This is a genomic window from Euzebya rosea, from assembly GCF_003073135.1.
Taxonomy (GTDB): Bacteria; Actinomycetota; Nitriliruptoria; order Euzebyales; family Euzebyaceae; genus Euzebya; species Euzebya rosea.
Window position 1 is genome coordinate 113,208 of record NZ_PGDQ01000002.1, and the last position, 115,343, is coordinate 228,550.

Genomic DNA, 115,343 nt, shown 5'->3' on the forward strand with positions numbered 1-115,343 from the left:
CGACGGTGACCTGTCCGGCCAGCGGCCCGACTGGCTGGGCATCAACTACTACTACTCCGAGACCGTGTCGTCGTTGCCGGAGGGCACCCAGCCGCTGCCCGACGCCTGCTGTGCGCCCGCCCGAAGCGTCGTGCCCACCCCGCCGCTCACCGCGATGGGCTGGCCGATGGATCCGGCGGCCTTCGCCGACCTGCTCCGCCGGGTGCATCGCGAATGGGGTCCCCTGCCGCTGGTCATCACCGAGAACGGTGCCGCGTTCGACGATCCGCCGGTGACCGCCGGTCGGGTCGAGGACCCCGACCGCATGGCCTACCTCAGCGACCACCTCTCGGCGATGGCCGACGCCATCGACGACGGCGTGCCGGTCGAGGGGTACCTGGCCTGGTCGTTCATGGACAACTTCGAGTGGGCACGCGGCTACGTGAAGCGGTTCGGCATCGTGCACGTCGACTACGACACGCAGGTCCGCACGCCCAAGGACAGCGCTCGCTGGTACGCCGAGCTGGTGGCGGCGGTGCAGGCGCGCCGCTGACCCGGGACCGGGCCGAGCCCGGGGGCGCCGCCGGGGGGCCCGGTCGGCGCTACCGGGCGGGCTGGCGGCTGGCCCGCTGCTCGGCCTCGGCCTTCAGGCCGTCGAGCAGGCGGCCGATGACCAGCCCCATGGCGATGCCGTTGACCCGGTCGGCGCCGGGGATCGGCAGCGGGGGCTTGCCCTGCGAGGTCCACGTCACGACCGTGGCGTCGCCCTCGGCGACGACCTCGGCTCGACCCCTGTAGTCCTTGATCGGCAGGCCGGACAGCAGCACGTACTCGTAGATGCCGGCGTCGGGGTCGAAGGCCACGACCTCCTCGCGGACCTTCGCCACGCCGCCCGCCCAGATCTGGCGGATGGCGCCCACGCCATCGGGGTGGCCCTGACCCTCGCGTTCGCGCACCGAGCTGCTGAGGTCGGTCCAGTCCGCCCAGTCCGCCGAGGCGGTGAGGGTGTCCCACACGAGGTCGCGGGGGGCGTTGATGCGGGCGGTGCGAGTGATCGTGGCCATGCTGCAGTCAACCATCCGGGCCGCCGCCGGAAGAAACCGGCGGCGGCCCTGCTGAGGCGTCGGACCCGGTTCGAGCCGGGCTGCGGTCGAGCGGTCCCGTGCGGGTGGCGGCTAGCGGGCGCCGGCGAGGACGCGCGGGTCCGGACGGCCCTTGCGGGCGGTGCCGTTGGGGAGGGCCAGCCGGCAGATCTTGGCGACGACGCTGCCGAACTGGGTGCGCAGGGGCCCCGTGTTGTAGGGCAGGCCGTAGCGCTCGCAGATCTCCTCGACCTCCGCGGCGATCTGCTGGTAGCGGCGGGCCGGCATGTCGGGGAAGAGGTGGTGCTCGATCTGGTGGGACAGGTTGCCCGACATGATGTGGAACAGCTTCCCGCCGGTCAGGTTGGCCGAGCCCAGCATCTGGCGGAGGTACCACCCACCGCGCGTCTCGTGCTCGACCTCCTCCTCGGTGAACAACGCCACCCCCTCGGGGAAGTGGCCGCAGAAGATGATGGTGAACGCCCAGACGTTGCGGATGAGGTTGGCGGCGACGTTGCCGGCGAACACCAGCGGCGCGATCGGCAGGCCGAGCAGCGGGAACAGGACGTAGTCCTTCAACGCCTGGCGACGGGCCTTGTGGCGGATGGCGACGATGACGTCCTGGGCCTCGTCGAGGGACTTGTCGCCGCTGAGGATCTTCTCGACCTCGATGTCGTGCAGCGCGACGCCCCACTGGAACAGCACCGCCAGCAGGAATCCCTTGACCGGGTTGAGCAGGGCCGAGGGGGTCCACTTCTCGTGCTCGGTCATCCGCAGGATGCCGTAGCCGATGTCGCGGTCCTTGCCGATGATGTTGGTGTAGGTGTGGTGCAGGAAGTTGTGGCCGTGCTTCCAGTTCTTCGCGGGGGCGGCCGTGTCCCACTCGAACTTGCTGGAGTGCAGGTTGGGGTCGTTCATCCAGTCGTACTGGCCGTGCATGACGTTGTGCCCGATCTCCATGTTGTCGAGGATCTTGGACACGGAGAGGGCGACGACGCCGGCGAACCAGGCGGGGGGCAGGAACCCGAGGAACAGCAGGCCGCGGCCCCCGATCTCGAGGCTGCGCTGCACCGCGACGATGCGACGGATGTAGGTGGAGTCGACCTCGCCGAGGTCGGCGAACTCGCGCTCGCGGATGGCGTCGAGGTCACGGCCGAGGGCCTCGACCTGCTCGGGCGTCAGCAGCGGGCGACCGTCGGCGTCGACGCCCCGGTGGCGGGCATCGGGAGCGGCCGTGGGCGCCGCAGCGGCGTCGGTGGCGGTCCGGAGGGGCAGGAGGGTGGACAGGGTGAACATGGTGGGCTCCGTGTCTGTCGATGGGGCGTGGGGGTGGGTGCGGATCAGAGGTCGAGCGAGACGTTGCCGACGGGCTGGGAGATGCAGAGCTGGACCTCGCAGCCCTCCCGGTCGTCGACTTCGCCGGTGCGCACGTCACGGACGGCGCCGGCGTGCTTGGTGGTGGTGCAGGTGTGGCAGATGCCCATGCGACAGCCGGCCTCGGGAGACAGTCCCGCAGCCTCGGCCTGCTCCAGCAGGGTGGTGCCGTCGTTGTGGGCGGAGACGCCGGCCCGGGCGAAGGTCAGCATGCCCTCGGGCATGTCGTCCCCGACGGGGGCGACCGGTGGGGCGAAGGACTCGGTGCGCAGCCGGTCGGGTGCGTCGGACCAGGCATCGCGGACGGCGTCGACCAGCCCGGGAGGGCCGCAGGCGAACGCGCTGGCGGTCGTGGGATCGATCCCGACGGCGGCCAGGTGGGCGGCCTCGAAGCGGCCGACGAGCGGGCCGACGCCCGCCGCACGGGTGAGGACGACGTGGGCGTCCCCGAGCGTCGAGAGCTCGTCGAGGAACAGCCCGTCGGCAGCCGTCCGGGCGTAGTAGAGGACGGTGACCCGGTCGCCGAGGCCCTCGGCCTGCATCGTGCGCCACATCGACCGCAGCGGGGTGATGCCGCTGCCGCCGCCGATCAGCACCAGCCGTTCGGGGCGTGGGAGTGGCAGCACGAAGTCGGTGCCCTGCGGTGCCGACAGGCCGACCGCCGCCCCGACCGCCACGCCGCTGGGGTCACCCGCGCCACCGCCGGTGAGGTGGCTCGACACCAGGCCGTCGGGGATGTGGGCGACGGTGATCTCGACCCGACCGTCCGCGCGGCGCGGCGTGTCGCACAGCGAGTAGCAGCGGGTCTGCCGTGCACCGTCCACCTGGCAGGTGACGAGGACGTGCTGGCCGGGGGCGAACGCCATCGGGCGCTCCGGGCGCAGGACCAGCGTGTGGGCGCGGGGGGTCTGCGGGAGGATCGCCTCGACGGTGGCCATAATGCGACCGGCGCTGGCCGCCGGACGGTAGGCGTCGCGGTACCCCTCGACGCCGTGGGGGTAGGTGAGGCCGTTCAGCACGAGGCGCTGGAGTCGGCGTGCGCTCGGCAGGGCCTTCGAGGCCCGCGGCAGCAGTGTGGTCATGGGATGCCCTCCCTGGACGAAGTGGATGTCTGACGATCAATGTGACACTAACTGGTGTAACAGTCAATGGCGGATCACTGATCGTCGGTACATCGTCCGTGGGGTGGACGCCGGCAGGGGAGTAGCATCGCGACGGTCCACCAGTCAGGGCCGTGCACACGGAATCGAGGGATCGTGTCGGAGGAGTGGGACCGCTACGGGATCTCGGGCTTCACCGACGCCGCCGAGATCGGTCGCGGCGGGTTCGGCGTCGTCTACCGGGCCCACCAGACGTCGCTGGAACGGGTCGTGGCGATCAAGGTGATCGGCACCCAGCAACGCCGCAGCCGGGTCGAGTCCGAGCTCCGGGCGCTCGGCACGTTGTCGGGCCATCCCAACATCGTGACCGTGTTCAGCCACGGCGAGTCGCCGAACGGCCACCTCTACATCGTCATGGAGTACCTGGCCGGTGGATCGCTGCAGGATGCGCTCGACATCCGGGGCGCCCTCCCGGTCGCGGATGTCGTCGACACCGGCGTGAAGCTTGCCGGCGCGCTGGAGACCGCCCACCGCCACGGCATCCTCCACCGTGACATCAAGCCGGCGAACGTCCTGGTCAACCGGTTCGGGGAGCCGCAGCTGGGCGACTTCGGCATCGCGCGCCTGCTGACGGCCGCCCACACCAGCACCACCGGCAGCGTCACCGGCACCCTGGCCCACACCCCGGCGGAGCTGCTGGAGGGCGAGGACGCGACCGTCCGGTCGGATGTCTTCTCACTCGGCTCGACGCTCTACACCGTGCTCACCGGACGGCCGCCGTTCGTCGACGACCCCGACATCACGGTCGCCAACCTGCTGTTCCGGATCGTGAAGGGCGACTACCCCGACATGCGGGAGCGCGGCCTGCCGGGCGCGGTGGCCGACGTCGTCGACGCCATGCTGGCCCGCGATCCCGCCGACCGGCCGGCGTCAGCGGAGGCGGCCGGCCAGCTGCTCAGGGATGCCCAGGCCTCGCAGGGGTGGTCGATGGCACCGATGTTCGTGGCCGACCGCACCCCCCACGCGGCGCCGGACCACCGGCCGTCGACTGCGGGTGAGCCCTCCGACACCGCCGACGTGGCCGTCGGGGGCGCGCTGCCGACGGTGCCCGTGGCGCAGCCGGAGCTCCCGACAACCGACCCGCCAGCGTCCGACCAGCCGCCGTCCGACCAGCCAGCGCTCGAGCCGCTGGTCGGGCCGTCCTCGGGCTCCGTCGCCGCAGGGGAGCGGGGCCGGAGCCGGCTCGTCGTCGGGGCGATGGCGGTGGTCGTCGTCGGCCTGGCCGGACTCGGGGTCGCCGTGTTCGCGGCCGGCGACGACGCTGGTGGGGCGCCGACCGAACGTGCCGCCCCGGCCCCGACCGCCGACGGCGCCACCGAGGCCGGCGTCGACGTGGTCGTCGTCCCCAAGCCCTCCGACGGCCCCACCATCGGCCCGCTGGCCACCGAGGCCGAGCTGCCGCTGCCGACGGTGACCATCGAGCTGGACCACCCACGGCCTGCCGACCTCGTGTTCTCCCTCGGGGTCCAGGGGGACGCCGACGGCCCTGCGTGCGAGGTCCCCCTCACCATGTCGGAGGCCGTCGACGACGGGGTCGTGGTGCTGGCGATGACGCTGCAGGACTGCGCCGACCTGCTGCCACCGACCGCCGAGCGCCGCTGGTTCCTGCACGTCGCCGACGTCGTGGTCGGGGAGGAAGGCACGGTCGAGGCCTTCGGGATCGACACCGACGCGGTCAGCCTGCGCGCGACCGAGCTGCCGATCGCGGTCCCCGACGACGACGCCGACGGCGTGACCCTGCTGCTGCCCGACGGCATCGGCCCGACGTCGACGCCGGCCGAGCCCACCGATCAGCCCGCCCCGTCGGGTCCCGCTCCGGCAGGTCCCGCCCCGGCGCCGAACCCACCGGCCCCGGCGCCGAACCCTCCGGCCCCCGTTCCCAACCCGCCGGCGCCGCAGCAACCACCACCGGTCGTCACGGCACCACAGCCACAGCCGGCCCCGCCGGACCCCCCGCCGACGGTGGCCGCCGACTGATCCTCAGGTCGTGTCGCCCGACCCGTCCTCGTCCGTGCCGGCCATCAGGTCGGTGATGACGTCGGTCATCACCTGACGGAAGACCGCCAGCAGGGCCTCGCCCGCGAGCGGTCGGATGCGATCGACCGCCTCGCGGATGGCGGTCCACTCGCCCTCGGGCCGACCACGGGCGTCCCACGGGGCCAGCACGGCCTCGTCGAAGACCTGCACGTATGCCGCGGCGATGGGCGTCACGTGCTCGCGGATGGTCTCCAGGACATCGAGCATGCGCTCGGGCGGCAACCCCATGTCGGCGAGCTCACCGCCGGCGGCGAGGACGCTCGGCAGCAGGATCTTCCACTGCTCACCGTCCTCCATCTCCTCCAGCAGCCCCAGCTCGGCCGCCCGGGCCGCGGTCCCCTCGTCCCACGTGCCGCCGGCCAACGCCTTGGCGAGGTCCTTGGCGGAGATCGCGACCGGTTCGTCGCTGACCCAGCCGTCGAGCACCGCACGCTTCAGCCGGCGCAGCTCCTCGGAGTCCACGCGGCTGGCCCCGCCGATCAGCCAGCCGATGGCCTGGAGGTTGAGGCCCTCCTCGGCCAGCTCGGTGATCAGGTTCAGCCGCTCGACGTGCTTCTGCCCGTAGAACCCCTGGCGCCCCTTGACCCGGGGCGGGGGCAGCAGGCCGCGGGTCTGGTAGTAGCGGATGCTGCGGCTCGACACCCCGGTCGTTGCCGCCAGGTCGTCGATCGTCATGCTGTCGCCGCGTCCCATGCCCCCAATGGTGCATCACCGCGCGCTGTCGTGTTCGCAGGGCGGGCCGGTCGGTCAGCGCGTCGCGAGGAGGGTGCGGCCCAGCCGGACCTTGCCGACCTCCGGGGCGATGTCGACGCCGTCCCACACCACCGTCCCGCCGAGCACCGTCGTGGTGACGATGCCCTCGGGGCGGTTGACCATGACGTCGTTGTCGAGGTCCTCGCGGTAGATGACCTCGATCGTCTCGTCGGGGTTCCAGGCGGCCAGGCGGTCGGGGTCGATGACGACCACGTCGGCGACCGCGCCCACGTCGAGGGTGCCGGCGTCGACCTGCCAGAAGTCCGCCGGCTCCTTGGTGAGGCGCATGACGTGCCGGGACACCTGGGACAGCCCGTCCTCGGCGGCCCACTGCAGGCCCCGCAGGTTGGCGTCGTAGAAGGCCATGTTGGTCAGGTGCGCGCCGGAGTCGTTGAACCCGGGCAGCGTGTGGCGATCGAACAACGCCTCGCGGGCCTTCGCCCGGTCGGTGTTGGCCGTCACGGCGTACCAGCGAAGGTCCAGGTCGTAGGTCCGCAGGAGGTGCACGAACGTGTCGGCGTCGTCGGGATCGGCCGGGAACCGGCGCAGCTCGGCGGCCTCGTCGGTGTCGCAGTCCAGCCGGCCGGCCTGGAAGGTGTGCACACGCTCCTGCAGCGCCGCGAAGGTCAGGCCGTCCCACGCCGGGACCGGTCGGGTGCCGTCGATGACCAGCTTGGCCATGTCGCGCGGCACCGCGTATGGCTCGTACCGCAGCTTCTTCAGCAGCCCCGGCAGCCCCTTGCCGTCCTTGCCGGCCATCCACATGGCGCGGAAGCGGGCCTGCCAGTCGGGGTCGTCGAGGATCGCCATGCGGGCGTCACGGTCCTCGAGGTCGGGTTCGTTGAGCTCACGCAGCTCGGGGATCTCCTCGAACAGCGGGGTCAGCGGACCGTCGGCCCAGACCTTGAACTCCGCAGCCAGGGCCTGCATCCGGAAGTTGCCGTTGAGCAGGCGGGAGTTGAAGGCCCGCATGAGGACCTTCGACAGCGGCAGGACCGTCCGGTCGGTGCCGATGTCCATGGCCGCGACGATGGTGGTCCGCAGCGGCGACCCGAACAACGTGCCGGACGTCAGCCCGAACGTCTTCACGGTGTCGACGGGCGAGTCCTTCGGCGGGGTGCCCTGCCACACCCGGTCGTGGTGCCGCACGACATGGGTGAGGGTCTTCAGCTCCTCGCGGGTGGTCCACTGCGAGGGGATCTTCGTCTTCCTGTTGGGGTCGTTGGCCAGGTAGTGGAACGGCAGGGCGTCGGTGGAGAACCCGGCGTACCCCTCCTTCATGGCCCGGTTCAGCAGCTGGGCCATGCGCACGATCTCGTCGTGGGAGGGGTCGCGGCTGACGGAGTCGCGCAGGCCCATGACCTCCGCACGCAGCATCGAGTGGGGAACCTGGGGGACGACGTTGGCGCCGAGCGGCTGGCGGTCGAGGTGCTCCAGGTACTCGCCCGTGGTCGACCAGTCGATCGCGTCGACCGCCCGCTGCAGGACGGGCTTGGGGATGTTCTCGACCCGCGCGAAGCAGTCCACGATCGGGTTCTCGACGTAGTCACCGTTGTCGCGCTGCTGGGCACCGAAGGTCGTGCCGAGGGAGCAGTTGGACATCACCACGGTGGTGGTGCCGTGCCGTGCCGCCTCGGGCAGGCCCGGCGCCAGCTCGACCTCGAGGTCGTAGTGGGTGTGGATGTCCAGCAGTCCCGGCGTGACCCACCTGCCGGCGGCGTCCACGACGCGCTCGGCCAGGCTGGCGTCCAGGTCACGGCCACGCGCGACGATGCGCCCGTCCGCGATCGCCACGTCCTCGGTCGTCGGCATGCGGCCGTGGCCGTCGAAGACCAGGCCGCCGGTGATCAGGATGTCCCAGGTGGTGTCGCGCATGAGGCGAAACAATAGTGTTTCTCCACTTATGGCGTCAAGGGGCCATCCGTCGTTCCATCGCCCGACCGGTGGCGGTCATCCGGTGCAGCTAGCCTGCCACCGATGTCGGAACCCGTTCGCCAGTACCGCTTCCAGCCCGCCCCCGGTGCGTGTGACCTGCTGCTGGTCCGCCACGGCGAGTCCGCGCCGGCCGTCGAGGGCCAGCCGTTCGCGACCGTCGGCGGCCATGCCGACCCGCCGCTGGCCGAGCAGGGGCAGGACGAGGCCCGGCGCGTCGCCGAGCGGCTGAAGGGTGAGGAGATCTCCGCCGTCTACGTGACGACGCTGCAGCGCACCCACCAGACCGCGGCGCCGCTGGCCGCCGAGCTCGGCATCGAACCCCGCGTCGAGGCGGACCTCCGCGAGGTGTTCCTGGGGGAGTGGGAGGGCGGCCTGCTGCGCATCCGTGCCCGTGAGCAGCACCCCACGGCCAGGGAGATGTTCGAGAAGGGCGACTGGGGTGTCATCCCCGGCGCCGAACCACGGGAGGAGTTCGCCGCCCGCGTCCGTGCCGGGATCACCCGTATCGCCGAGGCCCATCCCGATCAGCGCGTCGTCGCGTTCGTGCACGGTGGGATCATCGGCATGGTCATGCACCTGGCGTGCGGCAGCCACCCGTTCGCGTTCGTGGGGGCCGAGAACGGCTCCATCAACCACATCGTCGTCACCGAGGACCGCTGGATCATCCGGCGGTTCAACGACACGGGTCACCTCGCCACCGACCTCGACAAGCCGGTCCAGCCGCTGACCTGACGGAGGCACTCAGTCGACGCTGGCCGGCGTCGTCGCCCCGCCGTCATCGGTGCCCTCGGGCGACCATTCGTCGTGGAGGACGACCCGGTCGCGTCCCGAGCGCTTGGCCTCGAGCAACGCGCGGTCGGCGTTGGCGACAGCGGTCTCGAAGCTGTCGGCCGGTCCGGTGATCCCGGCCGATACGGTGAAGGACGGCGTGTCGCCCGTGAGCAGCGTCATGGCCAGGCTGGCCCGAACGCGCTCGACGGCGTCGGCGGCCTCCTCCGGTGAGGTCTCGGCCAGGACGACGACGAACTCCTCGCCGCCCCACCGGCCGATCAGGTCGTCGGGTCGGAACGTCGACCCCAGCACCCGCCCGAACTGGCGCAGGGCCCGGTCGCCAGCCGCATGGCCGTGGGTGTCGTTGATCCGCTTGAACCGGTCGAGGTCGCAGAATGCGACGCTGTAGGGCACCTCGCGAGCGGCGAGCTCGCCGACGGCGTCCTCCAGGCTCCGGCGGTTCAGCAGGCCGGTCAGGGGGTCGCGTTCGGCCTGCGTGCGGGTGGTCTCGAACGCGCGCAGCACACCGACGCGGTCCCCGGAGGTCTGCACGATCGCCTCGACACGACGCAGGTGGTCCGTGTCGGGTCGGGTGGGGGCGATCGTGTGGAGGATCCCGACGGCCTTGCCCATGACCTTCACCGGGCTGCAGACCGCCGTCCCGCCCGAGAGGTCACGACCGCGCAGCTGCGGGCAGGCGTCGTAGGCGTCGGCATCGTCGAAGGACAGCGCGGTGCCGCGGCGTATGGCCGGGCAGTCCATGGGGGTGGCCACGGCACAGGAGGGTTCGGCGTCGTCGGGGTGGGTGGTGGTGGCCCGGTACAGGTGGGCGACGGAGGAGTCCGCCATCAGCAGCTCCGCCCGCCAGCCCGGGAGCTCCTGACGGACGGCGTCCCTGGCCGTCGCCAGCGCCGCGTCCTCGGTCAACGACATCTCGAAGGCGCTGTGCATCCGCCCCTGCATGGCCTGGTCCGCGGAGAACGCATCGCGTTCGACGGATCGTTGGTGGGACTGTCGTCGCTGCCGACCGTTCACCCGCCCCACGAGCGCCAGGAGCAGGATGACGGCGGAGAGGACACCGGCCACCATGAGCCGCGCGAGGTCGGTCTCCTGGCGGACCCCGTCGAACTGGGCGTCCACCTCGGCCTCCTGCGCGGTCACGAGATCGTCGAGGAGGCCCCGGTAGGCCTCCATCGCGGTCCTGCCGTCGTCGGCGAAGACCAGCACGGCCTCGCCGGGGCTGCCCTCGCCCGCCAGTCGAAGGACATCGCTGTACACCTCGGTCACGCGCGAGCCGGCGGCCGACACGGCCTCGACGGCGTCCCCCTCGTCGACTTGGGCAAGGTCCGACAGCCGCTGTCGGTCGTCACGGGACTCGCCCAGCAGGCTGACGATCCCGGCCAGCAGCTGCGCGTGGTCGGCGTCGGGCTGGGTCAGGTAGCGGCTGACCAGCCGTTCGGTCTCGAGGTCCCGGAGCTGGAGGGCGTGCATGGTCTCGAGGAGCGCGACGTCCCGGTCACGCAGGTGGTCGATGTGTGCCATGACCGCGCCGGTCCCGCGGAACGCCTCGACCGCGATGCTGCCGACGAGCGCGGCCACGATCAACAGCCCGACGGTGACCACGTCGACACGTGGGAGCGTGCTGGTCGAGTGGTCAACGGCCGGCGGGGAAGCGGAAGTGGGCGTCGCGCGCGTGTCTGTCGTGTCCACGCCCGGCCCATCGGCAGGCCCGGCCACGACTCGAGCCAGCACGCGACATCGACCGGGAGTACGTTCTCGGCGCTGACCCCGCGCGCCCGCCGTGGGGCGACACCGAGGGAAAGGCACGACCATGTCGACCGCACCGGGCTGGTACCAGGCCGAGGGCGATCCTCCAGGCACCCACCGCTACTGGGACGGCCAGCAGTGGGCCTCCGACGCCCAGCCCATCGGGCAGGCACAGGGGCACCCGCCACAGGCGGCGACGCCCGCTCCGGGCGTGGGCGGCCAGTTCGGGACCCGTCAGGCCGTGCAGGGCAGCCACGAGGTCGACTACGAGATCTTCGGCGACGACATGCAGTTCGTCGAGGTCGAGCTGGACCCGGGCGAGACCGTCATCGGCGAGGCCGGCGCCATGATGTACATCGAGGACGGCATCAGCTTCGAGGTGAAGATGGGGGACGGCTCCGAACCCGACCAGGGGCTGTTCAAGAAGCTCGGCGGGGCCGCCAAGCGTGCGGTGTCCGGCGAGAGCATCTTCCTGACCCACTTCACCAACCACGGATCGGGCAAGGCCCGGGTGGCCTTCGCCGCTCCCTACCCGGGGTCGGTCCTGGCGGTCGACCTCGAGGACGTCGGCGGTCGGCTGATCGTGCAGAAGGACGGGTTCCTGGCCGCCGCCTACGGGACCCGGATCGGGGTGGCGTTCAACCGCAAGCTCGGCGCGGGCCTGCTCGGGGGTGAGGGGTTCATCCTGCAGGACCTGCAGGGTGACGGGAACGTGTTCATCCACGCTGGCGGTACCGTCGTGGAACGCACGCTGAACAACTCCACGCTCCGCATCGACACGGGCTGCATCGTCGCGATGGAGTCGACGATCGCCTACAACATCGAGCGTGCCGGCAACCTGAAGTCGTCGTTCTTCGGCGGCGAGGGATTGTTCCTGGCCACCCTCAGCGGCACCGGCCGGGTGTGGCTGCAGTCGCTGCCGTTCGAGCGGCTGGCCAGCCGTGTGGCGCGTTCGGTCGGGACCGGCGGCAGCGGCGGGGACCAGTCGGGCTTCAACATCAACTTCGGCTGAGCGAACGCACCGCGGTGGGGGGATGATGGGCAGGTGACCGAACCGGCCCCGCATCCCTTCGCCCCGGCCCCTCCGCCGACCAGCGTCCAGCCGCTGGAGGGCCTGGCGCTCGAGCCGCTGCAGCGACGGTTCGGGGCCGTGCCCGTCCTCGGCCTCTACGCGCTCGTCAACGGCCTGGTGTCGATCGCCGTCATGACCGCCGCCGCGCTGGTGACGGGCGTGCCGCTGGTCTTCCCGTCGCTGGGCCCCACGGCCTACCTGCTGTTCAGCGACCCCCTGGGCGGCGCCGCGGCGCCGCGCAACACGATCATCGGGCACGGCATCGGCGTCCTGGCGGGATGGGGGTCGCTGGTCGTCTTCGGGCTGCAGGACGTGGCGGCGGCCGACGCCATGGGCGCGACCCCCGGCCGGGTCGGCGCAGCCGCGGTGTCCCTCGCCCTCACCTCCGCGTTGATGGTGTGGTTGCGGCTGCCGCACCCGCCGGCCGCCGCGACCACCCTGATCGTCTCACTCGGGGTCCTGCCCCACCCGGAGGAGCTTGCCGTGCTGATGCTGGCGGTCGTCCTGCTGGCGGCGCAGGGGTGGATCATCAACCGGCTCGCCGGTGTGCCCGTACCCGTGTGGGCACCCCGCCGCGAGCCGATCTCGGTCCGGCCCGGCGGCCTGTCCGGCTGAGACGACCTGCGGCGCCCGGACGGGGACAGACGAAGGGGCCGCTCCGTCGCCGGTGCGGCCCCTGTCGTGCTCCGCCCTGTGGAACACGTTCGTTGCCCAGTGTTGTACGACAGGACGACCCCCCCGCGCACCATTTTTTTACGCGGACGCGACGCTGCCGTCACATTCCTGCCCTCGACCGGGGGTCGAAGGGCTCCGACGTCGCCTACCCGTCGTGCTCGGTCAGGAAGTCCAGCAGCTGCTCGACGGCCCCGATGAGCGGGGCCTCGAGGTCGGCGAAGGACTGCACGCCCCCCAACGCCCGCCGCCACACGTCGCGGTGGTCGGCCACGCCGAGGGCGGCGGCGATGCCCTCCTTCCACGGTTGCCCCTTGGGGACCGTCGGCCATGCCCTCAGCCCGAGGACCTTCGGCCGCACCCCGGCCCACACGTCGACGAACGGGTGCCCGGTGATCAGCACGTTGGGGTCACGCACCTCCGCGGCGATCCGCGACTCCTTGGACCCGCTCACGAGGTGGTCCAGCAGCACGCCGAGCCGTCGAGTCGGACCGGGGGAGAACGTGCGCACGGCGGCGGCGAGGTCGTCGGCACCGTGCAGCGGCTCGACGACGATCGCGAGCTCGCGCAGCTCGTCGCCCCAGACCTTCTCCAGCAGCTGGGCGTCGTGGGTCCCCTCCACCCAGATGCGTGACGCCCGCGCCACCTTCGGCGTGATCGCCTTGGCCACGACCGCCCCGCTCGCCGAGGTCAGCGTCGCGGGTCGGGTGATCGCCACACCCCCGCGGGTCACCCGCACGGGCTTGCCGTCCTGGGCGAAGCGGTCGGCCTCGAAGGGAAACGCGCGGCGACCGCCGTCGTCGTCGGCCTCCAGGGTGATGATCCTCCCGTCGACCTCCACGACCCGGCCGGTGAACCGGGTGGAACGGTCGGTCAGGCGGATGCCCAGCCGCAGGCTGACCTCCCGGGGCGGCGGGCGCTTCTTGGACGGGACGGCCAGGACGTCGGCGACGTAGCGGGGGCGGCGGTTCATGGCCCAACACGGTAGGTGGGGACCTGCCCGGTCGAGGCGAACCCTCCCGCGGCGCCGCCGCCCCGACCTGCCTGACCGGTTCCTGCTACCCGGTCGGGACGGATGCCGGCGTCCGGGCCACGTAGTAGCTGTTGAACCAGTCGCCCTCGACGGCCTCGACCCGGCAGTCCACGAACCCCGCGTCGGTGAGCATCGCCATCGCGACTTGCTCGCCCCACGCCGCACCGAGGCCGACGCCCCCCTGCGACAGGGACACCGCCATGCAGTGCAGGCACGACACGGTGTACAGGAACACGGGGGCCGCGAGGTCGACGTTCTCGTGCACGTGGCTGGATGCCCTCGTGTCGACCATCAGGAACGTCCCACCCGGCCGCAGCGCCCGCGCGACGTTCTCCAGCACGGCGGCCGGGTGGGCCTGGTCGTGGATGGCGTCGAAGGCGGTCACGAGGTCGAACGCGTCCTCGGCGGCCAGGTGCGCGACGTCGACCACGTCGAACCTCGCGTTGGACAGCCCCGCCGCAGCCGCCTCGGTCCGAGCCGCGTCGATCGCGTCGGGGGAGAAGTCGTAGCCCACGAACGTGCTGGCGGGAAACGCAGCCGCCAGCAGGTTGACGGCGTGCCCGCTTCCACAGCCGATGTCGGCGACGGCGATGCCCTCGGCGAGCCGGTCGGGGGCGCCGGGGACCAGCGGGACGATCGTGTCCAGCAGCAGCGCGTCGTGGACCGCCCTGCTGTCCTCTGCCATCAGCTGGTGGAAGGTCGGATAGGCGTCGTAGCCCACGCCGCCGCCGTGCCGGAACGCCTCGACGACGTCACTCTCGACGCGAGCGAGCAGCGGCACGAACTGCATGACGTGCGCCATGTTCTCCGGTCCCGCGTCACGGGTCAGGCACAGCGCGTGCTCGGCCGGGAGCCAGTAGGAGGCCGACGCGGGGTCGTGCTCGACGACGCGGGCGACGGTCATGGCGGCGAGCCATTCGCGGACGTAGCGCTCGTGCAGGCCGGTGGCCTCGGCGATCCGTTCGCTCGTCGCCGGTGGGAGGGTTGCCATGGCGTCGAAGAGGCCGACCCGATGGCCGATGCTGGCCATCAAGGCCAAGCAGGCCTCGTCGAGCACGGTCATCATCCGCCCGGCGAACGCCTCGACACGGGCGGGGTCGACACGAGCGGGGTCGGGGAGGGTGTGGGCGGTCGCTGCGTCGACGGTGGTCATCGCTGCCTCCTTGGGGTCGGGCCACGTGGTGGACACCGCCGACCGTCGCATCCACCGGGCCTCCCGCGCATCGGTCGAATCGTGTGACCTGTCGACCGGCTCGTGCATCGAACGATGCAGGGACCCGCTGTCGCTCAGCTCGCGCCGATCCCGTTGCGGTGGGCCCACGCGGCAGCGGCCGTGCGGGTGCGCAGGTCCAGCTTCAGGTAGATGTTGGCGAGGTGGCGGGCAACGGTCTTCTCGCTGATGACCAGGCGGTCGGCGACCTGCCGGTTGGTGGCGCCCTCGGCGACCAGGGCCAGGACCTCGACCTCGCGTGCGGTCAGCCCGGCACCCGAGGCCTGCCGCACCCCGTCGGGGGGCGATGTCGAGCGCATCCGGTCCAGGGCGTCCATGGCCACGTCGGCCTCCAGGCGCGCCCCGCGCTCGTCGCCCAGCGCCGCCCGGGCACGCGACGCCAACCTCCGGATCAGCGCCGTCTGCAGGGGCGCGTCCATCGCCTGCCAGCGCGACTCCGCACCACGCAGCCAGCGGAGGGCACCGGCCGGATCATCAGCGAGCAGCAGCGCCGCACCGCGGGCCTGCTCGGCCAGGGCCTCGAAACCCGGCGTCGGCCAGGTCCGGGCGATCGTGGCCAGGTCGTCGGCCGCCCCAGCCGCGACGGCCCCGTCGCCACACGCGACCGCGAGGTCGGCCTGTGCGGCCAGGAGCCGAGCCCGCCGGAAGGGGGCCGGTCCGGCGCTCTCCAGCGACGACGTCACCGCCAACAGGCCCTCGCGGGGGCGTCCGTCGACCAGCCACAGCATCGCCAGCCCCGGCTGCGGGTCACGCCCACGTGCCAGCGCCTCCCGGTAGCCGGCCTCGGCGACGTCGACGTCACCACGGAGCCGCGACAGCTCAGCGAGCTGGTACCAGGCCTCGCCGACGACCGCGACGTTGAGCTCGGCGAGGTCCTCGCACACCCGGCGAGCCTCGGCCTCCGCCGAACCCCAGTCGCCGGCGACGACGAGGAGCTGGGCCCGGTGGACCCGGCAGATCCCGGTGAACATCGCCGCGCTGCTGAAGGTGTCGCACCATCGCTGGGTTGCGGTGGTCCACTCCCGTGCCCGGCGAAGGTCCATGAGGTCGTGGCACAGGGCCATCATCCGGCAGTAGATGTTGCCGGCGAACTCGGGCCGGACCTCGCCCGCCACGACGGACACCATGGCCTCGTCCAGCAGCGCCAGCCCGTCGGCCATGTGCCCCTGCTGCACCTTGCTCGCGCCCTCCTGGACCAGCGCCAGCGCCTGGAGGGTCGGGTCGCCGTGGTCCCGGCCGAGGGCGTGCACGTCCCGGGCGGCGGTGATCGCCGCTGCGAGGTCGCCCGCGTCCGAGGCCTCCTCGATGGCCATCAGGCGCAGGTACCCGTGCTCGACCGCGGTCGGCAGGTCGTTCAGGAGGCGTCGTGCCCGGCCGAGCCACCCGGATCCGAGCGCTACCTCCCCGCGCAGGATTGCCATGAACCCGATGTCCATCGCGGCCATCGCCGCCCGGGAGCGCTCGCCCGCCTCGACGCAGCGGCGATGCACCTCCTCCGACAACGACATGGCTTCGCGCGCCAGCCCGAGCCACCAGGCGGCGTCGCCCATCGCATCCAGGTCGTGGATGGGCAGCGGTTCGTGTGATCGCGCCCGCGCGAAGGCTCGGTAGGCCGAGTCCCAGTCATGGTGCTCGAACGCGGCCCGGGCGATCGCCAGCTGCTGGCCGGGCGAACCTGTCGACACGTGGATGAGTGTCCCACGGGTCGACCGGGTCGGTCACGACGGGGTTGGAAACAGCCGCTCAGGCCTCGGTGATACCCGAGCGAACCTGCTCCACGACCGTCTCGGGCAGGTCGTGCATGCCATGGGCCGCAGCCGCGTGGTCGGCGACCTCTCGCAGGACGTCGTCCTCGGTCTCGCCCGTGACGACCCCATCGCACCCGGCGACGACGTTGTTGCACTCGAACTTCTTCATGGGTTCCTCCTTCAGGCAGGTCGCACCATCGCCTCGGCCTGGTCTCGGGTGAGGTCCATGTCGTGGACGGTGCGGGCATGTGCCTGCGCCGCGGCGACGACCTCGTCGGTGGTGCCGCCCCGGAGGACGGCCCCGCACGGGCACTCGATGATGCGGCCTTCCATGTGCGTTCCTGTCACGCGACGATACGGACACGGTATTGCTGACGGGTTGGAGAAACCTTGCTGCGAGTGTTCCTCACGGGACGGATCACCGTCGCCGCCGGCGACTGCACCGTCGACGAGACCTCGATGCCGGGGATGCTCGGTCGTGCGACGTTCGCCGTGCTGGTGCTGGAACGACACCGGCTCGCCGTCGATGTCCTCGCCGACCGACTGTGGCCCGTGGCACCGCCGCCCGGTTGGTCCAAGTCCATCGCCCCGCTCGTGAGCCGGCTCCGAACGGCCATGCGAACCCTCCACGACGCCGACGGACTTCCGACCATCCGTGCACGCGACGGCGGGTACGAGCTCGAGCTGCCCGTCGGCGTGTGGATCGATGTCGAGGACGGGATCCGCCGCCTGGACCGCGCGGAGGGGGCCCTTCGTCGTGGGGACCTCGAGGCCGCATGGCTCGACGCGGCACCGGCGTCGGCCATCCTCCGTCGCCCGTTCCTGCCGGGTTTCGACGCGCCGTGGGTGGACATCGTCCGGGACCGGCTCGTGGACGGCAGCTACCGCTCCTGGCTGGTCCTGGCGGAGGTGTGGCGCCGGCGGGGGGAGTACGCGCTGGCGCGAACCGCCGCGCAGTCGGCGATCGGCACCGATCGTTGGCGTGAGGACGCTCACCGCCTGCTCATCCAGCTCGAGCTCGACAGCGGCAACCGGGCCAGCGCCCGCCTGGCTGCCCAGCGTTGCACCGCCGTCCTGCGCGAGGAGCTGGGGGTGGAGCCATCCACGCAGACGCTGGCGTTGATCGAGCGCACGGGCACCCATCGATCCGGCTGACGCGTCGGAGGGCCGGGGGACCGGGGAATGGCACGCCGGTTCGGGCTAGCCTGTTCCCACGATGCTCGATGCCCTCCAGCCCCTGCCGCCCGACCCGATCCTCGGCACCACCGTCGCGTGCCGCAACGACCCCAACCCGCTGAAGGTCGACCTCGGCGTGGGCGTCTACAAGGACGACAACGGGACGACGCCGATCTTCCGCTCCGTCGTCCGGGCCGAGCAGCGCGTGCTCGCCGACCAGACGACCAAGGCGTACGTGTCGCCGCCCGGTGACGCCCGCTTCATCAGCGGGATCACCCGTGAGCTGTTCGGCGCCGACCACGCCGTCGTGACCGGCGGACGGGTCGGCGCGGTGCAGGCGCCCGGCGGCTCCGGCGCGCTCCGGCTCGGTGCCGGGCTGCTGCTTCGCGCCGAGTCCAACACCCAGCTGTGGGTGCCGTCACCGACCTGGGGCAACCACATCCCGCTGATGGGTGCAGCCGGGCTGGACATGCAGCAGTACCCCTACTACGACAAGCAGACCCACGTCATCGAGTTCGACGCGATGGTCGAGACGCTGAAGCAGCGTGGCCCCGGCGACGTCGTGCTGCTGCACGGCTGCTGCCACAACCCCTGCGGTGCCGACCTGACCCGCGAGCAGTGGGACGTCATCGGTGACCTGGCCGAGGAACGCGGCTTCACGCCCTACGTCGACTTCGCCTACCACGGCCTCGCCGAGGGCATGGACGCCGACGCCTACGGGGTCCGCATGCTGGCCGACCGGCTGCCCGAGCTCCTGGTCGCGTACTCGGCGTCGAAGAACTTCGGGCTGTACCGAGAACGGACCGGGCTCGCCCTGACCATCACCGCCACCTCCGAGGGGGCGTCCACGGCGACCAGCCAGATGGCCAACATCGCCCGCGAGCTGTACTCCATGCCGCCGGCCCACGGCGCTTCCATCGTCGGGGAGATCCTCGACGACGAGGTCCTCACCGCGGACTGGAAGGCCGAGGTGGGTCAGATGCGCGAACGCATCAACGGCCTCAGGGCGATGCTGTCGGAACACCTCCGGGTCGCAACGGACTCCACCGACTTCGACTACATCGCGGGCGAACGTGGCATGTTCAGCTTCCTCGGCCTCTCGCCCGAGCAGGTCACTGCGCTGCAGCACGACCACAGCGTGTACCCCATCCCGTCGAGCCGTGTGAACATCGCCGGGGTGACCGAGGAGAACGTGGCACGTGTCGCCGCCGGCATCGCGGCGGTCCGCTGACCCGAGTCAGCCACAGCACCGCTGACACGGGGCGTTCCGGCGCAGGTCGGGTGTCGCGGACGAAACGTCCCCATCCCAATTGTGGGCATGGCGTTTCCGCGAGACCCGGAGGTACGATTGTCGCGCCCGGATACCTTCGCGGGCTCCCAAGCAAGTGAGGCAGTGCAGTGGCAACAGGAACAGTGAAGTTCTTCAACTCCGAGAAGGGGTTCGGGTTCATCCAGCCCGACGACGGAGGGAAGGACATATTCGTCCATTTCTCGAACATCGCAGGGAGCGGATATCGCAACCTCGAGGAGAACCAGAAGGTCGAGTTCGAGGTCGGCCCCGGACGCAAGGGTGATGAAGCCCGCGATGTGAAGCCCCTCTAGGCTCTCGAGCGTTCAAGGTGATAGCGACAGCCCGGGCCCCCGCGGCCCGGGTTGTTCTGTGTCTGCGGTGACGGCGACGTCTCCTGCGTACCGCGACGTCTTCTGCGGGACGGCGAAACTTCCGGGACCCGACGGGGTCCAATGGGTGTACCCCCGCCCGATCGACGAAGGACGCCGCTGTGACCGATGCGTTGAAGACCCTCCTCCTCGGGGGTGCCCTCACCGTGGTCGGATGGGTGCTGGTCACCACCGGGGTGGTGCAGCTGTCGATGCCGGACCTCGGGCTGCCCTCCCTGCCGCGCGACGTGGTCGTGCAGGAACGGGTCCTCGGCCCCAAGCACCCGGCGACGATCACGCGGGTCGAGCCCATCGCCCTGGACTGCCGTGCACGCGTGCATGCGGCCGTCTCGGTGGAAGGCACCCGTGAGCACTCCCTCGCCGGAGTCGTCTACCGCACCGACACGGTGTCCCTCGACGCCGTCGGTGACGTGGACACCTGCGTCGACGCCGGTGCCGTCACCATCGGCCGGGGCGAGGACGGCACCCTGACCGTCACGGTGCCGGGCGAGGCCATCCGTTTCGTCCGCCCCAGGGTGGACATGGTGGCCAGCGCCACCGGGGTCGACTGGGACAAGGGGTTCCTCGGTGAGCTCACCGACCTGCTGCCCGGCGTCGACGACGGCGACGACATGATCGCCGCTGCCTTCGCCTACGCCCAGCAGGTCGTCGGCGGCCGTGCCTGCATGGAGGAGGCCTTCGCCGTGACCAGCCAGGCGCTGGAGCAGGCCTACGCCGACCAGCTGCTCGCCCAGGGCCTGGACCCCGCCATGGTCACCGTCGAGATCGGCGAACCCGACTTCGACCAACACCTGCCCTTCGAGGGCACCAGCTCGCTGGCGCTCCGTGTGGACGACGACATCCGTTGCACGCTGTCGCCGGACGCACACGCGGGCGCCAGCCCTTCGTGGGAAGACCTCGTCCGCGAGGTCTGACACGGGGGGACGGCCGCGGGTTCCTTTCCCCTGTGGGGCTCGCGGCCGTCCTGCGGTCGGCACCCCTGCCCGGGTGCACGGTGCTCGAGGGCGCCCGCAGCCCTCAGGCGGTGCCGGCCTGTGGTGTCCCGCCCTCGTCCGGGTCGGGGGTGTCCGTCGGGTCGCGAGTCACCCAGTCCGGGGCCCAGCTGCCCCCCGAGGCCTCGCTGCCCAGTCCGTCGAGGCGCTCGAGCTCCTCCCGTGCCTGCGCGGCGAAGTGGATCCGTTCGGTGACGTCGGCCAACGCCCGGTCGGTGGCCGTGGACCCCAGCGCAACCTGGCCGATGATCGCCCCGGCCGCCTGCTCGACGGCCGTCACGGCCTGCTCGGCCTGCGCCAGCGCCGGCCCCTTCGCGGTGGCCGGCAGGTGCGACGCGGCGATCAGGCGCCGGTCGATCTCCAGGGCCTGCTGCTCCAGCTCGACACGAAGCTCCAGCAGCCGCACCTCCTCGCCGGGGGCACCCGCAACCTCGCGCAGGCCACGCATCGCGGCGCCGAGGCGCCGGTGGAGCTTGGCTTCCGGGGTGTGGGCGCCGGCCCACGACGCCGGTGCCTCGCTGGCGACGCCGGGCACGATCTGTCCCTGGGCCTCGTACTGCTGCTTGCCGCTGCGCGCCAACGCCAACGCGAACGCGCCGGCACCGAGGAGCACGAGCAGGACGAGGCCCAGGAGGACGATGCTCACCGGCTCACCAGCTGCTCATCGGCCGAGGACGATCACGAGCAGGGCGATGACCGCGATGACCGCCGCGACGGTCGCGATGATCTTGACCTTCGAGTAGGGCCGCTCGCCGACGACCTCGCCGGTCGCCCCGTTGATCATCACCTGGTAGGTCGACCCCTCGAAGGTGACCGTCAGCAGCCAGATCGGCAGCAGCAGGTGCTTGAAGGTGAGCCCGCTCCACGTCGTGGTCTGCTGGTGGATCCGCTGGTGGTCGCCACCGATGTCGCGTTCGACGGTGCGGGTGATCTCGCTGGTCATGACCTGCTTGGCCCGCTCGAAGCACTCCTCGACGTCGTTGTCGTAGGTGCGGCTGAGGTGACCGGCCACGTACTCGGGGCTGTAGGGCTTGACCTGCTCCATGGGCCACGGTTCGAGCTGGGCGATGTAGCCCAGGTTCAGGCCGCCCTCGTTTGCCACCACGGGCACGTCGTCGAAGGTGTTGTGCACCCGACCCGAGGCGTGGCGCCAGCGGGTCTCGGTCTCGGTGCGCTGGTCGTCGCCCTCGCCGACGGTGACGGTGTGGTCGTCACCGCGTTCGCCGCGATAGTCGGTCTCGGCCTGCGCGTCGTAGGTGAAGTAGGCGGTGTAGACCGACTCGAACGACCCGGAGCTGGAGTAGTTCTTGAACTCCGACGGGGCGAACCAGCGGCTGCTGACCCATTCGTCGAGCTTCTCCTTGGCGGCCCGCTCGTCGACCCGGAACGGCAGCACGCCGTCGACGGGAAGGCGTGCCGGGGCGTCCTGGATGTCGTCCCGCTGGATCGGCGTGGTGCAGTAGGGACACTTCGTCGACGTCAGCGTCCCGGTGAAGGTGGTGTGACCGCCGCAGTTCTGGCAGACGACCTCCTTCTCACCGGCCACGAGGGCCTGGGCTCCCTCCCGGTTGGTGCGCAGGTCACGCAGCGCGGTGCGAAGGTCCTTCTCCTCCACCACCCCCGTGGCCTCGCGGAACGCCTGGACGTTCCCGCAGTGGGGACAGGCCAGCTCCTGCTGCCCGATGTGGAACTGCAGCTCACCGCCGCACTGGCCGCATGGATAGGTCCGGGTTGCCTGGTGGTGCTGGAGCATGGCGTTGAGCCGCTGCGGGGTGGCGGCCGACTCGGCCTCGGGCGGGGTGGCAGCCGCCTGCTGGGGGACCGGTGGCGGCCCACCGGGTCCGGGGAGCGGCGGTGGCTGGTCGTTCATCCGGCTCAGCCCTCGCCGTCACCGTCGGACGCTGGAGGAGCGGGGGGTGTCGGCGGCGCCGGCGGCTGGGACGGGACCGGTGGAGGTGTCTGCGCGGTGGGCAGGGGCGGCGGGGCCGCGAACAGGGCCTGGAGCGCGGGCACCTGGGCCGCGGGAGTCCAGCCGGCCATGCCGGCCGACCAGACGAGGGTCTGCCCGGTGATCTGTCCCTGGCTGGCTGCCTGCTGCAGCTGCGGGACGGTGTAGGGGCCGGCCTGCTGTCCGCCGACGTCGACGTGGAAGGACTGGGCGGCGGGCAGGGGCGGCGGGGCCGCGGCCGGCTGGCCACCCATCTGGCCGCCGAACTGGCCGGCCATCTGGTTGGCCATCGCAAGCCCCAGGCCGAGGCCCATCGCGTCGGACGCGCCGCCGCCACCACCGGGGTTGGCTGCCGCGGCCTGCATGGCGTCGGCCGAGGCGACCTGCTGGTAGGCGTTGATGTCGCCGATGTTGCGGACGTACCCGCCGGTCTCGACACCCTTGGCCACACCACGGGTCATCGCCTGCGTGATCTCGTCGGGCAACGAGATGTTCATCGTGATGTCGTCGATGCCGAGGCCGTACTCGTCGTCGACCTTCTCCTGCACGTACTCGCGCAACTTGCCCGACAGCTCCACCTGCTTGCCCTGCAGGTCGATGGCGCCCAGCCCGGTCTCCAGCACCATGTCGGAGAAGGCCGTGGAGATCACTCGGCGCAGCAGCTCGGAGATCTCGTCGGCCTGGACCTCGGAGTCGGTGCCGATGACCTCGCGCAGGAAGATGTCGACCTCGTCGATGGACACCACGCACAAGCCGTTGGCCCGCACCTGGACCATGCCGAAGTCGGGGTCGCGCACCGTGATCGGCTGCGGCGTGCCCCAGCGCAGGTCGGTGACCGGCCGGGTGTTGATGAAGTACACCTCGCTGCGGAAGGGGCTGTTGAAGCCGTGCTTCCAGCCCTGCAGCGTCCCCAGGATGGGCAGGTTCTCCGTCGTCAGCTGGTAGGCGCCCGGCATGAACGAGTCGGCCAGCTGGCCCCGGTAGACGAACACCGCTCGCTGGCCCTCGCGGACGATCAGCTCTGCGCCGTTCTTGATCTCGTTGTTGTACCGGGGGAAGCGCCACGCCAGCGTGGAACGCGAGTCGTCGAGCCACTCGATGATGTCAACGAGTTCGCCGCGCAGCTTGTCCATCAGGCCCATCGGATGTGTCCCTCTGTCGTCGAATGGGTGGGGTGTCGCAATCCCACCAGAGCGCGGACCGTCCGTCCACTCCGTGACCAATCTGTCACACCCGGGGAAGGATCCCCCCGTCCGGTCCCGTCGCAGCCGGATCGGGACGCCTCGAGAACCTTCGTGAAGTCGGGAAGGTGCCCGGCGGTTGACACGCAACAGGGTTGGTGGACCGCCGTCGCTTGGCGTCAGCGGTCGTCCTGCTCGCTGGCCGCCGCCGCGCGATCAGCACCACCCGCCGCCGCGGGGTGTGGCCCCGTGTCACACACCTCCAACGCCGTACCGAAGGAGCATGTCCATGTCCGCTCGTCTCGTCCCCGGGGCCCTGCCCCATCGTCCCGCCGCACCGCGGGCCCTGACCGTCCTGGCGGTCCTCCTGCTCGCCGCTGCCCTCGTCACCACCGGCAGCCGCGCCGCCGACGCCGGCGCCAGCGACCTGCTGGACGTCGACGTCGCCGAGGCCACCGGCGACGTGCTCGCGATCGTCCATCCCGCAGACGGGGTGTCGCTCGCCGACGCCGTCACCGGCGCCGTCGACGCCGGGCTGCTGCCCGCCGGTGAGTTCCCCCACGTCGGCGTGTTCGGTGCGAGCGGCCCCGTCAGCGCGTTCAACGCCCTCGCCGGCACCGGCCTGATCGAGCGGGTCGAGGCCAACCACCAGCTGCGCCTGTTCACCAGCTCCTCCCACATCGCCACCCGCGGACAGGCCGTGCTCGACGGTGCCGTCAACGGCACCCCCTACGACGGCTCCGGCGTCGGCGTCGCGGTCGTGGACTCCGGCCACGACGGCACCCACCCCGACCTGTCGGCCAACACCGCGGGCAACGTCAAGATCATCTTCCCGACCACCGCAGGCGTGCCCTTCCCCGACACCGACACGATCTCCGGTGGCGGCCACGGCACGCACGTGTCCGGCATCGTCATGGGTGACGGCAGCGCGAGCAACGGCCAGTACCACGGTGCGGCCCCCGGGGCCAGCCTGTACGGCATCTCCGCAGGGACCGCCATCAGCGTGCACAGCGCCCTGGGGGGCCTCGAGTGGGTCCTGGCCAACCACGACCAGGTGACGCCCGCGATCAAGGTCGTCAACAACTCCTGGGGCTCGGCCGCCGGCAGCTACAACCCCGGTGACGCCATCTCCATCGCCGTGGGCAACCTGATCGACGAAGGCGTGACCGTGGTGTTCGCCGCGGGCAACGACGGTGGCAACGGCTCGGCCCAGGCCACCAGCCCGACCTGCATCGACCCGACCCCCGGCGTGATCTGCGTCGCGTCCTACGACGACAAGGGCACCGGCACCCGGACCGGCACCGTCTCCACCTTCTCCTCGCGTGGTCGCAGCGGCCAGGTCAACACCTACCCCGACATCTCCGCCCCCGGCACCGACATCACGTCCACCTGCCGCCTGACCCTGCCGATCTGCGCCACCGGCAGCCAGGTCTTCTCGCCGGTCAACACCTACTCGGTGCTGTCGGGCACCTCGATGGCCGCCCCGCACATCGCCGGGATCGCCGCGCAGCTGTACCAGGCCAACCCCGGCCTGACCCCCGCGCAGGTCGAGGACATCCTCGAGGACACCGCCCTGCAGTTCACCGACGGGGCGTCCTACGAGTCCGATCCGACGAACCCGACGACCACCACCTCGGTGGACAAGGGCCACGGCCTGGTCGACGTGGTCGCCGCCGTCACCGAGGCGCTGGCCCGCTGACGGGACCGAACCCGGATCACCACTGACGCCACGACGGGCGGGACCACGCGGTCCCGCCCGTCCGGCGTCCGTGGCGCCACTCCGAGTCCGTCACCCTCCCAGGCCGTCACCTCCGATGGCGTCGAGCTCCGCGAGCAGGTCGGGCGGTATCGACATGCCCGCACCCTCGGCGTTCTCGCGCAGGTGGGTGACCGAGGAGGTGCCCGGGATCAGCAGGATGGTGGGTGACCGGTGGAGCAACCACGCCAGCGCCACGGCGATGGGCGTGGCGGCCAGTCGTGCGGCGACCGACGACAGGACGGTGGACTGCAGCGGGCTGAAGCCGCCGAGCGGGAAGAAGGGCACGTAGGCGATGCCCTCGTCCGCGAGTCGATCGACGAGCGCGTCGTCGTGGCGGTGGGCGAGGTTGTACATGTTCTGGACGCACACGACCGGTGCGATCAGGCGTGCCTCGTCGACCTGCTGGGAGGTTGCGTTGCTCAACCCGAGGTGTCGGATCAGCCCCTTCTGCTGCAGGTCGACCAGCGCGCCGAACGGCTCGGCGATCGACTCGGCCCGCGGCCCCTCGGCATCGCCCAGCCGCAGGTTGACCAGGTCGAGCACGTCACGGCCGAGCGACTCGAGGTTCTCGTGGACCGCCCGTCGGAGGTCGTCGGGTCGCCTGGCGGGTGGCCATCCTCCTTCCGCATCACGGGTCGCGCCGACCTTGGTCGCGACGAGCAGGTCGTCCGGATAGGGGTGCAGGGCCTCCCGGATCAGCTCGTTGGTGATGCGTGGCCCGTAGGCGTCGCTGGTGTCGATGTGGGTGATGCCCATGTCGACGGCTGCGCGCAGCACGGCCCGCGCGCCGGCCGGATCGGCGGGTGGCCCCATGACCCAGGGGCCCGCGAGCTGCATGGCGCCGTACCCGAAACGCGTGACCTCGACGTCGCCGAGGGTCCGGGTGCCGCCGGGCAGGGTGGTGGAACGTGTGTGCAAGGGTCGTGCCTTCCGTATCGGTACTCGGGGTGGCGTGTGCCGACCCCGAGGCACACTATGGGCAGGTCACTTCCCCAGGGGAAGAAGGCACCCAGGAGTGCGTAGGGCACCTGCAGGTGCGCGGCAACGGACGCGGAGCACAACGATGGCCACGACGACAGCGGCACAGCGACGAGCACAGGCCAGGGTCGACTACGACGCCTTCCTGGCCGTGTGCCCCAGCCGGCAGCTGCTGGCGAGGATCTCCGACAAGTGGGTCGGTCTGGTGCTGTGTGCGCTCGGGGGCAGCGACCCGACGATGCACGCGGCCGAGGCCGTCGAGGGACCACGGGCCATGCGGTACTCCGAGCTGGCCCGCCGGATCGCCGGCGTCAGCCAGAAGATGTTGACCCAGACCCTTCGTGCGCTGGAACGGGACGGTCTCGTCGTGCGCACCGTCACGCCGACCGTCCCCGTCACCGTGCACTACGAGCTGACCGACCTCGGACGGTCCCTGCACCTCGTCATGCGCGACCTGAAGGGCTGGGCCGAGGCGAACATGGAGGAGGTGTTCGCCAACCGCGACGCCCATGACGCCCGGGCCTGAGCGGTCGGGACGCCAGTTCCTTGGCGGTCGGGGGAACGAGGCCGGGGGTCAGTCGGTGAACTCCTCGAGGAGCTCCTCGGGTTCGATCAGGCCGCCGGCGGCCGCCAGGGCGCCGGACAGCTGGACCGCCCGCTCGTAGACGGCGGAGAAGTAGTGGGTGGCGATGACCTCGTGGCCGGGCAGCGGAGGCACCCCGAGGGAGTGCACGACCGCCGCGGGCTCGGAGGTGATGCGGACGTCCTGCTTGGCGGGCGGCAGCTTGTCGACCTCGCCCCAGAAGCCGACCTGCTCCTTCTTCTTGCCGCGACGGCGGCCGCGGGAGCCGCCCTTGCCGCGACGTCGTCGTGCAGCGCTCATGCGGACACCTTCTCCGGGGTCGTCTCTTCCAGGTCGTCCTCGGTGATGAGGGTGTCCTCGTCGATGCCGAGGACCTTCTGCAGCTGGGTCGAGTCGAGGTCACCGACCGAGCTGGACTTGGGCAGCGCCATGTCGGCGATCCGCCGCTTGCCCTGCACGACCTCCTCGACCCGCTCGTCGACGGTGCCGGGGCAGACCAGGCGGTGGGCCACCACGGTCCTGGTCTGGCCGATGCGCCAGGCCCGGTCACGTGCCTGGTCCTCCACCGCCGGGTTCCACCAGCGGTCGTAGAGCACGACGTGGCTGGCGGCGGTCAGGTTCAGCCCCGTGCCGCCGGCCTTCAGCGACAGGACGAGGGCACCCGGGCCCTTGCCCTTCTGGAACTCCTCGATCATCCGGTCGCGGGCACCACGGGCCAGGCCACCGTGGTAGCAGTTGATCTCCACGCCCTTGCGCTGGGTGAGGTAGTCGGCCAGCTTCTCGCCCCACGACGCGAAGTGCGTGAAGATCAGCACCCGCTCGTCGGCCTCGAAGACGTTGTCGACGATCTCGTTGAGGCGGGCCAGCTTGCCGGACCGTCCGTCGAGCGGCCGTCCGTCGTCGTTGTAGGCCGCCGGGTGGTTGCAGATCTGCTTGAGCGCCGTGATGGCCGCCAGCACCGCACCCTTCTTCTTGGGGGCACCCTCCTCGGCCGCGGTCTCCACGACGAGGTCGTCCAGCACCGCCTGGTACAGGCCGATCTGCTCGGGGGTCATCGAGCAGTGGTCGAGGGTGTCGATGCGGTCCGGCAGCTCCGCGGCGATGGACGGTTCGGCCTTGGTCCGCCGGTAGACGAGGACCCCGTTGAGGGTGCGCAGCGCCTCCTCGGCGGTGGACCGACCGGCACCGGCGGTGCGGGACAGCTGCGCCACGAACGTCGCGCGGTCACCCAGCAGGCCCGGGTTGGTGAAGTCCAGCAGCGCCCACAGGTCGCCGAGCCCGTTCTCGATCGGCGTACCGGTCAGCACCACCCGCGAGTGGGCGTCGAGCCGTCGCAGCTGCTGCGCGGTCTCGCTGGCCGGGTTCTTGATCGTCTGGGCCTCGTCGAGCACGACCTTGCCCCACGTGGTCTCCGTCAGCGCCTCGATGTCGCGCACGGCGGTGCCGTAGGTGGTGAGGACGACGTCGGCCTTCTCCACGACGCCCTTCAGCTCGCGCTTGCCGGCGCGGCCGGGCCCGTGGTGGATGACCACCTTCAGGCCGGGGGTGAACTTGCGGGCCTCCGCGGCCCAGTTGCCCAGCACCGCCGGGGGGAGGATGGCCAGGTGCGTGCCGGTCTCGGTGGTGAGCGCCAGGTGGGCCAGCAGGGTCGGGGTCTTGCCCAGGCCCATGTCGAGCGCAAGGCAGCCGCCCAGGCCGGCGTTGTGGAGGAACTCCAGCCAGGCCAGGGCGTCGGCCTGGTAGCCACGCAGCTCGCCGTGGAACCCCTCGGGGGTCGTGGGCGGGTGCTCGGGGATGTCCTTGGCGGACTCCAGCAGGTTGGCGGCCCAGCTGTCGCCGGCGACGGAGATGCCGCCGAGCAGCGGGGTGCCCTCCAGGCCGAGGGCGTGGCGCAGCATGTCCGCGCCGGTCAGGCGGGTCTGGTCGGCCCGCTCGGCCAGCGCCTGTGCGGCGGCCTCGAGGTCGGCCTTGTCCAGCTCCACCCAGCGCCCGTGGGCCTTGACCAGCGGGCGTGACTCGCTGGCCAGCGCCATGATCTCCTCCGCCGACAGCTCGACGTCGCCGAACACCGCCGACCACGCGACGGTCGTCAGCTGACGGGCGCCGACGACGCTCTCCTGGGTGTCGGTGGACGTCAGGCGCAGCCCCGGCTTGGGCTTCTTGCGCGACAGCGGCGGGACGCGCATCTCGAACCCGGCGGCCGACAGGATCGGCCCGGTCTCGGTCATCAGGTCCCACGCCTCGTCCTGGCTGAGGATGACCTCGCCACGACGTTCGGCCTTGCCGCGCTCCAGCGGCTTGTACAGGCCCTCCAGGCGGTCCAGCTCGCTCTTGATCTGCTCGCGGCGGGACGCCGGGGCGTTGGACATGGCCGCGTCGACCGGCTCGAGCTTGCGGTTGGCGCCGACGGCGAGGGTCCGCAGGTGCCATGCGTTGCCCTGGTCGGGCGGGTCGAGCTGCACGACCAGCTTGATCGTCGAGGTGCCGGTGACGTGCTTGGCCCACGTGGCCATGCCCTTCATCAGCTCCGACCCGCGCTGGGTGGGGGCGTCGAAGACGGTGCCGTCCATCAGCGCCAGCACGGCCTCGGCGACCTCGGTGGCCGACCGCGGCTTGGGCGGCGGTGCGGGCACCTCGACGCGGGCGGCGGCGTCGGTGCAGATCGCGTCGATGACGTCGGAGACGACCAGCTCGGTGAAGGCACGGCGGTCGTTGGACTTGGTGAGGGCCGACACGACGCCGGGCATCACCCGCGACAGCGACTGGAACTCGTCGTGGTCGATCAGGGCCGGGGCCCAGCGGACCCGGAAGTGCGACCGGCCGTTGCCCCCCTTGGACTTGCCCTCCTTGAACCGGTGCAGCTGGGGGACCATGCGGCCCTGCGCGACCAGCCGGACGGCCAGCCCTGCGGTCAGGCCGAGCCACGTGACGGACGGCGCGACGGCCTCGTCCTCGTGGGTGGTGCGCATCGTGACCAGCCAGCCGAGGGCCTGCTTGATCGGCGCGTGGACCATCGGCACCTTGGTCCCGTCGGGCAGGACCAGCGGCTCGCGTTCCTGCCAGCCGACACCGCCAGCGCCGACGGCCTGCAGTCGCTCGGTCAGCTGCTCGATCGACTCGGCCTCGGTCTTGTTGCCGGCGGCCCAGGCGATGACGTGGCCGTCCAGCCACGACAGCTGCAGGGCCACGGTGCCGGGCGGCTCCTCCTCGTCCTCGTCGTCGTCCTCGTCGTCGTCGTCCTCGGCGGTCCGGTCCCGGTCCGTCCCCTGGCCCTTGCCCGACGTGGTGTCGGACCTGGGTTCCGGGCGGGCCGGCTCCTCCTCGCCGACGAGGTCCTTGAGGGTGACGTCGATCAGCAGGCGTTCGGCCTCGAGGTCACGCAGGACGAGCTTGCGCTCGGGACCGTCGACGCTGCTGCGGGCACGGTCGATGGCGGCGTCGGTGCGGCGCAGCAGGCGTGTGAGGGCGAGGATCCACTCGGGTTCGTGGTCCTCCAGGAAGTCGAGCTCGTCCTCGGTGGCGGTGCCGTCGATCTCGGCCATCGCGAGGCGCTGGAAGTCCTCGGGCGGGTCGACAGCGGGCCTCGAGGGGCCCGGGGTGATCATGGTGCTGATCGGGATCGCCTTCGTGTGTTCGGCAGATGGGAGCTGGCTCGGTCGGCACGACGCCCGCGGCGGGTTGGTCGTGATGCCAGCCACGCAATCGACAGCCCTCTGGGACCACCGACCCGTGTGGCGACTGGATCCCCGGGGGATCGACAGTGACCGATGGGGTCAGCATACCTGCCACCCTGTCCGCGTCCCAGCCCGATGTCGGCTGGGACCCGCCAGCCCCCGCACCCGGGGTCAGACGATGACCACGTCCACCGCGAGCGCCTGCCCCCGGACGACCTCGACGTCCTGGGTGTGGCTTCCGACGGCGGTCGTGACCGTCATGCGGTAGGTCTCCACCGTGTTGCCGATCTCCGCGATCGGGCGGGTCGAGGGGTTGACGTGCCACTCCCACTCGCCGGTCGGGCCGACCGGCAGGGTCAGCTCGATCGCCTCCTCCAGCTCGCTGGCCATCGCGGTCAGCTGCCCGGTGCCCTGGTACTCCTCCAGCCCGGCGAACGGGGTGGTGAAGGCCTTGGCCAGGGTGATCGTGCCGGCCAGCGCAGCCCCGCTGGCGTCGGTGATCTTCCCCGTCAGGGTGGCGAAGCAGCGAGGGTCCCCGGCGTACTCGGCCGCGCGCAGGAACATCTCCATGACGTACGGCCACTGGGTGCCCGGCCCGTGGAAGCTGAAGTAGCCGGGGTGGAACGCCGTGGAGTGCTCGATGACGTAGCCCAGCGTCCCGGTGGCGGCGTAGGCCCAGTCGTTGGACGTGCCGAGCGTCGGGTACAGGCCCAAGCCGATCTTGGACTCGTACCCGACCAGGTCGTCGGTCTCGGTCGCCCGGCTCATCGCGTCGCCCATCTCCACCAGCAACGCCTCGTCGGGGCAGGCGTCGGTGGTGTGGCCCCACGGGCGCAGGATCAGCCGGCCGGAGGTGTGGTTGGACAGGTAGGTGATGACGTTGTTGTGCAGGAAGAAGTCGCGGTTGTTGGCGACCTCGGGCTCACTGAAGGGTTCGGTGCCGTAGTAGGTCTGGTCCGTCGGGTTGGACGACGTGGAGGCGAAGATCGGCGCGTCGACGCCGTTGACCAGCGATCCGGTGGTGCCGCCCCACAGGTAGGCGTAGTTCCGGTTGGGGTCGACCCCGTAGAAGATGGGCGAGTCCACGCCGGTGGTGACCAGCGGGTTGTTGCGCTGGGTCTTGCGGACGTAGGCGCCCTGGCCGCCGGCCACGATGCCGAGGGTGGAGTTGTCCATGACGGTGCCGGCCCAGCTGCGGCTGTAGGCGAACCCGTCGACGTTGATGACCGGCACGATCCGGACCTTCACGCCCGACAGCATGGAGGTGACCCGTCCGTTCCCGGCGACGGCCTCGTCGACCAGCCAGCGGGCGAAGAGGGCTGGGTACTCCGCTGCCGGCCATTCGCGGGCGTGGTGGCAGCCGTCGACGTAGGCGATGCCCCGGCCGTCGGCCTCCTCGCCCATCCAGATCTCCACGCCCTTGATCTCTCGTCCCTCGAAGGACCTGATGGGGAGGGTGATGACCCGGGCGTGCAGCCCGGGGTGTTCGGCCGCGTCGCGTTCGAGCTGCTCGAAGACGGCGTGGAAGTCGGCGAGGTCGCGGTAGTCGGTGACCCCGCCGGGGACCGCGACGGCGGTGTCGACGGCGGCGGCCGTCGACGCCTCGGCGGCCTCGTGGGCCAGCAGGTCGGCGATGCGGACCTCGTAGGGCATGCCCGTGGCCTGCAGGCGAGCCAGGTCGCCGGGCCACAGCAGCAGCTCGACCCCGCCGTCGACGATGGCGTGGGTGTCGTCGAAGTTGGCCAGTGCCGCCCGCTGGCGGTCGGTGCGCGGGAACGCGACGACGACCTGCAGGACGTCCTTCAGGGTCGAGGGCAGCGCCGTGACGGCCGAGGCGGAGGCGGTGGTGGCACCCATGCTGATCGCGCCCATGGAGAGGGCGGCAGCACGGAGGAACGAGCGGCGGGACAGGGCCATGGCGTGGATCCTCGAACTCTGGACGGGACGGGTGTCGCCGTGTGATTCGCCACCGAGGTGCCCTTTTCCTCCTGGAGGATGCCGCCTTCTGGAGGATGCCGCCTTCTGGAGGATGCCGCCCTCCTGGAGGATGCCGCCCTCCTGGAAGATGCCGCCCTCCTGGAGGATGGCGCCCTGCTGGATTTCCGGCCCGGTCAGAGGCTGGTGCGGACGTCCCACAGCTCGGGGAACAGCACCACGTCGAGCATGCGGCGCAGGTAGCCGGTGCCCGAGGTGCCGCCGGTGCCCCGCTTGGACCCGATGATCCGCTCGACGGTGGTCACGTGGTTGAAGCGCCAGCGCCGGAAGTAGTCCTCGAGGTCGACCAGCTTCTCGGCCAGCTCGTAGGCCGACCAGTGGGCCTCGGGGTCGCGGTAGATCGTCTCCCACGCGGCCCGCACCGACTCGTGCGGCTGGTAGGGCTGCGTCCAGTCGCGGTCGAGCACCGACGGGTGGATGTCGACGCCGTGGTCGGCCAGCAGGATCAGCACCTCGTCGTAGAGGCTGGGGGTTTCCAGGTGGACCTGCAGCAGCTCGACGACCTCGGGGACGTGGCTGTGGGGCTGCAGCATCGCCGCGTTCTTGTTGCCGACGAGGAACTCGATGGCGCGGTACTGCCAGCTCTGGAAGCCCGACGACTCGCCGAGGTCCTCACGGAAGGTCGTGTACTCGCTGGGCGTCATCGTGCGCAGGACGTCCCAGGCCCCGTTGAGCTGCTCGAAGATCCGCGCGACGCGGGTCAACATCTTGAAGCTGGGCCGCATGCGGCCGTCCTTGATCGCCTCGCGGGCCGCGACGATCTCGTGGATCGCCAGCTTCATCCACAGCTCGCTGGTCTGGTGCTGGATGATGAACAGCAGCTCGTCATGGGCGTCGGACAGCGGCGCCTGGGCGTGCAGGACCTCGTCGAGGTGCAGGTAGTCGATGTAGCTCATCCGCCCCTCGAAGCGCATGCGGGCGCCCTCGGTGGACGGGTCGTAGGCCTTCGGTGCGTCGCTCATCGAGGCGAAGGCTACGCCGCGACGGCGCCGGCCTGTCGCCAGGCCGGCCCACCACCCGGCCAACCCCGACAGGGCGGCCGGTCGCTGGGTCAGCCGATCAGCTGCTGTCCTTCCGCGGCGTTGCCGGCGGGGTCCACCGCCAGCCACCGGACCGTGGTGCCCGCCGGGAAGTCCAGCGTCTCGCCGCGCTCACGGATGCCCGAGGCCATCCACGCGGTCGACTGCTCGGTCGGCGTCGACCCATCGGTCGTGTAGTACACGTGGGTCGGCTCGGAGGTGGTGAACGTCCAGCCGTCGCCGTCGCCCTCGAGGGTGACCACGGGGGCGGTGGTGTCCCGGCCGTGGTCGGCGGCGATCCGCCACATCTCGGTCACGCCGCTGGCGTACTCCATGTACTCCCCGCGGGCCTGCGCCCACGACGGCTGGAACGAGCCGGACGACCAGGTCCGGGTCGTGGTGTCCCAGACGGCCCCACCGACCTCCCAGCCGAAGGCGTAGACGCCGTGGTTGACGTAGAGCTCCTCGCGGACGTTGCCCGCGGAGGAGTACAGGACGTCGGAGGATCCACCCACCTTGTCGGGACGCACCACCGTGTCCTGGTAGGCCTTGACCTGGGAGAGGATGCGTCGGGCCATCGACCAGTAGTACGTCTCGTCGCCCAGCGGCGGCCTGGTCGGGGTCAGCCGACCCTCGGCGATGTAGGCGCCCGGCTGCCAGAACAGCTGCCCACCGTTTGAGTGGATGGTCATGAAGAACCGGATGTTGTCGTTGGCCTCGACGAGCTCCACGACGTTGCGGGCCTCCGGCTCGCTGAGCTCGTCGTGCCCGGAGAAGGTGCTGGCCGTGCAGGTGCCCGAGGCGCCCGCGAAGCCATCGTGGCGGCTGGCCACGGAGTAGCCGCGGTTGAGGTCAACACCCCAGCTGTCGCGGTAGCCGGGGTCGCTGCGGGTGGGGTCGCAGTGGTTGGTCATGTTCTTGCGCTGCAGGTCGTAGTCGTACATCGAGTAGTGGCTGCCATCGGGGTTGTTGGACGGGATCACCCAGATGTCGACGTTCTCGATGATGTCGGCGCTCGTCGGATCGGTGTCGCGGTTGGCCAGCAGGCGCTCGACGGCCTCGAGGGCGACCAGCGGCGGCACCCACTCGCGGGCGTGGTCCTGGGCGATGATCAGCACGCCGGGCTTGCTGCCGTCGCGGTGGCGGCCGATGCGGATCGCCCGGACGTCGAAGGGGCCGGGGTCGATCGGGGCCGACAGGTCGTCGGTCAGGCCGACCGGGCCGGCTGTCGGCGTGACGGTGCCGCCGTCCCCGGAGGTGCGGTAGGCATGCGCCTCGACCAGGTCGCCGGCTCCGTCGTTGAGCGCGTCGATGACCTCTGCGGCGGTCGCGGTGGCCGAGGCGTGGACGGTGATGTCGGTGCCGTCGACGGTCACGGCGGCGGGGGAGGGGCCGTCGCCCTCGATGGAGACGGTGATGCCGTTGCCGCCCTCGTGTCCCCAGGCGACGGAGCTGACGACGACCGCGGCGCTGCCCGACCCGATGGTGGCCTGTGCCCGACGCTGGTAGCCGTTGGTCGCGTTGGGCAGGTGCACGATCTCCGCCACATCGGGATGTGCCGCGGCGAGCGCGTCGATCCGGTCGTACAGCTCCGTCGGGTCCATGTAGCCGTCGATGAACCCGGTCCGGTAGTCGGGGTCGTCCATGGGGCTGTCGATGTCGTCCTCCAGCCAGCCCACGGCCGGGGCCGACGCGGTGCCGCCGAGGGCGCTGAGGACCGTGACGGTGCTCGGCTCGACCTCCACCGTGGTGACGACGCGGTGGTACATGTACTCGCCCGAGTCGGTGAACGCCGTCATGACCTGGGCCCCTGCGGGGGCGCCGGTGCCGTCGTCCCAGGTCAGCAGCAGCGCGGCGCTGGCGTCCTCCAGCGACGACTTGGCCTCCACCGACAGGAACCCCTGCCCCTTGGTGGTGAAGTAGTCGACCCGACCGATGGCCACGCTGTCGAGGACCATCGCCTGACCCAAGCCGCTGCGACGGGGGAAGTCCGTTGCCGCCTCGCGCATGGCGACCGCCTCGCGGTCCCACGAGAACCGCGTGTCGTCGGGCAGTGGCACCGCACCGAGCGTCGCGAGCTCGGGCAGGTCGGCGTCGGCGGCGATGATCTCGGCCTCGAACCCGGTGGGCGTCCGCTCCACGTCGTGGGTGACGTCGTGGCCGGCGTCGGTGATCGCGTCCAGCGCCGCCCGGCCGTCCACGTGGAACGTCCTCGGCTGGCGTTCCTCGGTGGCCTCCAGCGGGTTGCGGGTGCCGTCGACGGTACCGGCGGTGGCCGAGAGGGCCAGGACCGGGACGAGGAGGGCGGTGAGCAGGGACAGCAGCAGGGTGCGGTTCATCCCGGCGGGGATTCGTCGTCGACCCGACGGTCTCCTGCTCCGGTCACGGAAACAGCGATGCCCGCCCCGAGGTGGTCGGGGCGGGCATCAGACGTCGTGGACTAGCTGGTCCTGAGGCTGCTCAGGGTGACGTCCATGGTGATGTCGCCGGGGGTGGAGATGTAGTTGCGGATGTGGACCTCGAAGGTCTCGCAGTGCTTCACCTTGCCGGCGGAGGCGTTCTCGCCGTTGCCGTCCTGCGGGTTGAAGCTGTGGGACTCGCCGACGACCTGGCCGTTCTTGTGGATGTCCATGTCGATGTCACCGGTGTGCTCCCACATCAGGGACACGGTGGGGGTGGCGGCGACGTGGTCGGGGTTGACGTCCAGCAGGATCGTGTAGACGTCGGTCGCGGCCTCCTGGAAGCCGAGCGGGTCGGGCTCGCCGCCGAGGCCCAGCGGGTAGGGCGACATCGCCGTCGGGGTCGGGACGACCTCCGTCAGGCCGTCGGTCGTCAGGACGTAGTCAGCGGCCTCGACCTGGTCCTGGGTGCAGGGCTGGGAGACCGGGGCGGGCGGGATGGGTCGGCGCCGGCCGGGATGGCGGTCAGCAGCATGGCGACGGCGGCGAGGGACACGAGGGTACGCACGTGGGAACCTTTCGAGAGGAACTGTGGTCGATGGGGACGTGTGGTCGATCGGGACGTGTGCCCCGGGAGTTCGCCGTTCCCCGGCCGTGTTCCTGCCGTATCGGTCGAGAAAACGACGACGACCCCACCGGGTGGCGGGGCCGTCGTCACGCGTCGTGAACGGAAGTCAGCAGACCGTGTTCAGGTCAACGGTCTCGCCACGGTCGACCAGGACCCGGGTGACCTCGACGCCATCGCAGGAGACGGTCCACATCTCGGGGGTGCGGGTGGTGACGGGCGCCACGACGTCCTGGGCGTAGGCCTCGAGGTCGTACTGCGAGGTCACCGCCAGGGAGTTGCTGACCCGCAGCGTGTAGGTCCCGGCCGGCAGCTTCTTGCCCTCGGGGTCGCTGTACAGCAGGGAGTTGGTCGGACCGAACTCGGTCGCAGAGGCCAGCGGCTGGCCGTTGGGGCCCAGCAGCTGAAGGTGCATCTCGTTGTACCGAACGGCCTGGCCGTCGACGGGGAACGAGGTGCTGACGGTGGCGCGGATCAGGTCGACCGGGGTGTCGATGACCAGCGTCTGGGTCGAGCTGCGCAGCGGCGGCGCGGTGCCGGTGGCCTGCAGCTCGGCGACGGGTTCGCCGAGCTGGGAGGCCTTGCGGGAGTCCACGAACGGACGGGTCGAGGGGTTGACGTGGTAGGTGAACTCGCCGGTCTCGTCGACGGTCATCGAGGTGGTCACGGTGTCCTCGAACGGGGTGCCGTCCCACAGCGGGAAGGTGCCGGTCCGGCTGACGGTGATCTCGGCGCCCGCGGGGGCGGTCCCGGTCAGGACGGCGTGGGTCGCGCTGTTCACGGCGTTCTCGAAGGCGATCAGGTAGGCCTCGCGGTTGCCGCCGCCGACGGTCTCGTCGGTGTGGGTCGGGGCGGCGCCCTCGCAGGCGTCGCCGGCGGCCGTGGTCAGCTCGGCGGCGTTGTCGCCGTCGACGTTCGTGGCGTGGGAGGTCGTGCCCAGGTACTCGGCGATGACCTCCTCGTAGGGCGGGTGGAACTCGTGGGCGCCGATCTCGAAGGTGTAGCCGTACCCACCGGTGGCGTTGTAGCTGTAGTCCTCCGTCGTGCCGGTCGTGTCGTAGAGCTCCCAGCCGAACTGGTTGGAGTAGCCGTTCTGGGCGGCCATCCGCTCACCGAGGGCCTGCATGCCGTGGTCGTGGCCGTCGGCGGCCGTGAAGCACTCGTCGGGGGCGAAGCCGATGGGGCTGCCGTCGGGGCCGACCGTCGCGGGGTTCACGCCGACCGGCCGCAGGATCAGGTTGGAGAACGTGTGGTTGGAGATCAGCGTGGTGACCTGCCGGGTGGAGATCAGGTTGCGGATCGCCTGGGTCTCCGGCTCGGAGAACGGGGCCGGCCCGCGGTAGGTGGCCGACGTGGACTCACCGGAGGCGCCGGGGCCGCCCCAGAGGCCACCGTAGTTGCGGTTCAGGTCGACGCCGATGCCGAGGCCACCGGGAGAGGCGGCGAGGACACAGGTACCGGCGGGCTGGGACTGGCCGTCGACGTAGCGGCAGTTCTTGCGCTTGTAGGCGTTGCCGGGCGTGCCGAGGATCGTGACCGGGTTGTAGAGGCTCTGGGGAACGACGGTGTTGAGGTCCACCGCGCCGGAGGTGCGGGAGGCGTCGTAGCCGTCGGGGTTGGAGACGGGGACGATGATCGCGCGTCCGCGGGTCAGCAGGTCGACCACACGGGCGTGGTCGGGGTGGGTGCTGTCGGTGAAGGCGTCGATGAGGTCGTGGGCGAACTCCATTGGGAGCTCGGCCGACGGCCACTCGCGGGCGTGGTGTGCACCGAACATCAGGAAGACCGGGCGGCCGTCCTCGGGTTCGTTGACGTCGACGCCGATCTCGATGCCGGTCAGGTCCCGGCCCTCCACGGAGGTGCCGATGGTGATGCGCTTGGCGAGGTCGGGGTTGTCGGCCGCCAGCTGGTCGATCTCGTTGCCGAAGTCGGCCAGCACGCGGTAGGCGTTGCGGCCCGACGGCAGGTCGGTCACCGGGTTGGCGGCGGCGAACGCGGCGTCGAGCTCGATGCGCTCCATCTCGCGGGCGATCAGGTCGCCGATGCGGACGTCCCAGGTGAAGCCGTTGGCGGCCAGCAGCGCCTCGTCGGCGGCGGAGTGCAGGACGACCTCGACGTAGTCGTGGCCCGCGTGTTCGGTGACGTCCAGGCCGAGGTCGGCGATGGCGTTGCGGTGGGCGCGGGTGGGGGCATCGACGGTGACGAGCTGCGGCGCGAAGGCCTGCTCGGTGGTGGTGACCAGCGGCAGGGCACCGGCAGGCACCAACGACAGTCCGAGCGCGGCGACGGCCAGCAGCGCCACGACGGTGGAACGGGGGCGGAACGACATGGGATCCTCTTCCGGGGGTGAGTGCGCGGCCGTGGATGTCCTGCGGCGGCGCGGGGCTCGATCCCTGCTCAGTTCGCCGTCGGCGGAGTGGATTCCTCCCGACGCCGGGTTCCTGCCCCGTCGGCGCCGTAAGGGCCCCATGTGTCTGGGCGTAGTCGGAGGTCGTACGCTCATTGCTTCGCCGTATACCCCCGTGAAGGACCATCCGTGCACTCATCTCGCGTCACCATGCTCGTGCTGGGAGTTCTCCTGCTCCCACTCCTCCTGCTGCAGGCCCCACCGGCGGCGACCGAGGAGTCCTCCGCGGAGCGTGGGCTCCTCGAGGACATCGTCACCGCCGCCCAGCTGCCCGACGAGCTGCTGGCCCTGCTGCCCGCCAACGCCGCCGAGGCCGGGCTGTCCTACGCGCCGCGCCTGGTCCAGGTCGAGGTGCCCACCCGCGCGGACCGCAGCCGCCTCGTCAAGTCCGGGCTGGACGTGACCGAGCACGCCGGTGACGACTTCATCGAGGTCGTCCTGACCGACCCCTCGCACGAGCAGGTCATCGAGGACCTCGGCCTGTCCTTCACCGTGGTCACCCCCGACCTGATCACGCAGGAACGCGACCGCATCCTGGCCGACGCCGAGTACTACCAGCAGACCGACGAGAGCCCCCTGCCCAGCGGCCGCACCACCTACCGGGTCCTTGCCGACTACGGCAACGAGATCGACCAGCTTGCGGCCGACAACCCCGACCTGGTCAAGCGCATCTCCGTCGGGGAGTCCGTCGAGGGCCGCGACCTGACCGGGGTCGAGATCGGTGTCGACGTCAACGAACCCGAGGACGGCCGCCCGGTCCTGCTGATGTTCGGTGCGCACCACGCCCGCGAGTGGCCGTCGGCGGAGGCGCCGATGGAGTTCGCCCACGACCTGGTCAACGGCTTCAACGCAGGCGACGCACGTGCCGTGGACCTGCTGAACCGGGCCCGTGTCATCATCGTCCCCGTCTCCAACCCCGACGGCTATGACGCCTCCCGCACCTCCGGTGACCTGATCGACCTCAACGGCATCGAGGGCGGCGGCACCGTGACCATCCTGGCCACGCCCGGCAACGCCTACAAGCGCAAGAACTGCCGCTACGTCGACGGCCAGACCCAGCCGGCCGGCAGCTGCGTGCTCGTGTCCTCGCCCGGTGGTTACGGCATCGGGATCGACCTGAACCGCAACTACGGCGCCCTGTGGGGCGGCCCCGGCGCCGAGGGCTTCCCGAACACGGCCAGCCCGATCTACCGCGGGCCGGAACCGTTCTCCGAACCGGAGACCCAGGCGATCCGCACCCTGATCTCCACCCGGCAGGTCACCACGCTGATCTCCAACCACACGTTCAGCAACCTCCTGCTGCGGCCCGTCGGGGTCGACCCGTCCACCATCGGGCCCGACGGCCTGCCGGTCGGCTTCGCGCCCGACGAGTGCTTCACGCAGGCCGACGGCATGGACAACGGCATGCAGGCCCTGGGTGAGCGCATGACCGCCCAGACCGGCTACTCCAACCAGTTCGGCTGGGAGCTCTACGACACCACCGGCACGACGGAGGACTACAGCTACAACGCCACCGGCGGGTACGGCTACACCTTCGAGATCGGTCCCGACCAGTTCCACCCGCCGTACGAGGAGTACGTGGCGGAGTACACGGGCACCGCTGCCGCCGCGCAGGCCGTGACCCTGGACAACATGTCCTCGTTGACCACCGCCGTCGGTCGCAACTGCGGTGACAAGGTCGCTGCGGACTCCGTCGGTGGGGGCCTCCGCGAGGCGTACTGGCTGGCGCTGGAGAACGCCGCCGACAGCCGGACGCACGCGGTCCTCGAGGGCACGGCGCCCGAGGGCGCCCAGATCGGCGTCAGCCGGACCGGCACCTTCCCGCTGTGGGACGGCACCCCGTTCGAGGACACCGTGACCACCACGATGACCGTCGACGAGACCGGCGAGTTCACCTACCACGTCAACCCCTCCACCCGTCCGTTCGTGGACTCCCGTCCGTACCTCCCGGAGGGCGAGGTCGTCGCTCCCGAGGTCACGGTCGTCAGCGAGGAGCAGCGGACCGGCAACACCCCCGGCCCCCAGGTCGGCAGCGAGGACGTGCCGATCGACGTCCCCGAGGACGTCGACGCCCTCATCGTCCACGTCACCGCCGAGGCGCCCAACGACTACGACATCGAGCTGATCAACCCGGAGGCCATCGTCGTGGACTCCTCGGGCAACGAGGACACCGACGAGACGGTCGAGGCCATCAGCCCGTCCGGCATCCAGGCCGGCCAGTGGGTGGTGCGGGTCAACAACTTCGCCGCCGCCGGTGACTGGACGATGGACATCACCATCGGCACCGTGCCGGAGGAGGCCACCAGCGAGGACGCCCTGCTGTTCTCGCCGCGGACCGAAGAGCTGTGGACCGTCACGTGCACCATCGACGGTGCGGTCGTGGCCAGCGGTGACGTCGCGGTGGACCGTGGCGAGTCCGCGGACCTGGGTGACGTCTGCGGTGACGGTGTCGTCACCGGCCCATCGGTCGTCCGCCTGTCGGGCGACAGCCGCTTCACCACCGCCATCGACGTGTCCCAGGACCGGTTCGCGGCGGACGACTCCGCGGACGCGGTGGTCCTGGCACGCGGTGACGAGCCCTCCGGGTTCGCCGACGCCCTGGCCGGCGGCCCCCTGGCCGTGAACGTCAACGGTCCGCTGCTCATCACCAACCCCGACAGCCTGCTGGACATCGTCGCCGACGAGATCGACCGCGTCCTGGCCGAGGGGTCGACGGTGTACCTGCTCGGTGGCGAGGCCGCCCTGGACCCGTCCATCGAGTCGGAGCTCCAGGCGGCCGGCTACGAGACGGTCCGCATCTCCGGCGTCGGGCGCCACGAGACGGCGGTGGAGATCGCCGACGCGCTCGGCAACCCCGACCTGGTCCTGGTCGCCACCGGCGGGACGTTCCCCGATGCCCTGGCCGCAAGCGCTGCAGCCGGCGCCAACGACGGTGCCGTGCTGCTGACCGGCAGCGGTGAGCCCCACCCGGCCACCACCGCCTACCTGGACGAGCACGACCCGGCCGAGGCCATCGCCGTCGGTGGCCCTGCAGCGGCGGCCTACCCGGACCTCGAGTCGGTGGCCGGTGCCGACCGTCACGCCACGTCGGTGGCGGTGGCCGAGCGCCTGTTCGACCAGCCGACGGTGGCCGGTGTGGCCCGCGGTGACGCGTTCCCCGACGCCCTGTCGGGTGGCGCCCACATCGGTGCGCTCGGTGGCCCCATGCTGCTGAGCCAGACCGACGCGCTGAACCAGGGCGTCGAGGCCTACCTCTGCGGCCTGGACAGCGCCGAGACGGTGTACCTCTACGGCGGCACGGCGGCCCTGTCGGCCAACGTGCTGAGCGGCATCCAGACCGCCCTCGGCGAGACCGGCTGCACCAGCTAGGCCGGCCGCTCCGGACATCCCGACGCCCCGTCGACCTCGGTCGGCGGGGCGTCGTCGTGAGCAGCCGGGGAGCCGCCGTCACCCCTCCTCTGCGGTCGGCGTCCATTCCTCGCGCAGCAGGGCGTAGTCCATCCCGTCGAGCCACTCGCCGGACCGATGGAGGGACTCCTTGACGGTGTGGGCCTCGCGCCGCATGCCGACTCGCTCCATCAGCCGCCACGACGCGGTGTTGGCGGCGAAGCAGCTGGCCGTGACCCGGCGCAGGCCGAGGTCGACGATGCAGATCCGGATCATCTCGCGAATGGCCTCGGTGGCGTAGCCGTGGCCGGCGTGGTCGGGATGCAGCGCCCAGCCGAGCTCCGCCTGCACGCCGACGGCCCGGTCGGCAACCTCGGCCTGCGCCCACGCGTCCTCCACCCGCAGCATCAGGTCACCGATCACCCGACCGTCGAGCTCGATGACCAGGGTTGCGACCAGGCGGTCGGGGTCGAGGAAGGCGTCGCGGTACGCCTCGATCGTCGTGGGGGCCCGGGTCAGCCACTGGCTGACCTCGTCGATCCGTCGGAACGCCCATGTGGCCTCGACGTCCTCGGCGGTGGCTCGCCTGATCGACAGCCGTTCGGTGCGGCAGGGCCACGACACGGCCACGAGCGGATCGTCCATGCCGCCATGATGCGCCCGCTCAGCCCCGGGCCGTCGGAGCCTTCCACCCGAACCGGGCCGACAGGACCCGGATGCCGAAGACGGCAGCGACCACGACCGCGGCCGACGTGGCGTTGAGAGCGTCGTTGGGCCACAGCACGACGACGGCGACCGCCCCGAGCGTGGCGGGGATCGCGTACAGGGTGCTGTCGGGCCGGAACACCCACGGGACGTCCCGTGCCAGGGTGTCGCGGATCACGCCGCCACCCACCGCGGTGATCACGCCGAGCAGCACGGCCGGGACCGCGCCGAGCCCGTGGTCGAGGGCCTTGGCCGTGCCGACCACGCAGAACAGCCCCAGGCCCATCGCGTCGAACACGAGCACCGGTCGGCTGATGCGTTCGACCGCCCGGTGGCCGACCAGCACCATGGCCGTCGCGACCAGCGGCACGATCAGGAACATCTGATCCCGTAGCGCGGCGGGTGGCGTGTCGCCGAGGAGGACGTCGCGGGTCATGCCGCCCCCGAGCGCGGTGGCCGTGGCGAGCGCCGCGATGCCGACGGTGTCGAAGCGCTTCTGCGCGCCCAGCTGGGCGCCCGACAGCGCGAAGACGAGCACCCCGGCCAGGTCCAGGACGCGTTCGACCATCGGATCCAGCCCGGCAAACGTCATGCCGGAACGCTACTTGCCGGCGGCGCTGTCGCGGTCGGGTTCGGGCGGGACGGCAGGAATGTGGGCACCCGACGTCGAACCCCGTCACAGCGACACCTCGTCCCACCTCCGGAGCCACGAACCACATGACTGCCGCTGTACGCGTCCACGCCTTCGCTGCCCTGTGCCTGACCCTCGGGCTGCTGGCCGTCACCGTCCCGGCGGGCGCGTTGCCGCTGTTGCCGGCCGACGTGCCGACGGAGGTGCCGTGGCTGATCAAGAGCGACAACGTCGCCTGGCACGGCAACGTCCCGGTGGACTACGCCGGTGTCGGCGGCCGCGTGGTGCACCACGAGAACGGCGGGACGTACTTCTACCTCAACGGTGGTCGCGGGGTGACGGTGTACGACATCGCCGACCCCCTGACGCCGATCCCGGTCGGCGTGCTGGAGTTCGCCTCCTCCCAGGGCGAGAACTTCGTCGTCTCCGAGGACGGCACCCGCGGGGTGCTGGCGGCCGACGGCTTCCTGCCGTTCCTGCCCAACTACGCCACCACCGGCGTCCACGTCATCGACTTCTCCGACCCGACCGACCCGAACCTGATCGCCACGACCAACAACCTGGTCGCCGGCCGGGGTACCGGACTCGGGACCAGCGAGCACACGGTGATGTGCCCCGACGTGGAGTGCATGTACGCCTACGGCTCGTCCACCGGCAACATCTACGACCTGACCAACGCCGACGACGGCGTCATCACGGTCCTCGAGAAGAAGTGGAACGTCGGCCTGAACGGCACCGCGGTCGGTGGCCGGCACGCCCTCAACCGGGACGCCTCGGGCCTCGTGATCGCCGACTCCAAGCCCCGTGTCGTGCTCGCGGTGTCGCCCGACTGGCACCCCAACGCCAGCCCCGCCAACCCGATCCCGCTCGCGCAGGGCGCTGCCGCAGAGAGGGACGCCGGCAACGTCAGCCACAACAACATGCGGACCCTCGCCGATCAGTGGGCGGCCCGCGACGCCGGCGACCCCGCCGACGCCATCGTCACGCAGACCGTGGCGACCATCGACGACCGCTCCACGAGCCTGGTCGACGACCGTCCCGTCATGCGTCCCGGCGAGCTGATGATCGGCACGTCGGAGTCCAACATCAACCCGCGCTGCAGCGGGTCCAACGGTGGCCTCTCCACCTGGTCCATCGCCAACTTCGACCAGGGCCAGGACGTGCAGCAGCTGGAGTACTTCGCCCCCTTCAACGGCACCTACGTCGACAACGGAGCCCCGGCGGCGCAGTGGGCCGGCTGCTCGGCGCACTGGTTCGACGTGACCGACGACCTGTACGTGGCGGCGGCGTGGTACGAGCACGGCACCCGGTTCTTCAAGGTCGGTGCCGAGACCGGCACGATCGAGGAGGTCGGCTACTTCCAGTCCGTCAACGGCATCTCGGCCTCCAGCTACTGGGTCACCGACGACATCGTCTACACAGTCGACGGCGTCCGCGGTCTCGACATCCTCGTGTTCGATCGCGACGCCGAGGCCCGCCCGTCCACAGCCGACCTGGCCAACAGCTGGATCGTCACCTCCGGCGCCGCCGGCGAGACCTTCGAGCTGGCCCAGCAGTGGCGGACCTACTGCCGCCTGGCCGTCACCGACTGACCAGCGGGTCCGCCCTCCGTCGGCCCCGGCGTCGACCACATGCAACTAGTGGTTGCGTGTTGAGTCGGACACGCGTACCGTGTCGTGCAACTACAGGTTGCACGATACGGAGGGCATGATGGAGTTCGCGAGCATCGAGCGGGAGATCCACGTCGACGCCTCGCCGGCCACGGTCTACGAGGTGGTCAGCAGCCCGGCGCACGTCCGGGAGTGGTGGCCCGACGAGGCTCGGTACGAACCCGTCCCCGGTGGGGCCGGCGAGATCGTCTTCGGCGACCCGTCGGACGGTGGGTCGGTCGTGTCGATCACCGTCGTCGACGCCAGGCCGCCGGAGCTGTTCTCCTTCCGCTGGACCCACCCGGCGGGAGCGCCAGCCACCGAGGGCAACTCCCTCCTGGTCACCTTCACGATCACCCCCGCCGGGACCGGCACGCGACTGCGCATGGTCGAGACCGGCTTCCGGGAGCAGGGCTGGGACGACGCCCGGGTCGCGGCCGAACACGCCGACCACGCCAGCGCGTGGGACCACTTCCTGCCTCGCCTGGTCGCCCGCGCCACGTCGATCGGGGTCGCGCCGTGACCGCCGTCGTGGACGGGGCCGTCGACGACGACCTCTGGCTGGCGATCGGCGATCCCACGCGGCGGCGCATCATCGACCTGCTGCTGGCCGAGGGCGAGGGGACGGCCACCTCGCTCAGCCAGCAGCTGCCCGTCACCCGGCAGGCGGTGGCCAAGCACCTGACCGTGCTGGACCGGGCCGACCTGGTCGAGGGGTACCAGCAGGGTCGCGAGAAGCGCTACCGGCTGGACGACGTCCAGCTGGCCCGGGCCGCCGCCCAGCTCACCGAGGTCGGGGACGCGTGGGACGCCCGGCTGCAGCGCATCACGCGGATCGCCGAGGCGATCGAGCAGCGCGGGGACGGCTGACCCAGCCCTCGTCCAGACCTGCCGGGACTGGGTCCCGGCACCCCTCGGCGACTGCCTGTTCGGATGGGTCAGCCGCCGCATGCCCACAGACACGAGAGGAACAACGCAATGGTTGACATCCTGCACCGCGTCGGCATCGCCGACACCGCTCCGGAGGCCGTCCACGAGGCCCTCACCACGATCGACGGCCTGGCCGGGTGGTGGACGACCGACACCACCGGCGATCCCACACCCGGTGGCACGATCGCCTTCCGCTTCCCACCCGGCGGGTTCGACATGAAGGTCCTGTCGTCCCAGCCGGGCGAGGAGGTGACGTGGGAGGTCGTCGACGGGCCGCCCGAATGGATCGGGACGACCGTCGAATGGCGGCTCCGTCGCGACGACGGCTGGACGACCGTGCTGTTCGCCCATCGCGGCTGGGCCGAGCCGGTGGAGTTCATGCACCACTGCAGCACGAAGTGGGCCACGTTCCTGCTGAGCCTGAAGTCGCTGCTGGAGACGGGGAAGGGTTCGCCGTCGCCCCACGACGTCCACATCGCGTACCCGGACTGACCGGTCCCGCCCCGGATGGCTGGTTCCGCCTCGGAACCAGCCATTCGTCGGCGCGGGTGTTTCCGCGGAAACAGGCTGACGCCCAGCAGACGGTCGCCCGGGTCGTTGCCGCACTCGTCTCGACGACGCTCCGGGGGCCTGGATTTCGATGTCACACCCTTCCTGTTGGATGGCCTGTGAAGGTCGATCGAATCAGCGGCAAGGGGTGGTTGTGATGGGTCAGGCAGCTGTTGGTGGGGCGGTGGTGGTGGCGGGGTCGGTGCGGGCCGAGCTGGTGGCGGGGGTGAGCGAGGAGGTGGCTGCGTACGAGGCTCGGGTGGAGGGGTTGGTGGAGGAGCTGACGGGGTTGTTCTCAACGTTGTCGGCGGGTGAGGCGCGGTTCGTGGCGTTGGTGGGGGAGTTCGACGAGCTGGGTGGGTGGGCTGACGGGCGGACGCGGACGTGTGCGCATTGGTTGAACTGGAAGCTGGGGATCGCGATGCCGGCGGCGCGTGAGCGGGTGCGGGTGGCGCGGGCGTTGCGGGAGCTGCCGCGGTTGGCGGGGGCGTTCGGGGAGGGCCGGTTGTCGTACTCCAAGGTGCGGGCGATCACCCGTGTGGCGACGCCGGCGACGGAGGAGACGTTGCTGGGGTTCGGGCTGTACGCGACGGCGGCGCAGATGGAGCGGATCTGTCGGACGTGGCGGCAGGTGCGGGCGGCGAGTGAACCCGATGCCGAGGTGCGGCAGCGGGCCACGCAGCGGTTCGACGTGTTCCTCACCGATGACGGGATGATGGACGTGGCGGCGTCGTTGCCGACCGATGTGGGGGTGGTGGTGGCTCGGGCGTTGGCGAAGGCGTCGACGCAGCTGTTCGCTGACAGGGGTGCGGCGGGTGAGGGGGAGGACCGTCGGATCGAGGCGTTGCGGGTGATCTGCGAGTCATTCCTGGCCAACGAGTCGTCGTCGGGGCCGTCGTCGGCTGATATCTGGCAGGTGGTGGTGTCCACCAGCGCCGAGTCGCTTGCTCGGGCGGCCGGGCAGGACGGGGTGGCTGTGCAGGCGCAGCCGACCGACAGGGCACAGCCGACCGACAGGGCACAGCCGACCGACAGGGCACAGCCGACCGACAGGGCACAGCCGACCGACAGGGCACAGCCGGGCGATGGGATGCAGTCGGATGGTGGGACGCGGCCGGGTGACGGGGACCGCGTGGATGTCGTTGGCCCGTTCGACACCGTCGTGGGCAGCGGGGTCGATCATGGGCTGGGGCAGGTCGAGGACGGGCCGGTGCTGGCGGGGTCGGTGCTGTCCCGGTTGGCGTGTGACGCGGTCCTGGTCGGGATGGTGACGGCAGGGCACGGTGACGGGCAGCCGGTGGGTGTCGGCCGGCGTCGGCGGACGATTCCCGGGTGGCTTCGTCGGCTGGTGCACCAGCGTGATCCGGGGTGTCGGTTCCCGGGGTGTCCCAACAGCCGCTGGACCGATGTGCATCACATCATCCACTGGGCGGCCGGGGGGAGGACCGATCTGGACAACCTGGTGCGGTTGTGTCGGTTCCACCACACCAGCGTGCATCGGCTGGGGATCGGGATCGGCCGGTCGGTGGCGGATCGGTCGTGGGCCTTCACCACGGCCGACGGGCACCTGATCGAGCCGCCCCGGCTTCCCGGATCGATCGGGACGCTGGCGGCCGGTCGTGGGCTGGGCATGTGGGAGGGCGACCCGGCGCGGATGGACCACATCATCGATGCGCTGGTCCTCGCCTCGGCCACCCACGACCGCGCCGGCACCGGGCCCGACGTTTCCGCGGAAACACCCGGATTGCTGAACCGGTAGGGAGTTCCGGGCGTCGCACCAGGCTGAGGTCGCCGGAGGGCAACCACACGGTCTCAGCGGCCCAGAGGGCGGGTGGACGTCGGGGCGAGCTGCCCCGGACCCGTCGTCGCCGTCGAGCGACGCAGCTAGCCCAGCGGGTGGCGGACCCACACGTTGGGTTCGATGTAGACCGCCCTGATGCCGTCGGAGGTGACCGGGGCGAGGGCCAGCGGGACCTCGTGGTTGCCGGGTGCAGCCAGGTCGGCCTCGGTCCACTCGGCCCACTCCTGCACCGTGCCGCCGATCGTCATCGACCGGTTGCACGGCGCGACGACCTGGCCGCCCGCTCGGACGTGCACGCGCAGCCACGGGTCGCCGGGCAACCCGTCGGGACGCAGGCGGCGCAGGTAGGTGGCCATGTCGTCGTGCGGGTGGGTGTGCTTGGCGTTGGGCCGCACCGGCGCGAAGAGGCTGTGATGCCCGTCGGCGGCCACGGCAGCTCGCATGTGGCCGAGGAGGATCCCGCTGAGGCCCCCTCCCCGGAGGTTCGGGTGGATGCCGATCTCCAGGGCCGACGCCGCGCTGCAGGCGGTGCCGTTGCGGCGGGCCGCGATACCGCGTTCGATCACCCAGTCCCACCCCTCGTCGGCCAACCAGCCGTCGAAGGGGAACGGGATCCAGAGCACGCGTGCCACGACCTGCCCGCCGCCGTCGGTGACGACGATGGCGCAGTCGGCGAAGGTGTCGTGGAGGTGCCCGTAGTACTCGCCGCCACCCGCGGAGTGGCGCATGAACTCGGGCCACACCTCCGCACCCAGGCGGTGCACCTCGTCGACCAAGTCGAGGCGATCCGCCAGCCGGTGGGCGACCAGTCCCGGTGGAAGCGGGGGAGAAGTGATCATCGACGGCATGCTACGGCTGCCGGGTGCCTCGCCGCTCGGGGGTGTCCCGTGGACGTCGTCGACCCCCGGCGGCGAGCTCATCCCGGTTGGATGATCGAGCAGTAGCCCTCGCACGCGGCAGGGTCCTGCGCGGCGGCGCGGTCGGCGAGGGACTGCAGGTGACGGCGGGTCGCCCGGAGCTCGGCGATCCGGGCGTCGACCTCCGCGAGGCGTTCGGCGACCGCGTCGGTCACGTGGGCACACGGCGGCGTGCCGTCGTCGGCCACGTCGAGGATCTGACGGATCTGGGCGAGGGTCAGCCCGGCGGTCTGGGACTGCCGGATGAAGGCGATGCGGTCGGCGGCGTGGTCGTCGTAGTCCCGGTAGCCCGAGGCGGTTCGCGCCGGCGCCGACAGGAGGCCCTCGCCCTCCCAGAAGCGAATCGTCCTGGTCGGGACGTCGGTACGCGATGCGAGCTCGCCGATCTTCATCACTCGATCCCTTGACCTTCCATCCGACTGGAAGGTTTACGGTAGGCCGCGAGGCTCCAGCGGACAAGGCGTCACCACCAACAGGAGGCCACAGAACATGTGGATCGAGCTGCTCTACTTCGACGACTGCCCGAGCTGGGCGACGGCTGACGAACGCCTCGAACAGGTCGCCGGGACCCTTGGCCTTCGGATCGAGCGCCGGCTGATCACCACGCCCGAAGAAGCGGAGGAGGCGGGGTTCCGCGGCTCGCCGACCATCCTCATCGACGGCGACGACCCGTTCGCGGCAGGTGAACCGTTCGGGCTGGCGTGCCGGATCTACCAGACGCCCGACGGGCCGGCCGGGTCGCCCACGGTGGAGCAGCTGACGGCCGTCATCGAGGATCGACAGGAGCGGCTCGAGGGGTCGGCCGACGCCCTCGTGGACGCCCTCCGGGTCGCCGGTGGGCGCCTCGACGCCGACCAACGCCGGACGGCCCTCGCCACCTACCGGCTGCTCGCCGAGGGCGGACCGGTCACCCACAGGGCGATCGCCGAGGTCACCGGACTGGCCGAGGACACCATCGTTGGCCACTTCACGGACTGGCCCGGGGTGTTCCGCGACGCCAACGGCGCCATCGTCGGGTTCTGGGGGCTCGCGCTGGGTCCGCTCGATCCCCGCTACGCCTTGGTCGACCACGACACCGGGGAACCGGTGGGATACGCCTGGTGTGCGTGGGACACGTTGTTCCTGCCGGCCCTGCTCGGCCGCACCCTCGACATCACCGCCGCCGACGGGCACTCGGGCCAGCCGATCACCCTCACCGCCGGCCCCGACGGCGTTCGCGACGTGACCCCGGCCGCAACCCTGGTCAGCTTCCTCGCACCCCTCGAGCCGTGGGGGCCCGACATCCTGACGACGTTCTGCCACGAGGTCCTGTTCTTCACCGACGTCACCGCCGCTGACGCCTGGATGGACGATCGTGACCGGGAGCTGTTCGCGCTGTCGGTCCAGGAGGCGTTCGACGTGGGGCGTCGATGGACATCGGAGCGCTACGGCGACGCGTTGCTCCCGTCATTCGCGAACCCCGACGTTTAGCCGCCCTGACGGTGTGTAGCCGCCCTGATGGTGGGGCACGACGGGGTGGGCGGCCGTCCGATCCGGCTCGGGGCCAGCTCGAGGACCAACCACGCGCGACCGGAGGAGCGATGGCAGACGACACCTACGACCTGATCGTGGTCGGCGCGGGCATGGCCGGCGTCAACGCGGCCAACAAGTGCGGGGCCGCCGGCTGGCGGGTCGCGATCGTGGACGAGCTGCCCTACGGCGGCACGTGCGCCCTGCGGGGGTGCGACCCCAAGAAGATCCTGCGCCGGGCCGCCGAGGTCGTCGATGCCGCCCGCCTGATGGAAGGCAAGGGCATCAGTCCCGGTGGACTGGCCATCGACTGGGCCGACCTGATGGGACACCGGCGGGGGTTCACCGACCCCGTGCCGGACAACATGGAGCGCGGCCTGCGCCGCAACGACGTGGAGACGCTCCACGGCACCGCCACCTTCACCGGACCAGATGTGCTCGAGATCGATGGGCGGGCCGTCGTCGGCGAGCGGTTCCTGGTCGCCACCGGCGCCACGCCGCGTCCGCTGGACATCCCCGGGTCGGAACACCTCGTCGACAGCACCGACTTCCTCCACCTCGACGCGCTGCCCGAACGGCTGCTGTTCGTCGGCGGCGGGTTCGTGTCGATGGAGTTCGCCCACATCGCTGTGCGTGCTGGTTCCGCGGTGACGGTGGTCGACCGCGGTGAACGGCCCCTGAAGGGGTTCGACCCGGATCTTGTCGACATGCTGGTCGAGCGCAGCCGCGACGTCGGCATCACCGTGCGGACCCGGACCAGCGTCCGGTCCGTCGAGCCGGACGACGGCGGATTCGTGGTCGAGCTGGACGCCGGGGGTGGTGTCGACCGGGTCGAGGTCGACATGGTCGTGCACGGTGCCGGTCGTGTGCCTGCACTGGACCGCCTCGGACTGGAGGCAGCCGGTGTGGCATACGGTCCGGATGGCGTCAAGGTGCACCCCCACCTTCAGAGCCCCACCAACCCGAGGGTCTGGGCGACCGGGGATGCCGCGGACACGCCCGGTCTGCCGCTGACGCCCGTTGCCGTGTTCGAGGGCAAGGTCGCCGCGTCCAACATGCTCAAGGGCACCACGGCCGTGCCGGACTACGACGCCGTGGCGACCGGTGTGTTCACCATCCCCGAGCTGACCCGCGTCGGCATGGCCGAGGCCGGCGCCCGCGAGCGCTACGGCGACCGCCTCGCCGTGCGCATGTCGGACACCAGCGGCTGGTACTCCAGCTACCGGATTGGTGAGACGCACTCCGCCGCGAAGGTCCTGATCGACACCGAGACCGACACGGTCGTCGGCGCCCATCTGCTGGGTCCCGAGTACGGCGAGATCACCGCCGTCTTCGCCCTCGCGATCAGCCAGGGGTTGACCACTCGGCAGCTCAAGTCGATGACCCCGGTCTACCCGACGGTGGCGTTCGACATCGGGTCGATGCTCTGAGCGGAGGGGGTCCTCGCCGCTCCGGAGCACGCCCCCGGTTCGCGGAACCGGGGGGTCGTGGAGACGCCGCGGTCACACGACGGCCGGGGCGTCGTCGCGGGGCGAGTTGGCCCGGGGACGGTCGTCGGTCGGCAGCGCCAGGCCCTTGACCAGCAGCCAGAGGAGGAACGCGGTCTCGGCGATCGCTGAGGGGGTGGTGAACAGCTGGGTCAGGCCGTGGGAGAGGTCCGGGGAGAGGAACGTCGCGGTGACGTTGGCGAGGTAGCCGACGGTCCCGACCATCAGCAGGCCGGCGAGGGGACGCGGCACGGCTCGGGTCCGCCACAGCATCCAGCCGAGGGGGAACAGCCAGAGGCCGAAGAAGACCTCCGCGATGGAGAACCCGACGCCGTGCAGCTCGAGGAAGGACATGGCCAGGCCGTCGGCGGTGGTTGCGCCGACCGCGGCGCGGGCGCCCTCCTGGGTGGCGAACCACCAGGCGCCGAGGTGGTTGACGGTGTTCAGCGCCATGACGGCGACGGAGACGGCGTTGAACGCCAGCATCGCCCGGGCCGCGCCGGCGTGGACCCGCCGCAGCAGGCCGTACAGGACCAGCGCCACGCCGAGGAACGCCACGATGTTGACGAGGTCGCTGAAGGCGGCGAGCCGGAACAGGGTCTCGCCGTCGCGAATGGCGGCGCTGATCGCGGCGGCACCCTCCTCGGCGGCGATCGGAACCCGCACCAGCAGCTCCGGTGGGGCGCCGGTCACCAGCACCACGAGGTAGAGCAGCCCGGCGAGACCGGCCAGCCGCCGGGTTCGTGTCGGGGGCACGGTGCCATCGTCGGCAGGTCGGAGGTCGACGGCCCGGACGTCGGTGGTGGTGGCTGTGGTCATGGCAGGACTCCTCGTCGGGTGGCCGGGGAAGCCCGGCCGCGGCGGTCTGGGTGACTGCCGGCACCGTGCCGGGAGCCGGTGCAGGTCGGGTGCACGACCGGTGCACGGCGGTCCACGCCTCGCCGGCGTGGAAGACTGCCGGGACACGATGTCGAGGGAACACGAGGTGGCGCAGGTGGTCGAGGTGGCGCTGCTGGGCGGTGTGCGGGCCCACGAGGAGGGCGGGACCCCCCTCGACCTCGGTCCTCCCAAGTGCCGGTTGGTGCTGGCGGCCCTGGCGCTCCGCCACGGCGAACCGGTGCCGGTCACGCGGCTGATCGACTGCGTCTGGGGCGATGACCCGCCCGGCACCGCGCCCAAGATCCTGCAGGGTTACGTGTCCCGCCTCCGCAAGGCACTCGGGGCAGCGGCGATCAGCACGGTCGGCACCGCCTACCGTCTGGAGCGCAGCATCACCGTCGACACCACCCGCTTCGGGCGCCTCGTCGACGACGGCGACGTCGAGGGGGCGCTGGCGCTGTGGGCAGGCCCGCCGCTGGCCGGGCTCGACCCGGCCGGCCTGCAGCCCGCCGTCGACGGGCTGGTGGAACGCTGGCTGGACGCCACCGAGCAGCGGCTTGCCCGGCTCGTCGACGATGACCCCGGTGCGGCCGTCGCCCGCCTGACCGAGCTCGTGAGCGCCCATCCGTTCCGCGAGGGACTGTGGGCCTCGCTCGTGCTCGCGCTCGCCCGGACCGACCGGCAGGCCGACGCCCTGGCAGCCGTCCAGCGGGCCCGCCGTCACCTGGTGGACGAGCTCGGGATCGATCCCGGCGAGCGGCTGCAGGCACTCGAGGGTCGGATCCTCGCCGGCGAGGTCGGCCCCACGCCCGCATTGCCCCGCCGGGTGGATCCCGACAACCCGCTTCCCCGGCCGGTGGCGCTGCCCGCCGTGCCGGACCTCGTCGGCCGGGATGCCGACGTCGCGGTGGTGCTGGCGGCGCTGCGCACCGCGTCGCTGGTCACGCTCCTCGGCCCCGGCGGGATCGGCAAGACGAGCCTGGCCGTCACGGTCGCCCGCGCCTGGCACGAACGGTCGGGCGGCCGGGTCGTCCTGGCCGAGCTGGACGAGGTCACGGACGGGGTCGGCGTCGTGGACGCCGTCGCGGAGGTGCTCGGGGTGGCGGAGCCGCCCGACGGGGACCTGCGCCGGGCCATCGTCGCGGCCACCGCTGCGCAGCCCACGCTGCTCGTGCTGGACAACTGCGAGCACGTGCTGCCGGCGGTCGCGACGCTGGTCGGCGCGTTCGGAGCGGGACCATCGACCACCCGCCTGCTGGCCACCTCACGCGAGCGGCTGGGGGCCGTGCGCGAGCACCTGCATCCGGTCGAGCCGCTCGACCCCGCCGACGAGGGTGCCGAGCTGTTCCTCCGGCGTGCCAGTGCGGTGATGCCGGGGCTCGACCTCCGACCGGAGCGGGAGGTCGTGGAGGAGCTGTGCCGACAGCTGGACGGCGTGCCCCTCGCGATCGAGCTCGCGGCGGCCCGAACCCGGAGCCTGACGCCGACCCAGCTGCTCGAGCGGCTGGGGGACCGGTTCCGGCTGCTGGCCGACCGCAGCGCAGGCTCGGCTCGGCAGGCGACCCTGGAGGGTGCCGTCGCCTGGTCGCACGACCTGCTCGGTCCGGACGAGCAGCAGCTGTTCGCCAGGTTGTCGGTCTTCTCCGGCTCCTTCGACCTCGAGGCTGCCGAGGTGGTCGGGGCCGGGGACGGGTTGGACGCGATCGACGTCGACCGGGTGCTGGGCGACCTCGTCGAGCGCTCGATGGTCACGTCGGTCGGTGGGGCCGGGGGACGGCGTTTCCGCCTGCTCGAGACGTTGCGACAGTTCGCCGCCACGCGATTGGCAGAGGCAGGGGCGACCGCCGCGGTGGAGACGCGGCACGCCGGCTGGGTCCGCGGCGAGACGGCCGCGATCGGCGTGCTGCTGACCGGCCCGCGGGAGGCCGACGGCGTGCGTCGCCTCGACCTGCTCTGGCCGAACCTGCGAGCAGCCGTGGAGCGGGCGGTCGGCAGGCGTGACGTCGCCCTTGCGGACGCGCTCCTGCGGCCGGTCGTCACCGAGGTGAGCACGCGTCGGCGGGGTGAGCTCGGCGTGTGGGCCGAGCGAATGCTCGGGACCGGCGCGGCCGACGGAGACACCGTGCTGTTCTGGCTGCTGTGGGCGCTGCACCGCCACATGCAGTCGGGGAACCGGGCCGGGTTCGAGGCGCTCGTGGAGCGGTACGGCCACGCCGATCACCCGCTCGTCCAGGTCTGTCGGTGGTACCTGTACGAGGACGGTGTGGCGATCCTGGCTGTCGGGCGGGAGGCGATCGCGTGGCTGCGGGCGCACGGCCACGACCATGCGGCTGACCACATGGAGATGACCGCGATCGGGTCGGGCCTGATGACGACCGGACGGTTGGAGGAGGCGGTGGAGCGCTTCCGGGGCTGGGTGGACCGCTACGCGACGGCGGGGCCGCCGACGTTCCACTACTTCGCGCTGGGCTTCCTCGGCTACACCCTCCAGCTGCAGGGTGATCTCGAGGCTGCGCGGACGGCCTTCCTCGCCGCGGCCGACGTGGCGATCCCGCCGGGTACCTACGCGGCCGCCCGCCCTGCCGAGGTCGAGGCCGTGTTCGCCGGTGGTGAGCACGACCGGGCCCGACGCCTCCTGCTCGAGCACGTCGACGACGTACTGGCCATGGGGACGGTGGACGTGGCACGCCTCGTCGCCGTGACCTTCGTCAAGGTGATGGTGGGGCTCGGCCGGGTCGACGACGCCGCCCCCGCCCTGGCCTACCTCGGCACCACCGGGGAGTTCGGTGAGATGGCCCGGGCCGCCCTGGTCGCCGACGAAGCTGCCGTCATCGGCGAGGTCGGGCCGCACGACGGTGACGGGGTGGCCGCGCTGCGACAGATGCGAACCGCTCTCGCCGCACTGCAGACGTGACCGCTGCGGATCGGCAACGCGGGTACGCCTGGGAGATGGGCGTCGATGGCGGTCGGTACTCTCGCCCCTGTGACCATCTCTCTTGCCGCTGCAGCCGTGTCCGCCGACGGGGGCGGCTCTGGATCCCTCGCGCTCCTGGTCGTCTACGTCACCCTGGCGATCGGCGTGTCGTTCCTCTGCTCGATCATGGAGGCGGTGCTGCTCAGCGTCACACCCGCCTACATCGGCGCACTGGAGCCGACGAAGCCCACGGTCGCGGCGCGGCTGCGCGAGCTGAAGGACGACGTGGACCGGCCGCTCGCGGCGATCCTGACGCTCAACACCGTCGCCCACACCATCGGCGCCGCCGGCGCTGGCGCCGAGGCTGCTGCCTACTTCGGAAGCGACGCGATCGGCGTGTTCTCCGCCGTCCTGACGTTGGGCATCCTCGTCCTCAGCGAGATCATCCCGAAGACCGTCGGGGCGGTGTACTGGAGGGGCCTCGCGCCATTGGTGAGCCAGCTGCTGAAGCCGCTCATCTACCTGCTGTACCCGCTGGTCCTCATGTCGCAGTGGTTCGCCAAGCTGCTGACCCGTGGGCAGAAGCAGAGCGACGTCAGCCGTGAGGAGCTGGCCGCGCTGGCCGACATCGGTGCGGAGGAGGGTGTCTTCGGTGCCCGCGAGGCCGGGCTGTTCAAGAGCCTCCTCCGCTTCGAGAGCCTTGTCGCCTCCGACGTCATGACGCCGCGAACCGTGGTGGTGGCGTTCCCCGAGGACGCGACGGTCGAGGACGTGATGGAGGCCAACCGTCCGTTCTCCCGGTACCCCGTCTACTCCGAGAGCCGAGACGACATCACCGGCTACGTCCTGCTCAGCGACGCGCTGACGAGGGTTGCCGACGATGCCCACGGCACGCCGCTGTCGGGCCTGCGACGCGACCTGCTCCACGTGCCCCAGGACGAGTCGGTCCTCGAGGTGTTCGAGCACCTCGTGGAGGGCGGCGAACACATCGCGCTGGTCGTCGACGAGTACGGCGGGACGGCCGGCGTCGTCACCATGGAGGACATCATCGAGACGCTCCTGGGACTCGAGATCACCGACGAGACCGACGAGACCGAGGACATGCAGGTCCTGGCCCGAAGCCAGTGGCTCGCCCGCGCGTCACGACTGGGACTGGTCGACGATGACGAACGAGCCGCGACGATCCGCCTCGGCCTCACCGGCGGCGAGCCGCCCCGCAACGACACCTGAGCGCCACTCGCCGCCGGCGGCGTCGCCGCTGTCACGAGGTGTCCCTGGACAGGTCGCCACGGTCGCTGCTCGGACCGGCGCTGATCACCGAAGCGGCGTGAGCTCGTCCACGGGCGTCTTCCGGTCGCGTCCGGTGTGGACTCCCGGACCAGACGTTGGCGGCTGCGCTGCGGCCTGACGGATGACGGAGCGCGCGACGTCGCGCGTGGTCAGCGTGAAGTAGGTCGTCATCGCGAGGATCCCGAGGAACTTGGGCGCGTCCTCGAGCACCACCCCGAGCTCGGCCGTGGGGTCGGCCACCACGTCGATGACCACGGAGAGCCCGAGCGCTGCGAACGCGGCGGCGAGCACCTGCCAGCGCGTGCGCAGGACCTCGGCCCGGCTCCGCAGCAGCCACGTGACTGTCGCCACGCCGTAGGCGGCGACCACCAGCCGCTTGTCGACTCCGATGTAGCGCGGGAACACGGCGGCGTGCAGCGTGAGCACCGTGTCGGTGAGCATCATCAGGCAGACGAGCGAACCGCCGCGCAAGAAGCTCGCGGCGGCCGGGCGACCGGCCTCGCGCGTCAGCATCCAGCCGAACGCCGCAGCAGTGGCCGACACCGCCCACAGCGCGGCACCGATCTCGGCGTAGGTGCCGACGTACCACGGCAGGCTCCCGACGTGGGTTGGGTCGAGGAACATCACCGCCCGGTCGCCCGCGCCCTGGAGCAGCATGAGCCCGAGCGCGCCGATGCCCAGGGCCCAGACGACGAGCAGCGGTGCGAGGGCCGTCAGCTGCTCGCGCGTCGAGAAGCCACGCCGGCGATCGGTCATGGGTCAACTATCGGCAAGTCGCCGCGACATCTGCACGAGTTGGTGCACAGCGTCTCCGACGAGGTGCGGGCTGATCAGCACCGTGGCGTGGCTTCCCGCGGGAGGACGCGTTCGGAAACCCGTGTCCTGGTCCCGCAGGTCAGATGGTGTGCGCGAGACAGGACTTGAACCTGCACACCCGTGAGGGCACTGGGACCTAAACCCCGTCCGAGGAGTGCCGCGGGGTTGCGTTGCGTGCCGGGACGTGCCGCTGACCTGCGGTTTCGTGGATCCGATTTGCCAGTGGTGACGCCGAGATTCCTTCGCTGTCACATTTCTCGTGACAGATCCGTGACAGGAAACGCGGTCAGCGGGGCTCGGCCAGGAAGCGGGCGGTGATATGGGACATGGCCAGCGAGTCGCCCAGCCCGACCAGCATGGCGTCGTCGTCCAGGTGCAGGTGGTCACGGCCGATGTCGGGGTGATGGTCGTTGCGGCAGTACCTCCACAGCCATCGACGATCACGCATGAAGTGCGCCGACACCAGCAGGGGTTCTGCGAGTCGATCCGGCGCGGTGTCCACGACCATGTGCAGATGCAGGCTTGCGGTCGGCGTCCATCGCACAGCGAGCGGCCCGATCTCCAGGAGTTCACCCGTCATGTCCGTGCAGTCAGGGGCGCCGTCCGGGGCCGTGTCGGCCCCGAGTTCGTCGAGCCAACGACGGATGAAGCCTTCAACCTCGTCGGGACCGACAAGGTGGTAGGGGAAGAACATCTACGACGCGTGAGCGGCCGCGCGGTCTCGGACCAGGACGAGGGCGTCCCAGCGACGCAGGTCATCATTGGCGCACGGTTCACCGGCACCGATAATCGAGCGCCGCTCCTCCGAGGGCACGCCATAGCGCGCCTCGAATTCCGCGATCGCCTCGAGGATCTGGTCCAAGCTCATGTACGGCCTTGCCATGCCACCAGAGTACTTCCACCACCAGCGATCGGGTCGAGCACGTCCACGTCGGCCGCACCTCGTTGGGCCGCACGGCGTCAGGTCGTGGCCCCGTTGATCTGTCCCTCCAGCCACCTGTGAGAGCCGTCCGTTCAGCTCCCGGCCACTGAGATGGTTCCGTGCATCCCCGCTTGTCGATGCCCGCCCACGTCGCACCAGTAGACGTAGGTCCCCGCCTCCAAGGTCAACTCGTTGAGATAGCGGCCCGGATTCCGGGCTTGGAGCACTGGACGTTCCCCGTTGAAACCCTCGATCACCACGTTGTGGATCAGGTCGTCGACGAGGACCTCCAGGGCGACCGTGTGCGTGCCGGGCTCCATGCGCGACGGCGCCGAAATGAACGACAGCCCTTCGGTGACCCAGACGTAGTCGGCATCACCGGTCATGTCCAGCACACCGACGGAGTTGGCGTAGGGGCTCCCGACGGCGCCAAGTCCCCCACCGTTGACAAACCAGACGCCTGCTGCCGCGGCGGCAACAAGCATGATCACGCCTTGCACGATCCGACGTGGCGTCCGGGTAGTCGACGCGTCACCAGTGGACGTATCTGGCCCTCCCCAAGATCCCGTCATAGAAGCCAAGGGTACCGGCCGGGCTGAGGTCGTTGCCTCGGCGCCCCTGGGACCACGGCAGATCTGGGCGGCACGAACGGGGGTTCACTTACCCGCGGCTAGATCTCCACCGACAGCACACAGACTTGCATTCTGATGCCGGGGCCGGTGGATTGACCTATTTGAAGACTGGCGCAAGCCGGGTCGGGCCGCTGTAGCGGGGCAACTTTCTTTCAAGTATGGAGCAACCGTTTGACCGGGCTGTGCGTTGTTGAGGGTGATGTCAAGCATGGATGAGCAGCAATCGGCAGCCGAGTCATTCGGGGCCGTGTACTCGCGGGAGCACGACGGAATGGTCAGGTTGGCGTTCCTGTTGACCGCGGACAGGGAGGCTGCAGCGGATTTGAGCCATGACGCGTGGGTTGCGGCGTATCGCCGTCATGAGCGACGGCCGCTGACCAACATCGGGGCCTACGTGCGTACGTCGTTGATCAACGGGGCCCGGAGCCGCGGGCGTCGGCAGAGCTTGGAGCGTGTGGTGGGGAGGGCGCGCCCGGTTGCGCCGCCAGACGTCGACCCAACCGCGGGTGTCACGGAGCGGAGCGCCTTGCTGGCTGCCCTCGAGGTTCTACCCGTCCGCATGCGGACCGCGGTAGTGCTCCGGCACTACGCCGACCTGTCGGTCGCACAAGCGGCGAGGGAGATGGGAATTTCGGAGGGTGCGGTCAAGTCGGCCACGGCACGGGGCCTTGAACGCCTGCGCGAGGCCATGAACGAGGAGGAGAACGCCGATGCAACAGCCTGACCTGGACCGTCAGCTGCACGACCTCGCGTCGTCGCTTGACCCACCCCGCCCGGACTTCGGCCGCGTCGTGGCTGACAGTCGGCCCATGCGGCCGGTGCGCTTCGTGCAGCTGGCTGCAGCGGTGTCGATCGCTGCTCTGGTTGTGACTGCTGGGGCGTTGCTCTTGCCTGGGTCGAATCAGACGGAGGTGGTTCTGGACTCGGGAGGAGTCGAAACCACGGCACCGACGCCGACGTTGCTGGCTTCGACCGAGAACATGTCGGTTGACTTGGACTACCCCGACGCCACGATCGCCGCGGACGCGGCGGCGTATGCGGCCGAGTGGGTCCGATACGGCTTCAATGAGCCGCTGCCCGACGTGGACCTGTCGGACACCTTCGTGCTCTTCGTGAACATCGGGAGGTCCAGCACGTGCGTCCCCCAGTTCCAGGGCCTCGACGTCAGCGGCGGCCGATGGGTACTCGATACCACGACCCGAGGCGATGAAGGTGCCGACGAACTTGGCGATGGCCTCCTCATGTGCACGGCCGATGAGCGGCCGCTTGCGTGGGTAATCGCCGTGCCCCGCCAGCACCTGCCAAGCACCACCGTGCTGCTACACGCAGATGAATGGGCCCGGGACGTCGCACTCCAGCCGGTGCCCCCACACGATGAGGGAGCGACCTGTGAGCAGGTCGTGGAGGCGCTGGTCAACGAGCTCCGTGAGGCTGCTGCCGGCGCCTTGGCGACCGGCGGCACCTTGGAGGTCGAGGGCCGCGTCCCGGATCAGTTGGGGCCTGGGTCGGACTGCACGGAGAGCGAATTGCGAGGGTTGCTTCGGGACCGGGTGCTGACGCTGGTTGAGGAGGTGTATGCCTCAGACGAGTTCGCTGAGGCCGACGAGCTGGTGCAGAGGGATGTCGGCAACCAGCTGTCAGTTCTTGTGCTCTTGCTGGAGGACGCTCCGACTCCGCAGCCCACGTAGTAGCCGCCCGGAACCAGAGCGTGCGGCGGGCCAGATCGCTCGGCCGAGGGTCTGCACTCGGACTTGAGGAGCTGGAGGGGCGACTCGGGTGGACGGCTACTCGCCCAGCAGCAGGCGGGCGAGGGTGTCGGCCTGCTCGCGGTCGTCGGCGGGGAGGGCGTGGGCGTAGGTGTCGAGGGTCATGCCGACGCTCGCGTGGCCAAGGCGGCGGGACAGGGTCTTCACCTCGTGCCAGCCCGTGGCCTGCCGCAGCGCCGTCGTGGCGTAAGAGTGGCGCACGTCGTGCAGCCGGATCTTGGGCAGGCCCGCCAGCCGGACGTGGCGCTCGAACCACTTCGATACCCGCTCTGGATTGATCAGCGTTCCGTCGGGCCAGGTGAACACGACGTCGGCGCGGGCGACGCCGCGGGAGTCCTGCGGCTCGCGGGGCCACCGCGGGCCGGCCATCAGCTTGAGCTCTTGCTGCTGCTTGCGATGGGCCTTCAGCGCTCGGACCGTCAACGGGTCCAGCGCCAGCGTCCGGGCTGACGCTTCGGACTTCGGGCGGGGCTTCTAGACCGGCTTGCTGCCGATCGCCCCGAGCGTCTGGTTGACCGTGGCCAGGCCGTTGGTCAGGTCGAGGTCGGGCCAGCACAGACCCAGCGCCTCGCCCCGACGTAGCCCGGTCGTGGCGTACAGCAGCCACAGGGCGTACAGCTCGTCGTCCTCGACGTGGCGGATGAACGTCCGCAGCTCCTCAAGCGTCCACACCTCCGTCCTCGGCTTGGCCGCCCGCGGCGGGTCCACCAGGTCGGCGACGTTGCGCACCACCCGATCCCAGCGCACCGCGTGAGCCAACGCCTTGTGGAGGATCCCGTGGACGTTCGCGAGCGTCTTGGCCGACACGCCCTGCCCGCGCCGCCCACCGGACCGCTCCAGCTCGGTGTAGGCCCGCTCCAAGTGCGAGGCGGTCAGGTCCTGCAGCTTCACCCCGCCGATCTGCGGGACGATGTAGGCGCGGACGTAGTCCGCGTACTGCTGCCACGTCGCCACCCCAACCCGGCCCCGCGACCGCCGGCCGTCCTCCGCCGACGACGGCGCCTTCGACGGCAGCTACTCGTCCACCAAGAACTGCGCCACGGTCACCGTGTCCCGCGGCACGACGACGCCACCGTCGGCCTGGACCATCAGGTCGCGCAGCGCCCTGGCCGCATCGCGCTCGAACTCGAAGCCCTGCTTGCGCTGCTGCCGACGGCCGCCAGTCACCGGATCAGGCGGCAGATCGCACACGTAACCCCAACGCCGCGCCCCACGCGACGTCCGGTACGCGTACACCGAACCCTGCACGTCTCGCACCCTACGCCCGGGGTGCGACACCGGTCACGCCCCAGATTCTCGTGACAGATCCGTGACAGCGAACCCGGAACTACGACACTGCCTCCACTACCGAAATCGGCAAATCCGCAGGTCAGGTGGAGTGCGCGAGACAGGACTTGAACCTGCACACCCGTGAGGGCACTGGGACCTAAACCCAGCGCGTCTGCCAATTCCGCCACTCGCGCGTGCGCGCCACGGTACCGCCGGACCGACCCGTCGGCCCAGCTGCGGAGCTCCCGCGTCAGGGGCCCAGCAGCAGCCGGTAGGGGCCCGCTTCGTCGGGCGCCGACACCACCAGGTAGTACCTGCCTTCGCCCAACCCGAGGAGGGGGAGGGGCGGGTTGCCGCCGCCGTTGGTCGAGGCCAGGACGGCCCCGTCACCGGCGATGACGCGCAGCAGACCCTCCACGTCGGAGCCCAGGCGGACGGTGTCCGGCGGCGGGTTGCCCGGTCCCACGTCGATCTGGAACACGTCCGGCAGGTCGGGGGCACGCAGCTCGCCGGCGACCGGCCCGAACCCGACCGGCTGCACAAGGTCGATCAGCACCTCAACCCGTCCGGGCGAGTCGCTGCCGAGGTCGCTGGTGACCACCACGTACTCGCCGGGCACCACGGGCACGTCCATCAGCGCGTCCTGCCCGCCCGCACCGTCACCCTCGTCGTCGCTGGCCGCCAGCAACGACCCGTCGGCCGTCCACAGGCTGGCCATCGGATCCACCGCCCCGTCGGTGCTGCGCACGAGCACCCGCAGCACGCCCGCCCGGTCGGCGACGACCGGGATCCCGACGGCCTCGCCCACCTCGAGGTCCACCGCACCGACACCAGCGTCGACGGTCCGCGACACCGACCCCGGGTCGACGATGTCGGCAGGATCGAGCGCCGCGGACACCGGGGGTTGCGGCCGCTGCTGGCCGAAGGCCAGCGGGCTGACCGTGTAGGACAGCTGCTCTGGCCCCGCCGACCCCACGGTGACCCAGAACACCCCCGGCCCGCTGGTGGACAGGTCCATCTCGATGCCGCCCCCGCCGGAGTTGCTGTCGACGAACTCCCCGTCCGGGCCGACCGCCCGCAGGGTGATCTCGGACTCGGTGTCCACACGCAACCCGCGTGCCTGACCCGGCTGCACCGCCACCCGGTAGACGTCGATGTCGTGCACGTCCCCGAGCGTCCCCTCCAGCGGTCCGTCGGGCAGCTCCTGGACCTCCACGACCTGCAGCGACACCCCCAGCGGACCGGGCTCGTCCATCAACCCGGCGAGCCGCAGCTCGTAGCTGCCCCGCAGCGCCTCGGGAAGGTCCATCAGCACGTCGAGCCCACCCGAGCCGTCGTCGTCGGCCAGCAGCAGCTCGCCGTCGCGGTACAGCCCCGCGACCGGGTCCACGTCGCCCGTCCCCGCCGTCGACACTCGGATCGCCCGCCCCTCCTCCTCGATGTCGAACAGCAGCGCCGTCGACGACCGCGCCGGCAGTCCGATCTCGATGACGCTGCCGGGGGAGATGTCGGCAGCCTCGGCGGGCGAGGACAGGTAGGTCAGCTCCTCGGCGTCCACGCCGCCCAGCAGCTCGGGCGGCAGCCCGCCGGGCACAGGGACGTTTGGCTCGCCGTCGGCGACCTGCTCGGTTGCCGCATCGCCGGCCGTGTCCCCCGCACCGACGACGCCCCCGTCTTCGCCGCGGTCGCCACGCAGCAGGACGAAGGCGCCCACCACGCCGAGCACGACGACCAGCCCGACGACGAGGCCGAGCAGGCGCGGGTCACGGCCAGCCCGTTCCGGGACCGCCGACGACGGCATGGCCGGCGGCGGCGCTAATCGGGTCACCTCGGCAGGGACGGCCGAGGGGACGGGAGAGGACGGGGCACCGGCGGGGGCAGGGGCCGACTCGACGGGCAGCGGTGCGGCGGGCGCCAGGGCTGCCAGCTCCTCGCCACGACCTTCCCGCACCGCAGCGAGCGCCGCCTCCATGTCGCTCGCCGACGCGAACCGTGCAGCGGGGTCCTTGGCCATCGATCGCGCCAGCACCGCACACAGCCCGCTTCCGCCGTCATCGAAGGTCGGCACCGGCTCGGCCACGATCCGGCGGATCAGCGGCACCACTGACTGGTCGGTGTCGGAGGCGAACGGCGGCCGACCGGTGACCAACGTGTGGATCGTCGATCCGAGCGCGTAGACGTCGGACGCGACCGAGGGCGGATCACCGTCCAGCAGCTCGGGGGCCGCATGGTTCAGCGTCGCCGTGACCACGCCCGTGGTGGTCTGCTGGCCCCCGGCGATCCTGGCGATGCCGAAGTCGACCAGGCGCGGGTCGCCGTACCGGCCGACCATCACGTTGGCCGGCTTGACGTCGCGGTGCAGGATCCCCTCCGCATGGGCTGCCTCCAGCGCGTCGGCCAGGGCCATGCCGATGCGCGTTGCCTCCTCGACCGTGAACTGCCGCCCCTCCGCCAGCGCGTCCTGCAACGAGCCGCCGGAGAAGAAGGGCATCAGCAGGTACGGCCGCCCGTCGCCGGTGGTCCCGGCGTCCAGCACCGTCGCGATCGCCGGATGTTCGCTGAGCGCTCCCATCGCGCGGATCTCGCGCTCGAACCTGGCCAGCGCCGTCTCGTCCGGACGCGCGTCGAGCACCTTGACCGCCACGGTCCGGTCGAACGCCGGCTGCCGCGCCCGGTAGACCACCGCGAAGCCGCCACGGCCGACCTCCTCGGCGTCGACGACACCGTCGATCCCGAGCTCGCGCCGACCGTCGTCCATGGCCGGCAGTCTCGCACGTTGCCGTCCCTCACGGGCGTCGGTCCACAGCCCCGTAACCGACCCGTCGGATGTTCGCGCTATCGTCCTCGGCGGGGAGCCGGCGCTCGCCGGCACGGATCGAGGAGGCAGGTCGTGGGGGTCGAGTTCGACGCAGCGGGGTGGCTGCCCGTCCTGCTCGCGGCCGCCACGGGCAGCCTTGCGGTCACCCGCTTCCTGCCGTGGAACCGCAAGCAGCTCGAGGCGGCCCGCGACGCCGTCCAGGACACCCGCAGCCGTGTCCGCAGCGACTACCACGACCTCGACGAGCGCTGGACCCGACTCCGAAGCGAAGCCCTCGTGGCCGTGGCCGACCTCGCCGACGGGGACGGCTTCGCCCAGCGACTCGACGCCGAGACCGACATGGCGCAGCGGTGGGTCGACTGGTCGACCGAGGGCCTGCTCGCCCTCGACACCCGCTGGGACCCGGCCACCCTGGAGGACGTCGACGCGCTCAACGACGCCGGCCGGCGATGGCAGGAGCTGGCCCGCGGCACCCGCTCGGCGTTGACCCGACTCGACGAGCTGCAGCAGACGCTGGAGGAGGTGGCCGCCGCACGGGACAGCTGCGCGCGGATCCTCGGCGACATCGACGACCGCCTGACGCAGGCCCGCCACGCCGTGGAGATCACCCGCACCAACGGCTACGAGGTCGCCGAGCTGCACCTGGTCCTCGACCGCGCCACCGCCGACGTCGACCGTGGACGGGTGGAGCTCGAGGCCCGCCGGCTGGCCGAGTCCACCCGTGCGCTGGAACGTGCCGCCGACGCCGTCCACCGAGCCACCGCGACGGCCCGACGGATGCCCGAGCTGCACCACACGCTCCTGAAGCGACTCGGCGACCTGCGCCGACGGGTGGGGGAGGCGGACCGGACCGTCCAGCGGATCGTCGACACCGTCGAGGCGCACGCCCGACGGTTCGTCCCCGACGTCTGGGACGCGGTCGCCGACGCCCCCGCCCAGGCGCGCGAACGCCGCGACGCCGCCCGAGCCGACCTGGCCGCCGCCGAGGCCGCGATGGCCGACGACACCCAGCGGTTCCTCGACGCCGAGCAGTCCATGGACGCGGCGGACGCCGACCTCGAGCAGCTCGAGTGGGTCCGGGCCGGCGTCGCCGCGTTCGAGTCCGACCTGCAGGCGGTCATCGCCGAGTACCCGCAGGCCCATGCCGCCGCCCGCGACAGCATCGCCCGGGCCCGCGCGTTCATGGACGCCCGCCGGGGCGACGTGAACCCGGGCCGCCGTGCCAACCTCGACCGGGCTGGGCAGGTGCTGGCCGACGCCGAACGCATCGCCGCCGACGGTCGCGGCGACCCGCAGGACGTCATCGACCGGCTCGGCGAGGTCATCCGCTTCACCGATCAGGTGCTGCACGGCGCCCGCAGCGACGCCCAGCAACGCGACGCCTACCGCACCCACGTCGGCCGGCTCCTCCGGGACGCCCACCGCAGCGTCCGCCGTGCTCGCTCCGCGGCCGGGTTCGGGCTGATCGGCTGGGGTGCACGGGCCAAGGTGTCGCTGACGACTGCCGAGGACGCGCTGCACGAGGCCAACGCGGTGCTCGGCAGCGACCCCGGGCGCGCCGAGTACCTCGCCCTGCAGGCCGCCGACATCGCCGCACAGATCCTCCACGAGCACCGTCGGCGCACCAACGGCCCGGCGATCTTCGGGTGACGCGACCGGTCGCCGCGGATCCGACCGGATCGTGTTCACCGTCGGTTCAACGAGAGGACCTAGGGTGGCAGGGTGACACTGCGAGACCTCGACCACTACGAGCGACGAGCGGTCCACGACATCCGGGCATGGGCCGCGGGTGATCGCGGCCGGCTCGACGGTGTCGCGCGCACGCTGGGCATGGCGTCCGGACGGGTCAACAAACCCGTCGAGTGGCTCGTCGATCGTGTGATGGACGACCCCAAGGTCGGCGAGGCGCTGCGGGCGGCGCTGGAGCGGGCCAACGAGAGCCTGTCGCGCTACATGGCGGCCACGACGCCCACCGCCCCGGCAGCCGACGCCTACGGGCTCGACGACGTCGCCGACATCGCCGACCTGCACCTGCGCGTCATCGACGAGCAGCTGGCGGCCGTCCGTCGCAACCACCGCAACGTCTTCCTCGCCATGGGTGCCGCCGAGGGTGCCGCGGGGTTCGCCGGCACGCCTGCGGCCGTCGCGGCGTTCGTGGCCAGCATCCCCGCGATGCAGGCCGCGTCCCTGCGGGCGGTCTCCGACATCTCCCGGCACACTGGCTTCGACCCCAGCGACTTCGCCGAGCGGCAGTTCGTGGCCGAGGTCGCGCTGCGCTCCATGGAGCTCGGCGGTCGTGGCACCGAGGAGACCGTCAACCGCCTGGTCGGCCTCGGCGAGCAGATCGCCACCCGCCAGACCCTGGACCAGCTGCAGCAGTACGCCATCGTCGGCGCGCTGCGCGACCGCGCCCAGAAGATGGGCATCGCCCTGACCAAGCGCCGTGCCGCCGCGATGTTGCCCGTCGTCGGCGCGGCCGTCGGCGCAGGGTTCAACGCCGTGCACGCCGACCGCCTGCTCGGCGGCGCGTCGGTGCTGTTCCGTGCCCGACACCTGTCCCGACGCCACGGGCTGGACCTCGGCGACCTCATCGGTCCCGTCGAGTCCGCCGCGTAGCACCCCGCAGTCCCTCCCTCCCGAAGAGGTCCACTCCAGTGACATCCGTATCCCGGCGCGCCTTCCTCCGAGGCTCGGCCGCCGCAGTCAGCGTTGCCACCGTCAGCCCCGCAGCCCTCGCCGCAGCCGGCCTGGCCCCGCCCGCACTCGCCCAGTCGACGACCGATGCCGGTGAGGACTGGGTCCGCGTGTACGTCGTCGTGATCGACGGCCTGCGGCCCGACGAGGTCGCGCAGATGCCGACCCTCAACGCGCTGGCGACCGACGGCTGGTACTACCCGCACAGCCGCGCGCAGATGATCGCCGAGACCACCCCCAACCACGTGTCGATGCTCACCGGCATGCGGGTCGACCGGCACGGCATGCCCGGCAACGACGTCGCCTACCTCGACGACAACATCGGGATGTCACCCAGGTACCTGCAGACCGACACGCTGTTCTCACTGATCGCCCGTCAGGCGCCCGACATGGTCGCGACCGCCGCCACCTCCAAGACCTACATCGTGCAGATGAGCAAGCACATGCGGGTCGACCGGGGCACCGAGGACGCCGACGCCACCAACGACCCGTTCATCGTGCCCGGCTCGGGACACGCCATCGACGCCGAGGTCGGGCCGGATGCGCTGGAGCAGTCGCGGACCCTCGACCCCGACTTCGGCTGGATGTCCCTCGGCGACGTCGATCGGGTCGGCCACACCGACCTGTCGGGCGCCACCGGCCTGCCGCCGCTGGCCCGCACCGCGTCGCTGCAGAGCGCCGACCTGCACGTCGGCCGGCTGGTCAGCCACCTGCAGGACTCCGGCTGGTGGGACAACACGGTGATGATCGTCACCGCCGACCACTCCATGGACTGGTCGACGCCCGACTCCGTCGTGTCGCTGTCCGCGACGTTCGACGAGGATCCCGAGCTGGTCGGCCGGTACGAGGCCGCGCAGAACGGCGGCGCTGGCATCTACTGGCTGCGCTCGCCCGACGCGCCACGGGCCGGTGCACGCCTCAAGGCCATGCGCGACGCCGCGATCGCCACCGACGGGGTGACCGAGGCCTGGTACACCCGGCCCAACCCGGCCGACGGCGGGACGGCGTTCTGGGTCGGCACGACCCGCCCTGACTGGGGGCTGACCGGGGACCGGATCGGGGACCTGGTCGTCTTCGTCGCCGACGGCTACCGGCTGACCGAACCCACCCCGGCGTCCAACCCGATCCCGGGCAACCACGGGCACGTGGCGACCCTGCCGATCCCGCAGATCATCGCCGGCGGCTGGGACGGCCTGAACACCAACGACGACGTGCCGGGCGGCGAGGCCGAGGACGTGCCCGCCGACGTGCGGCTGGAGGGACAGGGCGAGAACATCGACATCGCCCCGACGGTCGCGTGGCTGCTGAACCTCAACCCGCCCCCCGGCGGCTACGACGGCCGGGTCCTGTCCGAGGCGTTCGCCCGACGGCCCGAGCCCCGCGTCCCGGTCGTGGACGTCCCCAACGTGCCGGCCTACCGCGAGGCGGCCGGCGAGACCCGGCAGGCCACCAGCGTCGCCCTGTCGCGCATGGCGTTCCCCGAGGCAACCGACGCAGACGGCAACCCGGTCGTGTCCACGGTCGTGCTGGCGTCGGGCGACACGTTCCCCGACGCGCTGGCTGCCACCCCGCTGGCGGTGGCCAGCGCCGGGCCGTTGCTGCTGACGTCGTCCTCGACGCTCGACGGCGACGTCGCCGCGGAGATCACGAGGCTGTCGCCGGAGACCGTCTACCTGGTGGGCGGCGAGTCGGCGCTGTCCCCCGCGGTCGCCTCGGCGGTGGCCGACCTGGGCGTGGCGACCGTGACGCGCCTGGCAGGGGCGTCCCGCTACGGGACCGCCGCCGCGATCGCGGCCGAGCTGGTCGGAGCGTCCGACGGGCCGGGCCTGCCCGGGTTCGGCCAGGCCAGCAGCGGCGAGGGCCCCGACGTCATCATCGCGTCCGGCGAGACCTTCCCCGACGCGCTGGCGGCGGGTCCGCTCGCGGCCATCGGCGGCAGGGTCATCCTGCTGACCCGTCGCGACGAGCTTCCCGAGGCGACGGCGACGGCGCTGGCGTCGTTGTCCCCGGCGCGGATCATCGTGGCCGGCGGTTCGGCTGCCGTGTCCGACGCGGTCGTGGAGGCGCTGGAGGCCAACAGCGACGTCGAGCGCCTCGGCGGCGACGGGCGGTTCGACACCGCGGCGTTGCTGATGGAGCGGACGGTCCGGGAGGGCGGGCTGACCGACCTGGCGTTCGTCGTCAGCGGGACCGGGTTCGCCGACGCGCTGGCGGCCGGGGCGACGGCCGGGCTGATGGGCGGGATGCTCGTCCCGCTGTCACCCGACGGGCTGCGCAGCTCCGGCGGAGCGGGGGAGGTGCTGCTGCGACGGGCTGACGGGCTGGTCGAGGTGATCTGGGTCGGCGGGACGGCGACGTTGCCGACGGACCTGCGTGACCAGGTGGAGGCGCGGATCCTGCTGACCCGCAGCCGGTCCTAGCTGTCGCCGGCGTCCTCGAGGGCGTCGGCGTCCTTGAAGGTCTCGGTCGCCAGCGCGATCCACATGGCCCGGTGGGCCTTGGTGTCGGTGGTGATCAGCGACAGGGCGGTGAAGACGCGGTCGAAGCCGAACTCGGCCAGCAGGACGTCCACGGCGTGTTCGACGTCGAGCGCGTGCTTGACCACGACGGCGACGGTGCGGTTGATGCTCTCGGTGCGAAGTGTGTTGTTCATCACCCCGCCCAACGACGGTCGTGCCCCTGCGTGACGGTCGCGTGACAGAATTGTCGGTCGATGTCCCGGTCCCCTCGCCGTCATGCCCTCGCGGCCGTCCTCGCGGTGCTGGCCGTGGCCTGCGGCGACGGGGGCACGACCGTGACCACCGCCCCGGTCCCGGTGGCCGTCGAGCCATCGTCGACGGTGCCTGCCGATGCGGCGCCACGGCCGTCTGCGGTCGTCCCCGACCGATCCCGTCCGCTCGTGCCGCCCGTGGATCCGGGCACACCGGTCCTGGCCGCGCCACCGCCCCCGGTCGGCGCCGACGGGTCGACCGGGTCGCCGGAGCCGACGGAGTCCGCGTCGGATGAGGTCGCACGGGTCCAGCAACGCCTGACCGAGCTGCGCTACTACGACGGTCCCGTGGACGGGGTGGTCGGGCGTGCGACCACGACGGCGCTGCAGGCGTTCCAGAAGGTCCAGGGGTTGCCCGTCGACGGGGCCATCGGGCCCGAGACGCTCACCGCGCTGGACGACCCGGTCCTGCCGGAGGTCCACGCGGGTGCAGCCACCCAGATCAACATCGACCTCGACGCCCAGGTCATGGTCGCCGTGGTCGGGGGCCGAGTGGCGCGGATCATGCCGATCTCCAGCGGCAACGGTGCCCCCTACTCGCTCCCCGGCGGGATCCGGGCCGAGTCGTTGACGCCAGTCGGGACGTTCACGATCGAGCGGCGGATCCAGGGCACCGTCAACGCCCACTTCGGCACGCTCTACGACCCCATGTACTTCCACCAGGGCTGGGCGATCCACGGGTCCAACAACGTGCCGGCGACGCCGGCGTCCCACGGGTGCGTCCGCCTGCCGCGCGCCGACGCCGAGTGGCTGTTCTCCCAGGTGGAGGTGGGGACGCCGGTGACGGTGGTCGGGGCGCTGAACGCGTTCGACCCGGCTGCAGGGGAGACCGCCGGGACGACGGTGCCCGCAGGGGACCCCGGCCCGCCGCCCGAGCCGCCGTCGGACAACGACTTCTAGCCGAGCTGCCTCAGAAGAGGGAGGTCTGCTCGGCGTCGGCCGCCTCGTCGTCGGTGTCGACGATGGTGACGAGGCTGGCCGGCAGGTCCTGGTCGTCCTCGGCGAGGGGCTCCAGCAGCTCGGGGGAGTTGTTGGCGACGCTGTTGACGCGGGTGGACACGCGGTAGCGCTCGACGGCGTCGTCGGGGGCCGGGGCCAGCAGCTCGCGGACGTCGCCCATGTCAGCCTGCGGGTCCAGCCAGGTCTCCCACTGGTCGCGGTCGAGGATGACTGGCATGCGGTCGTGGATGGGGGAGAGGACCTCGTTGGCGGACGTCGTCAGGACCGAGCAGGTCAGCAGCCGGGAGCCGTCGCCGGACCGGTCGCGCCACGACGACCAGATGCCGGCGTAGACCATCGGGTTGCCGTCGGTGCGGCGGACGAACCACGGCAGGCGTCGCCCCCGCGTGGTGCCGTCGTTGACCTTCTCCCACTCGTAGAACCCGTCGGCCGGCAGCAGGCAGCGGCGCTGCTCGACGCTCTCGGCGAACGCCTTCTTCTCCGTCACCGTCTCGGACCGGGCGTTGATCATCCGCGCGCCGATGCTTCGGTCCTTGGCCCAGAACGGGACCAGCCCCCAGCGGAACTCGGTGAGGACCATCTGGCCGTCGTAGCGCACGACGGCGGGCACGGGGTCGGTGGGGGCGACGTTGTAGCTGGGTGGCACGTCGTCGACCTGCCGGTCGTCGATCACGAAGAACTTGACCAGCCCCTCGGCCGTCGTCGTGGCCACGTACCGTCCGCACATGCGCCCACCGTACCCAGCCGACGGGACGCGATGTCACAGGGTCGTGGGATGGTGATGTCATGGCCGATCGGGGTGATGCGGCACCGGAGAGGCGGTGCACGGGATGCGGCAGGGTCCTGCCGCTCGAGGCGTTCGCGTGGAAGGACCGCGCCCGCGGCCAACGGCAGCCGCGATGTCGGTCGTGCACGTCGGCGGCGTTCCGTGGCTGGTACGAGGAGAACGCCGACTCCCAGCGGGCCCGAACACGCCGCGATCGCGCCGTACGGCACCGGGTCAACGATCAGCTCATCCAGCAGGCCAAGGACGTGCCCTGCGCGGATTGCGGTGGGCGGTTCCGCACCGAGGAGATGGACTTCGACCACGTGCGTGGGGACAAGTCGTTCGACATCGCCAATGGGCGGTGGCAGGTGTCGGTCGAGACGCTCGAGCAGGAGATGGCCAAGTGCGAGGTCGTCTGCGCTGTGTGCCATCGGCTGCGGACCCGGGACCGACGCCGATGAAGCGCTGCACACGCTGCAAGGTCAGCCGGCCGCTCGAGGATTTCCACCGCCGAGCCGCCAGTCGCGACGGACATCAGAACGTCTGCAAGCCGTGCAAGCAGGAGTACAACCAGACGTACTACCGTGCGACCGCTGACCAGTACGCGGAGGCCCGTCGCACGCAGGTCGACGCGCTTCGCGTCGCCGTCAACGACGTCATCCTGCAGGCCAAGGACGTGCCGTGCACGGACTGCGGGCGTCGACTGCCGCCTGACGCCATGGACCTGGATCACGTTCGCGGCCGCAAACGAACGACTGCCAGCGGCATGAGGCGACTGGGGCTCAGCGGTGTCCTGGCCGAGCTGGCCAAGTGCGACGTGGTGTGCGTGATCTGCCACCGTCGTCGCACACGTCACCGGCGTCTGCGCGCGGCGCGCCTGTCGGTGGCTGGGTGGTGGTAGGCCCCCGGGGAATCGAACCCCGAACCTGCGGATTAAGAGTCCGATGCTCTGCCAATTGAGCTAGAGGCCCGTGAACGGATCGAGGAGTGTAGCGTCTCGATTCGATTCGTCCCAACCGAGGGGGAACTCGGGTGGGGAGAAGGGTGATCGACGGGATTCGAACCCGCGGCCTCCGCGACCACAACCAAGGCAACGATGGCGTAGCCCAAGCTAGCATATGCTGTCAAACACCCATTGACCTGCCGTTTTGGCACGGCAGCTATCAGGGCGGAAGCGTCACTGACAGGCCCTGTTGTCATTGGAAGTGTCACTTTCGGTGTCACGGTCGACGGCAAAGTTTTCCGAGCCCCAACGGCCGTGCAAGGCTGCCCCTGAGGGCTCAAGCTGAGCTCGGGCGAGTCCGGCAGCCAACGCTGGGTGAAGGAGGTGCGACCGTCGCGCACGCCGGAGCTCAGCCGGGAGATGTAGGCGCCTGAGGCCTTGCCCGCTCGCCGAGTTCGACCTGGGGCTTAGCCACGCTGCAATAGCTGTCGGTGCAGCCAGCCGCTAACCCCATAAAGGGAAGGGCCGTCGGGGCGCGGGCTCGCCCTGAGGTCTTCCGCCAGCTCCCTCTTGGTCGGCCTAGGCGTATGCTGAACCGAAAGTCTGAATTATTGATCGCCGTTCAAGCTATTCCACAGAAGGCGGGCAGTCCCGACGTAAGTACGGAGAAGGCAAGGTCCAGCAAGGTCGAGAGGGTCCAAAGTTGAATAATTTACCCAGTCGTCCAAGATCGCACCAGTTGGAGGATCACTCCCGCCGCGAGTTCGAGAGAATTCTAGGTGACCACGCCACGTACCTGAGGCTTGATGTGGGTACGGAGTATGGGAGAGACGGGTCGGTTGAGTTGTTCCACCCGGAGACGCACTCGCCAACTGGCCTTTCGTTCAACGTCCAACTGAAGTCCACTGAGGCAGAACCGCGGGTAAGAGGTGGTTGGCGAATAGGGATCTCCAGCAGTTCCGTGAACTACCTACGGTCTCTTCCGGAACCAACACTGTTAGTTGTGTACGTTCCTGGTCAAGAACTCCTGATGGGGCGTTGGCTTCATACCCACGACACATACTACGAAGACACCGTTACCTCACAAGATCACACTTTTGTCGTAACGAATGAGCACCGCATATCGTCGGACTCGGTAGCGGGGTGGAGGCGCGTTGTCGAAGTATTTCGAAGGTTTCGTTCTAGCGAACTGGCCTTTCCTGTGCCTGTAGGGGTCGAGGTTGGTCTGCCCGTCGACGCACAGGGTGTGACTGTGCGAAATGCTGTTCGACGAGGTATTAGAAACTGTTCGGACTTGCTTGCGCGGACGTCTAGTGAAGAGGAGTTGCTGAGGGTGTCGATCAAGGAAGATCGGGTGGCAGTGGGAGTGCAGTCGGTAATCACCGCCAACTTCCACCTTTTCGACCATCGCCCCGATGCGTCGGAATATAGTGCCCTATCACTGGTAGGTGTGGCGCTCTGTCTTGCTAATGGGGGTCATTTAACTCAGGCTGCAAATGTAGCCAACTACGCAGTCAAGGAAGCCCCTGTGGCTTTGGCCCCGTTTCGACCGGAGCTGCAGTCGATTCTTTGGGAGGGAGGAAGGCGGGAGGGCGTCGTGGAGTGGGGTATGACGCTATTGGAAGAGAGTGACCCGAGGCTTCAGGATCTAGTTGAGGAAATCGCGGTTGACGCCCTTATCCAGGTTAGTGGAGACCGCCGTGGGAGCCTTGAGATCCTGACCTTGTGCCAGCGACTCATCGAGAGGGCCCATCCTGAACTACCGCGACACCGACTCGCCGTCCGCGAATACAACTTGGGGAATCTTCTATACAGCCTTGGCGATGCCGCAGGAGCGGTGCATTGGTACAACGCCTGCCGTCGTAGTGATCCGACCTACTTGGAGCGAGCCTACTATTGGCGTGAACTCGCTTCCTTCTTTCACGCCCGTCAGCGGTGGACGTGGTCTGCCCGGTCGTATGAGCGCGCGAACGAGATCGAGTATGATGACACTACTCAGGCCTATCTGGGGGACACGCTTCTGTACTCGGGGGACTACAGTGGTGCGCGGGGGGCGTTCCGGCGGGTTGAGTGGAATACCACTCACGTCCCTCGGTGGTTAGCATTGCAGGCATTTGTCGCGGAGATGCTGACGGCGACCGACTTCACAATTCAGGAACGACACCCGGAGGAAGCTCGCCTCCTAGTAGAGCAGGCGTTTCCGTTGCTCACGGCAGGTGACCCCGAGGGTCTCGACTTCATCGGCAAGGCTTTGGAACTCGATGCCCTTGATTCCTGCGCATGGCACAATCTTGGGATCTGGGCGCGCTCACATGATGATGCGGAGATGGCGTTTAGGGCCCTTTTGATTGGGGCCAGCTTGGACCGGCATAACCCCGACGGGTGGATGGCGGTATTGTCACTTGTCTTAGCGACCGGTGTAGGGGGCGCGGAGGGAGCCCTTATTCTACAAGTGGCGGTAGATGCGTGCGGCCATGAGTTGGTCGATGCGCTTCTCTCCTGGGCAGCCGATAGCTTCACCCCTGAGGCCTATGAGGATCTCGAAGAGAAGTTGCTGGGAACGTTGGACACGCACAAGCCTGTCGAGGGACGTGTCGCCCTTCGGTTCATCAAGGACGATGGAAGCGTCGAACAGCGAATCTGGAATGGCTAGGAGTGGTCGCCCGCCAGACTTGGGCGACGGTCATCTACGTGTTCAGTGCCGTCGGTTACAGGGAACGCAATGTCGGGTCAAAGAGGGCGAACGCTTCAGCCTCCGTTGTGGCGGGCTTCGTCCTCGCACCGATCTGGTCCTTGGCGCGGAATCGGTAGTACACGCCGAGGGTCACGTCGAGGGACTTGTGGTCGACGTGGTGCATCACCACCTGTGGCTCCACCGGCTCGCCGGTCATCTCCCCGTCGATCAGGTTGACCACACACGAGTTGCGAAGGTCCTTGGCGAGGTAGGGCAGGTGAAGCTTCGCCATCACGGGTCCCCAGACCTCTTGACGGAAGAAGGAGGGTGAAGCTGGTCTGGGGGAGGGCTTCCACTCTTCGGAGGTCTTGTGGATCAGTCGAACGCGGGAGTCGCTCAGTCCGACCGCTTCGGCGATCCGCACCCACGGCAGCCCCTGGTCGCGCATCTCGAAGATCCGACGGCGCATTTCCGGGTCGACACGCTGCTTGCCAAGGGCGGGCCACAGCAGGTCTTCGCCCGACAGGTTGTTGTTCTCTACGTACAGGCGTAGCAGGGAATCAATCGGCGGGATGAGTCCCCGTGGTCCGGTGTGTCGCTTCTGCTTGAAGTTCTCGCGTGAGAACTGTCGCCTGTCAAAATCGAAGTCCTGGGCGGTCAGCGGCAGCGCTTCTCCGACGCGGGTGCCTTGGTAGTAGACGGTCAACCACAGCAGCGAGTAGTCGGGAAAGGACGTTCCTCGCCTGTCACGGATGGCGTGGAAGATCCGCCACACGTCCTTGTGGGAGAGGATCTCTGGCTGTCGCTGACGGGCGGTCCCGGGGCGTTCGTGGGCCTCGAGCGAGTCCATCGGGTTGTTCTTGATCCAACGATCCCGGACAGCACTGCGGAGGATCCTTCCGAGGACCTCGTGGGTTTTGTGGACCGTCCGCTCGGCACGCCCCTCCTTACGCATCGTCGCGTAGAGGGCAACGATCTGCCGGTCAGTGATCCCGCCGATGCGATGGTCGATGAACCCCCACTTGCCGTGGGTGGGGATGATCCACGTCCGGATGGTGCTGTCCATGCGGTCCACGGTCTTGGCCGACATCCGCCCCTGGCGCTGCCGTTCCTGCCATGCCCGGACGTAGTCCTCGAAGGCCCGTTCAGGCCCACCGACGAGCACGTGGCCCTCGGTGTCCTCCAGCTCCTTGAGCCTGGCCTGCGCGGCCTTCTTGGAGGGGTGGGTGGTGCGGCTGCGCTTGCCGCCCTCGTAGGTGATGTCCAGCCGCCACTTGCCGGTCCTTTCCCCGCCTTCATTGATCGGGTAGATGGACCTCTTGCGGATGCCCATGAGGGGCTCGGTCGACCATGCGCTCGGCACTGTAGTCCTCGTTCCTGTCGTAACGATCACAGTGGATGCCACTGTAGGTGTCACTGTCAGGTTGAGGTCGCTGTGCGGAGGTCCGGCAAATGGCTCGTACCTGCGGTTTTTGTGAGGGTGATCGACGGGATTCGAACCCGCGGCCTCCGCGACCACAACGCGGCGCTCTAACCAACTGAGCTACGACCACCATGTACGACCCCACGAGGTGGGGTGGACCGGGCATGATACAGCCCGACCGGCCGCATGGCACTTCCTTGCACGCACGCTGCATACTGTCCGTCCGACCCCCCTGCCCCAGTAGCTCAGGGGACAGAGCAGCGGGCTTCTATCCCGTCGGTCGTGGGTTCGAATCCTACCTGGGGCGCCAGCGGGCCAGACGTCGATCTGTTCCGTGCCCAACCGACGTCTAGGGTTCCGATATGGCTGATGCCTGCTGCGGCCCCGACGCCGCCACGACGCCCGCAACGGACCGGACCGGAGGCGCGGATCACGACCCGCCCACGGGTCCCGGTCGGCTGCGCGACGTCCACGAGCTGCGCATGGCCGTGCTCGCCGGGGTGTTCCTCGTGGTCGGTTGGCTGCTCGGCCGCTCCGGCGCGGCCACCGCTGGCACGGTCGCGACGGTCGTCGCGCTGCTGGTCGGCGGGTCGACGTTCGTGCCCGACAGCATCCGCGGCCTCCGGCACCGACGGATCGGCGTCGGCACCCTGATGACCATCGCCGCGGTGGGAGCGGTCGTCCTCGGCGAGCTCGGCGAAGCCGCCGGGCTGGCGTTCCTGTTCTCCATCTCCGAGGGCCTGGAGGGCTACTCGGTGGCCCGTACCCGGCAGGGCCTGCGCTCCCTCCTCGAGCTGACCCCGCCGACCGCCGAGGTCCTGCGTGACGGGGCCACCGTGCAGGTCGACCCGTCCGAGCTGGCCGTCGGTGACATCCTGGTCGTTCGCCCGGGGGAACGGCTGGCCACCGACGGCGTGGTCGTCGAGGGCCGCTCCGCCGTCGACGTCGCGGCCATCACCGGCGAGTCCGTCCCCGTCGAGATCGGTCCCGGCGACACCGTCTTCGCCGCGACCATCAACGGCGGCGGGGCGCTGGAGGTCCGCGTCACCGCCACGACGACCGACAACTCCCTCGCCCGGATCGTGCACATCGTGGAGGAGGCGCAGGACCGCAAGGGCACCACCCAACGGTTGGCCGACCGCGTCGCCAGCCCGCTGGTCCCCGGCGTCATGGTCCTCGCCGCCGCCGTCGCGGTGATCGGATCGCTGCTCGGTGACCCAGCCGTGTGGATCGAGCGGGCGCTGGTCGTCCTCGTCGCGGCCGCCCCGTGCGCGATGGCGCTGTCGGTCCCGGTCGCCGTGGTCGCCGCCATCGGGTCGGCCAGCAGGTCGGGGGTCCTGGTCAAGGGCGGCGCGGCGCTGGAGGCGCTGGGCAACGTCACGGCCGTGGCGCTGGACAAGACCGGCACCCTGACCCGCAACGCCCCACGCGTGATCGAGGTCGTCACCGCCGCCGGCTGTGCCCGCGACGACGTCCTCGCCGACGCCGCGGCGATCGAGTCCAGGAGCGAGCACCCCCTGGCAGCCGCCATCACCGCGGCCGCCCCACGCCTGGCCACCGCAGGAGGCGCCCGGGCCGCCGACGTCACCGCCATCCCCGGCAGCGGCCTCGTCGGCACCGTCGGCTCCCGCACCATCCGGGTCGGCCGGCCCGGGTTCGTGCCGGTCGACGGCATGGAGGCCGACGTCGCCCGCCTGCAGGGTGCCGGGGCCACCACGGTCGCCGTCGAGGTCGACGGCAGCCCAACCGGGCTGATCGCCGTCCGCGACGAGCTCCGTCCCGAGGCCGCCGAGGCCGTCGCGGACCTCCACCGCATGGGCCTGGACGTCCGCATGCTCACCGGCGACAACCCGCTGACCGCGCGGGCGCTGGGCACGACAGCGGGCATCGGGACGGTCCACGCCGACCTCCGACCGGAGGACAAGTCCGCGCGGGTCACCACGATGCGGGAGGCTGGGCCGGTCGCCATGGTCGGCGACGGGATCAACGACGCCCCTGCCCTGGCCGTCGCCGACGTCGGCATCGCGATGGGCGCCATGGGGGCCGACGTGGCGATCGAGACCGCCGATGTCGCGCTGCTGGGCGAGGACCTGCGCAGCCTGGCCGCAGCCATCGCCCACGCCCGACGTGCCCGGCGGATCATGCGGCAGAACCTGGTGATGTCGGCCGCCATCATCGCCGTGCTCGTGCCGCTGTCCGCCGCTGGCGCCCTCGGCCTGGCGGCCGTCGTGGCCACCCACGAGCTGGCCGAGGTCGTCGTCATCGCCAACGGTGTGCGGGCGGGTCGATCCCGGCGGTGACGCGCGTGGCAGCATGTGGCCCACATGCCTGACTCGTTCGACCTCGCCGACGTCCGCTCCCGCTTCCCTGCCCTGCAGGTCGACCCCGCCGCCGTCCACGTCGACGCCCCGGGCGGTACCCAGATGGTGGACGTCTCCCTGGACGCCATGCGGGACGCCGCCATCCGGCTGAACGCCAACCAGCACGCCCCCTTCCGGGCCAGCGCCCAGGTCGACGCGCTCACCGATCGCGCCCGGGCGACGTTCGGGGCGTTCCTCGGCAGCGAACCCGAGGGCATCGTCTTCGGGGCCAACATGACGACGTTGGCCTTCCATCTCTCCCATGCCCTCGACGAGGTGCTGTCCACCGGCGGTGACATCGTCTGCACGCGGCTGGACCACGACGCCAACGTCGCGCCATGGCAGGGACTTGCCGAGAGGACCGGATCGACCGTCCGGTTCGTCGACATCACCGACGACGGCCGCATCGACGTCGACTCGATCACCGCCGCGGTGACGCCGCGGACCAAGCTGATCACCTTCCCGCTGGCCTCCAACGCCTTCGGCACGATCGTCGACCCGGCCCCGTTCGTCGAGGCCGCCCGGCGGGTCGGGGCACTCACGATCATGGATGCCGTCCACGGCGCCCCGCACGTGACCATCGACCGGCGGGCGCTCGGTGTGGACGTCGTCTTCTGCTCGCCCTACAAGTTCTTCGGCCCCCACCACGGCGTCATGGCCGCCGACCCGGCGCTGCTGGCACGCCTCAGCCCCGACAAGGTCCGCCCGAGCCCCGAGACCGGTCCCGAGCGGTGGCAGACCGGCACCGCGAGCTTCGAGCACATCGCGGCGTCGACCGCTGCCGTGGACTACATGGTCGACGAGATCGGCATGGACGCCATCGCGGCCCACGAGCGGGAGCTGGCCGAGCGGTTCCTGTCGGGCCTGGCCCAGCGGCCGGCCTGGACGCTGCACGGCCCCGCCGACGTGGACGGGCGCACCCCGACCTTCGCGATCACCCACGAGACGCTGGACCCGGCCAAGGTCGCGTCGGGCCTCGGCGATCGCGGCATCCGCGTGTTCGCCGGCCACTACTACGCCATCGAGCCGATGCGGGCCACGCGACTGCTCGACACCGGCGGCGCCGTCAGGGTCGGCTTCGTGCACTACCACGGCCCCGACGACGTCGACCGAGTCCTGGCCGCCCTCGACGAGCTGGGCTAGGTCCACCGTCGTGGCCGGGCCGCTGGATCGCCTGCGTCGCGTGATCGGGCGATCCACCGGGGCCGACGGCCAGCCCGAGTGGCCCCGGGCCACCGGCCCGTCGACGGTCGTGGAGGTGCTGGGCAGCGGACGCTGGGCCGACCAGGCGGGTCGTGACGAGTTCGACCTGGTGCCGCTGGAGGGACACGACCATCTCGGCACGCTGCTGTCGGTCCGCCACACCGGCCCGTCGCTGCGCCGCCCGGGCGACCTCGCTGCCCCGGTCGACGAACCGCTGCACCGCATCGCGGAGCTGACCGTCGTGTCGGCCGGTGCGCTGGAGCACCGCGACTCCCTCGGGCATCGGGGCACCCTCGCCGCCCCCGCGCGCAGGATCGTCTCGGCCGGCGCCGGCATCATCAGCGAGATCGGCCCGGAACGGCACCTGCGACGTGACGGTGGCGCGCTCGACGTGTTGACCGTCCGCTGGGCCCAGCGGGCAGCGGTGACCCCGACGGTCAGGGTGGTGGACCCTCCGCCTGCCAGGCGGCAGGGACGCAGCGCGATCGACGTGCTGCTGGGCACCCCCGACGGGGCGCCCACGTCCGCTGGCCTGCTCGCCGTCCGTCTGACCGTCGCCGCAGGGGCCACCGTCGACCTCGCGGTGCCCGACGACGGCGACGTGATCATCGTCGTGATCGAGGGCGATGCCCTGGTGGGCGACGCCCTCGTGACAGTCCGCACCGGCGAGGTTGCCCGGCGGGTGGACCACGGCACACGGTTGTCCGTGGCCACCATGCTGGAGGGCAACGAGGCGACCGACGTGCTGGTGCTCGCTGCGCCGTCGCCGTCGTCCGCCTGGGTCCACGAACGCGGCCTCGTCGCCGACGACGCCGTCGACCTCGCCGACGTTCGCAGGCGGTCCGTCGACGGCAGCTTCGGACGGCTGCCGCGCATGGACGGCTGAGGGGTACGGCAGCCGGACGGGTGCCCTCGGCAGGACCCCGGGGCGGTCCGCGCCGAGCAGCGGGATCCGGCATGATCGACCCATGACGCACGAACGCGCAGGACAGCCCGCCCGGTCCGAGGACCTCGTCGACGTCCCCCACCTGGTCACCGCGTACTACGCCGGTGTGCCCGACCCCGACGAGGTCGAGCAGCAGGTGGCGTTCGGCACCAGCGGGCACCGTGGGACGTCGCTGACGACCTCCTTCAACGAGGCGCACATCCTGGCCACCACCCAGGCGATCTGTGAGTACCGCCGCGAGCAGGGCATCGACGGGCCCCTGTTCATCGGACGGGACACCCATGCGCTCAGCGAGCCGGCCTGGACGACGGCGCTGGAGGTGCTGGCCGGCAACGACGTGACGGTCATGGTCGACGCGGCCGACCGCTACACGCCGACGCCGGCGGTGTCCCACGCGATCCTGCGGGCCAACGCCTCGCGGGGGACCCATCAGGGTCAGGCGGACGGGATCGTCGTCACGCCGTCCCACAACCCGCCAAGCGACGGCGGCTTCAAGTACAACCCGCCGCACGGGGGGCCTGCCGACACCGACGCGACATCGGTCATCGCCGCCCGGGCCAACCAGATCGTGCGTGCCGGGTTGGGGGAGGTCAGGCGCATCCCGTTCGCGAGGGCCCGCGCGGCGGCGCACGCCTACGACTTCATGGGCGCCTACGTCGACGACCTGCCTGCCGTCCTCGACATGGACGCGGTCCGCGAGGCCGGGGTGAGGATCGGCGCCGATCCGCTCGGCGGGGCGTCGGTGGACTACTGGGGGGCGATCGCCGAGCGGCACGGCCTGGAGCTGACGGTGGTCAACCCGCTGGTGGATCCCACGTGGCGCTTCATGACCCTCGACTGGGACGGCAGGATCCGGATGGACTGCTCCTCGCCCTCGGCGATGGCCAGCCTGGTGGCCCAGAAGGACCGCTACGACGTGGCCACGGGCAACGACGCCGATGCCGACCGGCACGGGATAGTCACCCCCGACGCCGGGCTGATGAACCCCAACCACTTCCTCGCCGTGGCGATCCAGCACCTCTTCGGCGGCGCCCGTCCGGGCTGGCCCGAGTCGGCCCGGATCGGCAAGACGCTGGTGTCGTCCTCGATGATCGACCGGGTGGCCGCCGACCTCGGCCGGCCCATGGTCGAGGTGCCCGTCGGATTCAAGTGGTTCGTGCCCGGCCTCATCGACGCCTCGTTCGGTTTCGGGGGAGAGGAGTCGGCCGGCGCGTCGTTCCTGCGCATGGACGGCACGACGTGGGCGACCGACAAGGACGGGATCATCCTCTGCCTGCTGGCCGCGGAGATCATCGCCGCGACGGGACGGACGCCCAGCGAGCACTACGCCGACCTGGTCGCTGCCCACGGCGAACCGGCCTACGCCCGCATCGACGCACCGGCAACCCGCGAGCAGAAGGCGGCGCTGAAGGGCCTGTCACCCGACGCCGTGTCGGCGACGACGCTGGCGGGCGAGACGATCACCGCCAAGCTGACCGAGGCCCCCGGCAACGGCGCGGCCATCGGCGGGCTCAAGGTCACCACCGAGTCGGCATGGTTCGCGGCACGGCCGTCGGGCACCGAGGACGTCTACAAGATCTACGCCGAGTCCTTCCGCGGCCCGGACCACCTGGCGGAGGTCCAGGCAGCCGCGAAGGACGTCGTGTCCGCGGCCATCGGCTGACCACGACGCCGCGCGACGGTGCACCCTCCGGCGCTATCGTGCGTCCATGGACGACACGGTGGGGTGGCTGCTGGACTCCGATCCTGCGTTGCGCTGGCAGGTCGAACGCGACCTGCTGCACGCCCCGGACGACGTGTGGCAGGCGACTCGTGCCAAGGTGGCGACCGAGGGGTTCGGCGCCCGGTTGCTGGCGCTGCAGGATCCCGACGGCCAGTGGGCCGGTGGGGCGTACTTCCCCGCCGACTTCGACTTCGAGGGCCCCGAGGCCACCGACGACGCCGGGCAACCGTGGACCGCGACCACCTGGAGCCTCACCGCGCTGCGCGAGTGGGGACTCGACGCGTCGGTCCTGGCCGGTACCGTCGAGCTGCTCGACGCCAACAGCCGCTGGGAGTACGACGACCTGCCCTACTGGGGCGGCGAGGTCGACTGCTGCATCAACGCCCTGGTGCTCGCCAACGGGGCATGGCTCGGTGCGGACGTAGCGGCGATGCTGGAGTGGTTCGACGAGCACCGGATGGACGACGGGGGCTGGAACTGCGGCTGGGTGGACGGATCGGTGCGGTCCTCCGTCCACTCGACCCTGAACACCCTGAAGGGCCTCGTGGCGTACGAGGCCATCACGGGTCGATCCACCAAGGACCTCCGGCAGCCCGGAGAGGACTACCTCCTCGACCGCGGCCTCTACCGACGCCTGACGACCGGTGAGCCCGTCGGCCCGTGGGCGCTGGCCCTCGTGCATCCCGCCCGCTGGATCCACAACGTGCTGAGCGCCGCGGAGTGCGTCCGTGAGGCGTCGTTGCTCGACGGCACACCGCCCGACCCCCGCATCGCCGACGCCATCGCCCGCATCCGCGAGCAGCGTCAACCCGACGGCACCTGGCTGCAGGCCCGGCGGCATCCCGGTCGGGTGTGGTTCGAGGTCGACGTGCCGGCCGGTGAACCCTCCAGATGGCTCACCATGTCCGCCATGCGCGTGCTCGACTGGTGGGACGGCCGATGACCGGGAGCTGGAGCGGGTGAGGGGAATCGAACCCCTGTAGCTAGCTTGGAAGGCTAGGGTTCTACCATTGAACTACACCCGCGGGGGAGGGGAGTGTAGCGCGTCGGCGGGCGCGGGCCGAACGCTGGCCGACGGGGGGTTTCGCATCCTTCCGGTTGCCGTATCGACAGGTCTGGTTTGGCAATGTCGGTTTCCAGACATCCTCTGCCCAACCGGGTACGAACCTGAAAGGGCGGGACGCCTCGATGGCAAAGGGAAAGACGAGACCTATGGAAGAACTGACGCGCCGGCACGCGATGTGGATCGCACGGGCCATGGCCCGCACCGACGGCAGTCCGCTGACGGCCAACGACATCGTCGCGCTCGAGGAGGCCTGTGTCCCCCGCCGTGTCGAGGCCGGCGAGGTGCTGATCGCCAGCGGCGACGTCGTCGACGAGGTCCACATCGTCCGCGACGGGGCGGTGCACCTGACCGTGCGCAACCCCACGCTGGGCCGCCAGACCATCGGCCTGGTCGAGCCGGGCGGCGTCATCGGTGACGTCGCGGTGTTCCTCGGCCACACGATGCCCTTCGACGCCATCGCCGACAGCGACACCACGGTGCTGACGATCACCCGCGAACGGCTGCTGCAGCTCCTCGCCGGGTCCCCCTCGTTGTCCCTGCGCTGGATCACCTCGGTGTCCAAGCGCCACGACGAGATCCAGCGCCGTCTGGTCACGCTGCTGACCAAGGACCTGTCCGCCCAGATCGCCACGCTGCTCATGGATCACCGGGTCGAGGAGGACGGCGCCTGGATGGTCAAGATGCCGCACCAGACCATCGCCCACCTGCTCGGCGCCCGGCGCCAGTCCGTCAGCCGGGTCCTCGGCCAGATGCGGCGGGCCGGCCTGGTCCGCTCCCGCTACGGCGCCGTGGAGATCCTCGACCTCAACGGGGTTGCCGAGGCCGCCGGCCTGGACGACCTCGACATCGAGATCGGCCTCCCCGACTAGCTTCCGCCACCCCTCGTGCGACGTCCCGGTCCCCTCGGCCGGGACGTCGCCAAGTTTTGGTGGTGTCCAGCCAACGGGAAAGTCGGGACGGCCGGATTCGAACCGGCGACCCCCGCGGGAAAACCGCAGTTCAGAGGTGCTTTGAGGTCACCACGTTGACCCTTGGATGCCTGGTGTCTAGCGGAGAACAGATCGTCTATCGAGGTCCCAACCTAGTCCCAGATCCGGTCGTCTACGAATGATTGTGGTGACCTTCTGGTGGGGTCGGGCGGACTCACTCCCATGCAGCACGGAGAGGGCTGGGAGTGGTTCGGCTGACCTGCGGCGACTCGCGCAACGGGAGTGGCAGTCCACGTCGGCTACCTCGCTGGACGCGATGACGGCCCATGGCGTCGTCGCTCGTCGATCAAGTCCATCCGGACCTCCACGTTCTTGGCAGCGAGCCATCGGTGCGGAGCCGGCACGGTGTACGAGGGGTCCCGTCGAGGATCCGAGTCGTCGGCCATGCCTGAGACGCCTACATCATCGTCGATGTCGGGGCTACAACGGAACACTTGACGGCCGAAGAGGAGTTCGAGAGCAGCACGCCAAACCGCGCCAGGGGCCCGTTGGGCAACGCAAGGGCCGCGGCCGGCTACTACGTCTTGTGATCAACCCGCTCGCGGTGTCGCGCTACCGCGACCGCCACGCCGTGTTGTCCGGGGCCCAAGCCCGATCCGGGTGCTGCGAGGGTGCTGGCCGACAAGGTCCGTACCGGCCGGCACAAGCATTGGCCCGTCGCTGGTGACAGCCCTGATGCCGAGGCATTGAAGGTCATCGCCCGCGACCGGAGACGCTGATCTGGACACTCGCCCGCCACCAACACCATCCGTTGGGTCCTGCGCGAATACCATCCAGTAGCACTCGGAGGCATCCAATGCCCTCGCCCAGACGTCCTCGTTGCGTACCTACAGTGCCAATTGCACGCCACAGTGGTGCAACGTGGAGTGGATAGTAGTTGCGACACATCCCCTAGTTAGGCCACAACTTCAAGGTTGTGCCGTCTATAGTTCGTCGTATCTCCGTCCGCAAAGCTGACCTGGGCCAGTGGCGCGCCTGCGACAACTTCAACTAGTTTGATCCACTTTCGCGTTGAGCGGTCGACGGTGTAGATCAGCGACCCGTGTTTGGTCTGACGAATCCGCCATCCGTAGGTGGGTAGTTGCTCGGCATCGACTTCATCCACGAATACAGTCAGACCGGATTGAACGTGAAGTGGCACGACGAAGCCGCCCCATAGGTCGCGGAGTGGTTCCAATAGGGGTATGCGGTCTAGCGGTACTACTGGTCCCCAGTGGCAGTCCTTTCTGCTATTGCACCTCCGGCAGGCTGGCCGAAGGTTTGCCGGCCACAGCGTCCCACCTTTGCTGACCGGTTTGACGTGGTCCATGGTGTCGGCGTCGTTCCTGCAGATGTAGCACTTTCCCCCGTAATAATCGAAGCGGGATTGGATAGCCCTAGCATCGGCCATGCCACCGTTCGCACGTTCCCGTTCCCGTCGGCGACGATACTTCTCGCGCGAGGCGTGTTTATCGCAGCGGAACTCCCCGTAACTTCTTCCGATGGCGCGGCCGTAACAGTCAGACTCTACGCACGCGAAGGTCTCAATCAGTCCCACTTCGGTAAGTTCGGACAACCATGCCATAGCTGCTCTCCAGGGTCGTTCCCGTATTAGATCGAACTGTCCCTAGTCACATCTTGCGCTACGGCAGTAGTTGCACACGGCTCAAAACCACGGGTTGCTGTGGCTTCTGCACGCTCGCCGAGGGCAGTGGAGCGACCTGGACATCGATCAAGAACGCGGTTATACCGGCCGTGTGAAGACGCGATGGCCAACCAGAGTCAGAGTCATCCGTGGGCAGTTCCAGTCTGCGGTCACTCAGGTTGAAGATAACGAGATAGGCTTCGTTCTTGCCATAGTCATCGGCATAGCGGACCGCTTGGTTGAGTCCCTTGGCCAAGTAGGCTGCGCCATAGCTGTCGTTATTGAACAGCTTGACCTCACAGACGAGTGGATCTTCGTCCGTTTCAATATTGGCGACGACATCTGCCTTTCCAGACGCGCTGGCCGGCTGGGAATACGGATAGTCGATGCCTTGATCAAATAGGAACTTGCGAAGGTCCCGATCGAGGATCGCCTCACCGCGCACGCTGCCCTCATTGTAGGCCTCCCATAGCCTCTCATGCTCAAACCACTGAACACGTCGGCGATATCGCTCTAGGGTGTAGAGGACGTCCGTTTCAGCAGCCAGTCGTTCCTGCAAGTACTCGATTAGTGGCTCCACAACAGCACTGGTGAAGTCTCTGATCGCATCGTCCATGTTTCTGACGTACGTGAGGTCCATTGGGATCCGGAACCCTTGTGCCCCCGCCCTCGCGGTCTCTTGTACGAGCCACCACGCGATCTTGGCAAAACCGGCTTCACTATCCGGGTAGGCAAGCCCACGACCATCCCTACCCTTATGCTGCTCATACCACTGTGCAGCGTCTACCTCTGGCGTCGACCTATCTACCGTGCCGAGAATGCTCGTCAGCGCCGGTTGAGTCTCGATCCAATCGACGAAGTACTTGGCCTGGAAACCGTAGGAATCGTAGCTCGTCTTGTACAGACGTCGGTACTTCTCCTGTAACCGTACCTGAAGCCCCTCATTGAAGCGCATTAGAACATCCCGCCCAGGTTCTGATTCAGCTTGTCAATTGACTTGTGAAGGTCGGCTACGGCACTGTCGATCGCCTGCAGAGGGCCTGAGACATCAGCACGCCCCTCGCTCAGCTGGATGCGTACCCGGCAGCACGGGCACCAGGGATACACCTGACATGTGACATCAACCATCTCAATGTCGAATTCATATCCGCACCGCGGACACGGCACGGGAACCAGTGTCTGCTCCAAGTCGTTGCTGAGAGTCATGTTCAACCTCCTGTACTGGAAGCATAGAAGCGACCTGTGACACCCCGGGGTCGAGCGCGTAGTGCGGTGAGTTCCCACAGTTGCTCGTCCGGTGTTGGCGTACCTGCATGCTCCGGCTCCAAGCACCCCTCCTGATAGGACTGAGCGTGCGCCCGGTTGAGAGCCTGCCGACGTTTCTGAATCATCCAGTGTCCTCAGCCGAGCAGCCACGGCTGTGCGCGGAGCAGTGTCTCGTCGGTTCCCCAGTCACCATGCTGTGTCTGGTGGTGCATGACGACTGTCAGCCACGGGCCTGTACCAGGGCCGGACCAGACCCAAGACAGGCCATGTCCAGGGTTGCCTCTTCGCGCTGCTGCTGCTGACTCTGGCCTGCTCTATAGGCCGGCCGCCGCTGCGACGTCGGTGAGGACTTGGTCGCACACAGCAGCGGCGCCGCCCAAGGCACCGACACGGTCAGGATCCAGACGACGAACCTCGTCCAGTACTGGTTGAGGCACCTGACCGCACGATGGCACCAGCAGGATCGGTCCACGGGTCAGCGACCCGGAGGAGATGGAGTCGGCGAACACGTCCTGGCGCGACAGATACACCTCGCTGGCCCCGTCGGGGAACTGGTACTGCGAGATGTCGACGGCGGTGTCGATGCGCGTAGGTCCTTCGAGACGGAACACGGGATCCACCTGGGCAGCCGGGGGAGGCGGTGGAGATGCCGGAGGCGGTGGTGTCGGCACGGGTCCGCCGGAGAGAGGGGTAGGGAGGCTGCTGCCGCGCTCTGACAGCACTGCCCCCGTCGTGTCAATGTCAAAGGCACCGTCGCCGATGTAGGCGAAGGATGTGGTGCCTGATCGAAACGATGGGGCGTTGCCGACGCAGCCGGCGGCGAACCCGACGGCGCGGTACTGGTTGCCTTCTAGGCTGCCTGTCCCGGAGCAACTTGTGTACTCGGTGAGATCGACGATCTCGGCCTGGATCAAGCCGCCCTCAACGTCATACCGGAAGCGGTAGTCGGCCTCCGAGTCGCTGTCGGTGAAGATGTCGACCGACCAGTACGCCTGCCCTTCGATCCACACCGGATCGCTGCCGGGGTCGGTGGCCTGCTCGACATCGATACCGAAGCTTGGGCCGCCTGAGGCGTCCATCACAGCGCAGTACCTGCGAACTTCAGCCCGCGGATCGTCTTGGTCGTCCGGGTCTGTCACGCAGTCGGGTGTACCGGCCTGCTCGAACGACTGGCCTGCGGCGACGACGGACGCGCCCCCGACAACAAGTAGTGCGGCGAGCAGCGCGATTGATGTCTTGCTCATATGGGTCTCCCTCCATAGACGGACCCTCAGTCTCGCACGGGTGTGCGAAGCCGAATCCCAGCGGAACGGATCTTGAACTCGCACTCGCCAAGTCGCCCCGATCCAGGTCGGGTGCGCACCGGCTCACCCGTCTCAGCGGTCGCGACACGTACCGGCGGTAGCCCTCAGCCGTGACGATGATCGTGGGCTTCGTCAAGGCCGTTGGCATGTTGGCGTGTGGATTCCCGCTTCGTCTTGCGGAGGCCGAAAGGCTGGTGAACGTGGCTAGCCACCGTGCAGTGCCTTGATACGCGCTGGGTCGGGGTGGTCTCGTGGCTTCGCAGTCGGGAGCCAGACGACCCGTGCGACCGTGAACGGTGAGTCTTGGGTATGGCTGTCCCCGGGGGTCACATGGTCGGGCCTGATGGAGTGCGTGCGATCTGGGTGGGGGTCGGCGGACGTTGGCCGGGTCCCGCGTCCCGGCGTTGGAGGACACGAAGGGCTCGAACTGCTTCTCGGCGGTCAGGGTGGGATTTGTTGCCCGGGTCCTGACCCAGTGGCGTGTGGTCGGTGATGCGGTGGCGGTCACGGTAGGTCGCGACGGCTCGTGCGTGGGTCCACCAGGTGCGCCGCCGCTCGGGGTCTGGCGGTGGTGGGGTGAGGTGGCGGATCCAGGGTTGTCGTTGTTCGATGGCGGACCGGAGCGCCTTGTCGGCATGCTGTTCGAGGAGGCGGTAACGCTGTCGGAGCGCACGGGTCGTCGCGTCGGATTGCTGGGATCGGGTGGCGCCGATGGCCTCGTGTTCGGCAGTGAGTTGGGCCGCGGTGTTCCAGCGGGCCTGTTCGTCGGCGATGGCCTCGTGAGCGGAGCGGGCCGCGCCGTGGCGGCTGAGTATCCGGGCGAGGACGGCGTCGCCAGGGGTGGCGGCGGGGCCCAGATGGGGTTCAGCGGTTGGCTGGTCTGTCGCGGTGTAGACGTGGTTGGCGGTGCGCCCGCGGGTGAGGGCGACGTAGAGCTGCTCGCGGGTCATCGCGGGCGTGGCGATGGTGTGGGCGGTGTCGACCGTTGAGCCTTGGGTTCGGTGGACGGTGATGGCGTAGCCGAGGTCGACATGCCGCGCGGCGTAGTCCGCGGGAATCCGGACGGTGGCGGCAGGCTGGCCGGGGCGGTGGGCGGTGAGGCTGCCGTCGGTATGGGTGGCGGTGACGGTCCAGCGGTCGCCGTTGCGTACCCATTTGCCGTCGCTGGATTGAAGGGTGCGGCGGTTGCGGCGGGTGAGGATCCACTCGCCAGCGCTGGCCGTGGCTCCGTCCCGCAGCGGCACCCCGTGCTGAGCCGATACGTCGCCGTTGGCCTGGCGGTCCAGGCGAGCGCGCCGGTTGAGCGTGGTGACCTGGTCGTTGTCGGCGGCGATGAGCACCGAGGTGTGGCCGTCGGCCAGGTCGTTGCGCCAGGCCAGGTATGCCTGTTCGATCATGTCGTCTGTGGCACCGTCATGGATGCGGCCGTGCTCGCGATAGGTGTCGATGACCGCGGGGTCGCCGTCGCGGAGGCGTTGGGTGGCGTGGCGTTCCCAGTGGTGATGGAACCGGTGGATCTGGGTGAGGCGGGGATGGTCTGGTCGGTCCCGGGCGAGCAGGCCGAGGGCGCCGCCGGCACCAACCCCGCCGAGCTGGTGGGGGTCGCCCACCAGCAGCACCTTCGCTCGCTGCTGTTCGGCGTGGCCGGTGATGAGGTCCAGGGTGCGGGTGGAGGCCAGCGACGCCTCGTCGACGATGACGAGCTGGCCGGGCCGGAACCGCCGGCGGCCGTGGAGGTGCTCGTGGGTCCACTTGGCCGTGTTCTCCGTGGCGATGCCAAGATCATCGGCCAGGACCTGCGCGGCAGCCGCGCTCGGGGCGAGCCCGATGACCGCCCCGGCCCCGCGGGTGTGTTCCCAGGTCTGACGGAGGGCGGCGAGGGTGGTGGTCTTGCCGGCCCCGGCGGGGCCGATGAGCAGATCGAGCTGACGGCCCGACGTGGCGATGTCCGCAACAGCGGCGAGCTGGTCCTGGGACAGCCCCGACCCGGATGCGACGACCGGCTGGCTGGCGAGTCGTGGTGACGCGGTGCGGCTGCGGTCGAGCAGCCGGTCTTCGGCCGCCACGAGGGCGTGGGAGGTGTAGCGGGTGGCGTGCTTCGGGCGGAGGCGGCCGGTGCCATCCGGGCGTTGCAGCTCGGCTGGCACCGCGGTTTCGGGTGGGGTGACCCGCAGCGACGCCCGCTCTGCGGCCTCGACAAGTTGCTCGATCGCGTGGTTGCGTGCGTGGGGGGTTGCGAAGCGCAGGTGCATGGTCTGGCGGGTGGCTTCGGCGTGCAGGTTCCACCGGGTCCAGGTCGATCGCTTCTCCGACACGTGATCGAGCACGACCAGGGCGTAGCCCTCGACTGCCTCGGCTGGCAGCTCCTCGATGACTTCCGGGGACCCTGTGGGAGGGCAGAGCCAGGCTGGGTCGAACCCGAGCAGCGACCGAGCCCGGTCGGCCCACCGGCTGGTCAGCTCGGCCAGGGAGTGCTGGGTCTTGCCGGGCCGAGTTGCCAAGGTGGCCTGCTGCCGAAGCTTGATGACGGTCGCTGGCGTTGGGCCAACGCCGTGCGTCGCGCGGAAGTCGGCGACAAGCCGGTCGGTCGCGGTGTCGATGGAGCGGCTGCGGGAGGAGAAGGTCTTGACCAGCTCGTCGGGGACACCGGCGATCTCCCACGCGGGGTTGCGGTCGGCGCCGCGGGTGCGCCCTTCCCATTGCACGCCGAGGTCGGCGCTGAGCCGGTCGGCAAGCGCGGCGTTGTAGCGCTCGGACAGCGCGACCAGGGCGTGGTGCACGGGGCGGCTGTCGAGGCTTCGCCACTTGCCGTCGGAGGTCGTGCAGACCTTGTTGGCGATGACGACATGGGTGTGGAGCTGCGGGTCGCCGGTGCGGGAGTCGTAGTGGTCGAAGGCGGTCGCGATCAGGCCGTCGACGTCGAGCTGGACCACGCCGGCCCTGCCGGCGCGGGTCGCGGCGACCTCGCGCTCCATCAACTCCACGACGTCGCCGATGGCGGCGTGATGGGCGGCCACGATCCGCTCCCGGACCTCGGGAGGTGCGAGGGCCCACCACACCGACACCGACTTGGGGGCGGAGAAGGTCAGGTCGAACCCGGCCACCGCCCGCCTGGTCGGCCGGGACGCCTCCTCTTGTTCGATGCGCTGCACGGCCGAGGCCCGCTGCTCCGTGCCGAGCCCACCGTCCAGCGAGGCGACCCTGGCGCCGACCCGCTCCGCGGGACTCTTGTACTGGGGGAACGCCTGGCCGAGGGCGTCGCCGGTGACCGGGTCACGGCCGGCGCCGAGCAGCCGGGCCATCTGGTCCTCGGTGACCTCGTCGCCCGGCTCCAGGCCGAGGGCGGCCAGTCCGGCGCCGAGCCACCGGCCTGGTGGGGTGCCGGTCTGGGCGTAGTACTCGGCCAGCGGCAGCGACCGGTCGCGCGGCCCGTCGGCGACGGCGACGGAGGCGGTCAGGTAGCGGTAGCCGTCCCCGGCTGACATCGCGCGTAGGGATACCGTCACCGCTCCACCACCCGACACGTCTGTCCCATGCCAGGTAGGTGCGCCGACCGGCCCACCGCACCGGAGGTGCCAGAGGTGTGTCAGTCGTCTCGGGGGTGGGTGGATGTGCGCATCTGCTGGGTGGTGAGGTGGCGACGTAGCTGGTGACCGTGTCGACAATCGACGTGCCGGACGAGGTCGCGGCACGGTTGAGGACCGAGGCCGAACGTCATGGTGGGCCGTCCGCCACCGAGCCCTTGCGGTGCCGCCGATTCGGCGCCACCGGCACGAGTAGTCCAGCGATCACGGAGCGCGACGGTCAGTCGTCGGAGTCGCGCGGGCCGAAGACGTTGTCGAGCAGGTCCGCGGTGGCGGGGTTCACCATCTCGTTGCGCTTGATGTAGTGGCGGATGGTGATCCTGGGGTCGGTGTGGCCCAGCAGCTCGGCGGCCAGGTCGACGGTGGCCTGCTCGTTGACCGCGGTGGCCACGGTGCGGCGGATCATGTGCGGGGTCACGCCCTCGATGCCGGCCAAGTCCATCGCCGAGCGGAGCTGCCGTCGGACGTTGTGGGGTGACAAGGGGCCGCCGTCGCGGTTGCAGAACAGCAGCGAGTCAAGCGACCGGTCCTCCAGCGCCACCAGCCGCCGGCGAACCGCCGCCGCACAGAACGACGGCAGCGCCACCGTCCGCACCGACCGGTTTGTCTTGGGGCGGTCCTGCCGCACGAACGGGCTGTTGCGCCCACCCACCACCGTCCCCGCCAGCCGGATCGTCGGCGGCGACGACGTCACGTCGACGTCCCGACGCCGAATCGCCAACGTCTCGCCGATCCGCGCGGAAGTGCCCAGCATGACCTCCACCAGCAGGCCGAGCTGCCCGTCGGGCTTGGGTCCCGACGCGGACTGGCCGCGCTCCCAGTAGCGGATCGCCGCCCGCACGGCGTTGACCTCGACCGACGTCAGCGCGGTCGGCGTGGACGGTGGCCGGCGCAGCCGGGACACATGATCCATGGGGTTGCGCGGGAGGATCTCGTGGCGCACGGCCAAGGAGAACGCCAACCGCAGCACCACACGAGCCTGCCTCGCGCGGTTGTAGCTCTGCTTGCCCAAGTGCTTGATGAAGGAGTCGCAGCGGGCCACACCGATCTCCCGCAGCGTCAGCTCCTCGAACGCCGGGAGCACCAGCGTGCGCATGTTGCGCTCGTAGGTGTTGCGGGTGCTGGAGGCCAGGTGCCCCTCCAGCTCCAGGTCGTGCAACCAGTACTCGACCAGGTCAACGAACCGGCTGTCGGGGGTCAGCTCGGTGAAGGTGGGCTGGACCAGCGACCGCTCGGCCAGCTTGGCCTTCAGCGCAAACTCCGCCGCCCGCTGGGTCCTTGCGGTGGCCTGGACCCGGCGGAGCCTGCCGTCCCAGTCGCGGTAGCGAGTCCTCGCCTGGACCTTGCCGTTCTCGAGCGTGGTGAACTCCAGCTCGCCGAACGTCCCGATCGGGGTCCGGGGCCTACCCACGGCCCGTCACCGCCCCGAGCCCGGCGGGCCGGCTGTACCGGGCGGCTCCGCCTGCGCGTCCACCCACTCCTTCACGTCGACGGCGGTGAACCGCAGGCGCTTGCCGATGCGACGCGCCCTCGGCCCCCGGCCGTGCACCCGCCAGTCGTAGATGGTCTGCCGGGGGACGTCGAGGTAGGCGGCCAGGTCCTCGACAGTCAGCAGCTGTTCCAGCCCGAGCTGGGCGATCTGATCGGTGTCCATACCGAACAGGTGCACAGCCCGCCCCAGACGACTTCGGCCCCCTCGGAACCAAGACCGAACAGGCCGAGAGCAGCCGATGTGGACCCCGAGAACGCCCGAGTAAATGGAGGGTTCTTGACAACTTGCGCATGTCCACCTGCCTGGTGGTCACGGCATCCGCGGGTCAAACACGGGGTTTTCGCGTCGGGACGGCCGGATTCGAACCGGCGACCCCCGCCACCCAAAGGCGGTGCGCCATCCAACACTGCCGCGACGTCGCTCGCGGGACGTGGGCGGCAGTCCAACGGGAAAGTCGGGACGGCCGGATTCGAACCGGCGACCCCCGCCACCCAAAGGCGGTGCGCTACCAGGCTGCGCCACGTCCCGATGGGACCGTCTCCGGTCCCTGAGCGGCCAACAGTACCCGAGGACGCCCGCCAGCGGGTCAGCCGTGGCGCAGCGCGCCGGCCAGTGCCACCACCAGCTCGCCCAGCCGGTCCCCCCAGATCGCCCGGTGTGCGGTGCGGATCGGCCATCCGTTGGCGGTCAGCTCCAGCTGCCGCCGGACGTGCAGATGTGGCCCGTCCGGGTGCAGGCGGGTGACCACACCCAGGTACCGCGTGCCCTCGTGGAGCACCAGGTCCACGGCGTGGCGGCCGACCGGGTATGGGGCGGCCACCTCAACCCCGGCGTCGAGGAGTCCTTCGGCCACGGTTGCGGTCCACCGGTCGACCGACCCGATTCCGCTCGGCGGCGGTGGTGGATGGTCGACCTGGTCCAGGTAGTCCGCGACCAGGGACCCCGACGGCGGCGCGGCCGACAGGACGACCTCCATGCGTTCTCGCGCCCTCGTCGCGAAGACCGCGAACAGGTTGGGGTCGTCGACGAACCGCCAGGTCCTCGGCCCGTCGTCGGCCCCGACGCCGAGCGAGGCCAGGACCACGTCGCGTTCCATGCCCTGGAAGGCGTGCACGGTGCCGACCCGCAGGCCGAGCTCGTCGATCCCACGACGCTTGAGGATCGTCAGGGCGGCATCCTCCAGGGCATCCGCCTGGGCCCGGAACGGTGAGATGACCCCGACGCTCGTCGCCCCGTCCCGCCACAGCTGTCGGAGGCGGTCGATCACCCAGACAACCTCGGCCTCCACGACCTTGCGGTCGTTGCGGGCGCCCTCGACGCGGACCACCTCGATGCGGTCCTGCCGGTCCGTCAGGGGGGTGCGGGTGGCGACGGTCACCTCGCCCCGGTACAGCTCGCGTCCCACCCACGCGAACAGGTGCGGCGCGGACCGGAAGTGCTCGTCCAGCGTCCGGACCGGCGCGGATGCCGCGGCCACGTCGAAGATCGAGCTGTCCCGCACGTCCAGCTTGGCCTGCAGTGCAGCCGACGCCCCCGGGGCATGCACGCGGATGGCCTCCTTCACCGCCTCACCCGCCACGAACGAGACGTGGCGCAGCTGCTGGGGGTCACCGACGACCACCGCCCGGGCGCCTCGCAGCAACGCCGCCGCCGCACGCGGCTGGTCGATCGACGACGCCTCGTCGAGCACGACAAGGTCGAACATGGCGGGCTCGAGCGGCAGCAGGTCGTCGATGTCGGCCAACGTGCCGAGCCACACCGGCAGGGGCACCGTCACCTGCTGGCCCACCAGGGTGGCCAGCTGCGCCCGCCGTTTCGCCCGACCGGCCCGCAGGGCCAGCGCCAGGACGCCGAGCGTTCCCCGGGCTGCCTTGCCGAGCCGCTGCTCGCTGCGGGCCATGGCGTCCATCCACTCGCCCGTGCGCTCCTCGACGTCGTGCTGCGCCGCGGCCAGCTCGGACCAGTCGATGCCGTCCAGCAGCGGGTCGGGGCTGGCATGCAGCCGCCGGACCGCCGCGGCCAGCCGCGCCACGGCGGCCAGCTCCTCCTCGGTAGGGGAGGCCACCCCGAGCGAGGTCGTCAACGACGACCAGGCCCGGCGGGCACCCGGCCGCCACCAGGGCGGCTGGGCCCGACCCGTTCGCTCCAGCAACGACTCGACGGTGAACAGGTCGGCGGTGGCCACGCCGGGCAGGCGCTGGCGCAGCTGCCGGGCCTCCGGACCGTCGCCCAGCAACGTCATGCCGGCCAGCGCATCGGCGGCGTCCAGCCACGTGGCGTCGCGATGTCGGCGGGCCTGCTGCATCGCCGCATGGCGCTGCAGCACCTCCGCGCTGGGGACGGCCTGCGGCTCGCCGGCGGCAAGGCGACGGGCAAGCGCCCACCGCCGGTCGCTGGACCCGAAGACCAACGGGTCCGGGCCGGGCCGCCGGTCCAGCAGCTCGGAGATGGCCTCGACCGTCGCGTCGGCCTTGGCGGCAACGAGCACGGACCGGCCGTGGGCGACGGCGTCCCCCACGATCGCCGCGATGGTGTGGGTCTTGCCCGTCCCCGGCGCACCGGCGATCACCGTCACCGGTTCGGTTCGACTCGCCACCACCGCCTCGTGCTGCGCTTCGCTCAGCCGGTAGGCGCTGGACAGGTCCGGACCGGGCGACGGACCGGCCGGCGGGGGGTGGTCCAGGTACAACGAGTGCAGGGCCGTCCACCTCGTGCCGACCGTGGTGTGCCACTCCGCGAGCGCCGCGGCAGGGCTGAACTCCGGGCGCGACCCCAGCGCGAAGAGGCCTGCCCCGAGCACGAGCCGCAACCCGACCGAGTCGCGCAGGGTCGAGGGGCGACCGACCGGTGCGATGACCGCCGGCGGGTCATAGCCGATGGCGTCGACCACGCGGCGCAGGTGGGCCAGTACCCCCTCGGCGGCGGGCATCCGGTCGGCTGGCACGTCCTCGCCGAGTCCCTCGAGCACGCCGACGCCCCAGTCGACGTCTTCCTCCAGCCGGGCACGGACGTGGCGGTCGCCGACGAGCGGGGTCAGCTCGACGTCCCCTGCCCGACGCAGCGCGTTGCCGACCACGACCACGGGGACGGTGACCAGCGGCTCGAACCACTTGCCCAGGGGCCCCTCCGCGTCGGTGGCGCCGGTCAGGAACCCCAGGCCGACCCGCAGCGACCGTGTCTGGGGGCGGATCGCGTCGACCGCACCGAACCGGGCCGCCAGGTCGGGGTCGATGGGGACCGACCCCGGACGGTCGGGGGTGGCGGTGCCCAGCGCCGGGACGACGCCCATCGGCAGCCATGCGAAGTGGTCGGGGACCTGGCTGGACGACGAGCCGCCCTGTCCCGCGGCGGCGGCCATCTCCTCCAGCACCGACAGCACGCCGTGCACCCCCACCGGCGGCCGGCCGGGGGGCGGACCGAGCGGTGGCTGGTGAACGGGACCCACGAGGGCCGCACCATAGAACCTGCGGGACCGGTGGCGAGAACGCACACTGCATCCCATGAACGTCCCCGACCAGATCGTGTGTGTGGAGTGCCGCGGAACCTGCCATCGGCTGGGTCACGTCCCGCCGGAGGGATGGGAACCGGGTGACTGGGTCGCCTACCGCTGCGGCGACTGCATGGATCGCTTCGACCTGCAGCTGGTCGACGACACCGACGAGGACGACGACGTCCACCACGCGACCGGCCCGTACGGTCGCTGACCGGCGGGTGCGCGCGGACGCCGACCGATGGGCGAGTGCCGGGCCGCCTGACGGCGCGTACGATCCGGCGTTCAGTCCCCACACCGCCAACCCCCAGTTCGAGGCACAACAGTGGTCACCAGCGCGGTCGAGAAGATCGACGACACCAAGGTCAAGCTCTCCATCACCATCGACCCCGACGAGGTGTCGTCGGCGCTGGACCAGGCGGTCACGCGCCTGTCCCAGTCGGTCAAGGTGCCCGGGTTCCGTCCCGGCAAGAAGATCCCCCTGAAGGTCCTCGAAGGACGCCTCGGCAAGGGTGCCGTCCGCGAGGAGGCCATCCGTGAGGCCTTCCCGGGCTTCTATTCCCAGGCCCTCGCCGAGCACGAGATCTCCCCGGTCGGTCCGCCGGAGTTCGACGTGGATGCCTTCGAGCCGGGTGCCGAGGGTGCCTTCACCGCCACCGTCGACGTGCGCCCCGAGTTCGAGGTGCCCGAGTTCGAGGGCATGACGATCCCGCACCCCGAGTGGGAGCTGACCGAGGAGGAGCTGCACGCCAACCTCGACCAGGTCCGCGAGCGCTTCGCCGAGGTCGAGACCGTCGACCGTCCGGCCCAGAAGGGCGACTTCGTCACCGTCACCATCAGCGGCAAGAAGGCCGACGGGACCGAGGTCGAGGAAGCCTCCGCCGAGGACATGCTCTACCAGGTCCCCGAGGAGGACACCGACAGCGAGCTGGACACCCAGCTGGTCGGCGCGTCCGCCGGTGACGTCCTGGAGTTCACCGACGTCCTGGGCCCCGACTACCCCGACGGGCTGGCCGGGCAGGAGATCAGCTTCACCGCCATCGTCAAGGAGGTGAAGGTCAAGACGCTGCCCGAGCTCGACGACGAGTTCGCCCTCACCGCCAGCGAGTTCGACACCATCGAGGAGCTGAAGGACGACCTGCGCACCCAGGCCGGTGCCGAGAAGCGCCAGATGGCCGTCGCCAACCTGCGTGGTGCCGTCATCGAGGCCATCGCCGAGCTGGTCGACATCCCGCTGCCCGAGAGCCTCGTGGAGGAGGAGCAGCGCTTCCGCCTGAACCGCCTCGCCCACCAGGCCCAGCACGCCGGCCTGTCGATGGACCAGTTCCTGTCCATCGCCGGCGGCGACGACCCCCAGGCCCTCATGGACCAGATCCGTGAGGAGTCCGAGAACACCGTCAAGGCGCAGCTCGTCGTCGACGAGATCGGCCAGAAGGTCGGCATCACCGTCGAGCGCGAGGACCTGGGCCAGGAAGTTGCCCGGCAGGCGATGCGCATGGGCCGCGACCCGAACGAGATCGCCGAGATGATGCTGCACCCCGACCGCATCGGGGCGCTGTACGCCGACGCCTACCGTCGCAAGACCATCGACCACGTGCTCGAGCACGTCGAGATCACCGACGCCCCGCCGCCCGAGCCCGAGCCGGAAGACACCGAGCTCGAGGACGGCGAGGTCACCGACACCGAGGCCACCGAGGTCGAGGCCACCGAGGTCGAGGACACCGAGGTCGAGGACTCCGAGGTCGAGGCCGACGAGGAGGAGTGAGCCTCCACCTCGTCCAGCGGACGAGAACTGCCACGACGGCGGCACCCATCGGGTGTCGCCGTCGTCGTGTGTCGGCCCTCCTACTGGACCGACCGCACCAGCAGGGCCCGGCAGGTCACGTCGTCCAGCAGCAGCTCCACGGGCACGTCCATCGGGTCGTCAGCGGGTGAGGTGGCCAGCGCGAGCGGGTCGGTCTCGCCGTCCACCTCGAACTGGGTGTCGGCGGCGATGTCGACCCGCCCCACCAGCGGCCCGTCGTCGGCATTGATGCGGGGATCCATGCAGGCCGGCAGCGACTCGACGTCCTCGGGCAGCGCCACCTCCAGCTCGCCGCGGCGATCCCACACGTGTCGCAGCACGACCTCGTGGGTGGTCGCACCTCGCAGCGACGAGCCACGCCACGTCGACCGCGGCAGGACGGCCAGCTCGACCACGCGTCGTTCGCTGACCCGTGCGGCCAGCGGCCCTCCGATCACCGCCCACGCGCCGCCGGTGTCGGCCGGCGAGATGGCCACGTCGATGGGGACGGGGGCGACGTCGGGGCAGACCGGCGGGATCGTGCCGGGGTCCTGCCGACACCAGGTCGTCGAGCCGTCGCGGTCCACGACCAGCCAGCCGTCGGTGATGTGCCACCCGTCGCGCGGCAGGCGCAGCAGGACCGCCTGGAAGCTGTGGTCCAGCATCCGGTTGGACGCCGGAGGAGGCGTGTCGACCGGGGGGACGAGCGGCTCGGGCTCGACCCGACACGACGACGGGGTCCCGAGCGGTCGGCCCCCGGCGAGCGGTGAGGACGGCGTGCCCCGTTCGGCCTCGACCGCCACCGGCTCGCCGATGCGGATGGGGTCCTCGGCGTCCCCCCGGCCCTCGATCCGGTCGAACTCGCGCCGGGTCAGGTCGTCGTCGGCGGTCGGGTCCTCGAGGGCGACCAGGTCGGCGGGGGCGCGGCCGTCGATGGCGCCGGGGTAGCGCAGGCCAGCCGGGTCGTACAGCGCGCCCAGGTGGGGGTCGACGAACTGGCGTGCCGACGGGCACCAGCCGACGATGCTGCCGATGGGGCCGTCGACGGTGCCGAACGCCTCGACGACGTGCACGGTGTCGTCGGCGAGGTGGCTGGCGAAGACCGGCGTGCCGTCGTCGAGCTGCGCCGCGCGGACGGTGCCGGCCTCGGGCAGCAGGAGCACGTCGGTGGGGGCGTCCACGGCGAACAGCAGCCGTCCGAGCAGGCCGACCCCGACCACCACGGCCAGCAGGACCGGCCAGCGCCGGCCGGCGGGCTCGGCCGGGCCGGCGGGTGGGCCGGTGCGGGGGCGCGTCGGGCGTCGGCCGGGGCGGCGCGTGCCGGGCCGGTCGGTGGCCCCGGCGGGGGGTGTCGTGTCGGTCACGAGCGAGGACGGTATCGTGGCGAACCCAGCGCGCCGGTGTCGGCGTCCCGGTCCGTCCGGCGCAGCCGCACTCGCCCCACATGCCCGACGCAGGAGCAACTCTTGGACATCTCCACCACCCCCGTCGCCAGCAACGGCGAGGTCTCGCGGTACGAGGTCCTCAACTACCTCGTCCCCACCGTGATCGAGACGACCAACCGCGGCGAGCGCGCGTTCGACATCTACTCGCGGCTGCTCAAGGACCGGATCATCTTCCTCGGGACGCCGATCAACGACGAGATCGCCAACCTGATCATGGCCCAGCTGCTCCACCTGGAGGGCGAGGACCCCGAGAAGGACATCAACCTCTACATCAACTCCCCGGGTGGCTCGGTGACCAGCGCCCTGGGCATCTACGACACGATGACCTTCATCAAGCCGAAGGTCTCCACGATCTGCATGGGGCAGGCTGCGTCGGCCGCCGCGATCCTGCTGGCCGCGGGGGAGAAGGGCAAGCGCTTCATCCTCCCGCACGCCCGTGTCCTGATCCACCAGCCGCACGGTGGCGCCGAGGGCCAGTCCACCGACATCGAGATCGCCGCCAAGGAGGTCCAGCGCATCCGGGACCAGCTGGACGCGATCCTGGCCGCCAAGACCGGCCAGCCGGTGGAGAAGATCAACGCCGACACCGACCGTGACTTCATCATGAACGCCGAGGAGGCCGTCGAGTACGGCATCGTCGACCAGGTGATCCAGGCTCGCGCCGCGCAGGGCGAGTCCCCGATGGTGTCCTAGGCCGGGCAACGAACCCCACCGGCTAAGACCGCGGCGGGGCAGGTCGATGAGTGAGAATGGATCGACTGCCCCCGCCGATGTCACCCCCCGGGGTTACGATGGCGATCGGCCTGCACGGGCGGGCCGAGGGCGAAGACCGCAACGCGACTGGGAAGGGCGACGATGGCCAAGTTCGGTGAAGGAGGGGACCTGCTGAAGTGCTCCTTCTGCGGCCACACCCAGAAGCAGGTCAAGAAGCTGATCGCGGGTCCGGGCGTGTACATCTGCGACGAGTGCATCGACCTGTGCAACGAGATCATCGAGGAGGAGTTCGCCGACACCCCCGAGGTGTCCAGCGGTGACCTTCCCAAGCCGCGGGAGATCTTCGACTTCCTCAACGGCTACGTGGTCGGGCAGGACGACGCCAAGCGCACGCTCGCGGTCGCGGTCTACAACCACTACAAGCGGATCCGCGCCGGCGCCAAGGCCGGCGACGTCGAGATCTCCAAGTCCAACATCCTGCTGCTCGGTCCGACCGGCTCCGGCAAGACGTTGCTGGCCCAGACGCTGGCCCGCCTGCTGGACGTGCCGTTCGCGATCGCCGACGCCACGGCCCTGACCGAGGCCGGCTACGTCGGTGAGGACGTCGAGAACATCCTCCTCAAGCTCATCCAGGCCGCCGACTTCGACGTCAAGAAGGCCGAGACGGGGATCATCTACGTCGACGAGGTCGACAAGATCGCCCGCAAGTCCGAGAACCCGTCGATCACCCGGGACGTGTCCGGCGAGGGCGTCCAGCAGGCGTTGCTGAAGATCCTGGAGGGAACGGTGGCCAGCGTGCCGCCGCAGGGTGGTCGCAAGCACCCCCACCAGGAGTTCATCCAGATCGACACCACCAACGTGCTGTTCATCTGCGGTGGGGCCTTCGCCGGCCTCGAGGCGCTGATCGAACGGCGACTCGGCAAGACCGTCGTCGGCTTCGGTGCCGAGATCGGTGCCGCCGAGACCAACGACCCGACGGCGCTGCACAAGGAGGTCCTCCCCGAGGACCTGCTGAAGTTCGGCCTCATCCCCGAGTTCGTCGGTCGCCTCCCCGTCGTCACCACCGTGGACAAGCTGGACCGCGAGGCGCTCATCGAGATCCTCACCCAGCCCAAGAACGCGCTGGTCAAGCAGTACCGCAAGCAGTTCGAGTTCGACGGCGTCGAGCTGGAGTTCACCGACGACGCCCTCGAGGAGATCGCCGACCTGGCGATCCTCCGCGACACCGGTGCGCGCGGTCTGCGGGCCATCCTCGAGGAGGTCCTGCTGAACACCATGTACGAGGTGCCGTCGATGGACGACGTCTCCAAGGTGGTCATCACCGGCGAGGTCGTCCGCGAGAAGGCCAACCCGACGCTGGTGCCCCGGTCCTCCGAACCCGAGGAGCGTCGCCGCTCGGCCTGACCTCCCGGTCGGCCCGAACCCCTCCAGGGGACCCACACAGGACACACGACGAGGCGCCGGCATCTGCCGGCGCCTCGTGCGTTGTGCGTGTTCGGTGGCCTGTGTCCGCCGCAGGAACCGTCCTACGCCTCGCGGACGGCCCGGTGGTCGACCGCGCCGGGCACGTCGTCGGCGTCCTCGACGCGGACCGCCTGCTCCTCGGCGGGCACACCGGGGTCGGGGTGGCCGCTGTCGTCGGTGTGGGGTTCGGCAAGCGGACGTTCGGCGACGAGGTCCTTCTCGTTGTCGATCCCCGTCGGGGTGTCGGCGTCATCGGCCAGCGGGGTGGACGTCGTGGCCTCGATGGGGCCACGCTCGACCGGTTCGTCGGGCCGTTCGCGTGCGAGCTTGCCCTCCAGGGACTCGCCCTCGCGCTGTTCGGCCTCGGTCGTGCCGTGCGCGAAGGCCGCGATGGGCCTCTGCGGCATCTCGGCCGGCACCTTGTCGGCGTCGAGGCGCTCGCCGGGCTGGTCGTCGTGGTCCCGGGCGGTCTGGTCGATGGCGGGGGAGTCGTGGTCGGTCATGGGCATGTCTCTACCCACGACCGGGGCCGCCTCACACGCGCAGGACCCTCTGCAGGAAGGCGACGACGACGTCGTTGAGGGCATCCGGCGCGTCGAGCTGGGGACAGTGCGCCGCCCCGGCGACGGTGTGCAGCTCGGCGTCCGGCATCGCCTCGACCACCAGCGGGGCGATGGCGGCCATGCCGACCTCGTCGTGTTCGCCGAGCACCAGCAGCGTGGGTGCATCGACCTCACCGAGGTGCGGCCATGCCGGCGGCCGCTCGGCGGCATCGCCGACCGGATCGGCGGCCAGCGCACGCCCGTTCATGTCGAGGAACAGCTCGCGTGCCGCACCGGTGACCCGGCCCTCCGGCTGTCGAGCGCCGTCCAGCCAGTACCGCGCCTCGATGCGGTTGAGGGTCACGAGGTCGCCCGACTCGTTCGCCTCGCCGTAGACGGCCTCCAGCGCCGCTTCGGCCGGGTCGGTCACCCAGCGGTCCTCCGGGGCGCCGGAGGGCAGCGCCCCGATCAGCACCAGCGCCCCGACGCGGTGCGGATGGGCGATCGCACAGTCCAGGGCCAACCCACCGCCCATGCTGTTGCCGACCAGGATCGCCGAGGACAGTCCTGCGTCGTCCATGACGGTCAGCAGGTCGTCGATGTCGTCGTGGGGCTCCGCACGGTAGGTCGTGTCCCCGAAGCCACGCCGGTCGTAGGTGATGACCTGCACCCCCGCACGGTCCGCCCAGACCGGCGCGCACGCCTCCCAGATCCGCCGGTCCCCGACGCCCGGGTGCAGGGCCATGACACCCGGTGCCCCGACGTCCCCCCAGCGGCTGACCGCCAGCTGTGCCTCGCCGCTGTCGACCATCCAGCTCATGGTGTCTCCCCTGTTCACGTGTCCTCGGCTCGTGTCGGCATCGTACGCAGAACGGCCCGGACGCGGGCGCGTCCGGGCCGGTTCGAGCGAGGTGGGGACGTGGGCCCCCGGGTCACCGGGTCAGCAGCGGATGTAGCCCGCCCCGTCGCTGTCGCCGAAGCTGTCGCTGGCGGGGTTGGCGTTCCAGGCGTACAGCCGGGCGTCGAAGTGGGCGTTCATGAACGCGCAGGTGTCGCCACCCTTGGCGTCGGGGGCATCCGCGTCGCCCATCAGCCACGCGACCGAGCGGCCGATGACGTCCAGCTCGGGGTCCGGGGTGATCGCACCCCACCCGACGACGGTGTAGGGGGCCACGGGCAGGGTCGGGACGGTCCCGAAGCCGGACGCCGGAGGAGGCGGGCAGGACCGCGCCCTCCTGCAGGGCACGACGGAGGTCCCACACGTCCAGCTGGACCGAGCTTGGTTCGCCGTCGGTCGTCGCGTTCCTGCCGTCGAATCGTTCAGATCTGTACGAGACAGTCGCCTGCGTGCCGGTGTCGCCTATCTCGGGTCGCTGGACAGCAGGGCCCAGCGTTCGTGGTCGCGCCAGGCGCCGTCGAGGTACAGGTAGTCCCGCGAGTAGCCCTCGCGGCGGAACCCCAGCCGCTCGGCCAGGCGGATGGACCGGGTGTTCTCCGGCCGGATGTTGGCCTCGACGCGGTGCAGGCCCACCGTGTCGAAGAGCTCGGCCAGCACCAGGCGCATGCCGGCCTGCATCAGGCCCCGGCCAGCGCAGGCCTCGAAGGCGTAGTACCCCAGGTAGGCGCTGCGGAACACGCCCATCACGATCTCGCTGGCGTTGACCAAGCCGACCAGGCCCTCGTCACAGCGGATGGTGTAGCTGCGGAACCGGTCCTCGGGCCGGTCCAGCAACGCCTTGAAGCCGTCCAGGTCCGTCGGCGGCGAGACCCACGGGCTGTGCAGCCGGGTGCTGGCGGCGACCGCGTCGAGGAACTCCTCGGCGTCGCTGGTGGCCAGCGGGCCGATCGTGACGACGTCGAGGTCCGGGTCCCGGTCGACGAGGTGGATGGCGTCCTCCTCGGCGCTGCGGAACCCCCGCGGCTGCCCGGAGTCGTCGTCGTGGCGGTCCGACCGCCCCCGGATCGACGTCATCGAGTTGGTCGGATCGGCGTCCTCGTCGTCGCCGGAGAGGATGTCGGGGGAGTCGTCGCTGTCGTCGTCCTTGTCGCTGCCTTGCCCGTCGGCGGAGACCTCGGGCTCCTCACGGCGCAGCTTGTGGCTGAGCGACTCGCCCCGGGCCTGCTCGGCCTCGGTGGTTCCGAAGGCCCGGGAGGCGAGCGGCCGGTCGTCGGGGAACTCCTCGGGCAGGAGGTCGGCGTCGAGCGCCTCCCCGTCCTGGTCGGGGTCGTTGACGATGGTCGGCCTGTGTTCGCTCATCACGTCATCCTGTCGGCATCCGTCGGCTCATTGAACACCCATCCGGGCGATGATGTCGGCGAGACGGGGATCGGAACGCACCTCCGCGAACACCGGGTCGGCCTCGAGGCGACGCTGGTCGGTCCACCCACGGTCGGTCGCCATGTACAGCCAGCGGACGGCGCCGTCGACGTCGCGCAGGCCGGCCCGGGCCGCCGCGGCCGTGACCGCGTGCTGCCAGTGGCCCTCGGGATCGGTGTTCCAGCCGCCCTCGGCCGCGGTGAGCGCGGGCGCGTACCGGCCACCGGCAACCAGCGCCGCCGCGATGGTCGACAGCGCTGCCGGACCCAGCCGCTCGTGGTCCTGCTCGGCCAGCCGTTCGAGGTCGTCGAAGCGACGGGTGCGGGCGAGGACCGCCGCGAGGGCCTGCGCGGCGGGCCGCCCGGGACGCAGCTGGTACTCCTGGGACACCATCTCCACGGCCTCGTCCGGGCGGCCCTGGCCGAGCGCCTGCTCGGCCATCGCGAGCGTGCGCTGCAGCTGGGGGCCGATGGTGGTGCCGGCACGGTCGGGGGAGGGGGCGGTGTGGTCGACCGGTGCGGGATCGCGGAGGGCGCCGAGCCGACGGACGTTCTGCAGGCCGAGGAAGAAGGCGATGAGCAGCAGGAAGAACTGACCGTTCGTGGCTGCCCAGTAGCCGCCGACGGCCGCGATCAGGATGGAGACGATCGAGGTGATACGGGCCGCCGCCTTCACCTTCACCAGGTCCAGCAGGGCCTCCAGGGACTGGCCGCCGTCCAGCGGGTACAGCGGGACCAGGTTGAGGATGCCCCAGCCGATGTTGATGAACAGCAGGTCGAGGAACAGCAGCTCGGGCAGCTGGTCGGTGGCCAGCGAGGCGCCGAACGACAGCCGCATGATCTGGCCGAAGGACCGTCCCTCCAGCCGGTCCAGTCCCAGCAGGCCGGCCTGCATCGCCACGTAGGCGATCCCCCCGAGGGCCAGGCCGACACCCGGTCCGGCGAGCGTGGAGATCAGCCGTCGACCCGGCGTGAGCCGTCCCTCCGCCGAGGTCAGCCCGCCCATCGCGTACAGGGTGACCTGTGGTTCGCGGCCGAAGGACCGGAAGGCCACGGCATGGCCGAGCTCGTGCCAGAGGATGCCGGCGAACACCATCGCGACCCACTCCAGCGCCAGCACGATGTCCAGGCCGCCGCTGTAGGCCGCCCGTTGCAGGCCGAAGAGTCCCATGATGATCCAGAAGGACGCGTCGACCCTGACGGGGATGGATCCGATCCGGAAGGTGAGTCCGCGCATGGGGGCCATCCTGCCCGTGGATGCCGGTGGCTGCGGGAAGCCGGTCGATCGGGCGGGCCGGCGAGGTGGTGGCTCGGGCCTACACTGCTGCTCCCATGAACCTTCCGAAGAGCTATGACCCGACGGCGCTGGAGGCCGACCTCTACCAGTGGTGGGAGCGCTCCGGCTTCTTCCACGCCGAGGCCGACGACGACGGTGAGCCGTTCTCCATCGTCATCCCGCCGCCGAACGTCACCGGGTCGCTGCACATCGGGCACGCCCTGGACAACACCCTCCAGGACGTCCTGGTCCGCCGGGCCCGCATGCAGGGCAGGAACGCCGTGTGGCTGCCCGGCACCGACCACGCCGGCATCGCCACCCAGACGGTGGTCGAGCGGCAGCTCGCCGAGCAGGGCCAGACCCGCCACGACCTTGGCCGCGAGGCGTTCCTCGACCGGGTCTGGAAGTGGAAGGAGGAGTCCGGCGGCACGATCCTCAAGCAGCTGCGCCGCCTGGGCTGCTCGTGCGACTGGGAGCGCGAGGCGTTCACGTTCGACGAACCCCGCTCCGAAGCGGTGCGCAAGGTCTTCTGCGACCTGTACGAGCAGGGGCTGATCTACCGGGGCAACCGGCTGATCAACTGGGACCCCAAGGCCAACACGGCGCTGTCGGACATCGAGGTCGACCACGTCGAGATCCAGGGGTCGATGACCCACTTCCGCTACCCGGCGGCCGACGGGGGCGAGGGGGTCGTCGTGGCCACGACCCGGCCCGAGACGATGCTGGGCGACACCGCCGTGGCGGTCCACCCCGACGACGAGCGCTACACCGACCTCATCGGTCGAACCGTCGTGGTGCCGTTCGTGGACCGCGAGATCCCCGTGATCGCCGACGACCACGTCGACCCCGAGTTCGGGACCGGGGCGGTCAAGGTCACCCCCGCCCACGACCCCAACGACTACGAGATCGGCCTGCGTCACGGCCTGGAGATGATCGACGTCATGACCGACGACGCGGCCATCAACGCCAACGGCGGCCCGTACGAGGGGCTCGACCGCTTCGAAGCGCGCACGCGGATCCAGGCCGACCTCGACGCGCTCGGCCTGCTGGTCAAGGTCGAGCCGCACACCCACTCCGTCGGCCACTCCTCGCGCACCAAGGTGCCGATCGAACCGCGGCTGTCCGACCAGTGGTTCGTCGACGTCGGCCCGCTCGCGGAGAAGGCCATCGCCGCCGTCAACGACGGCCGGACCACGTTCGTGCCCGAGCGCATGTCCAAGCAGTTCATCGCGTGGCTCGAGAACCTCCACGACTGGTGCATCTCCCGGCAGCTGTGGTGGGGCCACCGCATCCCCGCCTGGTACGACGCCGAGGGTGGCATCCACGTCCTGCGTGAGGACCCCACCGACAGCCAGATCGCCGAGCTGGGGCTGACCCACCAGGACGAGGACGTGCTCGACACGTGGTTCTCCTCCCAGCTGTGGCCGATGACCACCCTGGGCTGGCCCGAGGCGACCCCCGAGTACGAGAAGTGGTTCCCGACCTCGGTCCTGGTCACGGGCTACGACATCAACACCTTCTGGGTCAGCCGGATGCTGATGATCGCCATGCACCTGCTGGACGAGGCGCCTTTCCACACCGTCCTCAACCACGGCCTGGTCCGTGACGAGCACGGCAAGAAGATGTCGAAGTCCTTCGGCAACGTCATCGATCCGCTGGACCTCATCGAGAGCTACGGGGCCGACGCGCTGCGCTTCGCCCTGCTGCGGCAGGCCCCTCCGGGGCAGGACGTGCCGCTGGCCGAGGACTGGGTCGAGGGCGGCAAGCGGTTCGCCAACAAGCTGTGGAACGTCGCCCGCCTGGTCATGGACCGCGCAGGGGACACCACCGTCGGCACACCCCTGCCCCCGGTCGCCGAGCTGCCGCTGGAGGACCAGTGGATCCTGTCTCGGCTGGAGGCCACCCGTCTGGAGGTCGACGCCGCGTACGACGCCTACGACGTCTCCCCGGCCGCCCGCGGCCTGTACCACTTCATCTGGGACGAGTTCGCCGACTGGTACCTCGAGCTCGCCAAGCTGCGTGACGACGAGGCCAGCAAGGTCGTGCTCGTCACCGTGCTCGACGGGGTGCTCAGGATGCTGCACCCGGTCATGCCCTTCGTCACCGAGGCGATCTGGCGTGCGCTGACCGGCGCCGACGACGAGACCTCGTTGATGCGGTCGTCCTGGCCCGCGCAGCTGACCCCGCGCGACGAAGCGGCCGAGACCAGCTTCGGTGCGGTCCAGGAGGTCGTCACCGCCCTCCGGCAGGTCCGCGCCGAGTACGGCCTGCCGCCGAAGACCCACATCACCGTGTCGGCCGTGTGCGGCGGCGACGTCCAGCAGGTCCTCGCCGCCGGACAGGACGGCATCTGCCGGCTGGCCGGGGTGGACGACTGGACCTTCGTCGACACCGCCCCCACCGGCTTGGTCGGCAAGGTGCTGGCCGCCGGCGCCGAGCTGTACGTGCCGCTGGAGGGCATCGTCGACGCCGGCGAGGAGCTCGACCGCCTGAAGCGCGAGCTGGCCGACGCCGAGAACGAGAAGCGTCGGGCCGAGGGCAAGCTCGGCAACGAGTCCTTCGTCTCCAAGGCCCCCGACCACGTCGTGGCCGCCGAACGCGAGAAGGTGGCCCACTGGGCCGACGCGATCGAGAAGCTGCGCGCGCAGATCGCCGAGCTGGACCAGCACGCCGGTGGCTGACGGTCCGGTCCGCGAGGCCGACCCGGGCACGGTTCCCCAGCCCCGGGCGGTCGCTGCCCATGTCGAGGCGCTCGACATGGCCGGCCTGGCGTTCGCCGCCAAGCGGCTGCTCGGCAAGGACCCGGCGCCCGTGTCTGGACAGTTCACGATGTGGGCGCGCAGCGGCAAGCCCAGCCTGCCGCGGCTGACCGACCCGTTGTGGGAAGCGCTCGCGCCGCTGCACATCGGCCGGCCCTCCAGCCCCGCCGCGGCCCTGTGCGACCAGGTCCTGACCGGCATGGAGCGGGACGGCACCGTCGGCCTGCGCGCCGCCGGTGACCTTGCGTCCGCCGGCAAGGACGCCTTCCGGGCCGCGCCGCTGGACCATGCCGACGGGGATCGGCGGGACGCCATCCGCCGCCAGCAGGCCCTCGTCGACGCCGTCAAGGCGTACTGGCGTGCGATCGCCGGTGTCTACACCCAAGCGCGCACCAGCATCGTGGCCGGCGACCACGACGGGGCCGTGGAGGTCCTGCGCACCGGTGGCGAGCAGCTTCGTCCGACCGTGGACCGCATCGCCGGGCTCGCACGGGAGGTCGTCGCCGCGGGCGAGAAGGCCGAGGCGCCGGTCCGGACCGCCGACCGGGTCGAGGAACCCTCGCCCACCGCGGAGGAGCAGGTGGCGCTGCAGGCCGCTGCACAGGCCGCCGCCCGGGAGGCCGCGCTGGCCGCACAGGCGACCCCGCAGGTCGTCGACTCGGTGCAGACCCGTCCCGGCATGTCGCCGACCGGACCGCTGTCGCTGACCGACGAGCAGGCCGAGGCGTTCGCCCGCAAGCAGCCGATCGCCATCGAGGAGGAGCTGGAGGCCGAACGTGCCCCCGTGGAGGTCCTGTCGACCAAGCCGGTCCGCAACCACCCGTTCCTGCCGATCGTGTTCCTGCTGATCGTCAGCGGCGTCGCGCTGTTCGTCCTGTACTCCATCATCAACGACCCGACCAACCCGCTGGGCGGCTGACCATGACATCCGACGACGGGCTCCTCGGCTACGACGAGGCCCTCAGGGTCCTGCAGGCGCGAGGACCCGGGCGGATGGTGCCCGACCTCGACCGCATCACCGACCTGATGGCGCTGCTGGGTGATCCGCAGGACACCTTCGACACCGTGCACGTGACCGGGACCAACGGCAAGACGTCGACCGCGGCGATGATCACCTCGCTGCTGACGACCGCCGGGCTGATCACCGGGTCGTACTCCAGCCCGCACCTGCAGGACCTGCGCGAGCGGATCCGCATCGCCGGGGAGCCGATCGGGCGGGACGACCTCGCCCGCCACGTCAGCTACCTCCAGCCGTTCCTCGCAGCCGTCGACGAGCGGCACCCCGACACCGTCACCTTCTTCGAGGCGCTGACGGCGCTGGCGCTGCTGCACTTCGCCGACGTGCCCGCCAACGTCGGCGTGCTCGAGGTCGGCATGGGCGGGACGTGGGACGCCACCAACGTCGTCAACGCCGCCGTGGCGGTCCTGACCCGTGTGGCCGTGGACCATCGCGAGCTCGGCGACACCCCGGCGGCGATCGCGGTGGAGAAGGCCGGGATCATCAAGCCCGGTGCCTTCGTCGTCGTGGCCGAGCAGGACACCGAGGTGCTGGACGTCATCACCCGCCGCGCCGAGGAGGTCGAGGCCACGATGAAGGTGGCGGGGACCGACTTCGAGCTGCTGGGACGCACCCCTGCGGTCGGTGGCCAGCAGGTCGACCTCCAGGGGGTCAACGGGACCTACAACGAGGTGCTGCTGCCGTTGTTCGGCCGGCACCAGGGGCGCAACGCCGCCCTGGCCCTGGCCGCGTTCGAGGCGTTCCACCGCTTCGAGGTCGAGGTCGAGGACGAGCTGGTCCGCGAGGCCTTCGCGGCCGTCCGTTCGCCGGGTCGGCTGGAGCCGGTCCCGCGGGCCGAGCAGGCGTTGATCGTCCTCGACGGGGCGCACAACCCGGCGGGAATCGCCAGCCTGGCCGAGGCCCTGACCACCGAGTTCGCCTTCGAGCGCCGCGTCGTCGTGCTCGGCGTGCTCGACGACAAGGACGTCGAGGCGATGGTCGCCGCCCTCGTGGGTGTGGCCGACCACGTCGTCGCCGTGCCGCCGGACAACCCCCGGGCCGCCGATCCCGAGCGCATCGCCCGGGCCTGCGCAACCCATGCGTTGTCGGTCGAGGTGGCCGCCGACGTCGAGGAGGCCATCGACCTGGCCTCCGGCGTCACCCGCCCCGCCGACGGGATCGTCGTGACCGGGTCCCTGTACCTGGTCGGCGAGGCCCGCGAGGCGCTCGGCCTGGACCCCGCCTGATCCTGTCGGGTTCGGCCCGCCGGGAAGTTTCCTTGCATGGTCGGAGACCGGAGGACTAGGTTTCCGTGATCGGCCGTGGAATGGCCGATCTGACCGATGTCGACGAGGGGCGCCGTGACGGGCGGGGCCCGACATCGGATGAGGGGAGTCAGCGATGACGGAGCGTTCGACCCTGCCCGGGGTGTCCCTGCGAGGGCTGGCGATGCTGTGGGCGATGGTCCTGGTGTGGACGGTGGTGCTGGTCGTGCCGGCCGGCGCCGACACGACGGTGGTCGTCACCGCCGACGACGTCGGGGACACGTGGTTCGCGGCCGACACCCGGCCGGGTGGGACGGCGACGTTCCGCAACGGTCCGGCGACACCGCCGGGGGGCACCGGCAGCGTCGAGCTGTCGACCACGGTCGACCCCGACAAGGTGCAGCTGCTGACCGCCACCTACGACGGCGTGGCGCTGGCCGACATCGACGGCATCGGCTACGCCACCTACCGGGACGCGTCCTCCACCGGGTTCGTGGCGGGGGTCGCGGCGCTCAACCTGCGCGTGGACCTCGACGGCGGTGGAACCAGCGACGTGTACATGGTCTTCGAGCCCTATCAGGATCAGGGCAACGCGGCCGTCCAGACCGGGGTGTGGCAGACGTGGAACGCCTTCCGTGGCGGGGCCGCGGAGTGGTGGATCAACACCAACGCAGGTGGCTGTGGTCAGGCCACGCCCTGCACGTGGGACACCATCCTGACCCTGTTCCCCGACGCCACCATCCGCGAAGCCGCGACGTGTGGCCCCGGCGGCGTGACGTCGCCCTGCCCCGGGTCCCTCGGGATCAACCAGGGGTCGTTCAACCCAGGCATCATCAGCAGCGTGGACATGCTGACGGTCAGCGTCGAGGGGACCGCCACGACCTACGACTTCGAGCTGGTCCGTGACGACGACGGCGACGGCATCCCCGACACCGCGCCACCGACCAGCAAGGACGACTGCAAGAAGGGCGGCTGGGCCGGGTTCAACAACCCGACCTTCCGCAACCAGGGCCAGTGCGTCAGCTGGGTCAACCACAACACCTGAGGGCGACACGGCCGTGGCCGGCCTAGGTTTCCGGACCCGCCGCCAGGGCGCTCGCCTCGGCGAAGCGGTCGGCGTCGATCTGGCCGCTGGAGCGCGCGACGACCGTGCCGTCGGCGTCGGTGAAGACCCACATCGGCGTGCCGGACAGGCCCCATGCCTCGGCGGCCGTGCCGTCGCTGTCGACGAGCACCTCACCGGGGAAGGCCTCGGCCTCCAGCCACTCGTCCGGCGGCCAGTTGGGGCGGGCCGGGTCGTGCAGGGTGGAGACGGCGACGAGCTCGACCCCGTCGGCCAGCTGCCCGTCAGCGACCCAGTCGGCGATCAGCGGCATCTCCTCCTGGCAGTGGGGGCACCAGTGGGCGACGAAGACGACCGCCTGCGCCGTGCCCTCGCCGCCGATCGTGACCGCCCCGCCGTCGGGGTCCTGCCCCGCCACCACGGGTGCCGTCATGCCGATCGCCGTGTCCCCACCGGCCTGCGGGACGGTCGGCAGGGCCGTGCCCTCGGCGATGGCGGCGTCCACGCCGAGCGATGCGTCGGATCCCTGGACGAGCAGGAA

At 70.6% G+C, this 115,343-nt stretch carries 96 protein-coding genes, 7 tRNA genes and 1 pseudogene (2 of these 104 cut by a window edge); 46 read left to right on the forward strand and 58 right to left on the reverse strand.

The window, feature by feature from the left end:
* Positions 1-532, forward strand: partial view of a GH1 family beta-glucosidase gene (locus CUC05_RS02190; RefSeq protein ID WP_108664452.1) — the final stretch only. The gene continues 863 nt to the left of window position 1, outside the view; 532 of the gene's 1,395 nt are visible here — the last part of the coding sequence; its start codon lies off the left edge, out of view; the stop codon is at positions 530-532.
* Between the two features lie 49 nt (positions 533-581).
* On the opposite strand, the gene CUC05_RS02195 is transcribed toward CUC05_RS02190, so the two are convergent.
* The 3 genes from CUC05_RS02195 to CUC05_RS02205 all read right to left on the reverse strand — a co-directional run bounded on the left by CUC05_RS02195 (position 582) and on the right by CUC05_RS02205 (position 3,517).
* Positions 582-1,043, reverse strand: coding sequence for an SRPBCC family protein (locus CUC05_RS02195; RefSeq protein WP_108664453.1), 462 nt, complete (start codon positions 1,041-1,043; stop codon positions 582-584).
* 111 nt (positions 1,044-1,154) lie between these two features.
* Positions 1,155-2,357 (reverse strand): fatty acid desaturase family protein, encoded by a 1,203-nt coding sequence (locus tag CUC05_RS02200; RefSeq protein WP_108664454.1) that lies wholly within the window; start codon positions 2,355-2,357, stop codon positions 1,155-1,157.
* Between the two features lie 44 nt (positions 2,358-2,401).
* The gene (locus CUC05_RS02205) at positions 2,402-3,517 is read right to left on the reverse strand and encodes a flavin reductase family protein (RefSeq protein ID WP_108664455.1); all 1,116 of its coding nucleotides are present in this window, start codon (positions 3,515-3,517) and stop codon (positions 2,402-2,404) included.
* Positions 3,518-3,691: 174 nt separating this feature from the next.
* Between CUC05_RS02205 and CUC05_RS25070 the strand changes: the two genes are divergently transcribed.
* Entirely contained in the window at positions 3,692-5,572 is a 1,881-nt protein-coding gene (locus CUC05_RS25070) for a serine/threonine-protein kinase (RefSeq protein ID WP_108664456.1), read from the forward strand.
* Between the two features lie 3 nt (positions 5,573-5,575).
* On the opposite strand, the gene CUC05_RS02215 is transcribed toward CUC05_RS25070, so the two are convergent.
* Together CUC05_RS02215 and CUC05_RS02220 are read right to left on the reverse strand one after the other, a co-directional pair.
* Positions 5,576-6,325 carry a MerR family transcriptional regulator gene (locus CUC05_RS02215; RefSeq protein WP_108664457.1) on the reverse strand — a complete coding sequence of 250 codons (750 nt, stop codon included), beginning with the start codon at positions 6,323-6,325 and terminating at the stop codon, positions 5,576-5,578.
* A 54-nt stretch (positions 6,326-6,379) separates the two neighbouring features.
* Positions 6,380-8,260 carry an N-acyl-D-amino-acid deacylase family protein gene (locus CUC05_RS02220; protein WP_108664458.1) on the reverse strand — a complete coding sequence of 627 codons (1,881 nt, stop codon included), beginning with the start codon at positions 8,258-8,260 and terminating at the stop codon, positions 6,380-6,382.
* 102 nt (positions 8,261-8,362) lie between these two features.
* Here CUC05_RS02220 and CUC05_RS02225 point away from each other — a divergent pair, with 102 nt between their 5' ends.
* Positions 8,363-9,052 (forward strand): histidine phosphatase family protein, encoded by a 690-nt coding sequence (locus tag CUC05_RS02225; RefSeq protein WP_108664459.1) that lies wholly within the window; start codon positions 8,363-8,365, stop codon positions 9,050-9,052.
* Positions 9,053-9,061: 9 nt separating this feature from the next.
* Here the strand turns inward: CUC05_RS02225 and CUC05_RS02230 are convergent, their stop codons facing one another.
* A complete protein-coding gene (locus CUC05_RS02230; RefSeq protein ID WP_108664460.1) occupies positions 9,062-10,714 on the reverse strand; it encodes a diguanylate cyclase in 1,653 nt (550 codons plus the stop codon).
* Between the two features lie 208 nt (positions 10,715-10,922).
* Here CUC05_RS02230 and CUC05_RS02235 point away from each other — a divergent pair, with 208 nt between their 5' ends.
* The gene (locus tag CUC05_RS02235; RefSeq protein ID WP_108664606.1) at positions 10,923-11,870 is read left to right on the forward strand and encodes a TIGR00266 family protein; all 948 of its coding nucleotides are present in this window, start codon (positions 10,923-10,925) and stop codon (positions 11,868-11,870) included.
* Between the two features lie 33 nt (positions 11,871-11,903).
* Positions 11,904-12,545 carry an HPP family protein gene (locus CUC05_RS02240; protein WP_205712093.1) on the forward strand — a complete coding sequence of 214 codons (642 nt, stop codon included), beginning with the start codon at positions 11,904-11,906 and terminating at the stop codon, positions 12,543-12,545.
* 205 nt (positions 12,546-12,750) lie between these two features.
* On the opposite strand, the gene CUC05_RS02245 is transcribed toward CUC05_RS02240, so the two are convergent.
* The 5 genes from CUC05_RS02245 to CUC05_RS02265 form a co-directional block, all read right to left on the reverse strand.
* Positions 12,751-13,575, reverse strand: a complete 825-nt coding sequence (locus CUC05_RS02245) for a DUF3097 family protein (protein ID WP_108664461.1) — start codon at positions 13,573-13,575, stop codon at positions 12,751-12,753.
* Between the two features lie 85 nt (positions 13,576-13,660).
* Complete coding sequence (locus CUC05_RS02250) at positions 13,661-14,788, reverse strand: class I SAM-dependent methyltransferase (protein WP_108664608.1); 1,128 nt, start codon at positions 14,786-14,788, stop codon at positions 13,661-13,663.
* 134 nt (positions 14,789-14,922) lie between these two features.
* On the reverse strand, positions 14,923-16,551 hold the full coding sequence (locus CUC05_RS02255; protein WP_108664462.1) for a LuxR family transcriptional regulator: 1,629 nt from the start codon (positions 16,549-16,551) through the stop codon (positions 14,923-14,925).
* A gap of 58 nt (positions 16,552-16,609) precedes the next feature.
* On the reverse strand, positions 16,610-16,783 hold the full coding sequence (locus CUC05_RS02260; RefSeq protein WP_108664463.1) for a DUF1059 domain-containing protein: 174 nt from the start codon (positions 16,781-16,783) through the stop codon (positions 16,610-16,612).
* An 11-nt stretch (positions 16,784-16,794) separates the two neighbouring features.
* Positions 16,795-16,947 carry a DUF1059 domain-containing protein gene (locus CUC05_RS02265; RefSeq protein ID WP_108664464.1) on the reverse strand — a complete coding sequence of 51 codons (153 nt, stop codon included), beginning with the start codon at positions 16,945-16,947 and terminating at the stop codon, positions 16,795-16,797.
* A gap of 66 nt (positions 16,948-17,013) precedes the next feature.
* Between CUC05_RS02265 and CUC05_RS02270 the strand changes: the two genes are divergently transcribed.
* From CUC05_RS02270 to CUC05_RS02285, 4 genes are all read left to right on the forward strand, one after another.
* A complete protein-coding gene (locus CUC05_RS02270; RefSeq protein ID WP_108664465.1) occupies positions 17,014-17,769 on the forward strand; it encodes an AfsR/SARP family transcriptional regulator in 756 nt (251 codons plus the stop codon).
* 61 nt (positions 17,770-17,830) lie between these two features.
* Complete coding sequence (locus CUC05_RS02275; RefSeq protein ID WP_108664466.1) at positions 17,831-19,021, forward strand: amino acid aminotransferase; 1,191 nt, start codon at positions 17,831-17,833, stop codon at positions 19,019-19,021.
* Positions 19,022-19,188: 167 nt separating this feature from the next.
* Entirely contained in the window at positions 19,189-19,392 is a 204-nt protein-coding gene (locus tag CUC05_RS02280) for a cold-shock protein (protein WP_108664467.1), read from the forward strand.
* Positions 19,393-19,571: 179 nt separating this feature from the next.
* Complete coding sequence (locus tag CUC05_RS02285; protein ID WP_108664468.1) at positions 19,572-20,384, forward strand: hypothetical protein; 813 nt, start codon at positions 19,572-19,574, stop codon at positions 20,382-20,384.
* Between the two features lie 103 nt (positions 20,385-20,487).
* Here the strand turns inward: CUC05_RS02285 and CUC05_RS02290 are convergent, their stop codons facing one another.
* From CUC05_RS02290 to CUC05_RS02300, 3 genes are read right to left on the reverse strand one after another with little or no spacing between them, the layout of a single operon-like run.
* Positions 20,488-21,108 (reverse strand): hypothetical protein, encoded by a 621-nt coding sequence (locus tag CUC05_RS02290; protein ID WP_108664469.1) that lies wholly within the window; start codon positions 21,106-21,108, stop codon positions 20,488-20,490.
* A 15-nt stretch (positions 21,109-21,123) separates the two neighbouring features.
* Positions 21,124-22,332 (reverse strand): TFIIB-type zinc ribbon-containing protein, encoded by a 1,209-nt coding sequence (locus CUC05_RS02295; protein ID WP_108664470.1) that lies wholly within the window; start codon positions 22,330-22,332, stop codon positions 21,124-21,126.
* 5 nt (positions 22,333-22,337) lie between these two features.
* Positions 22,338-23,552 carry an SPFH domain-containing protein gene (locus tag CUC05_RS02300; RefSeq protein ID WP_108664471.1) on the reverse strand — a complete coding sequence of 405 codons (1,215 nt, stop codon included), beginning with the start codon at positions 23,550-23,552 and terminating at the stop codon, positions 22,338-22,340.
* 328 nt (positions 23,553-23,880) lie between these two features.
* On the opposite strand from CUC05_RS02300, the gene CUC05_RS02305 reads away from it, so the two are divergent.
* Positions 23,881-25,290 (forward strand): S8 family serine peptidase, encoded by a 1,410-nt coding sequence (locus tag CUC05_RS02305; protein WP_108664472.1) that lies wholly within the window; start codon positions 23,881-23,883, stop codon positions 25,288-25,290.
* Positions 25,291-25,380: 90 nt separating this feature from the next.
* Here CUC05_RS02305 and CUC05_RS02310 read toward each other — a convergent pair whose 3' ends face one another.
* On the reverse strand, positions 25,381-26,268 hold the full coding sequence (locus CUC05_RS02310; RefSeq protein ID WP_108664473.1) for an oxidoreductase: 888 nt from the start codon (positions 26,266-26,268) through the stop codon (positions 25,381-25,383).
* A gap of 145 nt (positions 26,269-26,413) precedes the next feature.
* On the opposite strand from CUC05_RS02310, the gene CUC05_RS02315 reads away from it, so the two are divergent.
* On the forward strand, positions 26,414-26,854 hold the full coding sequence (locus CUC05_RS02315) for a winged helix-turn-helix transcriptional regulator (RefSeq protein WP_108664474.1): 441 nt from the start codon (positions 26,414-26,416) through the stop codon (positions 26,852-26,854).
* 48 nt (positions 26,855-26,902) lie between these two features.
* Here CUC05_RS02315 and CUC05_RS02320 read toward each other — a convergent pair whose 3' ends face one another.
* From CUC05_RS02320 to CUC05_RS02350, 7 genes are all read right to left on the reverse strand, one after another.
* A complete protein-coding gene (locus tag CUC05_RS02320) occupies positions 26,903-27,211 on the reverse strand; it encodes a hypothetical protein (protein WP_108664475.1) in 309 nt (102 codons plus the stop codon).
* Positions 27,208-30,516 carry a DEAD/DEAH box helicase gene (locus CUC05_RS02325; protein ID WP_157965122.1) on the reverse strand — a complete coding sequence of 1,103 codons (3,309 nt, stop codon included), beginning with the start codon at positions 30,514-30,516 and terminating at the stop codon, positions 27,208-27,210. Before CUC05_RS02325 ends, CUC05_RS02320 begins: the two co-directional genes overlap by 4 nt.
* 240 nt (positions 30,517-30,756) lie before the next feature.
* Positions 30,757-32,502: a M14 family zinc carboxypeptidase gene (locus tag CUC05_RS02330; RefSeq protein ID WP_108664477.1), complete on the reverse strand. Its 1,746-nt coding sequence runs from the start codon at positions 32,500-32,502 to the stop codon at positions 30,757-30,759.
* Positions 32,503-32,696: 194 nt separating this feature from the next.
* The gene (gene kynA / locus CUC05_RS02335) at positions 32,697-33,542 is read right to left on the reverse strand and encodes a tryptophan 2,3-dioxygenase (protein WP_108664478.1); all 846 of its coding nucleotides are present in this window, start codon (positions 33,540-33,542) and stop codon (positions 32,697-32,699) included.
* An 89-nt stretch (positions 33,543-33,631) separates the two neighbouring features.
* A complete protein-coding gene (locus CUC05_RS02340) occupies positions 33,632-35,938 on the reverse strand; it encodes a M14 family metallopeptidase (RefSeq protein WP_108664479.1) in 2,307 nt (768 codons plus the stop codon).
* Positions 35,939-36,039: 101 nt separating this feature from the next.
* Positions 36,040-36,390 (reverse strand): hypothetical protein, encoded by a 351-nt coding sequence (locus CUC05_RS24405; protein ID WP_108664480.1) that lies wholly within the window; start codon positions 36,388-36,390, stop codon positions 36,040-36,042.
* Positions 36,391-36,732: 342 nt separating this feature from the next.
* On the reverse strand, positions 36,733-38,952 hold the full coding sequence (locus CUC05_RS02350) for a M14 family metallopeptidase (RefSeq protein ID WP_108664481.1): 2,220 nt from the start codon (positions 38,950-38,952) through the stop codon (positions 36,733-36,735).
* Between the two features lie 207 nt (positions 38,953-39,159).
* On the opposite strand from CUC05_RS02350, the gene CUC05_RS02355 reads away from it, so the two are divergent.
* Positions 39,160-42,399: a M14 family zinc carboxypeptidase gene (locus CUC05_RS02355; protein ID WP_157965123.1), complete on the forward strand. Its 3,240-nt coding sequence runs from the start codon at positions 39,160-39,162 to the stop codon at positions 42,397-42,399.
* 78 nt (positions 42,400-42,477) lie between these two features.
* On the opposite strand, the gene CUC05_RS02360 is transcribed toward CUC05_RS02355, so the two are convergent.
* Together CUC05_RS02360 and CUC05_RS02365 are read right to left on the reverse strand one after the other, a co-directional pair.
* On the reverse strand, positions 42,478-43,062 hold the full coding sequence (locus CUC05_RS02360) for a GNAT family N-acetyltransferase (protein ID WP_108664483.1): 585 nt from the start codon (positions 43,060-43,062) through the stop codon (positions 42,478-42,480).
* Positions 43,063-43,081: 19 nt separating this feature from the next.
* Positions 43,082-43,714: a trimeric intracellular cation channel family protein gene (locus CUC05_RS02365; protein WP_108664484.1), complete on the reverse strand. Its 633-nt coding sequence runs from the start codon at positions 43,712-43,714 to the stop codon at positions 43,082-43,084.
* Positions 43,715-43,839: 125 nt separating this feature from the next.
* Between CUC05_RS02365 and CUC05_RS02370 the strand changes: the two genes are divergently transcribed.
* The 5 genes from CUC05_RS02370 (at position 43,840) to CUC05_RS02390 (ending at position 48,640) form a co-directional block, all read left to right on the forward strand.
* Positions 43,840-45,345 carry an LVIVD repeat-containing protein gene (locus CUC05_RS02370; protein ID WP_108664485.1) on the forward strand — a complete coding sequence of 502 codons (1,506 nt, stop codon included), beginning with the start codon at positions 43,840-43,842 and terminating at the stop codon, positions 45,343-45,345.
* Positions 45,346-45,463: 118 nt separating this feature from the next.
* Entirely contained in the window at positions 45,464-45,925 is a 462-nt protein-coding gene (locus tag CUC05_RS02375) for an SRPBCC domain-containing protein (RefSeq protein ID WP_108664609.1), read from the forward strand.
* An 8-nt stretch (positions 45,926-45,933) separates the two neighbouring features.
* A complete protein-coding gene (locus tag CUC05_RS02380; protein ID WP_108664610.1) occupies positions 45,934-46,272 on the forward strand; it encodes an ArsR/SmtB family transcription factor in 339 nt (112 codons plus the stop codon).
* Between the two features lie 108 nt (positions 46,273-46,380).
* Positions 46,381-46,824: an SRPBCC family protein gene (locus CUC05_RS02385; RefSeq protein ID WP_108664486.1), complete on the forward strand. Its 444-nt coding sequence runs from the start codon at positions 46,381-46,383 to the stop codon at positions 46,822-46,824.
* A gap of 214 nt (positions 46,825-47,038) precedes the next feature.
* Complete coding sequence (locus CUC05_RS02390; RefSeq protein WP_157965124.1) at positions 47,039-48,640, forward strand: HNH endonuclease signature motif containing protein; 1,602 nt, start codon at positions 47,039-47,041, stop codon at positions 48,638-48,640.
* A gap of 125 nt (positions 48,641-48,765) precedes the next feature.
* Here the strand turns inward: CUC05_RS02390 and CUC05_RS02395 are convergent, their stop codons facing one another.
* Positions 48,766-49,521 (reverse strand): N-acetyltransferase, encoded by a 756-nt coding sequence (locus tag CUC05_RS02395; RefSeq protein WP_157965125.1) that lies wholly within the window; start codon positions 49,519-49,521, stop codon positions 48,766-48,768.
* A 77-nt stretch (positions 49,522-49,598) separates the two neighbouring features.
* Positions 49,599-49,991, reverse strand: coding sequence for a heavy metal-responsive transcriptional regulator (locus tag CUC05_RS02400; protein ID WP_108664489.1), 393 nt, complete (start codon positions 49,989-49,991; stop codon positions 49,599-49,601).
* Positions 49,992-50,088: 97 nt separating this feature from the next.
* On the opposite strand from CUC05_RS02400, the gene merB reads away from it, so the two are divergent.
* Positions 50,089-51,069: an organomercurial lyase gene (gene merB, locus CUC05_RS24410; RefSeq protein WP_157965126.1), complete on the forward strand. Its 981-nt coding sequence runs from the start codon at positions 50,089-50,091 to the stop codon at positions 51,067-51,069.
* Positions 51,070-51,179: 110 nt separating this feature from the next.
* Positions 51,180-52,538: a dihydrolipoyl dehydrogenase family protein gene (locus CUC05_RS02410; RefSeq protein ID WP_108664490.1), complete on the forward strand. Its 1,359-nt coding sequence runs from the start codon at positions 51,180-51,182 to the stop codon at positions 52,536-52,538.
* Positions 52,539-52,610: 72 nt separating this feature from the next.
* On the opposite strand, the gene CUC05_RS02415 is transcribed toward CUC05_RS02410, so the two are convergent.
* Entirely contained in the window at positions 52,611-53,414 is an 804-nt protein-coding gene (locus tag CUC05_RS02415; protein ID WP_108664491.1) for a DUF4386 domain-containing protein, read from the reverse strand.
* A gap of 148 nt (positions 53,415-53,562) precedes the next feature.
* Between CUC05_RS02415 and CUC05_RS02420 the strand changes: the two genes are divergently transcribed.
* Together CUC05_RS02420 and CUC05_RS02425 are read left to right on the forward strand one after the other, a co-directional pair.
* Entirely contained in the window at positions 53,563-56,388 is a 2,826-nt protein-coding gene (locus tag CUC05_RS02420; protein WP_170127893.1) for an AfsR/SARP family transcriptional regulator, read from the forward strand.
* Positions 56,389-56,457: 69 nt separating this feature from the next.
* Entirely contained in the window at positions 56,458-57,618 is a 1,161-nt protein-coding gene (locus CUC05_RS02425) for a hemolysin family protein (protein WP_205712097.1), read from the forward strand.
* An 84-nt stretch (positions 57,619-57,702) separates the two neighbouring features.
* On the opposite strand, the gene CUC05_RS02430 is transcribed toward CUC05_RS02425, so the two are convergent.
* From CUC05_RS02430 to CUC05_RS02445, 4 genes are all read right to left on the reverse strand, one after another.
* Positions 57,703-58,434, reverse strand: a complete 732-nt coding sequence (locus tag CUC05_RS02430; RefSeq protein ID WP_108664494.1) for a hypothetical protein — start codon at positions 58,432-58,434, stop codon at positions 57,703-57,705.
* A 346-nt stretch (positions 58,435-58,780) separates the two neighbouring features.
* The gene (locus CUC05_RS02435) at positions 58,781-59,074 is read right to left on the reverse strand and encodes a hypothetical protein (protein WP_157965127.1); all 294 of its coding nucleotides are present in this window, start codon (positions 59,072-59,074) and stop codon (positions 58,781-58,783) included.
* Between the two features lie 114 nt (positions 59,075-59,188).
* The gene (locus CUC05_RS02440; RefSeq protein ID WP_108664496.1) at positions 59,189-59,377 is read right to left on the reverse strand and encodes a hypothetical protein; all 189 of its coding nucleotides are present in this window, start codon (positions 59,375-59,377) and stop codon (positions 59,189-59,191) included.
* A 131-nt stretch (positions 59,378-59,508) separates the two neighbouring features.
* On the reverse strand, positions 59,509-59,907 hold the full coding sequence (locus CUC05_RS02445) for a hypothetical protein (protein WP_157965128.1): 399 nt from the start codon (positions 59,905-59,907) through the stop codon (positions 59,509-59,511).
* A gap of 349 nt (positions 59,908-60,256) precedes the next feature.
* Here CUC05_RS02445 and CUC05_RS02450 point away from each other — a divergent pair, with 349 nt between their 5' ends.
* Positions 60,257-60,772, forward strand: coding sequence for a SigE family RNA polymerase sigma factor (locus CUC05_RS02450; protein WP_157965129.1), 516 nt, complete (start codon positions 60,257-60,259; stop codon positions 60,770-60,772).
* Entirely contained in the window at positions 60,759-61,736 is a 978-nt protein-coding gene (locus tag CUC05_RS02455) for a hypothetical protein (RefSeq protein ID WP_108664499.1), read from the forward strand. Before CUC05_RS02450 ends, CUC05_RS02455 begins: the two co-directional genes overlap by 14 nt.
* 96 nt (positions 61,737-61,832) lie before the next feature.
* Here CUC05_RS02455 and CUC05_RS02460 read toward each other — a convergent pair whose 3' ends face one another.
* From CUC05_RS02460 to CUC05_RS25250, 5 genes are all read right to left on the reverse strand, one after another.
* Complete coding sequence (locus CUC05_RS02460; RefSeq protein WP_108664500.1) at positions 61,833-62,237, reverse strand: tyrosine-type recombinase/integrase; 405 nt, start codon at positions 62,235-62,237, stop codon at positions 61,833-61,835.
* A 51-nt stretch (positions 62,238-62,288) separates the two neighbouring features.
* Positions 62,289-62,828 carry a tyrosine-type recombinase/integrase gene (locus tag CUC05_RS02465; protein WP_108664501.1) on the reverse strand — a complete coding sequence of 180 codons (540 nt, stop codon included), beginning with the start codon at positions 62,826-62,828 and terminating at the stop codon, positions 62,289-62,291.
* Complete coding sequence (locus CUC05_RS24415; protein ID WP_108664502.1) at positions 62,829-63,092, reverse strand: Arm DNA-binding domain-containing protein; 264 nt, start codon at positions 63,090-63,092, stop codon at positions 62,829-62,831.
* Positions 63,093-63,193: 101 nt separating this feature from the next.
* Positions 63,194-63,277: transfer RNA gene (locus CUC05_RS02475), tRNA-Leu, on the reverse strand.
* A gap of 56 nt (positions 63,278-63,333) precedes the next feature.
* Positions 63,334-65,841: a serine/threonine-protein kinase gene (locus CUC05_RS25250; protein ID WP_108664503.1), complete on the reverse strand. Its 2,508-nt coding sequence runs from the start codon at positions 65,839-65,841 to the stop codon at positions 63,334-63,336.
* A gap of 132 nt (positions 65,842-65,973) precedes the next feature.
* On the opposite strand from CUC05_RS25250, the gene CUC05_RS25080 reads away from it, so the two are divergent.
* The 3 genes from CUC05_RS25080 (at position 65,974) to CUC05_RS02495 (ending at position 71,015) form a co-directional block, all read left to right on the forward strand.
* Complete coding sequence (locus CUC05_RS25080; protein WP_108664504.1) at positions 65,974-67,551, forward strand: hypothetical protein; 1,578 nt, start codon at positions 65,974-65,976, stop codon at positions 67,549-67,551.
* A gap of 72 nt (positions 67,552-67,623) precedes the next feature.
* Positions 67,624-68,517 carry an EcsC family protein gene (locus tag CUC05_RS02490; RefSeq protein ID WP_108664505.1) on the forward strand — a complete coding sequence of 298 codons (894 nt, stop codon included), beginning with the start codon at positions 67,624-67,626 and terminating at the stop codon, positions 68,515-68,517.
* Positions 68,518-68,555: 38 nt separating this feature from the next.
* Positions 68,556-71,015: a cell wall-binding repeat-containing protein gene (locus CUC05_RS02495; RefSeq protein WP_108664506.1), complete on the forward strand. Its 2,460-nt coding sequence runs from the start codon at positions 68,556-68,558 to the stop codon at positions 71,013-71,015.
* Here CUC05_RS02495 and CUC05_RS02500 read toward each other — a convergent pair.
* A complete protein-coding gene (locus CUC05_RS02500; RefSeq protein WP_108664507.1) occupies positions 71,012-71,248 on the reverse strand; it encodes a hypothetical protein in 237 nt (78 codons plus the stop codon). The two genes, CUC05_RS02495 and CUC05_RS02500, sit on opposite strands and share 4 nt — an antisense overlap.
* 60 nt (positions 71,249-71,308) lie before the next feature.
* On the opposite strand from CUC05_RS02500, the gene CUC05_RS02505 reads away from it, so the two are divergent.
* Positions 71,309-72,265 carry a L,D-transpeptidase family protein gene (locus CUC05_RS02505; protein ID WP_108664508.1) on the forward strand — a complete coding sequence of 319 codons (957 nt, stop codon included), beginning with the start codon at positions 71,309-71,311 and terminating at the stop codon, positions 72,263-72,265.
* 10 nt (positions 72,266-72,275) lie between these two features.
* Here the strand turns inward: CUC05_RS02505 and CUC05_RS02510 are convergent, their stop codons facing one another.
* Positions 72,276-73,052, reverse strand: a complete 777-nt coding sequence (locus CUC05_RS02510; protein ID WP_108664509.1) for an SOS response-associated peptidase — start codon at positions 73,050-73,052, stop codon at positions 72,276-72,278.
* A gap of 59 nt (positions 73,053-73,111) precedes the next feature.
* Here CUC05_RS02510 and CUC05_RS02515 point away from each other — a divergent pair, with 59 nt between their 5' ends.
* Together CUC05_RS02515 and CUC05_RS02520 are read left to right on the forward strand one after the other, a co-directional pair.
* Positions 73,112-73,552, forward strand: coding sequence for a hypothetical protein (locus tag CUC05_RS02515; RefSeq protein WP_108664510.1), 441 nt, complete (start codon positions 73,112-73,114; stop codon positions 73,550-73,552).
* The gene (locus CUC05_RS02520) at positions 73,549-73,992 is read left to right on the forward strand and encodes a hypothetical protein (protein WP_108664511.1); all 444 of its coding nucleotides are present in this window, start codon (positions 73,549-73,551) and stop codon (positions 73,990-73,992) included. Before CUC05_RS02515 ends, CUC05_RS02520 begins: the two co-directional genes overlap by 4 nt.
* Here CUC05_RS02520 and CUC05_RS02525 read toward each other — a convergent pair.
* Positions 73,987-74,062 (reverse strand) — tRNA-Lys (locus tag CUC05_RS02525). The genes CUC05_RS02520 and CUC05_RS02525 overlap by 6 nt on opposite strands.
* A 780-nt stretch (positions 74,063-74,842) precedes the next feature.
* On the opposite strand from CUC05_RS02525, the pseudogene CUC05_RS26055 reads away from it, so the two are divergent.
* A pseudogene (locus CUC05_RS26055) lies at positions 74,843-75,175 on the forward strand (DUF4365 domain-containing protein); the annotation flags it as partial.
* A 192-nt stretch (positions 75,176-75,367) separates the two neighbouring features.
* Entirely contained in the window at positions 75,368-76,687 is a 1,320-nt protein-coding gene (locus CUC05_RS02530; RefSeq protein WP_240606182.1) for a tetratricopeptide repeat protein, read from the forward strand.
* A gap of 55 nt (positions 76,688-76,742) precedes the next feature.
* On the opposite strand, the gene CUC05_RS02535 is transcribed toward CUC05_RS02530, so the two are convergent.
* Complete coding sequence (locus tag CUC05_RS02535) at positions 76,743-78,071, reverse strand: tyrosine-type recombinase/integrase (protein WP_108664513.1); 1,329 nt, start codon at positions 78,069-78,071, stop codon at positions 76,743-76,745.
* 116 nt (positions 78,072-78,187) lie between these two features.
* Positions 78,188-78,261, reverse strand: a tRNA-His gene (locus CUC05_RS02540).
* 104 nt (positions 78,262-78,365) lie between these two features.
* Between CUC05_RS02540 and CUC05_RS02545 the strand changes: the two genes are divergently transcribed.
* The 6 genes from CUC05_RS02545 to CUC05_RS02570 all read left to right on the forward strand — a co-directional run bounded on the left by CUC05_RS02545 (position 78,366) and on the right by CUC05_RS02570 (position 85,306).
* Positions 78,366-78,441, forward strand: a tRNA-Arg gene (locus tag CUC05_RS02545).
* Positions 78,442-78,493: 52 nt separating this feature from the next.
* Positions 78,494-80,431, forward strand: coding sequence for a heavy metal translocating P-type ATPase (locus CUC05_RS02550; RefSeq protein ID WP_108664514.1), 1,938 nt, complete (start codon positions 78,494-78,496; stop codon positions 80,429-80,431).
* 24 nt (positions 80,432-80,455) lie between these two features.
* A complete protein-coding gene (locus CUC05_RS02555; RefSeq protein WP_157965134.1) occupies positions 80,456-81,634 on the forward strand; it encodes an aminotransferase class V-fold PLP-dependent enzyme in 1,179 nt (392 codons plus the stop codon).
* A gap of 40 nt (positions 81,635-81,674) precedes the next feature.
* Positions 81,675-82,580, forward strand: coding sequence for a pirin family protein (locus CUC05_RS02560; protein WP_157965135.1), 906 nt, complete (start codon positions 81,675-81,677; stop codon positions 82,578-82,580).
* Positions 82,581-82,662: 82 nt separating this feature from the next.
* Positions 82,663-84,303 carry a phosphoglucomutase (alpha-D-glucose-1,6-bisphosphate-dependent) gene (gene pgm / locus CUC05_RS02565; protein ID WP_108664517.1) on the forward strand — a complete coding sequence of 547 codons (1,641 nt, stop codon included), beginning with the start codon at positions 82,663-82,665 and terminating at the stop codon, positions 84,301-84,303.
* Between the two features lie 46 nt (positions 84,304-84,349).
* The gene (locus tag CUC05_RS02570; RefSeq protein WP_108664518.1) at positions 84,350-85,306 is read left to right on the forward strand and encodes a prenyltransferase/squalene oxidase repeat-containing protein; all 957 of its coding nucleotides are present in this window, start codon (positions 84,350-84,352) and stop codon (positions 85,304-85,306) included.
* Between the two features lie 8 nt (positions 85,307-85,314).
* Here CUC05_RS02570 and CUC05_RS02575 read toward each other — a convergent pair.
* Positions 85,315-85,388: transfer RNA gene (locus tag CUC05_RS02575), tRNA-Gly, on the reverse strand.
* 187 nt (positions 85,389-85,575) lie between these two features.
* Between CUC05_RS02575 and CUC05_RS02580 the strand changes: the two genes are divergently transcribed.
* Positions 85,576-86,298, forward strand: coding sequence for a Crp/Fnr family transcriptional regulator (locus CUC05_RS02580; protein WP_170127894.1), 723 nt, complete (start codon positions 85,576-85,578; stop codon positions 86,296-86,298).
* A 1,015-nt stretch (positions 86,299-87,313) separates the two neighbouring features.
* Here the strand turns inward: CUC05_RS02580 and CUC05_RS26060 are convergent.
* From CUC05_RS26060 to CUC05_RS02630, 9 genes are all read right to left on the reverse strand, one after another.
* A complete protein-coding gene (locus CUC05_RS26060) occupies positions 87,314-87,982 on the reverse strand; it encodes an HNH endonuclease (protein WP_108664520.1) in 669 nt (222 codons plus the stop codon).
* A gap of 58 nt (positions 87,983-88,040) precedes the next feature.
* Positions 88,041-88,997: a hypothetical protein gene (locus CUC05_RS02590; protein WP_108664521.1), complete on the reverse strand. Its 957-nt coding sequence runs from the start codon at positions 88,995-88,997 to the stop codon at positions 88,041-88,043.
* Between the two features lie 625 nt (positions 88,998-89,622).
* A complete protein-coding gene (locus CUC05_RS02600; RefSeq protein ID WP_108664523.1) occupies positions 89,623-90,552 on the reverse strand; it encodes a cell wall-binding repeat-containing protein in 930 nt (309 codons plus the stop codon).
* 386 nt (positions 90,553-90,938) lie between these two features.
* Positions 90,939-94,097 (reverse strand): MobF family relaxase, encoded by a 3,159-nt coding sequence (gene mobF / locus CUC05_RS02605; protein ID WP_108664524.1) that lies wholly within the window; start codon positions 94,095-94,097, stop codon positions 90,939-90,941.
* A gap of 319 nt (positions 94,098-94,416) precedes the next feature.
* Positions 94,417-95,607, reverse strand: coding sequence for a tyrosine-type recombinase/integrase (locus CUC05_RS02610; protein ID WP_108664525.1), 1,191 nt, complete (start codon positions 95,605-95,607; stop codon positions 94,417-94,419).
* A gap of 6 nt (positions 95,608-95,613) precedes the next feature.
* Positions 95,614-95,850: a helix-turn-helix transcriptional regulator gene (locus tag CUC05_RS02615; protein ID WP_108664611.1), complete on the reverse strand. Its 237-nt coding sequence runs from the start codon at positions 95,848-95,850 to the stop codon at positions 95,614-95,616.
* A 183-nt stretch (positions 95,851-96,033) separates the two neighbouring features.
* Positions 96,034-96,112: transfer RNA gene (locus CUC05_RS02620), tRNA-Pro, on the reverse strand.
* Positions 96,113-96,142: 30 nt separating this feature from the next.
* Positions 96,143-96,216, reverse strand: a tRNA-Pro gene (locus CUC05_RS02625).
* Positions 96,217-96,274: 58 nt separating this feature from the next.
* Entirely contained in the window at positions 96,275-99,133 is a 2,859-nt protein-coding gene (locus tag CUC05_RS02630; protein ID WP_157965136.1) for a DEAD/DEAH box helicase, read from the reverse strand.
* A 55-nt stretch (positions 99,134-99,188) separates the two neighbouring features.
* Between CUC05_RS02630 and CUC05_RS02635 the strand changes: the two genes are divergently transcribed.
* On the forward strand, positions 99,189-99,392 hold the full coding sequence (locus CUC05_RS02635) for a hypothetical protein (protein ID WP_108664527.1): 204 nt from the start codon (positions 99,189-99,191) through the stop codon (positions 99,390-99,392).
* A 111-nt stretch (positions 99,393-99,503) separates the two neighbouring features.
* The gene (tig, locus tag CUC05_RS02640; protein WP_108664528.1) at positions 99,504-100,943 is read left to right on the forward strand and encodes a trigger factor; all 1,440 of its coding nucleotides are present in this window, start codon (positions 99,504-99,506) and stop codon (positions 100,941-100,943) included.
* 80 nt (positions 100,944-101,023) lie between these two features.
* On the opposite strand, the gene CUC05_RS02645 is transcribed toward tig, so the two are convergent.
* Positions 101,024-102,325: a hypothetical protein gene (locus CUC05_RS02645; protein WP_108664529.1), complete on the reverse strand. Its 1,302-nt coding sequence runs from the start codon at positions 102,323-102,325 to the stop codon at positions 101,024-101,026.
* Between the two features lie 108 nt (positions 102,326-102,433).
* Between CUC05_RS02645 and clpP the strand changes: the two genes are divergently transcribed.
* Positions 102,434-103,099 carry an ATP-dependent Clp endopeptidase proteolytic subunit ClpP gene (gene clpP / locus CUC05_RS02650; protein ID WP_108664612.1) on the forward strand — a complete coding sequence of 222 codons (666 nt, stop codon included), beginning with the start codon at positions 102,434-102,436 and terminating at the stop codon, positions 103,097-103,099.
* A 162-nt stretch (positions 103,100-103,261) separates the two neighbouring features.
* Positions 103,262-104,524 carry an ATP-dependent Clp protease ATP-binding subunit ClpX gene (gene clpX / locus CUC05_RS02655; RefSeq protein WP_108664530.1) on the forward strand — a complete coding sequence of 421 codons (1,263 nt, stop codon included), beginning with the start codon at positions 103,262-103,264 and terminating at the stop codon, positions 104,522-104,524.
* A gap of 122 nt (positions 104,525-104,646) precedes the next feature.
* Here the strand turns inward: clpX and CUC05_RS02660 are convergent, their stop codons facing one another.
* The 5 genes from CUC05_RS02660 to CUC05_RS02680 all read right to left on the reverse strand — a co-directional run bounded on the left by CUC05_RS02660 (position 104,647) and on the right by CUC05_RS02680 (position 108,679).
* The gene (locus tag CUC05_RS02660) at positions 104,647-105,087 is read right to left on the reverse strand and encodes a hypothetical protein (protein WP_157965137.1); all 441 of its coding nucleotides are present in this window, start codon (positions 105,085-105,087) and stop codon (positions 104,647-104,649) included.
* A gap of 31 nt (positions 105,088-105,118) precedes the next feature.
* Positions 105,119-105,946 (reverse strand): alpha/beta fold hydrolase, encoded by an 828-nt coding sequence (locus CUC05_RS02665; protein ID WP_108664532.1) that lies wholly within the window; start codon positions 105,944-105,946, stop codon positions 105,119-105,121.
* A gap of 120 nt (positions 105,947-106,066) precedes the next feature.
* Entirely contained in the window at positions 106,067-106,300 is a 234-nt protein-coding gene (locus CUC05_RS02670) for a hypothetical protein (RefSeq protein WP_108664533.1), read from the reverse strand.
* A gap of 186 nt (positions 106,301-106,486) precedes the next feature.
* Complete coding sequence (locus CUC05_RS02675) at positions 106,487-107,383, reverse strand: GNAT family N-acetyltransferase (protein ID WP_205712098.1); 897 nt, start codon at positions 107,381-107,383, stop codon at positions 106,487-106,489.
* Between the two features lie 27 nt (positions 107,384-107,410).
* Complete coding sequence (locus tag CUC05_RS02680) at positions 107,411-108,679, reverse strand: site-2 protease family protein (protein ID WP_157965138.1); 1,269 nt, start codon at positions 108,677-108,679, stop codon at positions 107,411-107,413.
* Between the two features lie 95 nt (positions 108,680-108,774).
* On the opposite strand from CUC05_RS02680, the gene CUC05_RS02685 reads away from it, so the two are divergent.
* The 4 genes from CUC05_RS02685 (at position 108,775) to CUC05_RS02700 (ending at position 114,784) form a co-directional block, all read left to right on the forward strand.
* The gene (locus CUC05_RS02685) at positions 108,775-111,399 is read left to right on the forward strand and encodes a valine--tRNA ligase (RefSeq protein WP_108664535.1); all 2,625 of its coding nucleotides are present in this window, start codon (positions 108,775-108,777) and stop codon (positions 111,397-111,399) included.
* Positions 111,392-112,396 carry a hypothetical protein gene (locus CUC05_RS02690; protein WP_108664536.1) on the forward strand — a complete coding sequence of 335 codons (1,005 nt, stop codon included), beginning with the start codon at positions 111,392-111,394 and terminating at the stop codon, positions 112,394-112,396. Before CUC05_RS02685 ends, CUC05_RS02690 begins: the two co-directional genes overlap by 8 nt.
* A 2-nt stretch (positions 112,397-112,398) precedes the next feature.
* Positions 112,399-113,721, forward strand: coding sequence for a bifunctional folylpolyglutamate synthase/dihydrofolate synthase (locus CUC05_RS02695; protein WP_108664537.1), 1,323 nt, complete (start codon positions 112,399-112,401; stop codon positions 113,719-113,721).
* A gap of 154 nt (positions 113,722-113,875) precedes the next feature.
* Positions 113,876-114,784 (forward strand): hypothetical protein, encoded by a 909-nt coding sequence (locus CUC05_RS02700; RefSeq protein ID WP_108664538.1) that lies wholly within the window; start codon positions 113,876-113,878, stop codon positions 114,782-114,784.
* Between the two features lie 22 nt (positions 114,785-114,806).
* Here CUC05_RS02700 and CUC05_RS02705 read toward each other — a convergent pair whose 3' ends face one another.
* A protein-coding gene (locus tag CUC05_RS02705; RefSeq protein ID WP_108664539.1) for a TlpA family protein disulfide reductase crosses the window boundary here: on the reverse strand, positions 114,807-115,343 show its 3' portion. It continues 156 nt past the right edge of the window; 537 of the gene's 693 nt are visible here — the last part of the coding sequence; its start codon lies beyond the right edge, outside the window — the gene reads right to left on this strand; its stop codon occupies positions 114,807-114,809.

Excerpts from the sequence above, each read along its gene's own strand:
- CUC05_RS02195 (WP_108664453.1), bottom strand. The coding sequence starts at position 1,043 with ATGGCCACGATCACTCGCACCGCCCGCATCAACGCCCCCCGCGACCTC.
- CUC05_RS02200 (WP_108664454.1), bottom strand. The coding sequence starts at position 2,357 with ATGTTCACCCTGTCCACCCTCCTGCCCCTCCGGACCGCCACCGACGCC.
- CUC05_RS02205 (WP_108664455.1), bottom strand. The coding sequence starts at position 3,517 with ATGACCACACTGCTGCCGCGGGCCTCGAAGGCCCTGCCGAGCGCACGC.
- CUC05_RS02215 (WP_108664457.1), bottom strand. The coding sequence starts at position 6,325 with ATGGGACGCGGCGACAGCATGACGATCGACGACCTGGCGGCAACGACC.
- CUC05_RS02220 (WP_108664458.1), bottom strand. The coding sequence starts at position 8,260 with ATGCGCGACACCACCTGGGACATCCTGATCACCGGCGGCCTGGTCTTC.
- CUC05_RS02225 (WP_108664459.1), top strand. The coding sequence starts at position 8,363 with ATGTCGGAACCCGTTCGCCAGTACCGCTTCCAGCCCGCCCCCGGTGCG.
- CUC05_RS02235 (WP_108664606.1), top strand. The coding sequence starts at position 10,923 with ATGTCGACCGCACCGGGCTGGTACCAGGCCGAGGGCGATCCTCCAGGC.
- CUC05_RS02245 (WP_108664461.1), bottom strand. The coding sequence starts at position 13,575 with ATGAACCGCCGCCCCCGCTACGTCGCCGACGTCCTGGCCGTCCCGTCC.
- CUC05_RS02250 (WP_108664608.1), bottom strand. The coding sequence starts at position 14,788 with ATGACCACCGTCGACGCAGCGACCGCCCACACCCTCCCCGACCCCGCT.
- CUC05_RS02260 (WP_108664463.1), bottom strand. The coding sequence starts at position 16,783 with ATGAAGAAGTTCGAGTGCAACAACGTCGTCGCCGGGTGCGATGGGGTC.
- CUC05_RS02265 (WP_108664464.1), bottom strand. The coding sequence starts at position 16,947 with ATGGAAGGCCGCATCATCGAGTGCCCGTGCGGGGCCGTCCTCCGGGGC.
- CUC05_RS02275 (WP_108664466.1), top strand. The coding sequence starts at position 17,831 with ATGCTCGATGCCCTCCAGCCCCTGCCGCCCGACCCGATCCTCGGCACC.
- CUC05_RS02295 (WP_108664470.1), bottom strand. The coding sequence starts at position 22,332 with ATGAACGACCAGCCACCGCCGCTCCCCGGACCCGGTGGGCCGCCACCG.
- CUC05_RS02300 (WP_108664471.1), bottom strand. The coding sequence starts at position 23,552 with ATGGGCCTGATGGACAAGCTGCGCGGCGAACTCGTTGACATCATCGAG.
- CUC05_RS02305 (WP_108664472.1), top strand. The coding sequence starts at position 23,881 with ATGTCCGCTCGTCTCGTCCCCGGGGCCCTGCCCCATCGTCCCGCCGCA.
- CUC05_RS02315 (WP_108664474.1), top strand. The coding sequence starts at position 26,414 with ATGGCCACGACGACAGCGGCACAGCGACGAGCACAGGCCAGGGTCGAC.
- CUC05_RS02320 (WP_108664475.1), bottom strand. The coding sequence starts at position 27,211 with ATGAGCGCTGCACGACGACGTCGCGGCAAGGGCGGCTCCCGCGGCCGC.
- CUC05_RS02325 (WP_157965122.1), bottom strand. The coding sequence starts at position 30,516 with ATGATCACCCCGGGCCCCTCGAGGCCCGCTGTCGACCCGCCCGAGGAC.
- CUC05_RS02330 (WP_108664477.1), bottom strand. The coding sequence starts at position 32,502 with ATGGCCCTGTCCCGCCGCTCGTTCCTCCGTGCTGCCGCCCTCTCCATG.
- kynA (WP_108664478.1), bottom strand. The coding sequence starts at position 33,542 with ATGAGCGACGCACCGAAGGCCTACGACCCGTCCACCGAGGGCGCCCGC.
- CUC05_RS02340 (WP_108664479.1), bottom strand. The coding sequence starts at position 35,938 with ATGAACCGCACCCTGCTGCTGTCCCTGCTCACCGCCCTCCTCGTCCCG.
- CUC05_RS24405 (WP_108664480.1), bottom strand. The coding sequence starts at position 36,390 with ATGTCGCCCTACCCGCTGGGCCTCGGCGGCGAGCCCGACCCGCTCGGC.
- CUC05_RS02350 (WP_108664481.1), bottom strand. The coding sequence starts at position 38,952 with ATGTCGTTCCGCCCCCGTTCCACCGTCGTGGCGCTGCTGGCCGTCGCC.
- CUC05_RS02360 (WP_108664483.1), bottom strand. The coding sequence starts at position 43,062 with ATGGACGATCCGCTCGTGGCCGTGTCGTGGCCCTGCCGCACCGAACGG.
- CUC05_RS02365 (WP_108664484.1), bottom strand. The coding sequence starts at position 43,714 with ATGACGTTTGCCGGGCTGGATCCGATGGTCGAACGCGTCCTGGACCTG.
- CUC05_RS02370 (WP_108664485.1), top strand. The coding sequence starts at position 43,840 with ATGACTGCCGCTGTACGCGTCCACGCCTTCGCTGCCCTGTGCCTGACC.
- CUC05_RS02375 (WP_108664609.1), top strand. The coding sequence starts at position 45,464 with ATGGAGTTCGCGAGCATCGAGCGGGAGATCCACGTCGACGCCTCGCCG.
- CUC05_RS02385 (WP_108664486.1), top strand. The coding sequence starts at position 46,381 with ATGGTTGACATCCTGCACCGCGTCGGCATCGCCGACACCGCTCCGGAG.
- CUC05_RS02390 (WP_157965124.1), top strand. The coding sequence starts at position 47,039 with ATGGGTCAGGCAGCTGTTGGTGGGGCGGTGGTGGTGGCGGGGTCGGTG.
- CUC05_RS02395 (WP_157965125.1), bottom strand. The coding sequence starts at position 49,521 with ATGATCACTTCTCCCCCGCTTCCACCGGGACTGGTCGCCCACCGGCTG.
- CUC05_RS02400 (WP_108664489.1), bottom strand. The coding sequence starts at position 49,991 with ATGAAGATCGGCGAGCTCGCATCGCGTACCGACGTCCCGACCAGGACG.
- merB (WP_157965126.1), top strand. The coding sequence starts at position 50,089 with ATGTGGATCGAGCTGCTCTACTTCGACGACTGCCCGAGCTGGGCGACG.
- CUC05_RS02410 (WP_108664490.1), top strand. The coding sequence starts at position 51,180 with ATGGCAGACGACACCTACGACCTGATCGTGGTCGGCGCGGGCATGGCC.
- CUC05_RS02415 (WP_108664491.1), bottom strand. The coding sequence starts at position 53,414 with ATGACCACAGCCACCACCACCGACGTCCGGGCCGTCGACCTCCGACCT.
- CUC05_RS02420 (WP_170127893.1), top strand. The coding sequence starts at position 53,563 with ATGTCGAGGGAACACGAGGTGGCGCAGGTGGTCGAGGTGGCGCTGCTG.
- CUC05_RS02430 (WP_108664494.1), bottom strand. The coding sequence starts at position 58,434 with ATGACCGATCGCCGGCGTGGCTTCTCGACGCGCGAGCAGCTGACGGCC.
- CUC05_RS02435 (WP_157965127.1), bottom strand. The coding sequence starts at position 59,074 with ATGACGGGTGAACTCCTGGAGATCGGGCCGCTCGCTGTGCGATGGACG.
- CUC05_RS02440 (WP_108664496.1), bottom strand. The coding sequence starts at position 59,377 with ATGGCAAGGCCGTACATGAGCTTGGACCAGATCCTCGAGGCGATCGCG.
- CUC05_RS02450 (WP_157965129.1), top strand. The coding sequence starts at position 60,257 with ATGGATGAGCAGCAATCGGCAGCCGAGTCATTCGGGGCCGTGTACTCG.
- CUC05_RS02455 (WP_108664499.1), top strand. The coding sequence starts at position 60,759 with ATGCAACAGCCTGACCTGGACCGTCAGCTGCACGACCTCGCGTCGTCG.
- CUC05_RS25250 (WP_108664503.1), bottom strand. The coding sequence starts at position 65,841 with ATGGACGACGGTCGGCGCGAGCTCGGGATCGACGGTGTCGTCGACGCC.
- CUC05_RS02500 (WP_108664507.1), bottom strand. The coding sequence starts at position 71,248 with ATGAACAACACACTTCGCACCGAGAGCATCAACCGCACCGTCGCCGTC.
- CUC05_RS02505 (WP_108664508.1), top strand. The coding sequence starts at position 71,309 with ATGTCCCGGTCCCCTCGCCGTCATGCCCTCGCGGCCGTCCTCGCGGTG.
- CUC05_RS02510 (WP_108664509.1), bottom strand. The coding sequence starts at position 73,052 with ATGTGCGGACGGTACGTGGCCACGACGACGGCCGAGGGGCTGGTCAAG.
- CUC05_RS02515 (WP_108664510.1), top strand. The coding sequence starts at position 73,112 with ATGGCCGATCGGGGTGATGCGGCACCGGAGAGGCGGTGCACGGGATGC.
- CUC05_RS02520 (WP_108664511.1), top strand. The coding sequence starts at position 73,549 with ATGAAGCGCTGCACACGCTGCAAGGTCAGCCGGCCGCTCGAGGATTTC.
- CUC05_RS02550 (WP_108664514.1), top strand. The coding sequence starts at position 78,494 with ATGGCTGATGCCTGCTGCGGCCCCGACGCCGCCACGACGCCCGCAACG.
- CUC05_RS02555 (WP_157965134.1), top strand. The coding sequence starts at position 80,456 with ATGCCTGACTCGTTCGACCTCGCCGACGTCCGCTCCCGCTTCCCTGCC.
- pgm (WP_108664517.1), top strand. The coding sequence starts at position 82,663 with ATGACGCACGAACGCGCAGGACAGCCCGCCCGGTCCGAGGACCTCGTC.
- CUC05_RS02570 (WP_108664518.1), top strand. The coding sequence starts at position 84,350 with ATGGACGACACGGTGGGGTGGCTGCTGGACTCCGATCCTGCGTTGCGC.
- CUC05_RS02580 (WP_170127894.1), top strand. The coding sequence starts at position 85,576 with ATGGAAGAACTGACGCGCCGGCACGCGATGTGGATCGCACGGGCCATG.
- CUC05_RS26060 (WP_108664520.1), bottom strand. The coding sequence starts at position 87,982 with ATGGCATGGTTGTCCGAACTTACCGAAGTGGGACTGATTGAGACCTTC.
- CUC05_RS02590 (WP_108664521.1), bottom strand. The coding sequence starts at position 88,997 with ATGCGCTTCAATGAGGGGCTTCAGGTACGGTTACAGGAGAAGTACCGA.
- CUC05_RS02600 (WP_108664523.1), bottom strand. The coding sequence starts at position 90,552 with ATGAGCAAGACATCAATCGCGCTGCTCGCCGCACTACTTGTTGTCGGG.
- mobF (WP_108664524.1), bottom strand. The coding sequence starts at position 94,097 with ATGTCAGCCGGGGACGGCTACCGCTACCTGACCGCCTCCGTCGCCGTC.
- CUC05_RS02615 (WP_108664611.1), bottom strand. The coding sequence starts at position 95,850 with ATGGACACCGATCAGATCGCCCAGCTCGGGCTGGAACAGCTGCTGACT.
- CUC05_RS02635 (WP_108664527.1), top strand. The coding sequence starts at position 99,189 with ATGAACGTCCCCGACCAGATCGTGTGTGTGGAGTGCCGCGGAACCTGC.
- clpX (WP_108664530.1), top strand. The coding sequence starts at position 103,262 with ATGGCCAAGTTCGGTGAAGGAGGGGACCTGCTGAAGTGCTCCTTCTGC.
- CUC05_RS02660 (WP_157965137.1), bottom strand. The coding sequence starts at position 105,087 with ATGACCGACCACGACTCCCCCGCCATCGACCAGACCGCCCGGGACCAC.
- CUC05_RS02665 (WP_108664532.1), bottom strand. The coding sequence starts at position 105,946 with ATGAGCTGGATGGTCGACAGCGGCGAGGCACAGCTGGCGGTCAGCCGC.
- CUC05_RS02675 (WP_205712098.1), bottom strand. The coding sequence starts at position 107,383 with ATGAGCGAACACAGGCCGACCATCGTCAACGACCCCGACCAGGACGGG.
- CUC05_RS02680 (WP_157965138.1), bottom strand. The coding sequence starts at position 108,679 with ATGCGCGGACTCACCTTCCGGATCGGATCCATCCCCGTCAGGGTCGAC.
- CUC05_RS02685 (WP_108664535.1), top strand. The coding sequence starts at position 108,775 with ATGAACCTTCCGAAGAGCTATGACCCGACGGCGCTGGAGGCCGACCTC.
- CUC05_RS02695 (WP_108664537.1), top strand. The coding sequence starts at position 112,399 with ATGACATCCGACGACGGGCTCCTCGGCTACGACGAGGCCCTCAGGGTC.
- CUC05_RS02700 (WP_108664538.1), top strand. The coding sequence starts at position 113,876 with ATGACGGAGCGTTCGACCCTGCCCGGGGTGTCCCTGCGAGGGCTGGCG.